Below are 83,529 nucleotides of genomic sequence, written 5' to 3'. Positions count from 1 at the left end.
GTAACACGCACTGGAGGACCGAACCCACATCTGTTGCAATAGATGGGGATGAGCTGAGGATAGGAGTGAAAGGCTAAACAAACTCGGAGATAGCTGGTTCTCCTCGAAAGCTATTTAGGTAGCGCCTCGTGCGAACACTGTTGGGGGTAGAGCACTGTTATGGCTAGGGGGTCATTGAGACTTACCAAACCATGGCAAACTCCGAATACCAACACGTGATACACGGGAGACACACGGCGGGTGCTAACGTCCGTCGTGAAAAGGGAAACAACCCAGACCCGCAGCTAAGGTCCCCAAGTTATAGCTAAGTGGAAAACGATGTGGAAAGGCATAGACAGCCAGGAGGTTGGCTTAGAAGCAGCCATCCTTTAAAGAAAGCGTAATAGCTCACTGGTCGAGTCGGTCTGCGCGGAAGATTTAACGGGGCTAAGCTATACACCGAAGCTCGGGGTGCACAACTTTTAAGATGTGCGCGGTAGAGGAGCGTTCCGTAGGCCTGTGAAGGTGGATTGTAAAGTCTGCTGGAGGTATCGGAAGTGCGAATGCTGACATGAGTAACGATAAGGGGGGTGAAAAGCCCCCCCGCCGAAAGCCCAAGGTTTCCTCGCGCAACGTTCATCGGCGCAGGGTGAGTCGGCCCCTAAGGCGAGGCAGAAATGCGTAGTCGATGGGAAGCAGGTTAATATTCCTGCACTTTTCTATAGTGCGATGTGGGGACGGAGAAGGTTAGGTCTACCAGGCGTTGGTTGTCCTGGGGAAAGGCGGTAGGCATGTATCTTAGGCAAATCCGGGATACTTTATGCCGAGCACCGAGACGAGTCCTATGAGGACGAAGTGACTGACACCACGCTTCCAGGAAAAGCCACTAAGCTTCAGCTATAGAAAAACCGTACCGCAAACCGACACAGGTAGGCAGGGTGAGAATCCCAAGGCGCTTGAGAGAACTCGGGTGAAGGAACTAGGCAAAATGGCACCGTAACTTCGGGAGAAGGTGCGCCTCTTGGTGTGGTCACGTGCGTGACTGAGCATCGAGGGGTCGCAGTAACCTGGCCGCTGCGACTGTTTATCAAAAACACAGCACTCTGCAAACACGAAAGTGGACGTATAGGGTGTGACGCCTGCCCGGTGCTGGAAGGTTAATTGATGGGGTCAGCCGCAAGGCGAAGCTCTTGATCGAAGCCCCAGTAAACGGCGGCCGTAACTATAACGGTCCTAAGGTAGCGAAATTCCTTGTCGGGTAAGTTCCGACCTGCACGAATGGCGTAACGACAGCGGCGCTGTCTCCACCCGAGACTCAGTGAAATTGAAATCGCTGTGAAGATGCAGCGTTCCCGCGGCAAGACGGAAAGACCCCGTGAACCTTTACTATAGCTTTACATTGAACGTTGAGTTCTTCTGTGTAGGATAGGTGGGAGGCTATGAAACCCGGACGCTAGTTCGGGTGGAGCCATCCTTGAAATACCACCCTGAAGTGCTTGACGTTCTAACCTAGGTCCGTAATCCGGATCGGGGACCATGTATGGTGGGTAGTTTGACTGGGGCGGTCTCCTCCCAAAGAGTAACGGAGGAGCACGAAGGTACGCTCAGCGCGGTCGGACATCGCGCACTGTGTGCAAAGGCATAAGCGTGCTTGACTGCGAGATCGACGGATCAAGCAGGTACGAAAGTAGGTCTTAGTGATCCGGTGGTTCTGTATGGAAGGGCCATCGCTCAACGGATAAAAGGTACTCCGGGGATAACAGGCTGATACCGCCCAAGAGTTCATATCGACGGCGGTGTTTGGCACCTCGATGTCGGCTCATCACATCCTGGGGCTGTAGCCGGTCCCAAGGGTATGGCTGTTCGCCATTTAAAGTGGTACGCGAGCTGGGTTCAGAACGTCGTGAGACAGTTCGGTCCCTATCTGTCGTGGGCGTTGGAGATTTGAGGGGGGCTGCTCCTAGTACGAGAGGACCGGAGTGGACGTTCCGCTGGTGTTCGGGTTGTCATGCCCATGGCATTGCCCGGTAGCTACGAACGGAAGTGATAACCGCTGAAAGCATCTAAGCGGGAAGCACGCCCCAAGATGAGATCTCCCGAGAGCTTGACTCTCCTAAAGGCACCATCAAGACTAGGTGGTTGATAGGCACGGTGTGGAAGTGCAGCAATGCATTGAGCTTACGTGTACTAATGAGCCGTGAGGCTTGACCATATAACCCCAAGACGCTTCGTTCGTCTTAGCCTTATCCCGAGACATTTCACCTCGACGCTTGTCACTCGTTTACACCCTATGTGGAGCCGGCGCTTACGCGCTGCTCCCACCCCTTCCCTGGCGGCCATAGCGGCGTGGTACCACCTGATCCCATCCCGAACTCAGCAGTGAAACGCGCATGCGCCGATGGTAGTGTGGCTTAAGCCATGCAAGAGTAGGTCACCGCCAGGGGCTTTATCTAGAAGGCCTCCCCAATCGGGGAGGCCTTCGTCTTTGCGGCTGTTGCCGGTGCGCGCTTCGCGCGCGACCCGCAACAGGTCACCGCCAGGGGCTTTATCCTGAAACACCCGCTACGAGCCATCGTGGCGGGTTTTTCTTTGCCTGCGTTTCCATCGGAAACGACCCGCAACAGGTCACCGCCAGGGGCTTTATCTTGAAACACCCGCTACGAGCCATCGTGGCGGGTTTTTCTTTGCCTGCGTTTCCTCAGGATTCGCTTCGCTTCGGCGAATGCCCGCGCCGCAGCAACGGTGGAGTGAAGGAACGTGCTAAGTTCCGGCTTCCCGGTTTCCAAACCCGCCAAGATGACTTCCGCCCGATAAAGCTTTTCCCACCAATCGGCTACAGTAGTCACATGTATCTCCACACATTCGGTTTGCGCGAGCCGCCGTTCGCGGAGGCACCTGATCCGCGCTTTGCCTGTCTGTTCACGCGTGAGCGTGAGCTGCTAGCGCATTGCGAATACGCGCTGCTCTCCACTGCGCCGGCAGTCATCCTGCTGACGGGCGAGGCAGGCGTAGGCAAAACGCTTTTGTGCATGCTGCTCGAGGCGGAAATGGCGCCCCATGGCGTACGCACCGCCACCCTGAATAGTGCGATTCACTCTCAGCATGCAGCCGATTGGCTGCGCTCGCTCTATCTCGCATTCGGCTTGCCGCTACCTCTCAGTGCGGAGGCGAACACCGAATCGCATCTGATCGATGGTCTGGCCATGACGCTCGGGCGCCTGAGTCATCAAGGGCAACGCTTCCTGCTAGTCATCGACGATGCGAGCAATCTGCGGGAAGAGTCGTTCAGTTTGCTCGACCAGCTGATGCAGGCGACCGAGCATACGCACGCCTGGCTGCATGTCGTTCTGGCGGGTGAGCCCGGTCTTCGCGACAGGCTGGAAGAGGGGGCCGCCCGCGCGGTCGACGCGCGAATTCGTACACGATTACCTCTGGCGACTTTGTCGCCCGAAGAAAGCGAACGCTACGTCCGCCATCGGCTCCACATCGCGGGGACGACCCGCATGCCATTCAGTCGCCTTGGATTGAGGTCGTTGTGCGAAGACGGCGAAGGCAATCCCGCCCGCCTGAACGCACTGGCCAATCGTGCCCTGGAGCGGGCCGGCGAACGGGGCGAGCAGTCGATCGGCGAGCGGACACTCGCGCAGGCCGCGCAGGAAGTCCTTCCCCAGTACGCACGTTACTGGCTACGCCGTTACCGCCGGCTGGTATGGATAGCCGGCGCGGCGATCACGCTCCTGGTCGTCGCCGGTGTTGCGGGCTATTTCCTGTCGGGACGCAGCCCTTCGCGACCGAAAAATCTGGTTACGGTATCGCCCGAGCAGGCGCTGTCCAAGCTGCGCGACGCATTACCCGCACCGGAGGTCGGACAGCTTCGGGTATGGGGAGAACTCCTCGCCCGCTGGCAGGTCGGATCGAAGGAAACGTCCGTAGCGAACGCCGTCAATTGCGACGCTACGATCTTCCCGGGCTTTGCCTGCGTAAGTGGCCGGGGATCGCTCGATCAGCTACGACGCTTCGATCGCCCCATGATTCTCGAACTCGACGACAGTGGAAAGAAGCAGCAGGTGCTGCTTGTCGGCGCGGGGGATACCACCGTACGTCTCTATCTCGGCGGCAAGTACGTCGAGCTTGCGCGCACGGCGTTCCAGGACATCTGGAAGGGGCAGTTCTACGCGGTGTTCCGCGTGGACCCGAATATGCCATCCCGCTTGAAGCGGGGCGATAACGGCGAAGGTATGCGCTGGCTTCTCGCTCATCTGACGGATGGTTCGACCGCGGCTATCACGTCGACGGACTTCGACCGGGGCGTAGAAACCCGCGTCAAGTTGGTGCAGGAGCGATTCGGTATCGCCGCCGACGGTATTGTCGGTCCCGAGACCATGTTCGCCTTGTCGGCGACGGACCAGGATGGCCCCCATCTGGTGCGCAACGTTCCATGAATCTCTTCGTTCGCGTAGACACGCGCCGGCGTTCCCGTCTTTGCTGGGCCACGTTGCTCATCGTCGTTCTGTGCGTCGTGTGCTTCGTTGCGCTTGCGCTGAGTGCGCCGGCCGAGCGTCTGGCGATCATGCTGCACTGGGGAACCGTTCCCGCGCATCTGTTCACCGCGGGCGTTCCGATCTGGCAGCAGTTGAGCGACCCCGCGTTGTTGCGACTTGCGACGGCACTTTTCATTCACGGTGGCTGGTTGCATCTCGTGAGCAACCTTCTGTTCCTTGTGATCTTCAGCTTGCCGGCCGAGCGGCGACTGGGATCGCCGCGTTTTCTCCTGCTCTTCCTGATGGGCGGCGTGGTGGCCAACCTGATCGGTGCGATTTCGTTGACCGGTGCACGGGTAGCAATCATCGGTTGCAGCGGCGCCGTTTCCGCCGTTGTCGGCGCTTACGTAACGTTGTTTCCGCGAGAACGTCTCGGGTTGGTACTTCCGCTGGGTCTGTATCTCGAATTCGTGCGAGTACCGGCCTTCCTGTTGATCGGCATCTGGGCGCTCGTGCAATTGCTTTTCAGCTACGCGGGCGCGAGCTATGGCGCCGTCGTCTGGTGGACGCACATCGGCGGATTTCTGTTCGGCATCGTCTTCGCGTTTTTTTCGCGCGGCGCGATCGTGCGCCGGTTACGCGGCTGACAGTTCGCACGCTGCGCGAACATGTTCGCGAAGGAATCCACGTAGCAGCGCCGTAGCTTCCGGCGTCGGCACCACGGCGGCGAGCAATGCGTCGGCGGGTTGGCCTTCCGCATGCAATGCATCCTGCTTGCGCCTGATGTAGGCACGCATGACTTCCGCGCTGAACTCGGGATGGAACTGGGTGCTGACCGCATGCCGTCCGTAACGAACCAGGTGATGCGGATCGCGTGCGGAGCGCGCTAGCGCACGTGCGCCCGCCGGGAGTTCGAGGACGGCTTGTTCGTGCGTCGTATGCGCGTGGAACCGGTCGGGAAGATTCGTGGCGACCGGGTCATGCGCTGCATGCGCATGGGTTTCCAGCGGTATCGTGCCCATCTCGCGTCCACCTTCCAGATAGTCGACACGTCCGCCCAGCGCGTGCGACATCAATTGATGTCCGTAGCAAACGCCAAGTAGCGGCAGGTCGATATCCATCGCGTTACGAATCCAGCCAGCCGTGCGTTCGCTCCACGGCAGCCGTTCGGTCACCATCGACGCCGATCCGGTGATGACGGCGCCGGCACATGCGATCGGATCGGGGAGGTCGTCGCCTTGCTCTACATCGACGATTCGCACATGCGGATCGCGCAGGCGCAGACCCAGCCGGAACCAGCGGGGAAAGTCGCCATGACGTTCGCTGATGACATCGGGTGCGCGGCCGGTACGGATAATCAGAACGGGTTTCATGATCGCAATATAAGGTCAGATAGCTGAATCGATATCGGTCGGCGGAAGCACGGTCAGCACTTCCTTTACGGTGGTCAGGCCTGCCGCGACCTGTGCGGCCGCGGAGATACGCAGTGGCTTCATACCTTCCTTCAATGCCGCGTCGCCGAATTTTCCCAGGTCGAGCTGCGCCCCGATGATGCTACGGAGACGCGAGGAAACCCGCATCATTTCGTACACGCCGGTACGGCCAAGGAAGCCCGTTTTACGGCACTCCAGGCAGCCTACCGGGTGGAAGACGCGTTCCGGAAGCGGAATGTCCCAACCGTGGGTGAGTGCGTTCCATTCGGCGGGATCCTGTTCGCCCGGTTGCTTGCAGTGGGGGCACAGCGTACGGACGAGTCGTTGGGCGACCACGCCCGTCAGCGTCGACTGGATCAGATAATGCGGTACGCCCAGGTCGAGCAGGCGTGTCACGGCGCTCGGCGAGTCGTTCGTATGCAGCGTCGACAGCACCAGATGTCCGGTCAGCGATGCCTGTACGGCCATCTGCGCGGTTTCCAGATCGCGGATTTCGCCGATCATGATGATGTCCGGATCCTGGCGGAGCAGGGTGCGCACGCCCGCCGCGAAATCGAGGTCGATCGCAGGCTGCACCTGCATCTGGTTGAGCTCGGGCGACACCATTTCGATGGGGTCTTCCACCGTGCAGACGTTGAGTTCCGGCCGCGCGAGATGTTTCAGCGTCGAATACAGCGTCGTTGTCTTGCCCGAGCCCGTCGGTCCCGTAACGAGGACGATGCCGTGCGGCCGCTCTACCATCGAACGCCAGAGTTCGCCTTCTTCGGGCGAAAACCCAAGCTGCTTGAATTCCTTCACGACAAGGTCGGGATCGAAGATACGCATCACCACCTTTTCGCCGAATGCCGTCGGCATGGTGGAAATACGCAGTTCGACTTCACGCCCACCGGCCGATCGCGTCTTGATGCGGCCATCCTGGGGACGACGTTTTTCGGCGACGTCCATGCGGCCCAGAATCTTCACGCGCGACGTCACGGCGGTCATGACCGGCGGCGGCAGTTCGAATACTTTCTGCATGACGCCGTCGATGCGAAAACGCATCTGGCCGGCATCGCGGCGCGGTTCCAGATGGATATCCGACGCGCGTTGTTCGAAGGCATATTGCAGCAGCCAGTCGACGATATGAACCACGTGCCGGTCGTCGGCACCCAGCTCGCCGCCCTTGCCCAGTTCGACGAGTTGTTCGAAGTTGATGATCTTCGAGTTGTCGTTGCCCTTGGCGTCGTGGGCCAGCTGAATCGAGCGCTGTACGCCGTAGAATTCGAGCAGGTAACGGTTGATGTCGATGGGGCTGGAGACCACGCGGCGCACTTCGCGACGGAGCATCTGCGCCAGATCGTTCGCCCAGCCGGTGTCGAAGGGTTCGGCTGTGGCGAAAGTGACTTCGCCCGGGCTCGCCGCTACGGGCAGGATGCGATGACGCTGCGCATAGGCGCTACTGACCACCTGGGTGACCGCCGCCACGTTGATCTTCATCGGATCGATCTTCAGATAAGACAGATCCGCTTTACCCGCCAGCCATTCCACCAGCGTTTCCAGACTCAGCGGGCGGGCCGGTTCGCGACGGTTATCCAGCTTCGCATTGGCGATAACGACGAGAGGATGCAGCTCGATCGCAGTGCGGCCGCTGCGCGAGCCCAGGCGGACACGCTTGGCGTCCTCGCCGGTCAGGTACCCGTCGACAACGAGCGTCGCCAGGACTTCGTCCAGTTCCAGACGTCCGCGGCGACCGAGCAGCGAGGTGGTATGCGGATTGACTGCCATCGTTTGTGTGCCCTGGTCGAAGCCTGCGAGGTGTTGTCGTCCGCTGCGCAGGGTGTGCCGGACGTCCCGGCGGGGCCGGGGGCGTCGCCCGGGCCCCTGGCGAATCGCACATCGCTATACTAGCCCGCTTTCTCAAGGACTCGGGAACCATGTCCGCGCCCACCTTCCAAGACGTGATCCAGACCCTGAACCGTTATTGGGCCGACCAGGGCTGCGTGCTCGTGCAGCCCTTAGATACCGAAGTCGGCGCCGGTACGTTTCACCCTGCCACCTTCCTGCGCTCGCTCGGACCCGAACCCTGGGCCGCAGCCTACGTACAGCCCTGCCGCCGCCCCACGGATGGCCGCTATGGCGACAACCCGAACCGTCTTCAGCACTACTACCAGTACCAGGTGGTCCTGAAGCCCAATCCGGACGACATCCTCGAGCGCTACATCGGCTCGCTGAAAGCGCTGGGCATCGATCCGCTCGTCCATGACCTGCGCTTCGTCGAGGACAACTGGGAATCGCCGACACTTGGCGCTTGGGGTCTCGGCTGGGAAGTCTGGCTGAACGGCATGGAAGTCACCCAGTTCACGTATTTCCAGCAGGCGGGCGGCCTCGAATGCCGTCCGGTCACGGGTGAAATCACCTACGGCCTGGAACGCCTGGTCATGTACCTGCAGAACGTCGACAGCATCTACGACATCGTCTGGACCAACGCGCCGCACGGTGTAGTGACTTACGGCGACGTCTTCCACCAGAACGAAGTCGAGCAAAGCACGTACAACTTCGAATACGCGAACGTGCCCGAGCTGTTCCACTGGTTCGACGTGTGCGAAGGCGAGGCCGCCAAGCTGATTTCGGTCGGGCTTCCGCTGCCCGCCTATGAGCAGGTCTGCAAGGCCAGCCATGCGTTCAACCTGCTCGACGCCCGGCGCGCCATCAGCGTGACCGAACGTCAGCGCTACATCCTGCGTGTCCGAACGCTGGCCCGGAGCGTGGCCGAAGCCTACGTCGCGCAGCGCGAAAAGCTTGGCTTTCCTGGCTTGAAGAAGAACAAGGAGGCCACCCGTGGCTGAGAAGCGACTGCCCCTTACCGTGGAACTGGGCACCGAAGAACTGCCGCCCAAGTCGCTTGACGACTTGTCGGCCGCCTTCCTGCGCGGAGTGGTCGATGGCCTCGCGAAGCGCGGTATCGCCGCGGACGTCGATAACGCGAAGGCCTACGCCTCGCCGCGTCGCCTGGCGGTTCACGTGCCTGGCGTCGCCCTGGCGCAGCCGGAGCAGTCGGTCGAACGCCGCGGTCCGGCCATTGCCGCCGCGCTGGACGCCGAGGGTCAGCCTAGCAAGGCGCTGCTCGGCTTCGCGCAATCCTGCGGCGTCACGGTCGAGGCGCTGGAACGTCTGGAAACCGACAAGGGCGCCTGGTTCGTCTTCCGTGCGGTCCATCCGGGGCAGGACACCGCTGCCTTGCTGCCGGACATCGTGGCCGAAGCACTGAAAGCGCTGCCCATACCGAAGGCCATGCGCTGGGGCGATCGCGAGGAATCCTTCGTCCGTCCGGTGCACACGTTGCTGATGCTCCACGGATCGTCGATCGTCGACGGTGAGATTCTGGGGTTGCGTAGCGGCCGCCTTTCGAGCGGCCACCGCTTTCACCATCCGAAGCCCGTCCATGTGGCCGACGCCGATAGCTGGCTGGATGCCTTGCGCCACGCGCATGTCCTGGCCGATCCGGACGAGCGTCGTCAGCGCGTCCGCGACGAGGTTGCCCGTGTGGCGACGGGTGGTACGCCGCGTCTGGGCGAGGGCCTGCTCTACGAAATAGCCAACCTCACGGAGTGGCCGGTGGCAATTGCCTGCACGTTCGAGCGCGAATTCCTCGACGTGCCCCCCGAAGCGCTCGTCACCACCATGGAAACGAACCAGAAGTTCGTACCGGTGTTCGACGCCGAGGGCCGGCTGACCGAGCACTTCATCGGCGTGGCCAACATCCAGAGCAAGGACCCGGCCGAGATTCGCAAGGGTTACGAGCGGGTCATCCGTCCGCGTTTCGCCGATGCCAAATTCTTCTGGGACGAAGACCTGAAGCAGCCGCTGGCCAGCTATCAGGAATCGTTGAAGAACGTCACTTACCAGCAGTCGCTGGGCAGCCTGTGGGACAAGACCGTGCGCGTGGCCGAGCTGTCCCGCGTGGTGGCCAATCGCGTCGGCGTCGACGCCGGTCAGGCCACGCAGGCCGCCGCGCTGTCCAAGTGCGATCTGCTGACCCGCATGGTCGGCGAATTCCCGGAGCTGCAGGGCGTGATGGGACGTTACTACGCGTCGCGTCAGGGCCAGCCGGCCGAGGTCGCGGACGCACTCGACTCCTTCTACCAGCCACGCTTCGGCGGGGACGCTATCGCGGCCGGCAAGGTCGGTCAGGTGCTTGCGGTTGCCGAGCGCCTCGACACGCTGGCGGGGATCTTCGCCGTTGGCCAGAAGCCCAGCGGTAACAAGGACCCGTTCGCGCTCCGTCGCGCCGCGCTCGGCCTCGCCCGTACGCTTATCGAGGGCGGCCTGGACATCGACCTGCGCGCCGCTTTCACCGAAGCCCTGGAAATGCTGCCGGAGGCCGCGCTGGTCGCTGGCGTGAAACCGGGTAAGGACGGAAAGGCACCGGTCGTCGACATCGGCGCGCGGCGCGCCGCGCTGGGCGACGAGATCTATGCCTTCGTTCTCGATCGTTTGCGGGGTTACTACGCCGATCAGGGCTTTACGGCCGACCAGTTCGAATCGGTACTAGCCATCTCGCCGCCGTCGTTGCCCGATTTCGACCGACGCCTGCGTGCCGTGGGCGAGTTCGCCCGCCGCGAAGAGGCTGCCAGCCTCGCTGCGGCCAACAAGCGTGTAGCGAACATCCTGCGCAAGCAGGCGGAAGAGGAAGGCGCGGCAGCTATCGGCACCGAAGTCGACATCGCGCATTTCGAGCATGACGCCGAGCGCGACCTTCATGCGGCGCTGATCGCGGCAAAGGCCGACACTCGCGGGTTGTTGGGGCAGGGCGACTACACCGGCGCACTGGCGCGTCTGGCGGAACTTCAGGGCCCGGTCGACCGTTTCTTCGACGGTGTGCTGGTCAACGCTCCCGATCCCGCGGTGCGTGCCAATCGTCTGGCGTTACTTGCGCAACTGAAGGCCTCGTTCGGCGCTATCGCCGACATCTCAAGGCTTTAACCACACTATCCCGCGGCCTGCCGAAGGCCGCGGGTGTCATTCAGGCAGCGATGCCGTTGCCACGATCGTTCTGCACGCGCGACTGAAGCTTGTGGTGGAAAGCCACCATGCGGTCGGCGTAGTCCGTGCGAGCCGTGTGATGGAGGATTTCATACATCTCCGCCACCAGGTCCGCATGATTCGACGGCGAGAACTGACCGCCGGCCATCTCGATGTCCGACTGCAGCAGTTTCATAGCCGACGCCAGGCGGCTCGAGTCGAGCGCTATGGTCCCCTGCGAATCGGTGTCCTGGTCGCCGCGTCGCTCGCGTACCGTCTCCGATGTTTCGATGCGTCCGGCGACGTCGTCGCTGTTGTTCCCCAGCATCATCGGGCCTTCGCCAGCCGCCAGCCAGAGCAGCGAAATGCCCAGGGTGCGTGCCATCGTGACGCAGCGGCCACGCGACGGATCGGTATTGCCGTCACGCCAACTCCGCACGACACCTTCGGAGAAACCGCAGCGTCGCGCGATTTCACTGACACTGCCGGAAGCCTTGATCACGGCCTTCACACGACTTGCGAACGTCTGCGACTGTTCGCCACCGTCGGGATCGTTCGGCAATGCACCGGACATGGCCACCACAGACCGGGTCGCCACGATATGTGACCTCAGATTCTCGCTCATGCGCGTATCAACCTCGTTTTTGAGTGCTTCGGGGTCGGTTGCCCAACCTTGGTATCGCCTCGGACAACGCGCGAAACCCGTTTACGGTGTACACCGATCTTCCTTTCGATCACCCATTGCCTCAGAAGTTTCTGAGTTCTTGCTTTCGCAAAGATGAAATATGCCTTTAGACAAGGCGAAAAAAGGTGCAAATCGGCCGAAATTTACTAGGAATGATTCGTAGGAAATTGTCTTGTCACGTGCCAATAGGCACAGGCGTAAATGATGTAAACGCTTGCTTTCGTGAAATTTTAGTGACGCATGGGCATGCTCTTCACGTAATAAAATTCGAATAAGCGCAAGTTCCTCTCCATTTTTCGTGTTGTCTTCCGCAATTTCTTTGCGCTATACCTGCTATCGCACCGCGCAAAAACTGCGGCGCTACAGGGTGCGGCTCCCATCGGGGGCTGCTGAAGCGGTACACCGACACATTCCACACCTGGCCGTAGCGCTGGGACGGGATCGGCTTGGCTGGATTCGCAATTTCATGCGGTTCGGCCCACATTGGGGGAGTTCTAAAGATGCAGATGCGCAACCACCGGTTAACCATGCCGGTTCGCCGTACCGCCCTGGCCATTGCCGTTGGCCTGGGTATGCTGGCAGGCAACGCCGTTGCCCAGTCGAATATCACCGGCTCGATCTTCGGTCAGGTCGCTGCCCAGTCGGGCGCCACCGTAGCCATCGAGAACACCGAAACGGGCCTTAAGCGCAGCGTGCCGGTCGACAGTTCGGGGCGCTATCGCTTCTCGTCTCTGTCACCTGGGCGCTACAAAGTCTCCCTGCAGAGCGAAAGCGGTACGACCGTCAGTTCGCGTGACGATGTGGTCGTCACGATTGCGAGCGGCTCGGAAGTTTCGTTCGGCACCGCAGCCGCGCAGCAGGCGAGCACCACCCTCGAGGGAGTTTCGGTCGTTGCGTCTGTACTCCCGTCGATCGACGTTTCGTCCGTCGATACGCGCACCGTGCTTACTGCGGAGCAGCTGAACAAGCTGCCGATCCAGCGCGACATCCTTGCCGCTGCATTGCTCGCTCCTGGTGTCGTATCCAATTCCAGCTACGGAGTGCCGAGCTTCGGCGGCGCCGCGTCGTCCGAGAACGCATACTTCATCAACGGTTATGCGGTGACCAATCCACTGTCGTCGATCGGTACTTCACAGCCGGCGTTCGAGTCCATCGGGCAGCAGCAGGTGCTGACGGGTGGATACGGCGCCGAGTTCGGTCGTTCAACGGGTGGTGTCGTCAATATCGTGACCAAGCGTGGTACGAACGAATGGCACGCCGGTATTTATACGATCTGGGAACCAGAGGCCCTGCGCAGTACGCCGCGCAACAGCAACTATCCGAATACGGGTTTCTATCCCACCACGACCGACGGCACGCTTTATCAGTACACGTCAAAGAATAAGTACTGGCGTTCGACCGTCGGCGCCTATGCAAGCGGCCCGCTGATCAAGGATCGCCTGTTCTTCTACCTCGACGCCGAAATGACCCGTCGCGAAGGCACGAGCGTGCCCAGTGCCATCACGTCGACGTCGGCGGGCAGGACCGGCTACAACGAATATCAGTACAAAATCCCGCGCTGGACGGCGAAGGTCGACTGGAATATCACGGATAACCACCTGCTCGAGTTCACGGGTATATCCGACAAGACCGAATACACGTCCTCGACGTATGGCCTGAACTATGCCGACGGCACGCACGGCACGGTGCAGAACAGCGGCGTGTATACGAAGGACGGCGGCAATCTCTATATCGCCAAGTACACCGGTTACATCACCGACGACTTCACTGTGTCGGCACTGTACGGCCGTCAGAAGCAGGACCATATCCAGGTGCCGTACAAGTACGACGCCAACTGTCCGTTCATTTCCGCCACGCAGCAGGCACGCGTGCCTGGTATGAGCTACACGGGTTGCCAGAACTACGCCAGCACGGTCCGCGTTCCCGGTGCTAACGACAAGACCGATGGCTGGCGCGTCGATCTTGAGTATCGCCTTGGGGACCATGATCTTCGCGCCGGTTATGACGCACAGAATGCGGATTCCTATACCGGTACCTCGTTGCCGGGCGGCTACGGCTGGTACTACGGTTTTCAGGCCAATCCCAACCAGGCGATCGACGCCGGCCATGGCGTAGCTTCCCCTGCATCGGCGGGCGGTCTCGGTACGCAGGGCTACTATGTGTATCGCTCGTACTCGACGACCGCTGCGAAAGTTCGTACGGAGCAGGCGGCACAGTTCGTCGAAGATCGCTGGCAGATCACCGACCGCTGGCTGCTTTCGGTCGGCTTGCGCAATGAACAGTTCACCAACTTCAATGGCGGTGGCGAGCCGTTTGCACGCCAGCGTCATCAGCTCGCGCCACGTCTCGGTGTGGCATGGGATCTGTTCGGCGACTCGTCGCTCAAGCTCTATGCCAATGCCGGTCGTTACCATCTCGCCATGCCGAACAACGTTGCTGTCCGCGCTGCTTCGGGCTCGCTCAATACGCAGGAATACTTCACCTATACAGGCGTCGATGCCGCGACGGGTGCGCCTACGGGGCTGAAGTCCGTCGCAACCAACGCCGCGGTTGGTTACACCTGTAACGGTACCAACGCGATCTCGTCGAACCTGGAGTGCGGCAATGCGCCGGATCCGCGTACCGTCGCGGCGAAGGGCCTGAAGTCGCATTATCAGGACGAATACATCGTCGGCATGGATCAGCAGCTCTCGCCGACCTACACGTGGGGTGCGAAGATCACGTATCGCAAGCTGCGTAGCGCGATCGACGATACCTGCACACCGGCACTGGGCGGCGCATGCTTCCTGTTCAACCCGGGTACCGCGAACACGTTCCAGGTCGAGCAAGCCGATGGCTCGTTCAAGACCATCACTTATACGAAGGAACAGTTGCAGCTGCCGGACCTGAAACGTAAGTACATCGCGCTGGATCTGTATCTGGAGCATGCCCTTGCAGACAAGTGGTACGGTCGCATCGACTACACGTTCTCCCGGAACTACGGCAACACCGAAGGTCAGCTTGCTTCCGATCTGGACATCGGTACCGGCGGTCAGACCGACGTGTCGGTCACGCAGGACTGGGATCTTCCGCAGCTGATGATCGGTGCTAACGGCAATCTGCCGAACAATCGTGCACACCAGATTAAAGCTTACGGTTTCTACGAGTTGAACGAAGATTGGCGCTTCGGTGCGAACGCTAATATCGCTTCGGGTCGTCCGCGCAATTGCACCAGCTTCTATCCGACCGCGGACAGAGGTCTGTACAACGGTTCGTACTACTACTGGTGCGGGCTGCCCGGAACGGCAGGATATGCGTTCTCGCCGCGTGGTTCGCATGGCAATACGCCGTGGACCTACCAGCTGAACTTGAATGTGGCCTACACGCCGACGTGGCTGGACAAGAACGTGACGCTGCAGCTTGACGTGCTCAACGTCCTGAACAAGCAGACGCCAACGTCTTACAACAGCCGCTACGCATCCACGCGTTCCACGGTCAACCAGGCTTACAACCGTGAGCTGAACTATCTGGATCCACGCGTCGTTCGTTTCACTGCCCGTTACGACTTCTGATAGTGCCCCATCCGCCGGGGCCTCCGAGCCCCGGCAACCAGTCCCAATAGAATAAAGGCCAATGGATGCCGCCTAAGGGCGTGGCCGATCTCCCCAGTGTGGCCGCCGTCAACCGGCGGCCTTTTTTTTCCATTTTGTAACCCGCCCGACATGCGGCTGTCGCCCGTTGTAAGCCAAGTCCTCCGCGGTTTGTGACCGCCGTCTCACAGGATTTGCCATCTGGCGCATGTAAATATTTTGTTGACACGGGGGTTCGCGTGCCCCTATGTTCGGCTTCGGCGATCCCGACACGGCATCTTTTTGCGCACTTGCGCGAGCATTCCGGTTCGGTTAGTCGACAGACTTGTCGGGAGCAGGTCTTCAGGGGGAGGCAGCCACTCGGGAGGAGTGAGCGGCTAATCCATCACCTTGATTACGTGCACCCGCAATGGGTTCTTTATTCGGCGGCTTCGCCGGATTTTTGCTCGTTTTCAGGCCCGGTTTCGGGTCGATCTGGGGAGATTTGCACATGAGTTCTCGTAATATCCGGCAGGCATCCGTCCTGCGTCGTTCGACGTTGACCATCGCGCTTGCGATGGGCCTCGGCCTTACGGGCGGCGCCTTCGCCCAGTCCACCACGGGTTCCATCTTCGGTCAGGCCCCGGCCGCCGCGGGCGAAACCGTTCAGGTTACCGGTTCCACGGGTGTTACCCGCGAAGTGCCGGTCGATGCCTCGGGCCGTTACCGTGTCGGTAATCTCCCGCTCGGCACGTACACCGTCAATGTGATGAAGGGTGGCGCGGTCGTCGATTCGCGCAAGAACGTCAGCCTGACGGTCGGCGCGTCCTCGGAAGTCTCGTTCGTCGAAGCTGCCAACGCCTCCAGCGCCCAGTCCCTCGACCAGGTCACGGTCACGGCGAACAGCCTGCCGCAGATCGACGTGGCCGCTGTCGACTCCCGCACGGTCGTTACTTCCGAAACCCTCGCTCGCCTGCCGCTCGGCCGCAACGCTGAAGCCATCGCGCTGCTCGCTCCGGGCGTCGTGACGGGTTCGGGCGATTTCGGTCGCGTAGTGTCGTTCGGCGGTGCCGGCGTCTCCGAGAATGCGTACTACATCAACGGTTACAACACGACCGATCCGCTGCGCAACCTTGGTGGCGTGGGTCTGCCGTATGGCGCGATCGACCAGCAGGAAATCTATACCGGTGGCTATAGCGCCATGTACGGTCGTTCCGATGGTGGTGTTATCAGCCAGGTCGGTAAGCGCGGCACGAACGAATGGCATTTCGGTGCCCAGGTTCTGTGGGAACCGAAGTTCGCGGCGTCGACGCCGAAGAATATCTACTATCCGAACGGTGCGCTTCCGTCTGGTTACAAATATCAGCAGAATGGTGTCGCCGGTACTTTGTATCGCAACCGTGACGACAACAAGAAGTGGACGACCACGTATAGCGCTTACGCTGGTGGCCCGCTGATCGCTGACAAGCTGTATATGTTCGTGGCTGCCGAAGCCGAGAAGAGCGAAGGTATTTCGACGAACAGCATCGAAACCGCTCCGCAAGCGAACAATCACTATAAGTACGATCTGCCGAAGTATTACGCCAAGCTCGATTGGAACATCAACGACAGCAACATCCTCGAACTGACGGGGATCAAGTCGACCGACCAGCGTAGCGGTGCCTATTACTCGTACGATTACGATACCCGTACACAGGGCGCTGCGACCGGCCAGGTGCCGAACGAGACGAAGCTCACGTCCAAGTACTACATCGGTAAGTTCACGAGCTACCTTACCGACGACCTTACGTTCACCACGACGTATGGTAAGGGCACGACTGGTGACTTCCTGACGAATCCGGGTGGCGGCGGTCTTCCTTACATCAGTGGCTTCCGCACACAGGATCCGTTGCTTAATGGTGGCGTTCCTCGTAATAACGCCAACCCTGCCTTGTACTCGCAAGCACCAGATGCGGGCAGCACCACGCATGGTCTTCGTGCCGACCTTGAATGGCAGATTGGTGATCACCGCTTGACCGGTGGTATCGACAACATGAAGTTCAGTGCGAAAGACGAAGGTCAGTCGACAAGTGGCCCGGGTTACGCCTGGATCTACTCGCAGTCGCAGACGCCCAATTCGCCCATCTCCCGTGGTTTCGGCATTGGCCCTCCGGGTGGCCAGGGCTACTACGTTCAGAAGTACATCTTCTCGACAACCACAAGCATGTCGGTGAAGCAGAAGGCTTACTACCTCGAAGACAAGTGGCAGATCAACGACAAGGTCCTGCTCAGCGTCGGTATCCGCAACGATAAGTTCACCAACTACAACAACGTCGGTGCTTCCTACGTCGACAGCGGTAACCAGTGGGCTCCGCGTATTGGCGCGAGCTGGGACGTGTTCGGTGATTCGTCGCTCAAGATCTACGGTAACCTCGGCCGGTACTATCTCGCGCTGCCCAACAGCGTCGCGATCCGTGGCGCCTCGTCGTCGACATATACTCGCGAATACTTCACCTATGGTGGCATTGACGCGAATGGTGTTCCGACGGGCCTCAAGGCACTGGGCCCAGGTCCGGTTTCCACCAACGGCGAATATGGTCAGGTCAACGACGCTAAGTCGGTCGCTGCTTCGAACCTGAAGTCGCAGTACCAGGATGAAGCCATCCTCGGTTTCGACAAGACCCTCGGACCCTCTTGGGTCACGGGTGCGAAGCTGACGTACCGCAAGCTACAGACCGCAATCGATGACGTCTGCGATACGGACAAGCTTGCAGCGAAGATGGTTGCAAATGGTCAGGATCCGGATAGCGTCACGATTCCGGGTTGCGTGATCTTCAATCCGGGCGAGACGAATACTTTCAGTCTTGCGAATGCCAATGGCAACGGTCGTACATCTGTCAGCATGACGACTCAGGACTGGGGCTTCTCCGAGGGAGCCAAGCGTAAGTATTACGCATTGGATCTCTACCTCGAGCATCCGTTCGACGGTAAGTGGCAGGGTCGCTTGGACTACACGTTCTCGCGCAGCTACGGCAACACGGAAGGTCAGGTTAAGTCGGATATCGGCCAGAACGACATCTCGAAGACGCAGGACTGGGATGCTGCCGCACTGATGGAGAATTCCAACGGCTTGCTGGCTAACGATCGTCGTCACCAGATCAAGGCCTACGGCAGCTACGCGTTCACGCCGGAATGGATGGTCTCCGGCTCGCTGCGTATCGTGTCCGGTGGTCCGAAGACCTGCCTTGGCTACTATGCCGGTTCGCAGCTCGATTCGAAGGGTAATCCGGGTGGCTACGGTTCGGCTGGTACCGATCCGCTCCAGGGCTACTACTCGTCGTACCACTTCTGCAATGGCGTTCCGTTCCACCCCGGCGACAATCGTCAGCCGTGGACGAAGAACCTCGATCTGGCGGTGACGTACCGTCCGGCGTTCGCGGACCACAAGCTCGCGTTCTCGCTGAACGTGTTCAACGTGACCAACGAGCGTAAGGTCATGCAGACCGATGCAACGTACGAAGACACACCGGGAACGGTCCTCAATACGTACAACATTGGGACGTACTACCAGAACCCGCGTTACATGCGTCTCTCCGCTACGTACGATTTCTGATCGTATAAGCGGAAGCGGGTTGGCCGCCTGCCTTTCGAGGCAAGCGGCAATATGAAAAACGCCACCCTCTTGGGTGGCGTTTTTTTTATTCGTGGCAGAACGCTAATCGTGATTGTCCCTGGTTTTCGAGGGAATGGTGCGGCTCCTGTGCACAATGAGGTCGGTCTAATTTCGTCGCGAATTGGGCGATCTGGAACAGATCGCCTCCAGGCCGGTGGTGTTTTATTGGTGAGGCCAAATGGCTGATAGGTAAGTACTTTCGCAATTTGGTATGCAAGTACCAGTCGGCAAGTCCCCGATCTGCAGAGCACCTCTCAGTTCGGACAGCCCCGACCCTTCGGCATCTTGACTTTTCTGCGGACATTTTTGCCGCTATCCTTCTACGTTCCCCCCGGAAGGCGTGCTACATACGCGCGCGTACTTTCCGCGATTCTTCATAGGTACTTTGACGAGGTTCAACCATGCGCAGGATCTTCTTGTCGCTGACGTCCGTGGCCGCACTGGCCCTCGCCGGCTGCAATCACTCTTCAGATGGCTCGCAGCAGCAGGCTGCCGGCGGTGGCGATACCGGCTCCGCCAACACCGTGAGCGGCACCGTCGCCCTGCGCGATACCAGCAAGACGCTTTCCCCGGCCGCTAAGCTCGACATCGTTATCGTCGATGTCACGGCCCAGAACGGCACACCGCTGGCTTCCAAGACGATCCAGCCGGTCACGCTGCCCGCGCAGTTCAAGCTCGACGTGAACCCCTCCGACGTCAACCCGAACGACATCTATATCGTCGAAGCGACCATCACCGATGGCGAGCGCACCTACACCATGCCGCTCAAGGCGCCGGTGCTGACCAAGGGTGGCAAGAACACCGCGGACATCCAGCTCGTCGGTGTAGCCACCGCGGGCGAGAAGGAACTGGCCGGGTTCAACGGCGTCAAGAAGAACATCGGTGGCATGAAGGTCACCCAGGGCACCGAGCTGAAGGAAGGCGCGTCGCGCGGCTGGCAGATATTCAAGCAGGGCAACGAAGTGCAGTTCATCCGTGAGCTCGTCGACTACGGCGACAAGGGTTTCACGTCGACGGACTACGCATACAAGAACGGCAAGGCCTGGGTCATCGTCCAGGAGAAGAAGCCCAGCAAGGACGGTAAGCCGACCTCGATCGAGCGTGCCGGCTGGAACGATGCGGGCGAACTCGTGCTGAAAGACAACCAGGCCGGCAGCAAGACCGACGTTCTCTCAGACGATGCCGCCAACGAACTGCGCAAGCAGGCTGAAGGCATTTACGCGAAGGTTGGCGGCGGCAAGAAGTAAGCCGCAACCTTCACGACAAAAAACGCCGGCTTTCGCCGGCGTTTTTTTGCCTGTTGTAGGAGCGCTCTCGAGCGCGATCCTTACGGAGCGAGCCTTCCGGGATCGCGCCGACGCGGAAGAAAAACATAGACGCAAAAGATCCTCAGCATTCCGTACTCAGGGATCGCGCTCGAGAGCGCTCCTACAGGGAAGCGCTTCGAGTGCGTTCCTGGCTAGATCAGAACGCCAGCTTCACGCCAAGATTCAGACCGTTGTACTTCTGGCTGTTGTCGCTGAAGCGGCCGCTGTAGCTGACCCAGCCGCTCCATGCCTTGTCGAAGTCGGCGAAGAGGCCGAGATCGGCGGTGCCCCAGGTCTTGTCCGGCGAGAAGCCTTCCAGAGCGAAGCGGCCGTTCATGCTCGTCAGGCCGGCTTCGACCAGGCGCGGGTCGGCCTTGCTGTCGTGGTTCCACGCCACTTCCGCGAACGGATGTAGCAGCGTGCTGCCCGCCTGCCAGTTGCCCTGCAGACGCCAGCCGAGAGTGGCGATCTGCGAGTTGCGGCGCTGCTTGCCGAAGACCATGGCCGAGCTGTCGTTGCTGTATTCGTTGTAGCCGCTGACGCGGATGTTCTGCCATTCGACCGTCGCGAACGGGCCGGTCTTCAGCGTTTCGCCGCCGAACCACCAGCCGCCGGTCAGGGCAGCGCCAACGTGCGAACCATCGGTTTTGCCGGTTTCGGTGCGGCGGGCGGTGCCGAGGTCGAAGGTGCGGTCGATGTTGGTGAAGCTAAGCTGGCCGAAGCTGCCGTAGCCGCCGACGTAGCCGCCACCGTTGTGATACAGCACGTAGCCGGACGCGGCGATGTCCTGCATCTTGTAACCGCCGCCGCCGGAGAAGTCGGCATTGTTCTGGGCGATGCCAAGAGCGATACCGGCCGAGACGTTGTCGGATGCGCGGACGTCCGCACCGACGGTCAGGTTCACGTTGTCGCTATCGGTCTTCGGCGAGTTGGCGCCGGCCTTGAACTTCTGCTGGCCGTAATCGACCGCCGCGAAGACGCGCGTTTCGCCACCGAAGTTATCGGTCAGCATCTGGTTTCGCAGCGTGCGGGTGTGCGCAGCATTCGACGCCAGGGCGGATTCGCCCAGCAGCGAGATCTTCTGCGGCGCGGTGATGATCGAGACCGCGTACTGGCTGAGCAGTGCATGCGCGGCGGTCGTCGGGTGGATGCCGTCGGCGAACAGGTAGCTGTTGTTCGCGCCGGCCTCGACCAGCGTGTTCGGCGTGCAGGTCAGCGAGCTTTGCGTGGTACAGGCCGGCGTCGTGACGTTCTTGAAGCCGTACTTCGACGGATTGGCGATCACTTCGTTGAGCAGCGAATACGTATCGATCGGCACGATGCCGCGATCCATCTGGGCGAGGCCGCCGGTCAGGACGCCGTTGTAAAGCTGGGACAGCTGGGTGATCTGGCCCGAGGCCGCAGCGCCGGCGGCAAGCGCCATCGGCGTCTTGCCGACATCGGGCAGGTTGAAGACGACGATGGTCTTCGCGCCAGCTGCCTGCAGCGCCTTGATGGTGCCGACTTCCTGGGTGGCGGCGGTAGCGACGATGACCTGCGCGTTGGCGGGGTCCTGCGTCGCGGCGAGAAGATCGTTGGCGCCGATCCACATGGTGTACAGCGCATTCGGATTCGCCTTGCCGCCGTTGGCGGCAAGATAGGTCTGAACCTGCGTGATGGACGAAGGCACCGGGTTGGCGAGGGCGACGCGAGCGCCGCCGTAGGCGTAGTCGGTGCCACCCTTGATCGACGGGGTAAGCGACAGGTTGAAATAGGTCGCAATGTTCTCGACCGCTACGGTGCCCGGATTGGTCGTGAAGCGCGCAGCCACCGGCGAACCGGAAAGGTAGGCGACATTGCCGCTGTCGCTCAGGCTGTCGCCGAACGAGACGACCTGCTGGAAATCGGTAGCGGCGGCGCCGGCACTGAAGAGCAGGGCGACGCTGATGGCGCCCGCGAGATGGCTGATACGCATGCTTACACTCCGTGTGGATGGGACGTTAGAGATTCGTTACGGTAATGCATGCCATACGCTTGCGCATGCTGCGCTGCACCGTGACGGTGTATGGCTTGTTGTCCTGTAGGGGTAGATGGCACTTTGTGGGAGTGCGCCTGCGCGCGAAGAGTACTCGCGGCAGCAACCGATTCTTGCCGGGTCCGGTGGGAGCGGACTTTGTCCGCGAAATCAGACTTGCGATCCCGGCCGTGACGCGACCGGGTTTTCGCGGACAAAGTCCGCTCCCACCAGGCAAGCTCACCAAGAATCGGCTGTTGCCGCGAGCACCTTTCGCCCGCAGGCGCGCTCCCACGGAAAGCGGAAGAGAGTGCGTTGTTATGGCACTCCCTTCCGCTACTTAGCGCTTTAGCGCCTTCGAGAACGCATCGGCGAAGGCGCTGTTTGCGGGCGCGGCCGCTGGCTTCGGCGGCGCGGCTGCCGGTCGACCACCGCCACCGCCCGGGCGACGACTGCCCTGACCCTGGGGCTCGTCGCGTGCGCCACCCGGTCGACCGGTGCGGGCTTCGCCCGGCACGTCGTCCAGACGCATGCTGAGTGCGATGCGCTTGCGGGGCAGGTCGACTTCCATGACCTTGACCTTCACGATGTCGCCGGCCTTCACCGCATCGCGTGGGTCTTTCACGAAGGTGTGCGAGAGCGCCGAGACGTGCACGAGGCCGTCCTGATGCACACCGACGTCCACGAAGGCGCCGAAGGCCGCCACGTTCGTTACGCGGCCTTCCAGCACCATGCCGACCTGGAGGTCCTTGAGATCTTCCACGCCCTCGGCGAAAGAGGGCGCGACGAACTCCGGGCGCGGATCGCGGCCGGGCTTTTCCAGCTCTTTCAGGATGTCGCGTACGGTGGGTACGCCGAAGGTGGTATCGGTGAAGTCCTCGGCCTTGAGCCCACGCAGGAACGCCGTGTCGCCGATGACCTGCTTCACCTCGCGCCCGCATTGCTTGAGGATGCGTTCGACGACGGGGTAGGCCTCGGGGTGAACCGAGCTGGCGTCCAGCGGATTGCTGCCACCGGCGATGCGCAGGAAGCCCGCGCACTGCTCGAATGCCTTGTCGCCAAGACGCGGCACTTTCAGCAGATCCTTGCGGCTAGGGAACGGACCGTTGGCATCGCGGTACTTGACCACGTTCTCGGCGACGCTCGTCGACAGGCCAGCAACGCGCGAAAGCAGCGGTGCGGAGGCCGTGTTCACATCGACGCCAACCGCGTTGACGCAGTCCTCGACCTTCGCGTCGAGCGCGCGGGCGAGCTTCACCTGATTCACGTCGTGCTGATACTGGCCGACGCCGATTGCCTTGGGTTCGATCTTCACCAGTTCGGCGAGCGGGTCCTGCAGGCGACGGGCAATGGACACCGCGCCACGGATGGATACATCGATATCGGGAAATTCGCGCGACGCGAGTTCGGATGCGGAGTACACCGATGCACCCGCTTCGCTGACGACGATTTTCGACAGCGCCAGGTCCGCATACTTCTTGATGACTTCGCCCGCGAGCTTGTCGGTTTCGCGAGACGCCGTGCCGTTGCCGATGGCCATCAGGTTCACGCCATGCTGCTTGCACAGCTGCGCGATGCGCGCGATGGACTGATCCCATTGGTTGCGCGGCTCGTGCGGATAGATCGTGTCGTAGGCGAGCAGCTTGCCGGTGGCATCGACGATGGCGAGCTTGCAGCCGGTGCGGATACCCGGATCGAGGCCCATCACGGTCTTGTTGCCCGCCGGTGCGGCCAGCATCAGGTCTTTCAGGTTTTCGCCGAAAACCCGGATCGCTTCGTCTTCCGCACCCTCGCGGACACGTCCGAACAGGTCCAGTGTCAGATGCAGGTGCAGCTTTACCCGCCACGTCAGGCGAACGGTTTCGCGCAGCCAGGTGTCCGCGGCGCGGCCACGATCGAGGATGCCGGCATGCGCGGCCACGCGGCCCTCGCCTTCGGCATGCCCCTGATCGGCGTCCAGCGCCGGGTTGAGGTCGATCTCCAGCACGCCCTCGTTGCGCGCGCGCATCAACGCCAGCAGGCGGTGCGAAGGAATTTTGCCGACCGGTTCGCTGTGGTCGAAGTAGTCGCGGAACTTCGCGCCCTCGTTTTCCTTGCCGGCAACGACCTTCGCCCGGATCTGACCCTTGTCCCACAGCCAGTCGCGCAGTTCGCCGACCAGACCGGCGTCTTCGGCAATGGTTTCCATAAGGATCGCGCGGGCGCCATCCAGAGCAGCCTTGGTGTCGGCGACGCCCTTTTCGGCATCGACGAAACCGGCGGCCAGTGCTTCGGGGTTCTGCGAGGGGTCTTCGCGCAGGCCGGTAGCCAGGGGCTCCAGACCGGCTTCGCGCGCGATCTGTGCCTTCGTGCGGCGCTTGGGCTTGTAGGGCAGGTAAAGGTCTTCGAGACGGGCCTTGGTGTCGGCGGACATGATGTCGGCCTTCAGCGCGTCGGTCATTTTGCCCTGTTCGACGATGCTGTCGACGATCGCGGCGCGGCGATCCTCCAGTTCGCGCAGGTAGCGCAGACGCTCTTCGAGCAAGCGCAGCTGGATGTCGTCCAGGCCGCCGGTGACTTCCTTTCGGTAGCGGGCGATGAAGGGGACCGTGGCGCCACCGTCCAGCAGTTCTACCGCCGCGCGTACCTGTTCGGTCTTTGCGGCGATGTCATGGGCAATACGTTCTTCGATGCTCTGCATGTCGTTCCTGTGCGGCGGCCGGAGGGCCGCTTACTGCGATTCCGGCCGCCGATGATAGCAAGCCGCACAGGAGACGCCTCCGGCGTGCCGGTCAGGCGTTGAACGAACCGCCGCCGTTATAGGGCGGCGCCGCGGCTGTGACCTCGCCGACGCGCCCTTGCAGGACCAGCGTGCCCGCGAGCATGTCGTGCACGCCCTGCTTGCGCTCCGTCCATGCGGCGACGAGGTAGCAGATCATGGGAATCAGCCAGATGACGACGTTCACCAGGCGAACGGCGTTGCGGCCAAGGCTGCGGCCGAACGAGAGGCGTTCGCCCTGCATGTCGGTCACGCGAAGGCCTACAGCCAGCTTGCCGGGCGTCGCCTGCCACTTCGAGCATTCGAAGGCGGCGTAGTAGATGAAGCCGGCAATCGTCGTCGCCAGGCTGATCGGCCGCAGCGCGGCAACATAACCCGACATCGCGTTCACACGGTCGCTGCCTACGACGTCCATGAAGTGGCTGGCCGCGCCGGCCAGCCCCATCGACAGCGCGATGACCGTGAAGGGCACGAGCAGGATGAGGTAATCGATCACCCAGGCCGCGAAGCGCAGCCAGAATCCGGCGTAGAGCGGTTCCGCCACGTCGGTGATGCCGAGAAACGGGGGCGGGGAGGGCGGAGCCGTCGCCGGGCCGGGTTCGGGCCGCGCGTCCGGAAAGAGCTCGCCGAGCGGGCGCCAGTCGGTCATCCCCTCGTACCAGCCGAGTTCGTCCGGGCGATACGTTCTGTCGCGCAACCATGCGCGAACCTCGTCTTCGGTATAAGGCCCGAGGCGTTCGCCCTGTCGTCCAATCCAGACCTGCTTGGTCATCGTTCTGCTCGCGCGGCTATTCTCCGCGCATCATGCCATAGGCGGCGCGGATGCCCGATCAGGCGGCGCGACGTTTCAGGTGCACCAGCAGCAACGAAATCGCCGCGGGCGTCACGCCGCTGATGCGTGCGGCCTGACCGATGGTTTCAGGCAGGGTGCGCTTGAGCTTGCCCAGGACCTCGGTCGACAGTCCGCGTACGCGGTCATAGTCGAACCCGGACGGAATGGCCGTGGTCTCGTGCCGGCGTTGACGTTCGATCTCTTCGCGCTGGCGCTCGAGATAGCCGGCGTACTTGGCCTGTACTTCGACCTGTCCCGCCACTTCCGGATCGTCGACCGCCGGACCCAGCTCGGCGACCGCGGTCAGGGCGGCGTAATTCATCTCGGGGCGGCGCAAAAGGTCGAGGGCATGCGTCTCGCGACTGACGGCGATGCCCAGCGAGCGTTCCACCGCCGCGCCCAATGTGTTCGTGGGGGCTGCCCAGATGCCACGCAGGCGCGCGGTCTCGCGTTCGACGGCTTCCCGCTTGTTTTCCAGGCGATGGAAGCGATCGTCGGGCACGACGCCGCGGGCGTGGCCTTCGGGGGTCAGGCGCAGGTCGGCATTGTCTTCGCGAAGGTGCAACCGATACTCGGCGCGCGACGTGAACATGCGGTAGGGCTCGATCGTGCCGTTCGTGGTGAGGTCGTCGATCAGTACGCCGATATAGGCTTCGTCGCGACGCGGGTACCACGGCGCTTCGCCGCGCGTGGCCAGCGCGGCGTTCATGCCGGCGATCAATCCTTGCGCGCCCGCTTCTTCGTAGCCGGTCGTGCCATTGATCTGGCCCGCGAAATACAGGCCCGGGATGTTCTTCGTCTCCAGCCACGGATGCAGTCCGCGCGGGTCGAAGTAGTCGTATTCGATGGCGTAGCCGGGACGTGTGATGTGCGCGTTCTCGAACCCGCGAATGGAGCGCACCAGGGCGTACTGCACATCGAATGGCAGCGAGGTCGAGATGCCGTTGGGATAGATCTCGAAGGTGTCGAGACCTTCCGGTTCCACGAAGATCTGGTGCGACGATTTCTCGGCGAAGCGCACGACCTTGTCTTCGATGGACGGACAGTATCGCGGACCCACGCCTTCGATCTGACCGCTATACAGCGGCGAGCGATCGAGCGAGCCGCGAATAAGATCGTGCGTCGCCTCGCTGGTGTGCGTGATCCAGCAACTGACCTGTCGCGGGTGTTCGCGCGCCGAGCCCATGAAGGAGAAGTGCGGTGCGGGATCGTCGCCCGGCTGTTCTTCCAGCACCGAAAAATCGATGCTGCGGCTGTCGATGCGCGGCGGTGTGCCGGTTTTCAGGCGGTCGGCGGCCACGGGCAGTTCGCGCAGGCGAGCGGCCAGCGTGGATGCCGGCGGATCGCCCGCGCGGCCACCGGCATATTGCGCAGGGCCGATATGGATCTTGCCCGCGAGAAACGTTCCCGCGGTCAGTACGACGGTGGCGGCGTGGAAATCGAGCCCCATCTGCGTGCGTACGCCGATGACACGACCGTTCTCGAGTAACAGGTCGTCCACCGCTTGCTGGAAAAGCTGCAGATTGGGCTGGGTTTCGACGATGTGGCGAATCGCCGACTTGTAGAGCGCACGGTCGGCCTGGCAGCGCGTGGCGCGTACCGCCGGTCCCTTGGACGCGTTGAGCGTGCGCCACTGGATGCCGGCGCGATCGGCGGCGTGGCCCATGGCGCCACCCAACGCGTCGATTTCCTTGACCAGATGTCCCTTGCCGATGCCGCCGATCGCCGGATTGCAGCTCATCTGACCGATGGTTTCGATGTTGTGGCTGAGCAGCAGCGTGCGGGCGCCTACGCGAGCCGCCGCAAGCGCGGCTTCGGTGCCGGCGTGGCCGCCGCCGACCACGATCACGTCATAGGTTTCGTTGTGAAGCATGGCATGGGGCTCGGGCTTAAGGCCGGGACGCTATTTTAGGCGTTTCCGCTGGTGTCTGTATGACCATTGCCCGCAACGCCTTCCCAGGCCTGCTCTTGTGGGAGCGCGCTTGCGCGTGATTCCTGCGGAGCGAGACTCTGTTCCTTCGATGACGCGAGGCGGTTTGCTAGCTGGGCTGCGGTGATTGTTGGCGTCCTGCTCCGCAGGAATCGCGCGCAAGCGCGCTCCCACAAAAAAGCGGTACGGAGTCGGGCCTGGGCGGGTGGCATGATCCCTGCTTCCTGAATCCGGCACTTCTCCCGGGCAGACGCTGCGCGATAAGACGCGCGCCGAGACCGAACGACAGGGGTTTGGTCGCGTGCCGGAGGAAGGAAGCGGGATGCGGGCAGGGATGCCCCATTCGATCCGAGAATGAGATCTGGCGCCCGGCGGTCTCAGGAACAGGGGGAATCCAGGATGACCGTGTTGCCGGGCGCCAGAAACCGGATGACTGGCACGAAAGACAAGCCGCGACGCTAAGTCGCGGCTTTTTTCGTTGGGGTTAAGTTAGCGCCGATTAAGTGAACCATGTGTGACTTTTCCGTTCAGTCCCTACCGGAAATCGGCAATTCGTGACGCACAGCGTCAGTTTTGTGCACTTCTGGCCAGGTCGAATGTGACGTGGTTCACACTCATCGTTTGCTCCGGCAGCCATGGCACGGCGGTTGCACAACTACTTTACCCAGGTCGGCAGTGCCGGAGGACGTCATGAACGCCGTTATCGCCATCGAGCCGGACTTCCGCCATCACGACCTGATCATCGAACTGGGCCAACTGGAAATGGCGATGGAACACCTGGCCGTGCAGTCCGGCAGCGAGAGCGACGCGTTGCGTCCCCGTATCGAGCAGCGCATGGCCCAGCTTCGCGAAGTCTTGCGCGACTACGCGAACTGACCGATCGGGTCAGCCCAGGGCCACCCGGCCCAGGATGTCGGTCAGGTCCCGCGACAGATCGCTGCGTCCCGCCAGTTCCGCCACCACGGCGTGTGCCGCTTCCCGGCGTAGGGGTTCGAGCCGCTTCCAGCCGTTGAAGGCCGTCGCCACGCGGGCCGCGACCTGGGGATTGAGTCCGTCCAGCACCACCAGCCGTTCGGCCAGCCAGCGATAAGCCGCGCCGTCGGCCCGGTGAAATCCCGTGGGATTGGCGCGGGCGAACAAGCCGATCAGGGCCTGGACGCGATTCGGATTGCGCATCGTAAAGGTCGCATCGCGTTCCAGCGCCTGCACGCGTTCCAGTGCGTCATCGCCCGGCAACTGCGCCTGTACGGCGAACCACTTGTCGAGTGCCAGGGCGTTGTCCGCGTAGCGCTCGCGAAAATGCGCGATCGAAGCCGCCGCACCGTCCGCGCTGGTGGTCGCCAGCACGGTCAGGGCGGCGAGGCGGTCGGTCATGCCCGGTGCTTCGTTGTACTGCGCCAGTGCAAGGGCGCGCGCGTCCGATTCGTCGACGGCGGCGATCAGGTCCAGCATCCGCCGTTTGAGCTGGCGAGCTGCCTGACTTTGCGCGTCGAGGGCGCCGGTCGTTCGTGCATGCAGACTTTGGTATCGCTGGCGAAGCGTCGACGCGCCGATGCGCGAGGCGAGCGCGGCAAGCAACGTTTTCCGTGTCGCGCGGATACGGTCCGGATCGCGCTCGGCCTGGCGCTCCACGAGTTCGATTTCGCCGGGCGGTGTCAGCAGCTCGGCCAGCAGTGCGTCGTCGATGGCCTCGTTGCCGAACAGGGCGGCGAGGGCGTCGGTCCACGCCGCAACGGCTGCGCTGTCCCGCTTTCCGTCGCGCAGGTCGTCGTAAGCCAGTGCCGCAAGTTGCTGTCCCGCTTCCCAGCGATTGAAGCCGTCGACATCGTGACGTAGCAGCACCGCCAGTTCATCGGGCGCGTAGTCGAACTCCAGAATGACCGGTGCGGAAAAACCGCGCAGCAGCGACGGCACCGGTGCAACGTCGACGTCGTCGAATACGTAAGTGGCCTCGGCCTGATCGATGATTATCGTGAGTTCGGTATCGACCGGTCCGGTTCCTTCGCGAAACTTGAGCGGCAGCATGCGTCCGTCGGTGGCGAACAGCGCGAGCTTCACGGGAATCGGCAGCGACCGCTTTTCGGCCTGACCCGGACCCGCCGGCGTGCGCTGGCGAAGTTTCAGCGTATAGCGACGCGCATCGGCGTCGTATTGCCCGCTGGCAGACAGGCGTGGCGTGCCGGCCTGTCCGTACCACGCGAGATAGGGTGTGAGGTCGATGTCGTTGGCATCGCCCAATGCGGAGAGAAAGTCTTCGATCGTTGCGGCGTCGCCATCGTTGCGTTCGAAATACAGATCCATGCCGCGGCGGAAGCCATCCTTGCCCAGGCGGCCGGCAAGCATGCGCACCAGTTCGGAGCCTTTCTCGTACACCGTCGCGGTGTAGAAATTATTGATCTCGCTGTATTCGGCCGGACGGACCGGATGCGAAAGCGGACCCGCATCTTCGGGGAACTGCGCACGGCGAAGCAGTGCCACGTCTTCGATGCGCTTCAGCGGTGCGGAATTCATGTCGGCCGAAAAGCTCTGCTCGCGGAAAACGGTCAGGCCTTCCTTCAGGCTTAGCTGGAACCAGTCGCGGCAGGTGACGCGGTTGCCGCTCCAGTTATGGAAGTATTCGTGGGCTACCACGGCTTCGACGTGACGATATTCGTCGTCGGTACTGGAGTCCGCGTCGGCCAGCAGATACTTCGCGTTGAAGATGTTCAGGCCCTTATTTTCCATCGCACCCATGTTGAAGTCGTGCGTGGCGACGACATGGAAAACATCGAGGTCGTAATTGCGCCCATAGGTTTCCTCGTCCCAGCGCATCGAGCGCACGAGCGAGTCCATCGCGTAGTGGCAGCGATCAATGACGTCGGCTTCGGCCCAGATATGCAAGGCGACGGGGCGACCGTCCGCAGTGGTGTAGTCCTGGCTGATGCGTGCCAACCGGCCCGCCACCAGGGCGAACAGGTAACTCGGTTTCGGGTGAGGATCGACGAAGCGCGCCCAATGGCGGCCACCTTCCAGGTCACCCTCGCCATCGGGGTTGCCGCCCGCGAGGAGGACGGGAAAACGTTCGCGATCGGCGCGTAGCGTCACTGTGTACTTCGAGAGGACATCCGGCCGGTCGGGGAAAAACGTGATGTGCCGGAAGCCTTCGGCTTCGCACTGGGTCAGCAGGAAGCCCGTGTCGCGGCTGCCCGACAGGTACAGCCCTTCCAGCGCCGTATTCTCGGCGGGACGAAGGCCGACGCGGGTTTCGACGACGCACGAGTCCGCATCGATCGCAATTTCCAGCGTACCGTTACCGAGGATGTAATCGTTCGGTCCGAGCTGGCGACCATCCACACTGACCGAAAGCAGTTCCAGCCCTTCGCCGTTCAGGCGGAGCGGCTCGTTCGCCATGCGCCGCAGATCGAGCTTCGTTATGACGTCCGTCCGGTCGATCCCGAGGTCGAAATCGAGATCGACATGCTCGACGTGCCAGGCGGGGGCGCGGTAATCGGCAAGGTGGATGACGGAGGTTGCGGCGTCGGCGCGATCGTTCATGGAGGGGGCATGTGAAGGCTGAACAGGCAGGCTAACATGCGGTCGGATTCGTCAAAAGGAAGCCTCCATGTCCCGCTTTACCACTGGTCATGCATCGCTCGGAGACGAGCCGCTGCTGGTTCTCGTCGATGCGGACGGCGACCGGAGCGTGCGAATCGCCCGGCGTGGCGCGACCGTCCTGGCCATTGAACTACCCGTGGGTCCTCGCCTGCGCAACATTGCCGACGGCTTTCGCGATCCGCAGGAACTTGCGACCCAGAAGGGCTCCCGCTTTGCCATCATGACGCCGTTCGCCAATCGCGTAGCCGATGCCCGGTATACGTTCGAGGGCAACACGTACGACCTCCTGCCCGGTGCCGAGGGTGCGGATCGGGCGATCCGCCATGGATTTCTGCGCAACGTCGTATTCGACGTGCAGCGGGAGTATGCGGACGACAAATCCGCCTCCGTTACCCTGGTCAGCCATTCGATCCGGCCGGGTACGCATGCTGGTTATTCCTTCGCCATCGACATCGCGGTGACCTTCACGCTGGACGACAGCGGTCTCACCGTCGAGGCGAAAACCCGCAACGTCGGCGATCATCCGGCGCCGACGTTCTTTGGCTGGCATCCGTACTTCCGCCTATCCGATGGACCCATCGCGGAATGGGAACTGACCATTCCCGCCGACACGCTGATCGCCACGGACGCCGACTACATCCCTCTGCCCGGCACGCGTGCATGGCAGGCGCTGGATAAAGCGGATCGTTCGTTCGACTTCCGTACGCCGCGCCCGATCGGCGACATCGAACTCAACCATACCTATGCCGACCTGCGCCTCGATACGGATGGGCGTGCCCGTACCCGTCTGCGCGATCCGAAGACCGGCGTTTCCATTGCTGTCTGGCAGGAGCATGGCGTCATGCTGGCCTTTACGGCGGACACGGTGAATCGCGATGCGCGCCGTGCGGTAGCGCTCGAACCCATGGAGTGCATGGCCGACGCCTTCAATCGCGACGACTGCAAGCCGCTGGTGACGCTGGCGCCCGGTGACGAGCGTCGTTTCGTATGCGGCGTGGAGTTCCGCGCATGACGCTACCCAGCCTGGACGACATTCGTTCGGCCGCCGCCCGCATCGCGCCCCATGCTGTCGTCACGCCTGTCATGCGCAGCGATCGTATCGACGCGCTTGTCGGCGTTCCCGTTTACTTCAAGTGCGAAAACCTGCAACGCGGTGGCGCGTTTAAATTCCGCGGGGCGTCGAATGCCGTCTGGTCGCTCGACGATGCCGCCGCGTCGAAGGGCGTCGTGACCCATTCGTCGGGAAACCACGGCAACGCGCTGGCGCTGGCGGCGAAATCCCGGGGAATTCCCGCGCATATCGTCGTCCCCGACGGTGCCGTGCAGACCAAGGTCGACGCCATCGTTGCCGCGGGCGCGATCATCCACCGGTGTGCGCCCACGCAAGCCGCGCGCGAGGCTGCGGCCGCCGAAATACAGGCCGCCACGGGCGCCGACCTGGTCCATCCGTATGCCGATGCCCGTGTCATCGCGGGGCAGGGCACGCTGGTTCCCGAGCTGTTGCGACAGGCTCCCGGTCTCGACGTGGTGCTGTTCCCCGTTGGCGGTGGCGGCCTCGCGGCCGGTTGCTCCATTGCCGCACACGGCATCGATCCGGCGATTCGTCTCTTTGGCGCCGAACCCTCTGGTGCCGACGATGCATTTCGTTCGCTGCGCGACGGGCATCGTGTCGGCCCGTTCGTGCCCGATACGATCAGCGACGGCCTGCGCACGCTGATCGGGGAACCGAATTTCGAAGCGTTGCGCGAACACGCGGTCGAGGTGCTGCCCGTGTCCGACGCCGAAACCATTGCCGCGATGAAGCTGCTCTGGTCCGAGCTGAAGATCGTCGTGGAGCCGTCCAGCTCCACGGTGCTGGCGGCGTTGCTGCGTTATCCCGGGCGTTTCGCGGGACGGCGTGTCGGCGCGGTGTTGACCGGCGGCAACGTCGATCTGGACGCGCTGCCCTGGTGACTTGCGTCAGGAACGACCGGCGGGGCGGCCAAAGCCGAAACCGGTGACGGCGACCAGGCCGGCAAGAATGAAAATGACGCCGACACCCTCCATGGGTGTCGGGCGTTCTCCCAGGATGACCCACGCCATCAGTACGCTGGTGACCGGTACGGCCAGGCTGGCAACCGACGCAACCGCGGTCGACAGACGTTTGACCACGAATAGCCATAAGCCCCAAGCGACGCTGGACGCCAGGATCACGCTATAGGCGAGTCCGCCCAGGAAGGCCGGCGTCCAGGCGATCTCGCGCTGCGGGACGCACAAGGCCACGACGACAAGGGCCATCGCGCCGAACATCATCTGCCATGCGGTGAGGGTCAGCGGCGCCGGATTGTGCAAGCGGAATATCCGTTTGCTGAGTACCGTCCCCAGTGCCCAGAATCCGCCGCCGGCCAGCGCGCATATCGTACTGATGGTGCTGCCCAGGCCATGCCAGGGTTCGATGACGCAGGTCAGGCCCAGCGCCGCGAGCAGCAGGCCCACGACATGGCGGCGTGTGGGACGCTCTTCCAGCAGCACCCAGGCGAGCAGCACGGCCCAGAACGGCATCGCATACGCGAGCAGTGCGACATGCCCCGCGCCACCGCTGACCAGCGCCAGTTGCCCCAACCCCTGGAAGGCCGCGGTCTGGCTAAGCCCTACGAGCGCCGTCGACAGAATCGGTGGTGGGCGCATTGGCTGACGGGTTGCCAGCAGTACCCCGAAAAGCAGCGCTGCGCCGAGCGAATAACGCAGGGCGGCAAAGTCGAACGGGCCGGCATAACGCAGGACCTGCTTCATCACGATCCAGCTATACGCCCAGATGACGACGGTGATGCCCAATGCGACGACAGCGTTCCGACGTGGGGAATCTTCATTCATGCGCACGGACACCGATGCTCAAAGCGGACATTATCGCTGCGATAGCTTGGATATTCTCCGTCCGCACAAAGGAGAATGCCGTGAATATCAAGCGCTGTGCATGGGCGGACCAAAGCGACATAGAACGCGAATACCACGACAGGGAATGGGGCGTGCCGGTTCGCGACGATCGCGCGCTGTTTGAGTTTCTGCTGCTGGAGGGGGCTCAGGCCGGCCTGTCGTGGCGTACCGTGCTTGCGAAACGCGACAATTATCGCCGTGCTTTCCATGGTTACGACATCGAGCGCATCGCGGGCATGTCGGACGACGAGATGACCAAGCTCATGCGCGATCCGGGTCTGATCCGGAACCGGCTGAAAATCGGTTCCACGCGAAAGAACGCGCGCGCCGCCATAGCGGTCGTGGCCGAGCATGGTTCTCTGGCGACGTATCTGTGGTCGTTCGTGGGTGGCCAGACCATCGTCAATGCCTGGGAGCGCGCGGCGGACGTGCCCGCGCGATCCGTGGAATCGGATGCCATGAGCGCGGCGCTGAAGAAGCGCGGCTTCAGTTTCGCCGGCAGCACGATCTGCTACGCGTTGATGCAGGCGACGGGCATGGTCAACGACCACCTTGTCGATTGCCACAGCTACCGCTGATGGCTGGTTCATACTTTTGCATCGCTTCTGCGTAGGAGCTCGCTTGCGAGCTCCTACAGAGAGCGGCGCGACAGGGGACGATGTGATTTCTCAGCGACGCCGCGAGCCGCGCAGGCTATCGATCGGGAAACTCGCGATCTCGCCGCCTTCCGTACGACGCGACTGTCCCACCGGCGGTCCGAACGCATGCGCGGTTACGACTTCCCAGGTGGATGGAATCGTGCCGTCGACGCGCATGGCTTCGTACGCGTCGAGCATGCGACGGTAATGTTGCTTGCCGGTAAGCCCGCGCGAGCGGGCGCTATCGGCGTTCGTGGCGCCCAGTCCCTTCAGTTCGCGCAGCAGAGCCTGCGGGTCGGGATAGGTGAGCGTGTAGCGCTCCGCGAACAGCACCGGATCGCGCAGTCCGGAGGTCAGCATCGCATCGCCGACATCGTGCATGTCGAGGAATCGGGCCACGTGCGCGAACTCGTCGGATTGCGCCCAGGCCTCGCGCAGTTCCTTCAACGTATCCGGGCCGAACGTCGAGAAGGTCAGCAGACCGCCCGGCTTCAGGACGCGGGCGCATTCGGTAAACAGGCGCGCGATGTCGTCGCACCATTGAAAACAGAGATTCGAATGCAGCACGTCGACGCTATGGTCGGGAACCGGCAGCGAGTACGCATCCGCGCAAGCGCGCGAGAACGGTTTCAACCAGCCCGTATGTTCTTTCGCACGGCGCAGCATCGGTAGCGCGAGATCGATCGCGATTACCTGTGCCTTGGGATACTTTTTCTTTAGCAGCGCCGTGCCGCGACCCGTGCCCGCGCCGACATCGAGTACGCGTTCCGGCGTCTGTTCATAGATGTCCAGCCGTTCGATCAGCGACGACTGAACCTCGCGCTGAAGCACGTCATGCTGCTCGTAGGTGCCGGCGGCGCGGCCAAAATTGTGGCGCACCTGTCGGCGGTCGAAATGGAAATCGGTCATGCGAGTGCGCCAGTAAAGGATTGCAGGGCGTCGGCCATGGCATCGGCGTGGCCGATGAAGGGTGCGTGTCCCGCGTGGGCTATGTCGTTGAAGTCGCCGCCGCATGCGTTCGCCGACCACTCCATGGCGGCGGGATGCACGAGGCGATCGCGATGTCCCGCCATCCAAAGGCTGGCGGGCACCAGCTCGGGAAGCCGGTCGCGCATATCGGTGGTTTCCAGCAGGCGGATGCCTTCCTGAAGCACACGCGGATCCGGTTCGCCGCGCGCGAATGTTTCTTCGCGCAGTCGCCGGGCCTCGGCGCGCGGGTCGGCGCTGCCCATGGCTTCCAGTGCGATGAAGCGTTCCAGCGTCGCGCGATAGTCGGTTTTCAGATCGGCAGCAAGCTGGCGCACCATCGAAGCATCGTTGCCGTACGGCCAGGTGTCGTCGCGGACGAACTTCGGCGTGGAACACAGCATGGCCAGACCGAGGACGTGTTCGTGCCGTTCCAGTGCCGCGGTGAGCGCCACCAGTCCGCCAAGCGACCAGCCGAGCCAGACCGCCGGCGGCGTTGCCGCGGCGATGGCATCCGCGCAGGCGCGTGGTTCGAGCGGAATCGTGCTGTTTCGCGAATGTCCGTGACCGGGCAGGTCGACGAGGTACATCGTGAACGTGTTTTCCAACAGATCGGCCAGCGGCGCGAAAATGCCGCCGTGCATGGCCCATCCATGAATCAGCACCAGCGGAAAAGGCCCCGTGCCGCGTACCTCGATTGCAAGGTCGCTCATGCGTCGGCACTCGGCGCGAGCGTGGGATCGACCGCGCCGCGCTCGTCGAAGACGAAGCAGTCGCCTCGCCAGTGCGCGCCGCCCACTTCCTCGAAATATTTCAGGATGCCGCCTTCGAGCTGGTATACGTGATCGATGCCGACATCGCGCATATGGATGGCCGCCTTTTCGCAGCGGATGCCACCCGTGCAGAACGATACGACGGTCTTGCCGGCGAAGCGGTCGCGGTCCGCTGCCACCGCTTCGGGGAATGCCGTAAAGCTGGGCAGGCGATAATCGACAACGTTCTCGAATGTGCCGACGTCCACTTCGTAATCGTTGCGCGTATCCAGCAATACGACGGGACGACCCGAATCGTCGTGGCCCTGGTCCAGCCAGCGGCGCAGATCACCCGGCGCGACCGCGGGAGCGCGTCCGGCTTCCGGACGGATCAGCGGTGCGCGCATCGTGATGATTTCCTTCTTCAGGCGCACGCGCATGCGATGGAAGGGCGCGGCGTCCGAAAGGCTTTCCTTCGGCACGATGTCCGCGAAGCGTGTGTCCTCGCGCAGCCAGGTCATGAACGCTTCGATGCGATCGCGCGGCGCGGCCAGGAAGATATTGATGCCCTCCGGCGCGACCAGGATCGTGCCCTTCAGTTCGAGCGCGTCGCAGCGCGACTGGAACGCCACGCGCAGAGCTGCGCAGTCGTCCAGTCCGACGAACTTATAGGCGGAAATATTGAGGATCGACATCGGCATGGGAAGGGTCGAGCGGATGGGCATTATAGCAGCGGGGCCCGAACGGTCCTGCCCGGGCGCGCTCGCGCAGAGAGCCGGTGCCACGCCCGATCGAAGAGGCCGTCGGATTCGTGGAAAACGGTCACGGACGAGCGCCCATCGCGACGTTCAGCGCCTCGAGCAATCCATCGATCTGATCGGCCTCATGCGCCGCCGAAAGCGTCACCCGAAGCCGTGCCGAGCCGGCGGGCACCGTGGGCGGCCGGATCGCCGTGACCAGATAGCCCCGATCTTCGAGCCGTGTCGCAGCCCTCATGGCCAGGTCCGGATCGCCGAGCAGCAGGGGCTGGATCGCCGTCCGCGACGGCATGACAGGTAGGCCCAGCGCTTCCGCGCCGGCGCGAAACCGGGCGATATGGATGCCCAGCCGCTCCCTGCGACCCTCCGTATCGTCGCGGGCGATATTCAGCGCCACCCGTGTCGCCGCGGCCAGGGCGGGTGGCAGCGCGGTCGTATAGATATAGGTGCGTGCGAACTGGACGATGCCGTCGATCATGGCCGCAGGGCCGGCGACAAAAGCCCCTGCACAGCCAAGGGCCTTGCCCAGCGTCCCCATCAGCAAAGGGGCATCCGCCTGGGAAAGCCCCGCTTCGGCGAGAGATCCTGCACCCTGCGGCCCCAGCACGCCTAGTCCGTGCGCGTCGTCCACATACAGCACGGCGCCTTCGTCGCGGCAGATGCCGGCCAGTTCACGCAGCGGCGCGACATCGCCATCCATGCTGAAAACACCGTCGGTGGCGAGCAGCGCGCCGCGATCCGGCTCTGCCCGCAGCCCACGCATGGCGTCGCCCACATCGCCATGTGCGTAACGCTGCAGCCGCGAGCCCGCCAGCAATGCACCGTCGATCAGACTCGCGTGGTTCAGCCGGTCCTGCACACAGACCGACGTCCCGCGTGCAGCGACGTTGCCGGCTCCGAGCAGAGCCTGCATCGCGCCGAGATTGGCCATGACGCCGGTCGAAAACAGCAGCGCGCGTTCGCGTCCCGTCCAGTCCGCAAGCTGTTCTTCCAGCGCGGCGTGTTCGCGGTGATGTCCGGAAACCAGATGCGCCGCACCGCTACCGACGCCGTCGCGACCCGCCGCGGCGGTCAGTGCCACGACCAGGTCCGGATGGTCCGCGAGGCCGAGATAATCGTTGCTGCAGAAATCGACCAGGGTGCGTTCGCCGATACGGCGCAACGCACCCTCGCGCGCGTCGACGGTGCGCAACCGACGCAGCAGTCCGGCGTCCTCGCGTGCCGCGCGCGCCGTTTCCAGTCGTGCCAGCAGGTCGATCCGGCTCACGCCGCGTCGGCGCGTTCGACGATGTCGGCGTGCACGGTGCCCGGTTCGATTTCGACTTCCAGCGGCTTCAGGCCCAGGCGTTCGAACAGCCGGCGATCATGCTCGACGTCGGGGTTGCCCGTGGTCAGCAGTTTCTCGCCGTAGAAAATCGAATTGGCGCCCGCGGCGAAACACAGTGCCTGCAGCGCGTCGTCCATCGACTCGCGTCCGGCCGACAGGCGCACCACGGATTCGGGCATCAGGATGCGCGCCACGGCAATGCTGCGTACGAATTCGAACGGGTCCAGCGCCTCGGTGCCGGCGAGCGGCGTGCCGGGCACCTGCACCAGCTGGTTGATCGGCACGGACTCGGGATGTTCGGGAAGATTGGCCAGTGTCTGTAATAGCCCCGCCCGCTGTGCGCGCGACTCGCCCATGCCGACGATGCCGCCGCAGCAGGTTTTCAGGCCGGCTTCGCGCACGCATTCCAGGGTATCGAGGCGGTCCTGATAGTCGCGCGTATGGATAACCTCGCCGTAGAACTCCGGCGCGGTATCGAGATTGTGGTTATAGAAATCCAGACCCGCCGTCTTCAGGCGATTCGCCTGCGGCTGGGTCAGCATGCCCAGCGTCGCACAGGTCTGAAGCCCCAGCGCTTTCACGGCGCTAACGATATGCGCGACCTTTTCGACATCGCGATCCTTGGGCGAACGCCATGCCGCGCCCATGCAGAACCGGCTCGCCCCGGCGTCCTTCGCGGCCTGCGCGCGCGCGACGACAGCCTCGACGCTCATCAGCTTTTCCGCTTTCACCCCTGTCGCATAGCGTGCGGCCTGCGGACAATACGCGCAGTCCTCGGGGCAGCCACCCGTCTTGATCGACAGAAGGGTCGATACCTGGACGGCGTTCGGATCATGGTTGGCGCGGTGCACGGTCTGTGCCTGGAACAGCAGATCGTTGAACGGCAAAGCAAAAAGTGCTTCGACCTCGGCGCGGGTCCAGTCGTGGCGGATGGCTGCGGGCATGGGTGTCTCCGTGGCTTGATACGCGAAGTGTGGGAAGCCCGAACCTGAACTGTCAACCTTCGTATGCGTATGTAGGTTGACAATATGCCCCCGCAGGATGCCTTACCATGACCACGGGACAATCTTAACGAGGACAAGGCGCATGACCGCAGGACAAGGCAGTTCCGGCAACGTACTGGCCGCGATTTGCAGCTTTTTCATCCCCGGACTCGGACAATTGGTGCAGGGCCGGCCGTTCAAGGCGCTGATCATGTTCGTGCTCGCCGCCGTGCTCTGGATCATCTGGCTGGGCTGGATCATCCACCTCTGGTCGATCATCGACGCGGCGCTCTTCAAGCCGCGGGGCTGATCCCACCGGACGCAAGGACGCGTCGCCACATGCTCTACAAACCGTTCCGGATACTGGAGCGTCTGATCCTCCCGCCGCGCTGCGTGCTGTGCGGCGACAGCGGCGATGGCGTCGTGGATATGTGCGCCGCGTGCGCCGCGGCGTTGCCTCGCAACGATAGTCGTTGCATGCGTTGTGCCTTACCGCTGGCATACACCGTCGAGCTGTGCGGTCAGTGCCAGCGTCGTCCGCCGCCGTGGACCGCTGCTTGGGTACCCTTCGTCTATGCGTGGCCCCTCGATGTGCTGGAAAGCCGGTTCAAGTTCGGCGGCAGCCTTGCCTGTGGGCGGGTGTTGGCCGGGCGCTGGTGCGAGGCCGCTCCGCCCACGGAACGTCCGCAGCTGATCGTTCCCGTTCCCCTGCACACCGCGCGACTGCGTCGTCGCGGCTACAACCAGGCGCTGGAACTCGCACGCCCGCTGGCTCGTGCGTTCGATCTGCCTTTACGTCACGACCTGCTGGCGCGCCGACGCGCGACCGACGCGCAGACCGAACTCGATGCGGTCGCGCGGCGGAAGAACGTGCATGGCGCCTTCCATCTGCGCGCCGCGCCCGGGGTGGCGCACGTCGCTCTCGTCGACGATGTGATGACCACGGGGGCGACGCTGGCCGAATGCGCGCGCGTCCTGCGCCGGGCTGGCGTGACGCGCGTCGACGTCTGGGCGCTGGCCCGCGCCCCGTTACCGGGCCATTGACCGGTTGACGTAAATCGGATTGCCCAGCAGCAACAAACGGCCATCCGCCGCACGTACGTTCGCGCGAATCCAGTGAGGTTTGCCATCGGCCGTCCAGTCGACGATCCGATCGTCGCGCGATCCCTGCGCGGCGCTATCCGTGGGCATGGCGAGCGCGCGACCGTTATCGATCAGTTCGACGCGACTGTCCGCGACGCCTTCCGTATGCACGACGAAGCGCAGCACCGAGCCCGGCTTCACGGCGACCTCGTCGCCCATCGAGATCGTCTTGCCCGCCACCACCGTCCGCAGATCCAGCATCCGGTCCGCCGTGCCTTCAATATCCACGAACACATGCCCCGCGCGAATACCGTCCAGTACCGCCGGCATCGACAGATTGCCGGCGCGTACGACGGTCGTCGGCGTGCCGATCGATCCGGCATCGTGGCTATCGCTGCCGCCGATCGCCGTCGGACGATGTCCCGCATCCAGTTGGGCCTCCCAGAAAGGGATGCCCGAATTCGCGCCACCCACGTCAGAACCGTTCACGGCTTCCACGGCCTGGATGCGATCCATGTCGACGGGACGCTCGGGCGTCCAGCCGCAGCCCATGCAGGTCTCGTCGTTGGGACGCATCGGATGATTGATCGAAATGAGACCGCCTGCCTTAGCGACATCGGCAAGCAGCGCATTCCAGTCGGGAACGGCAGTGCTGCCGACGCGAAAATCCACGGGGCGCGACACACCGAACAGATTCGCATGACCCTGAAACGTCGTGATTTCGCGTGCGGGCATCAGCAGCATCCGGTCGAAGTACGGTTGCAGTTCGCGCATCTCCGACACTTGCGACATGGTGTTGTGATCGCTGATGGCAATGAAGTCGAGACCGCGTTGGGCGGCCTTCGCCACCGTCAGGAACAGCGGGCAAGGCACTTTCGCCGCGCCGCTCTGCGTCGGGCAGCCGCCATCGCTATGCGCCGTATGCATGTGCAGGTCGCCGCGATACCAGCCCGCCTCGCGGCGTAGCGGAGGCGTCAGCGGATCGGCCGGACCCCATGGTTCATGGGTGTCCGTGCCGAACCATACGCGCGCCGTATATGTGGCATGGGATGCCGGCCGGATATTCGGAATACCCAGCAACAGCGTCCAGCGCCCCGCACGAATCGCCCCGGGCAGGAACGACGCGGTCGCATCCGTCGCCGACACGGTGAAGACGCGCTTGCTTCCGCCGCTCCAGCCGCGGAAGCCGTCCTGTCCGGCGAAACCGCCCGGCCCCAGCAATCCGAGGTCGATCGTGGTGCGCTCGTCGCGCCCGGTGTAGTCGACATCGATAGTGATGCGCGTCGTGCCTTCGGGGACGTCGAACGGTACCTCGCGATACGTCCGGTTGTCCTTGCCCGAAAGCTCGCCACGAAGCACCGCATCGGGTCGCACCTCCGCATGCATGCCCATGCTGGCGAACCCGAGAAGAGCGATACAGAGCCAGCGTTTCATGGTCATCCCCATCAGCACATCCCCCATTAGAACCGGTACATCGCAGCGAGGCGGAACGAGCGACCCAGCAGCGGGCGGGCGATGAATGTGTTCGCCCCCGCGTCGGAGCTGGCCAATTCGCCGGCACGCGGATTGCCTTCGGTCAGGCCAAGCGAGTTGGTGATGTTGTCGGCATAGAGGAACAGCGACAGTTGCTGGGTGGCGTCGTAGCGCGCGCTCGCACCGATCACGTTATACGCGGGCAGAACGACGGAGTTCGCCGTGTCGACGTAGCGCTTGCCTTCATGCTCGAACGACACCTGCAACCGCAGCTTTCCGTCCATAAGGTTCACACCGGGAACGATGCGGTAGCTGACCTTCGGTACGCGGATCAGCTGATTGTCCTGATAGTCGCGAAGGACCGGATTCCCGGCGACGACTTCCGTATAACGCAACCCCTTGTATTTCGGTTGCTGCAGCGTCGCGTTGAACTGCACGTCGAACAGGCTCGACGGATACAGCGTGCCTTCCAGTTCCAGGCCGTACGTCTTCGTGTCCGCGTAGCCTGTCTGTGCAGTCGATGCGCTGCCATTCAGATTGAATACGTAGTTGCTGAAAGACACATTGTTGTACTTGGTGTAGAACGCCGTCGCATACAGATCGGCAAAGCGATCGCTGTACTTCCAGCCCGCCTCGGCGAGTTTCATCGTCTGGATGATGGGCGTTGCCGTCGGGCTCGTGATGTACGAACTCAGGCTCGGCAGGCGGAATGTCGGCGTATAGCGGGCGAAGATGCCCTGGTGTCCGTCGAACTGATAGTTCGCGCCAAGGGTCCAGCCGAGCTTATCAAAGCTCTGGTCGTAGTGAACGAACTGGCCATTGCCCGTGAGGATGGTCGATGTTGCGAACGTTCCCTGATTCACGGTCTGCTTGAGTTCGGTATTGCCCGTGACGTTTACCTTTTCCCAGCGCGCGCCACCGTCGATGCGTAGCTTGTCGGTGACCTGCCATTCGTCCGAAAGGTAAAACGCGTTCGTCGTCGACGTGCCGCTGGCATGTTCCCACTCGTAGCCGTAACGGTAGACGCCATGGTCGGTAAGCGTGCTGACGGGGCGGCCATTCGCATCGACCGCGACCAGGTCGAGCAGTTGCGCATTGTCCTTTGCATCCATCAGGACACTCGACGAATAACGGTCGAAGTCCTGGTTGAAGCGCGCGTAGTAATAGCCAAACGTGACGTCGTGCGACTGCCCGCCGACATCGAATTTGCGCAGCACGCGCGTATCGTTGATGAATTCGTCCACCGGCATCGTCACGCCGCGCAGTCCGCCGACGACGACCAGGCCGTTGCCGTTCTGATTGGCGTTGTTGTAGATCTGCGATGGATTGTCGACGTAGCGCAGTTGATAGCCCGTCGCACCCGGATACCCCGAGAGGTATTTGTTCTGCGCCGCCAGAAACGACGTCGCGCTTTGCAGGGTGTTCGGAAATACGCCGTTACGCTGGGTGTCGGTCGTGCTGTAACGCATGCTTTCGGCAAGCTTCCAGTCGCCGCCAATGTCGTGATCGAACTTGAACGTCAGTTGCGTGCGTTTGACGTGGGTACCTTCGCTGTTGTCGAAGTCGTACAGGCTTCCGTCGCCTTCCTTCATCATGACGTGCTGGGTATCGGGACCGGCCAGCGTGCCGTAATTGCCGTTGAAACCGGGCACGGGGCGAATATCGCCGCTCGCATTCGTGCGCATGGGAATGCCGAGATAGAGCGCGACCTTGTCGTCCATATGCTTCACATCGAAGCTGACATGGCCGCCATCGAGGTCGCGCGACAGGTTCGCGCGAAGCTGCCCGCCCTTGTTCGCGTCGAAGCCCGGGCTGCGTACGCCGTTATCCTGCCGCCAGAATCCACCCACGCCGAGCTTCCAGCCGCCGCCGACCGGTGTGCCGTACCAGAAGTCGAGCCGGTTCAACGAATAGTTGCCGACGGTGTACTTGATCAGTCCATCGGGCGTATCGCCGACCTGGCGAGGAATGAAATTGATCGCGCCGGCCGGTGCATTCGAATAGAACACCGACGAGGGGCCGCCGCGAACCACTTCGATCCGTTCGATGGTTTCGTCCAGACGGAACGCCTGGTCGGCGTTGAGATAACCCAGTGCCGGATCGTGCTGCACGGGAATGCCGTCTTCGAGCAGGTTCACCGAGCCGTAACCGTCGACGGGAATGCCGCGCGCCCGGATATTGCCGCTGGCTTCGCCACCGGACGATTCCACCCAGAAGCCGGGTACCGACTTCATCGCTTCCGTGACGCTCGTGGGCGCTTGCATGCGTAACCGGTCTTCGTCGATCGTGGTGACCGAGTAGCTGGTTTCCGCCTTGGTACGGGTTTCGGTGCCGGAGCGCGCCGTCACCACGACGTTGTCCATGTCCGTGGTTTTCTTTTCCGGCGCGCTGTCCTGCGCGAAAGCGGGAAAGGTCAGGGCAAACGCGAACGGGCTTACGAGCGCCATGCGCACGGCACGGCGAAGCAGAGTGGTATGCATGTCGGGTCAGTCGGTTCCGGGGAACCGACATGTTGGTTTTTCGTTGTGACGCGACGACTCAGTGTGGATGACCACGGGGTTTCAATCGTGAAAATTCACGACGTCTTTGTCATCGGCATGCAACAAGGCGGATTAAAGTGCGAGCGCGATCACAATACCGACCCAGAGCGCGAGGCCCAGCCAGTTGTTATTGCGGAAGGCGGTCAGGCATGCATCGCGTGCGCGTCCGCGCATGATCCATTGCTGCCACGCGAACAGTCCCGCCGCGGCGAGCAGGGCAATCCAGTAAGGCCAGCCCAGCGCCGCGCGCGTACCGACCAGCAGCATCGTGACGAGGAACGTCCCCATGAGAATGCCGATAATCGCCAGATCCGCATCGCCGAACAGGATCGCGGTCGACTTCGCGCCGACCTTGATGTCGTCGTCGCGATCGACCATCGCGTATTCCGTGTCGTAGATCACCGACCAGATGATATTTCCGATAAACAGCAGCCAGGCCAGCGGCGGGACGTGGTTGGTCACCGCGGCGAACGCCATCGGAATGGACCAGCCGAATGCCGCGCCCAGTACGACCTGAGGCAGGTGCGTATAGCGCTTGGTGAACGGATAGATCGCCGCCAGCGCCGCGCCGGCGAAGGAGAGCAGGATCGTCAGCTTGTTGGTGAACAGCACCAGCACGAAGGACAGGACGAGCAGCGATGCGAAGACGATCAATGCTTCACGCGGGGTGACGCGACCGGAGGCAATGGGCCGTCCCGCCGTGCGCGCCACCTGTGGATCGAGTTTGCGGTCGGCGTAGTCGTTGATCGCGCAGCCCGCCGCGCGCATAGCGAAAACGCCGATGGTGAAAATGAACAGCGGCCCCACGGGCGGGAAGTCTTTCGCGGCGAGCCATAGCGCCCACCAGGTTGGCCACAACAGGAGCAGCGCTCCCACGGGGCGATCCATACGCGTGAGTACCAGGTAGGCGTGGGCTTTCTCGCGCAGGTGCGGCGGAAGCGGACGGAGCAGCCAGTCCAGCGTTTTCTCGGCGCGCGTCGAGGCATCGGCCGGCCGCGTCTGGCGCGCGGGCGCGGCAGCGGGGCGGCGCTTGGTCGTTGTCGCAGGCGCCTTGGGGCGGCTGGAAGGTTTACGGGGCGTCGGGCTCATCGGCCCAGTTTAGCCGACCGGTCCCGTCCAGCGTTTGCGAGGCCGGTCACATAGCTTTTGTAGGAGCGCGCTTGCGCGCGAAAGCCAACAGGGCGAGGAAGACGGATACTCACATCCGCGAGCCCGATCTACAGGCTGCGGATGTCACGCATGGCATCGCCGCTCCGTTGGTTTTCGCGCGCAAGCGCGCTCCTACACTCGGGTTTCGCGCTGGTTACTGATGTAACGGTAGGTAGTTGGCTTCTTCTTCGGGGTCGTCGAGCGCGAGCGGCTCGGGGTCCGCTTCGCGCGCCGGCCGATAGCTGCCGGGGCGCCGGATCTCGCTGTCCGGGCGTTGCTTGCCGGGTTCGGCGAACGGTGGACCGGGACTGGTCGGATTGGTGGGCATGTTCGGTTCCTCCCTCGTGCAGGGGCAAGTTCAGGTTCCTACAGGAGGGGTGAAGCTATCGATAAGGTGCGGTGAAGTGTCTTGCTTATCGTCCTGGAATTAGACGTCCATTTCCTCCATGGTTTTCCGGACGCCATCAGCGATCCGCTGTCGATCGTCGGCTGGATCAGGCGCGTCGCATCCGGCTCGCGCAGGGGATAGGTCTGGCCACGATCGTCGTGACCGACACGCACATTCCGGTCGAATGCCACCAGAAGGAACGCAGTCCGGTCCGCATCGTGTCCGTGCTCCAGACACAGTCGATCGAACTGATCGGCAATAGATGGAGAGCTACGGGCTGTACTTTCGTGGTTTCCAGCCGGTACCGGCTGGATGTACGGCGCTGGCGTTCAGTCGCAGTGTCGAAGGTGCACAGACGAGCCGGGTCTACAACACTGAACGGCCACTGCTCCTCACCGTCGCTCCTGCGCAGGCAGGGGCCTAGAGCGATCACGCATGTATGCACCTTGTCGCTGACGATCGCGTTCTCTTCGAGCGTGACTAAACGTCGCTGCGAGAATCCATTGCACCGCACTGGGTTCCTGCCTGCGCAGGAACGACGGATGGCGGTGTCAGACTACTGCTACCGAAGCACGCTCGATCGCCGCGATCCCGCTACGCGCGTGATCGCTCACCTCGCCGATCCTGGCGAAGGCATCCAGACACCGGTCCACCTCCTCCGGGCGGCCGGTGAACTCGACAAGCGTATTCGTGCCATGCCGCTCCAGCACGCGCGCCCCATGCTGGGCGACACAGGCATCGACACGGTCGTGCGCACCATCCACGCGAGCCACGAGCAATTCGCGCTCCACATGCTCGCGCCGTGTAAGTTCCGCGATATCGATCACGTCCACCAGTTTGCGCGACTGCTTGATGATCTGGTCGACCACACCGTCGTCGCCGAAGATGACCAGCGTAAGCCGCGACACTTCGGCATCCGGCGTCGCCGCCACGGTCAGCGATTCGATGTTGTAACCACGCGACGCAAACAGCCCCGCCACGCGCGCCAACGCGCCGGCTTCGTTCTGCAACAGAATGGAAATCAGGTGGCGCATTCAGAACATCCCTGTCGGTTCGGCGGTATCGGCCACCGCTTCCGAGCGGCTGGCAATCCAGTCGCCCGTGATCATCTGCGCATAGGTCGCGCCCGGTCCCACCATGGGATACACGCCGGCATCGGGATCGATGACGACTTCGAGGAATGCTGGCCCGGCAAAGGCCAGGAAATCCGCCACGGTATCGTCGATCCGCGCGGGATCGTCCAGGCGACGGGCCCATTCGAATCCATCCGCCTGCGCGGCGCGAACGAAGTCCTTCTTGTGCAGGCTCTTGTCCGATGCCGAGAAGCGTCCCTTGAAGAACAGCTTCTGCCACTGCCGGACCATGCCGTCGCCAGCGTTGTTCAGCACGACGACTTTCACCGGAAGGCCATACGTCGTGACGGTTTCCAGCTCGCCGATATTCATGCGGATGCTGGCATCGCCATCGATATCGATCACGGTCAGGTCGCGTCGCGCGAACTGCGCGCCGATAGCCGCGGGCAGGCCAAAACCCATCGTTCCCATCGAGCCGGAGGTCAGCCAGCGTCGCGGTTCGCGAAAATCGAAATACTGCGCGGACCACATCTGGTGTTGCCCGACGCCCGTCGTGATGATGGCGCGGCCATCGGTGATGCGGTTGATCGCCTCGATTACGGCATACGGCTGGATGAGGTCTCCATCGCGTTGGTAGTTGAGTGCATGGGTCTTCTTCAGTGCGGAAATATGCTTGTGCCACGCATCGTAGCGACCGTCTTCGCGAGGACGGAATCCCTGCCGCTGGCCATAGCGGAGCAGGCGTTGCAGGGCGCCGTCGAGATGGCCGACATGATGCCAGTCCACCTCTTTCACCTTGCCGATTTCCGCCGGATCGATATCGATCTGCGCAATCGTCTTCGCCCGAGGTGCGAACTCGGCCGGCACGCCGACCACGCGATCGTCGAAGCGCGCGCCCAGTGCAAACACGAAATCGCAATCGTCCATAGCGTAGTTCGCGTAAGCCGTGCCATGCATGCCGAGCATGTGCAGCGCGAGCGGATCGGTGGTGTCGAATCCCCCGATACCCATCAGGGTCGTGGTGACGGGAATGCCGAACGTCCGTGCAAAAGCGCGCAATGCATCCGCCGCACCGGCGGAAATGATGCCGCCACCCGCGTAGATCAACGGACGCTCGGCGCGACCCAGCGCGGCGAAGAACGCGGCGCAGTGAGCATCGTCGATCGTTGCATCCTGCACCGTGCGCAGTCGCGCCCGGTAGCCGCGCACCGGCAGTTCGCGATTGCCCTGAAAAATCAGCGGCGCGTTCTGCACGTCTTTCGGAATATCGATGACGACAGGCCCGGGACGTCCGCTGCGCGCGATATGAAAGGCCGTGCGTAGCGTCGCTTCAAGCGAGGAGGCATCGGTGACGAGGAATACATGCTTGGCGCACGCACCCATGATCGTGGTGATCGGGGCTTCCTGGAATGCGTCCGTGCCGATCGCAGCGGTCGGTACCTGACCGCAGATCACGATCAGCGGCACCGAGTCGGCCATGGAATCGCGCACGGGGGTGACGGCATTGGTTGCGCCGGGGCCCGAGGTGACCAATGCCACGCCGACCTGTCCCGATGCACGGGCGTAGCCGGCAGCCATGAAGCACGCGCCCTGTTCGTTGGCGGGCACGATAAGTGGCAGCGGCTCGCTGCCGTCGTCGCGTGGATTGCTTTCGTTGTAACGAAAGACGGCGTCGTACACCGGAAGGATCGCGCCGCCGGAATAGCCGAACAGCACGTCGAGGCCCTCGTCGGCCAGCACCTGAACAACGATGTCGGCACCTGTCATGGCCTGTCCGGCCAGGGGGTGGGAAGAGGGGCGGCTAATGTCGCCGATGGAATCCAGTTGCGCGTTCACTCAAAGAATCCTTGCGTATCGCCGGTCTGGCCGGCGGCCTGTTGAAGAAGATCCAGTGCTTCTTGCAGACGCCGGCGGTCGCGCTCCGACCGCCGGCATGACACTGTTTACTCGGCTGCCTTGGCCGGCTCGACCGCCGCGGCTTCCGGACGTCCCGTCTGCAACCACGGCATGCGTGCGCGCAGCCGGGCACCGACCTGCTCGATCGGGTGCTCGAGATCGCGCTGCTTGAATGCCTTGTAATTGGGCAGGCCGGCCTTGTATTCGGCCGTCCATTCGCGGGCGAAGGTGCCGTCCTGAATGTCCTTCAGTACGCCCTTCATGCGTTCCTTCACGCCGTCGTCGATCACGCGAGGGCCGCGCGTGTAGTCACCGTACTGGGCCGTCTCGGAGACGAACTCCAGCATGCGCGCGATGCCGCCTTCGTAGAACAGGTCGACGATCAGCTTCAGTTCGTGCATGACTTCGTAGTACGCGATCTCCGGGCGGTAACCCGCTTCGACCAGCGTTTCGAAACCCTTGATGACCAGTTCGCTCGCGCCGCCGCACAGCACGGCCTGTTCGCCGAACAGATCGGTTTCGGTCTCTTCCTTGAAGTCGGTCTGGATCAGCATGGCGCGTGCGCCGCCGATGCCGGCCGCGTATGACGTCGCTTTTTCTTCCGCGTTACCCGTCGCGTCCTGGTGGACGGCGAACAGGCAGGGCACGCCCCGTCCGATTTCATATTCGCGACGAACCAGCGCGCCCGGTCCCTTCGGAGCGACCAGCACGACGTCGATGTCCTTGCGCGGTTCGATCTGACCGAAATGCACATTGAAGCCATGCGCGAACAGCAGCGCGGCGCCGGGCTTGATGTTCGGCTCGATGGATTCGCGATAGAGCTGGGGCTGGACCATGTCGGGCGTCAGCACCGCAATCAGGTCGGCGCCGCGAACGGCTTCGGAAGGTTCGGCGACCGCGAAGCCGTCGAGATAGGCGCGATTCCACGAGGGGCCGCCGGGGCGCAGGCCGACCACGACGTCGAGACCGGAGTCTTTCAGGTTAAGGGCATGCGCGCGGCCCTGGCTGCCATAGCCGAGGACGGCGATGCGGGCGTTCTGCAGCGGGGCAATGGTGGCTTGTTTCTCGGTCACGTCGTTTTCTCCAGGTGCGAAAGGTGTGCGCGATGCGCGCGGCGTTCGGATGGATCAGTTGCCGATCAGGGCCTGGGTAAGGTCGTCGGCGGCATCTTCTTGTTTGCGGCGCGTTGGCGGGGCGGTGTCCTCGTCCTCCTCGAAGGCCTGCGTCACCGCGCCTTCGGCGGCCGAGCCCACCAGACGCGCGTACTTGGCCAGTACGCCCCGGGTGACTTTCGGCGGTGCGGGACGCCAGCTAGCGCGGCGTGCGGTGAGGTCGGCATCGGTGCGCAGTTCGCGCGTCCCGGCGTCGATGAAGATCGCATCGCCTTCGCGAAGCAGGGCGATGGGGCCACCGCGAGCCGCTTCGGGTGCAATGTGGCCGACCATGAAGCCGTGGGTCGCGCCGCTGAAACGCCCGTCGGTGATCAGCGCGACGTCGTTACCCAGACCGCGTCCGACCAGCGCCGCCGTCACGGCCAGCATTTCACGCATGCCCGGTCCGCCTGCGGGACCTTCGTTGCGGATGACCATGACGTCGCCCGAACGGATCTTGCCCGCCTGCACGGCGGCGAAAGCTTCTTCCTCGCTCTCGAACACGCGTGCCGGTCCCGCATGACTCAGCCGACCATGGCCCGCCAGTTTGAGGATGCAGCCTTCGGGCGAGAGATTGCCATACAGAATGCTGTAGCCGCCGCGTGGCTTCAGTGCATGCGCCATATCGCGCACGACCTGCTGTCCCTTGGTCGCCGCGGGCGCGGCGTCCAGTTCGGCGAACAGCGAGCGACCGGTGACGGTGGGCGTGTCGGTCAGCATGCCGGCCGTGCGCAGTTCGCGCGCGACGATCGCCGTGCCGCCGGCGGCGGTCAGTTCCACGGCGCTGTAACGGCCACCGGGCTTCAGGTCCGCAATGACCGGTGTCTTCGCCGAGGCGGGTTCGAAGTCTTCGATCGTCAACGGCACGCGTGCCTCGTGGGCAATCGCGAGAAGGTGTAGCACCGCGTTGGTCGAACCCGCCGTTGCAGCGACCATGCGCGCCGCGTTATGGAATGCGGCCGACGTCAGGACATCGCTCGGGCGGCGATTTTCATTCAGGCATTCCATCGCCAGCTCGCCGCATCGATGCGCCGCCGCCAGCTTTTCCGGAGCGGTCGCGGGAATATCGTTGAGGCCGACGGGAGAAAGACCCAGCGTTGTCAGCACCATGGCCATCGTGTTGGCGGTGAACTGACCGCCGCAGGCACCGGCGCCGGGGCAGGCATGACGTTCCACGTCTTCCAGTTCGGCGTCGTCGATCTTGCCGGCACCATGCGCGCCGACCGCTTCGAACACTTCCTGCACGGTGATCGGACAACCGTTGTGATTGCCGTGCGCGATGCTGCCGCCGTAAAGCGCGACACCGGGGATATTCAGACGTGCGAGTGCCATAGCCGCGGCGGGAATCGTCTTGTCGCAACCGCATAGAACCACCATCGCATCGAGACAGTGGCCGTCGACAGCCAGTTCGATCGAGTCAGCGATCAGCTCGCGGCTGACCAGCGAAGCGCGCATGCCCGACGTGCCCATGGCGATACCGTCGGTCACCGCGATGGTATTGAACTCGACCGGCGTGCCGCCCGCGGCGCGCACGCCGTTGGCGGCCGCTTCGGCCAGTTCGCGCAGGTTGAGATTGCACGGCGAGACATTGGACCAGCTGTGCACGATGGCGACCATCGGCCGTGCGATGGCCTCGTCGTCCAGGCCGGTGGCACGCAGCATGGCGCGGGCGGGCGCACGGTCGGGACCGGTCTTGATCGCATCGCTGCGCAGCGTGCGGATAGGGATCTTCCTCTCGTTCATGCGGCCTCCGCCTTTGCTTCGCAGGCATCCAGCACGGCGCGGGTAACCGCGTGCGTCGTCGCATCGCCGCCGAGGTCGCGCGTGAGGTTGCCGTTTTCCATGACGTAGTCGACGGCGGCTTCCACCGTGTCTGCTTCGGTCGGGAGTCCCAGCGAATGACGCAGCAGCATCGCGACGCTGAGGATCGTGCCCAGCGGATTGGCGAGCGCCTTGCCCGCGATATCCGGCGCGGAGCCATGGATGGGCTCGTAGACGCCCGCGCCCGGGCCGCCCAGCGATGCCGACGGCGACAGACCCAGCGATCCGGCCAGCACCGATGCTTCGTCGGTCAGGATGTCGCCGAACATGTTCTCGGTCACGATCACGTCGTAGTCGGCGGGACGGGTCAGCAGGTGCATCGCCATCGAGTCGACCAGCTGGTGTTCGAGTTCGACATCCGGGTAGTCCGCGGCGACACGCGTGGCGACGGAACGCCACAGGCGCGAGGTCTCCAGCACATTGGCCTTGTCCACCGACGTGACTTTCTTCCGGCGCGTTTGCGCCAGATCGAAGGCATGCCGCATGACGCGCTCGATCTCGCTCACGGTGTAGCGGCACTCGTCGGTCGCCGCATCGTCCGTGCGCGTCTTCGCGCCGAAGTAGATACCGCCCGTGAGTTCGCGAATGAAGACCAGGTCGACGCCCTTGGTGCGCTCCGGTTTCAACGGCGACAGTGCCGCCGCGCGCGGATGCAGCTTCAGCGGTCGCACGTTCGCGAAGACGCCGAGCAGTTTGCGCATGGCCAGCAGGCCTTGCTCAGGACGAACGGGCGCGTTGGGATCGGACCACTTCGGGCCGCCGACCGCACCAAGCAGGATCGCGTCCGCGGCCAGGCACGCTTCGCGCGTGGTGGGGGGCAGCGGGTCGCCGAAGCGGTCGATGGCGTCGCCGCCGATCGCGTGCTCTGTGAAGGTGAAATCGTGGCCGAAACGTTCGGCGATCTGGCGCAGTACGGCGACGCCGGCGGAAGCGACTTCCGGACCGATGCCGTCGCCGGGCAATACGACGATCGAGGCTTTCATGCGGCTTGCTCCATGCGTGTTTCGTACGCGCCGATGGCTTCTTCCTGTTGGCTCAGGAAACCCAGCTGGTCCACACCGTTCAGCAGGCAATGCCGTGCGAAGGCGTCCAGATCGAAATGGATGTTGCCGCCGTCGGGCAGGCGGATCGTGCTTTCGGCGACGTCGATGCGCAGTTCGATGCCGGGGTTCTCGATCAGCCAGCGATGTTCCGGTTCGCTCACCACGAGGGCGAGCAGGCCGTTCTTCAGCGCGTTGCCGCGGAAAATGTCCGCGATCTCGCTGGAGATCACCGCGCGGATGCCGTAGTCCAGCAGCGCCCACGGGGCATGCTCGCGCGACGAGCCGCAGCCGAAGTTGTGGCCGGCAACGACGATGGCGCAACCGCGCGACGCGGGCTGGTTCAGCACGAAGGCCGGGTTATCGCTGCCGTCGGCGGCGTAGCGCCAGTCCTCGAAGCAATGCTTGCCCAGGCCCGTGCGTTCCGTCGTCGTCAGGAATCGCGCGGGGATGATGCGGTCGGTGTCGATGTTTTCGTTCGCCAGAACCGCCGTGCGCGAATGCACGTAGGCGAGCGGTTGGGTGGTCTTGCTCATGCGGCGGCTTCCTGTTCGATATATTCGCGAGGATCGGCGACACGGCCCGCGATGGCGGATGCGGCGGCGACCAGCGGACTGGCGAGCACGGTTCGCGCGCCTTTGCCCTGGCGACCCTCGAAATTCCGGTTGCTGGTGGACACGACGAGCTGGCCCGGCTGGGCGAGGTCGCCGTTCATGGCGATGCACATCGAGCAGCCCGGTTCGCGCCACTCGGCGCCGGCATCGCGGAACACCTGGTGCAGGCCTTCGCTTTCCGCATCGCGCCGCACTTGTTCGGAGCCGGGAACCACCAGCATGCGGACGCCGGCCGCCACCTGGCGACCACGCATGATCTGAGCGGCCGCGCGCAGATCGGACAGGCGCGCGTTCGTGCAGCTGCCGATGAAGACGACGTCGACCGCTTCGCCCGCCATGGGTTTGCCCGCCGTGACCTTCATGTAATCGAGTGCACGCTGCTCCAGTGCATCCGCCGCGGCGGGCACGGGCGCGTTGATCGCAACGACCATGCCCGGGTGCGTGCCGTAGGTGACGCTGGGCTGGATCGTCGATGCGTCGATGCGGACTTCGCTGTCGTAGCGAGCGCCCGCGTCCGTGGCCAGCGTGCGCCATTGTGCGACGGCACGGTTCCATGCGTCGCCCTTCGGCACACGCTCGCGGCCGTCCAGCCATTCGAATGTCGTGTCGTCCGGGGCGATCAGTCCGGCGCGTGCGCCAGCTTCGATCGACATGTTGCAGACCGTCATGCGCTCTTCCATCGACAGCGCGCGAATGGCTTCGCCGGTGTACTCGATGACATAACCGGTGCCGCCGCCGATGCCGATGCGACCGATGATGTGCAGGATCAGATCCTTCGCGGTGACGCCCGGCTGCAATGCGCCGTCGACGCGGATGGCCAGCGACTTCGGCTTGCGCTGAAGCAGGCATTGCGTGGCCAGCACGTGACCGACTTCGGTCGTGCCGATGCCGAAGGCCAGCGCGCCGAATGCGCCGTGCGTCGCGGTGTGGCTGTCGCCGCAGACGATCGTCATGCCCGGCTGCGTGGCGCCGACTTCAGGACCGGCCACATGTACGATGCCGCGATTCGGGCTGTCCCAACCCATCAGGTCGATGCCGAAGTCGACGACGTTCTTCTCCAGCATCGCGACCTGGGCTTCTGCTTCGGGCGTGTAGTACGGGCGCTTGCCGTCCGCATCGGGCGGCAGCGTGGGCGTGGAATGATCCAGCGTCGCCAGCGTGCGGTCGCGGCGGCGAACGCTCAGGCCGCGCGAGCGCAGTTCGTCGAACGCTTGCGGCGAGGTGACTTCGTGTACCAGGTGCAGGTCGATGTACAGCACGCCCGGCGTGGTCGCGCTTTCGGCGACGACCTGGTGCGAATCCCACAGCTTGTCGAACAGGGTACGGGCGCTCATGCGGCGACCCTCCCGGCGGCGACGTCGTTCTCGATGGGCGTCAGCCAACCCCATTTGTCTTCCGTGCGTCCGTCGAACAGGCCGAAGAAGTCCTGCTGGATCTGACGCGTGATCGGTCCGGGCTTACCCGAACCCACTGGCTTGCGGTCGACCGAACGCACGGCCGTGACTTCGGCGGCCGTACCCGTCATGAACACTTCATCCGCGAAATACAGCATCTCGCGCGGCAGCGCCTGCTCGATGACGTCGATGCCGCGCTCGCGGGCAAGCGTCAGCACGCTGTCCCGGGTGATGCCGCAGAGAATGCTTGCGGCGGACGGCGGTGTGTACAGCTTGCCGTTCCGGACCACGAACAGGTTTTCGCCAGCGCCTTCGCTCAGCAAGCCATCGGTTCCCAACGCGATACCCTCGGCATAACCGCCGTTGATCGCTTCGCGTGCGATGAGCTGACTATTCAGATAATTGCCGGCGGCCTTGGCGCCGCTGGGGAAGGTATTCGGTGCGGCGCGATTCCACGACGACACGCAGACGTCGACGCCATTCTCGATCGCGTCGGCGCCGTGATAAGCGCCCCAGGGCAGGGCGATGATCGCGACGTCCACGGCGGTATCCAGTGGCGGAGCCAGGCTGAAAGTGAAGCCGCTGCGGTAAACGATCGGGCGCACATAGGCCGATTCCAGGCCGTTCGCGGCGATCACTTCGCGGCAGGCGCGGTTGATCGCGTCCGCATCGTACGGAATGGTCAGGTCGTAAACGCGCGCGGAATTGAACAGGCGCTCGGTATGTTCTTCCAGGCGGAAGTAGCGCGGACCGTCGGGCGTCGAATAGACGCGCACGCCTTCGAACACCGACGAGCCATAGTGCAGCGCGTGGGCGCCCACGTGCACGGTCGCCTCGTGCCATGCCTTGATGCGGCCGTTGTGCCAGAGATGAGTCGGGGCTTGCATGGAACGGTCTCCTTTACGAATGGGCTGCTGCGGCGGCGAGACGGGGCGTCTTGCGCGCGATGCGGTTGACGATGGAAAGCACGGCTTGCGCGGTTGCCTCGATGATGTCCGTGCTGACGCCGCTGCCACGATAGGTGCTGCCGTCGTGCCGCGCTGTCAGGGTTGCGTGACCTTCTGCGTCGCCGCCTTCCCTTACAGCGCTCACGTTGAAATCCTCCAGCGAAATGCTCTCGCCAGTTGCACGTTCCACGGCGCGAAGCATCGCGTCGATGGGGCCTTCGCCGATGGCGGCTTCGCTCACGGTGTGGCCGTCTTCGTGAGTCAGCTTCAACGACGCGGACGCGCCGCCACCCAGATGCGAGCTGGTGTGCAGATGGGTGAAATGCCATGGGCCGGCATGCTCGGGATCGACGCCGCTGGCCAGGGCATCGATGTCTTCGTCGGTCACCGTGCGCTTGCGATCGGCCAGTGCCTTGAAGCGTTCGAACACGACGTCCAGTGCGGTTTCGTCGAGGGTGTGGCCCAGATCGGTCACGCGCTGACGCAGCGCATGACGGCCCGAATGCTTGCCAAGCACCAGCGATGTCGTTGCGCCAACGTCCTCCGGCCGCATGATTTCGTACGTGCCGCGATGTTTCATCATGCCGTGCTGGTGAATGCCCGATTCGTGGGCGAATGCGTTATCGCCGACGATCGCTTTGTTGCGCGGGACAGGCTGCCCTGTTACCTGCGCGAGCAGGCGCGAAGTCGGATACAGATTCCGGGTGACGATGCCGGTGTCCATGCGGAAGTGCGGCGCGCGGGTGTGCAGCGCCATGACCACTTCCTCCAGCGCGGCGTTGCCGGCGCGCTCGCCGATGCCGTTGATCGTGCATTCCACCTGCCGCGCGCCGGCGCTGATCGCGGCGAGGCTGTTCGCGACCGCCATGCCCAGGTCGTCGTGGCAGTGCGACGAGAAGACGACACGCTCCGCGCCGCGCACGTTTTTGCGCAGATACGTAAACAGGTCGAAAATCTCGAAGGGGGTGACGTAGCCGACGGTGTCGGGGGCGTTCAGCGTGGTGGCGCCGGCTTCGATCGCGGCGTTGAACACTTCGACGAGGAAGTCGGGTTCGGTGCGCAGGGCGTCTTCGGCGGAAAATTCGACTTCATGGCACACGCTGGCTGCGCGGCGAATGGCGTTGATGGCGATGTCGATGACTTCGTTCTTGCTCTTGCCGAGCTTGTGTTCGCGGTGCAGCGGACTGGTGGACAGAAACAGATGGATACGTGAGCGTTGGGCCGGTTCCAGTGCGCGTCCCGCACTATCGATATCGCCGTCCTGACATCGTGCCAGTGCGCAGACCGTAGGTTGTCGCAATGCTCTGGCGATTTCGGACACGGCGGCGAAATCATCGGGTGAGGCTTGTGGGAATCCCGCTTCGATGATGTCGACGCCCAGGTCTTCCAGGGCATGCGCCATGCGCAATTTCGCCCTCCGGTCCATGGAGAAGCCCGGCGCCTGTTCGCCGTCGCGCAACGTCGTGTCGAAGATCTTCACGCGTCCGCCTACGTCGCTTTCCGCGCTTTCAGTGGCCTGGTTTTGCTCTGCTGCTGTCATTTTCCACTCCAAAAAAAACCCCGCATCCGTTACCGGGTGCGGGGTTTTGAGTTGTCAGGTTGGTTTATTTACACCTGAGCGCCCTTACCCCGCACCTCCGCTGGTAATAAGTACGAGTACAAGGGCAAGAAGAAGGAGGCCGCGAAGACGCAGCGGAACGCCGACCGTCGTGAGACGGTTGATTCGGGCGTTGCGGCTGGTGGTGCGCTGCGTCATGTTGTCGACCGTATGTCAGTCCGTCAGTAGCTGTCAACACTTTCGGCCGAAACTTTTTTTCCAGGACGTCTGGATGGCCAATTGTTTTCGAGTGGTCTTGTCGTCGAAGCCGCTTGTTACGCGAGATGCGTGGGGCTTGGTCTGGCGGCGGGCGTTTCTGGTTGTTCTCAGGCGGCGATGTTGCTATCGACGCGGTAAAGACGCATACCAGCGTGGTGAAGCACGCCATCGATCACTTCGGCCTGAGCGGTGAAGCCCAGATCGTCGAGGTAGTCGATTCGGTTACCGGTAACGGTCCAGGTTCCGCGATACGCCGACGTACGGAAGCCACGGGCCTCGTCGTAGCGCCCGTCGGCACGCAATTCCTGGCGGACATAGCCGTGCGCGGTCACCCATGTGCCCGCGATTTCCTGTGGCTGGATGGTCTTCGAGCTGATGGATACCTTGAACATCGGGAGGGGCTCTCCGTGCGGGCAAGAGGGGGAAGGAGGGAACTTTACGACCTCAAGCGCACTCGAGGTCAAGCGGAATATCGAGATTTCGTGCGCCCGATCGCGTCACGACCATCCCATTCCACCCGACCAGTCGGGCGAATATCCATCCGTATCCTGTTGTTGCCCGCTTTTATCCGGGAGCGTACGTTCCGGTGCCGGCCTGCGTGCTGTGGCAGGCCGGCGATGTCGGATGTGTTATGGACCAAGGTCCTTGGGTAGGTCCGGAATGTCCATCTGCTTGAGATTTTCCATCGCCTTCCGAAGTGTCTCTGATCTCTTCTCGTCTTCCTCGTCCTCGTCCTCGTCCTCGTCACTTCCGGAACTGCTACTCGAAGCCAGATAGGTGACGATGCTTTCATCGAACGGATCTTCGTAAGCTTTCTTGATCATGGCCTGCTCTCCCGTGAGTCCGCCTGACGCGTCGTCGACGTGCAGCGGAGAGATAACATTGAGCCTCCCTTCCGGGCGATGAAATACAACTTCGGTTGTAGGGGATGCTACCTGTGCGTTACATCGGCGCCGGAGCCGCGATTCCTGGCAACCAAAGGCTCTTAGCCGCGTTACGCCCACCCCATTCAACCCGACCGGCCAGCCGGATATCCATCCGTATCCTGTGGTTGCCTGTTTTCCTGCGTTCGTTCTATATGCTTGTCATCGCATCGACGATGCGAACCAGGGGGTAGGGATGAATCGATTCGTTTCATGGGCGGCGCTGTGCGCTGTCGTGGCCATTGCCGGTTGCGCGACATCCGGCGACAACGCCGGAGCCGGCAGCGCGAAGGGCGACCGGAAAATCATGCTTGCCGTGCCCAAAGACGGGGAGCAGACGATTTCCGATGCGGACGTCCAGGAGGTCCGGGAAGGCCTTGCGATGATCCAGGCCGGGAAGATCCAGGCGGCGATCGATGGCCCGCTGACGGACGTGGTTACCCGTTTCGAGACGCGTTATGGCGACCGGGCCGGCAAGACCATTTTCTGTGGGCGCATGGGCGGAGACAGCGTCCTGTATGGAATAGGGGCGGCGAACGAACAGAAGGGGAAGCCCAGGGACGTGGAAGTACTCGGTCCCGCCTGGGCGATGGCCTACTGGGCGCGCGCGTATGCCTATAACGAAATGAACCGGTACGACGATGCGAAGCGCGAACTCGAAAAGGCCATCCGGCTCTCGCCCCATGACAGCCAGTACAAGAGCGAACTGGCTTACATCTATCAGATGAAGCACGACTTCGAGACGTCGCTGACGCTGTACAAGGAATCGGCCGATTTCGCGGAACTCACCTCGCCGGACCCGAACCCCCTGAAATGCACCGCGCTGCGGGGACAAGGGTATGCGCTGGTCGAGCTTAAGCGTCTCGACGAGGCTACCGAGGCCTACGAGGCATGCCTGAAGATCCAGCCCGGCGAGCCCAAGTCTGTCGCCGAACTGGGCTATATCAAGGGTTTGCGCGCAAAAGAGCACTGACAGCCGTTCTTGCAGAACGGCTGTCGTCGCGGTCGAGGGGACGGGGTTACATCTTTTCCGGAACCGCGATGCCCAGCAGCGACAGGCCTTGCACGAGAACTTGCCGGGTCAGGGCGCACAGCGCCAGACGCGACGCGCGCGTGGCTTCGGCATCCGCCGCCAGCACCGGGCATTCGTTGTAGAAGCGGCTGAAGGTCTGGGCCACGCCGAAGACGTAGTCGGCGATTTCGTTGGGTGCGAGGTTCGCCGCCGCCGAGGTCACTACGTCCGGGAAGCGGGCGCAGTCGAGGACCAGCGCGCGTTCCGCGACGGCTTCGACGACGATGGCGCCGGTCGCCGCACCGCGATCGGTAGCTCGGCCGAGGATCGAACCGATGCGGACGCACGCGTATTGCACGTAGGGACCGGTGCGGCCCTCGAAGGAGACCATGCGTTCGGGGTCGAAGATATAGCCCGAAGTGCGGTAGCTCGACAGGTCCGCGAATTTGATGGCGGCCATGCCGACAAGGCGGGCCAGGGCCTCGCGGTCGTCCACCTCCGTGTTTTCCGCCAGTCGCTCCCGGGCCTTGTCGATCGCGTCGCTGAGCAGGTCGGCCAGCTGGGCCACGCCGCCTTGCCGGGTCTTGTATGGCTTGCCGTCGGGGCCGTTCACCGTACCGAAGCCGGCATGGAACAGCTCGATACCGTCGGCATAGCCGGCACGATGCGCGGCGCGGAACACCTGCTCGAAGTGCAGCGCCTGACGCTGGTCCACGACATAGACGATGCGATCGGGCTTGTCGCGCTGCGCGCGGTCGAGGATCGTCGCCAGATCGGTCGTGGCATATAGCGCTGCGCCGTCCGACTTGGCCACGAGCAACGGTGGCATCGGTTTCCCGTCCGACTCCTCCGCGACTTCGATCACCAGCGCGCCCTCGCTTTCGACGGCGATATGGCGATTGCGCAGATCGTCCAGCATGCCGGGAATCAGCGACTGGACGTCGCTTTCGCCGAGCAGCATGTCGAAGTGCACATCGAGCGCATCGAAATCGCGACGCTGCGCGTCCAGCGAAATCGTGCGGATCGCGCGCCACAACAGCATGTAGCCCGCATGCCCGGCCTGCAATGCGGCGGTGGCTTCGCGGGCTTCTTCCATCCGGGCGGGGTCGGTCTTGCAGGCCGCAGCGGCTTCCGGATACAGCTTCTGCAGGTCGTCCATGCCCAGCGGAAGCGAGCCTTCGGGCAGCGACGGCTCGGGCAGGAAGCAGGGTAGGTCGGGCCGGCGACGGCGGATGTCGGCAATCAGCATACCCATCTGCAGGCCCCAGTCGCCCAGATGCACATCGCCGATCGTGTGGTGTCCCAGCGCGCCGAGAATACGGCGAAGACTTTCTCCGATTACCAGCGAACGCAGATGACCGACATGCAGCGGCTTGGCAACGTTCGGACCGCCGAAGTCGATAAGGACGCGCTGTGCGTTCTGGCGGACGATGCCCGCATCGTCGGTCGCCAGCTGTTCTTCGGCGCTGGCCGCCAGGAACGCGGTCGAAAGACGCAGGTTGATAAAGCCCGGGCCGGCAATGTCGACCGATTCGAATGCGGCATCGTCGCGGAGTTTCGCGGCGACATCGCTGGCGATATCGCGCGGCGGACGCCCCAGTGTTTTCGCCAGCGGCATCGCCCCGTTGCACTGCAGGTCGCCAAGCTCCGGTCGCGAGGCCGGCACCGAGCGCGCGGTATCGGTCGGCAGTCCGCAGGCGCGGAAGGCGGCCTCCAGCAGACGGTCGACCCGGCTGGCCAGCGTGGCGTCGGAGTGGTGCGACATGGCGTTTATTTCCCTGGAGTTCGACCGGGGATGATAGCGGCTAGGGGATTCCCCGGTACGCGCGCTCTCCTTGTGGGAGCCCGCTTGCGGGCGAAAGCCAACGAAGCGGAGATGCCGTGCGTGACATCCGCAGCCAGAACACCGGGCTCGCGAAGGTGAGCATCCGTCTTCCCGGCCCTGTTGGCTTTCGCACGGTCATTGATCTTTTGCTTGGCACAAGCCCGCAAGCGGGCTGCGTGCGCAACGATGGACTCTGTTTTCAGACTAGCCTGACAGCCACGCTTAACCGCGCCCGTTAGATTGCCCGGTCCGCAGGAAGGCACGGCAGCCTTCATTTCAGGGGAGCGAGGGACGTATGAAGGACTGGGTGAAAAGCTGGCTTGCGTTTTGTGTGGGTTTTGCGCTTACGTTGTTAGCCATGTCTGATAGAGGACAGTTCGACAACGTCGATCATGACGCTGTGTTCTTTGTCATAGGGGCGATTTGCTACCTGCTTGTCTGTGGGTTCTCTTTGATCTATTTCAGGCAAGACGCCCAGCGGCAGGCTGCGGCTCGACATCGAAGCGAGCCTTCCCTGTAGAAGTGCGCTTGCACGCGTTCCTACAGGGGAGTGCGGCTTCTTAGCCAGCGGCGAAATACGTCGGTATCGGCCGCCATCGGCGCGGCGAAGGCATCCCGGCGCAGCATCGCGCCCAGTGCGTGCGGCACGTCTATGGTGCGACCGACCAGCGGTTCGACGATGGTGTCGAATTTGGCCGGATGTGCCGTGGCGACAACGGTCCACGCGCGGGTGTCGCCCGCCAGGCGGCGGCGTTCGAGGACGCGTATCGCCGTTGCCGTGTGGGGACAGAAAATGTCGCCGTCGCTGCGTGCGTAGCGAAGTACGACGTCGCGGATTTCCGCATCGTCGACGCTTTCCGCGTGGCCTTTCGCGCGCGCTTCGTTTTCCCCGCCGAAGAGATGAGCCAATCGTTCGAAGTTGCTTGGCGCGCCCACGTCCATCGCATTGGCGATCGTCGCGATGGCGTCGCGTCCCCGGTACGGCGAACCGGCGTAGAACTGGGGCAGTGTGTCGTTCGCGTTGCAGGCGAAGACGACCTCGCCTATCGGCAGGCCCATGGCGCGTACCCAAAGACAGGCTACGGCGTTACCCAGATTTCCCGTGGGAACGATCACATTCAATGTCTCGCCGCTGGCGCGCCGGTGGGCCAGCGCGGCATGGGCGTAATACGCCATCTGGGGAAGCAGGCGTCCAAGACTGATGCTGTTGGCGGAACTCATCGGCGTAGAGGCTTGCAGATTGCGGTCGCCGAGGGCCGCTTTCACCATACGCTGGCAATCGTCGAAGCTGCCGGAAACACGCAGCGCATCCACGTTGCCGCCGAAGCTCCCCAACTGGTGCGCCTGCCGGGGCGAGACCCGGCGATCGGGATAGAGAATGGCGACGCGAATGCCGGGCACGCGATGAAAGGCCGCGCCGACCGCCGCGCCGGTGTCGCCGGATGTGGCGACAAGAATGGTGAGCGGCTGGTCGGTTCCCGCACGTAACCGGCGCATGCATGCGGCGAGGAAGCGCGCGCCGAAGTCCTTGAATGCGGACGTGGGGCCGTGGAACAGCTCGAGCAGGTGCGTGGCGGGCATTGCCAGTTTTCTGCGCGGTGCGTCGAATGCGAAGGCCTCGGCGCAGATGGCGGGCAGTTCGGATGCGAGAAGATCGCCCGCGAAGAACGGTGCCAGCAGGCGTTCGGCGGTCTGCGCAAGCGAATCGCCTTCGGCAAAGGTTCCCGGATCCAGCGTTGGCATGTTCGCCGGAATGTAGAGTCCGCCGTCGGGCGCGAGCCCGGCGTTGATGGCTTCGGAAAGGCTGGTGTCCGCGGCACCGCCGCGGGTACTGACGAAGCGCATGGTCAACCCACCCTGGCGGCGGGGCCGTCGACGGGGGCGACGAGTCTGTCGCTGGCATAACCGGCATCGGCGAACGCGCTGGCCATCGCGAGCGAGGCGCGCCCCGCGCTGCCCGCATCCTCGAACCAGCCGAATACGCTCGGTCCCGCGCCGGAAATGCTGGCGCCCATCGCGCCATGGTCCAGCGCGGCCTGCTTCACCTGCGCGAAACCGGGAATCAGTGGCGCACGGCGCGGTTCGACGAGTACATCGGAAAGTCCTTCGCGTACCAACGCCGCTTCGCCGCGATAGCAGCCTGCGAGGACCAGCGCCAGATTGGCGCTTTGCGCAACGAAGTTGCCCAGTTCGTACGAACCGGCCAGCGCCGCGCGGGCGCGTCGCGTTTCCAGCACGTAATGCGGATGCACCAGCGCGCAATGCCATTCGGCGGGCACCGGAATACGGACGAGCCGGTCGTGCGTGGACAGCACCAGTCCGCCGAGCAGCATGGGGCCGAGATTGTCGCCATGGCGGCTGCCGCTGGCCACCGCTTCGCCATCCAGCGCGTATGGATACAGCGCTTCGCGCGACAGCGGCTCGTCGAGCAATTCATTGGCGGCGACGAGCGCGGCGACACAGGAAGCCGCCGAGCCACCCATGCCGGACCCGAGCGCGATACCCTTGTGCAGCGTCAGTTCGAAGCCGAAGGGCAGGTCGAGCGCGCGGCGCAGGGAGATCAGTGCCGCACCGGCCGTGTTGTCTTCGGCGCGCAGCGGAAGGTCGAGGACCACGCCGTCGATGCCGGCAATGCGGACCTCGGGTTCGTCGATGCGCCGCACGTCGGCGCGATCGCCCGCGCCAGCCACGCAGTGCCCGAGAATATCGAAGCCGATGCCGACGTTGCCGACGCTTGCGAAGGCCTCCGCGCTGGCCATGTCGGCACGCGGAACGGAGAAGGTTTCTTTCAGCATGCGCATCGTTTTACTCCCATCGCGCCGGCCACGCGCAGCAGATCGGTGAAGACCGCCGCGGCCGTGACTTCCGGACCGGCACCCGGACCCTGCACGACCAGTGCATTGTCGCAGTAACGGCGCGTGGAGAAACGCAGCACGTTGTCGGTCAGGCGCGCATTGGCGAACGTGTGGTCGCGCGGCACGCGCTCCAGGACGACGGACGCGCCGCTCCGGTCCAGTCTCGCCACGTGCCGCAGCACGCCGCCGGCTGCCGCGGCGCTGGCGTGGCGGACGATCATGTCGCCGTCGAGTTCGCCGATTCTTTCCATGAATTCGTCGCGGGACACGTCCGCCAGGTGTGCCGGGACGAGACTGCTGATCCGCACGTCCTTCAGGGCGAGTTTCAGGCCCGCTTCGCGTGCCAGGATCACCAGCTTGCGCGCCACATCCACGCCGGAGAGGTCCTCGCGCGGGTCCGGTTCCGTATAGCCCAGGTCATGGGCTTCGCGCACCAGCGCGGAGAAGGGCATGCTGCCGTCGTAGCGGTTGAACAGCCAGGCCAGCGTGCCCGACAGCATGCCTTCGACGGCGACCAGTTCGTCGCCCGTGTCGAGCAGATCCCGCAGCGTCTGGATCACCGGCAACCCGGCGCCGACCGTTCCTTCGTAGCCGAAATGCGCCGATCCGGCGGCGGCCGCCTCGTGGATGGCGTGCCAGCGCGCGATATCGCCGCTGCCTGCGCGTTTGTTCGGGGTCACGACGTGCATGCCCGCGCCGAGCCAGGCCGGATAGTGGTCCGCCACGATATCGCTGGCGCTGCAATCGGCCAGCAGCGCCACGGCATTACCCTCGCCACGCACGTACGCCGCGAAGGCGCCGAGGTCGGCGGGGCGCCAGGTCTGCGCGCCGTGGGCGCGGCCGTTGAGGGCTTCGTCGTCGCAGTCCAGCCACATGTGCCTGCTGTCGGCGACGGCCCGCAGATGCAGGGACAGGCCAGCATCGCGGAGGAGCCGGGGGGCTGCGTCCTTGAGCTGGGCAAGCAGGGCGGTGCCCACTTTGCCGGGGCCGATCACGCCGATATGGACGACGAGTGGGGACGCCAACGCGCGCCGCGGAGCGCGAAGATAGGGACTTTCGGGTGCTGCGATGACGCTGGACACGGGTTGCCTCCGGTGAGAGGCCCCTGTTCGCGTGGGAGAAGTTTCGTGTGCCGAGCACCGGACCCATCCCTTGCGAGGGCGGGGCCGGTTGCGACTGAAACCTAGTCGCGCACGTGCTCCCGTCCCAGGACGGTGGTAGTCGTCGTGGTCGTGGTGGACGTGGCGGTGATGGTGCGAATGCCGGACGCGAGCTGGCCCGCCGTATGGACGGCTGGCTTGGAGCTATGGGCGTGGGCGGGGAGATACATGGGTTGAACTTAGGCTGGTGCAGGGTCGGCTGTCAAGCGAAGGGGGGAGCGAATCGCGCCACTCCCCCTCACTGTCACCATTCGCGTCCGGTACTTACTTCGACAAATCGATCGCGTAAACCGCCGTGCCGTCCCCGTTGTCCTTCAACTGACGGATATTGCGCAGACCAGCTTCCCGGGCGACGTCTTCCTTGCCGGCCGAAGACACGAAGGTCACCTCACCCGCCGTTTTAAGCGGCGCGAACCGCCACGAGGTCTTCTCGACATCGCTGCGCTTCAACGCCTTCTTCGCCTCAAGCCAGTGAATGACCACCTCGCGATTGCCGTCCGGCGCACTCAGCACGATATTGCTGCCGTCCAGGCCGGGGAAGTTGCCGCCGCCGCTGGCGCGATAATTATTGGTGACGACAATGAAGGGCTGGTCCGGCTTCACCGGTTTACCCTTGTAGCGCAGGTCGACAATGCGTTCGCCTTCCGGCTTCGACAGATCGATGACGTAGTGGACGCCGCCCTGGATCTGATCGAAGTTGTAGCCGGGCAATTTATGTCCGATCAATGGCTGGGCGGCGGTGGCCTTCGGATCGATGCGGTTGAAGCGCTGCGCACTGTTTTCCAGCCACGCTTTCAGGCCCTTGCCGTCGATTTTCACCGCGGCCAGCGTGTTCGGATAGAAATACAGGTCGGCGGCGTTGCGGATGGTCAGCGGGCCGGCGGCTACATCGGTGAAGTCTTCCGGTCCGCCGAAACCGGTGCGGAACGCGGCGGCGGCCGATAGAACGGGCACGTCCTTCCACTCGGGGTGTTCGCGCGCAATCGCCTCGCTGGCATAGTCGCGCTGCGCGGCGTTAACCACCGCCAACGCCGACATGTCGCCAACGTCCGCGAAGAAACTGCTCATGCGATGGTCGCTGCTACCGATCGGCGTGTTCACATACGCAACGGCGGCTTCGTGTGCGTCGCGCACCAGCGGTGCGATGGACGGATCGGGTGCGACGCAGTCGTTCTTCTTCGCGCAGATCGGACGCACTTCGCTCTGGCTCGCGGCACGATCGACGACCCACTGGTCGTTCTCGCGCGTGAGTTTCATGCGGATGACGCCGAGATCCTTGCCGAAGAACCCGCCCATCACGGCGGGCACGCCCCGGACAATGCCGCGCTTCGCGTCGACTTCGGCCATGCCCTCGTAATGGGGGCCGGGGAATTCGGTATGCGAGTGACCCAGCAGCAGTGCGTCGATGCCCGGTACACCGGCCAGGTACCAGCCGCCGTTTTCTTCTTTCGGAGTATATGGCGAGGTACTCAAGCCACCATGCAGGATCGCGACGACGAGGTCGGGATGCTGTGCCTTGAGTTCGGGCATGTAGCGCTTCGCGGCTTCGACGACGCCGTCGACGGTGACCTTGCCCACGAGATTGCGCTTGTCCCAGTCCATGATCGGCGGCGGCGTGAAGCCGATGATCCCCACGCGTAGCGTCACGTTGACGATCTTGCCGTCGGGCGTCGTCGCGGCGACCGTTTTTTCGACGATCGTCCACGGTTTGAAGATCGGTTTGCCGTCGCGTGCGCTGTAAACGTTGGACAGCACCAGCGGGAAATGCGGGCCGGCGCAGGCCTTGTCGCTGCCGCCGTCGACATTCATCGGCGTGCCGGTGACCTGCGACAGGAATGCCAGGCCGTAGTTGAACTCATGATTGCCAGCGGTGCCGCCGTCGTAACCGAGCGCGTCCATCGCGCGATACATCGCAAGCTCGGTGTCGCAACCCACGGGTTTCACCGTCGACTGATAGTCGGCCAGCACCGTGCCCTGGATTGTGTCGCCGCTATCGAACAGCAGCGTATTGGGAAATTCCTTGCGCGCGTTGCGGATCAGCGTCGCGACACGTTCGTAGCCCAGCGTCGGGTCGTCTTTCTGCTTGTAGTAGTCGTAGCTCAGGACGTTCGAATGCACGTCGGTCGTCTCCAGAATAGCGAGGTCGACACGTGCGCCCTGTGGCGCCGCGGCTGGTGCGGCGGCTTTGCCGGATGGTGTGCCGGCGCATGCGGCAAGCAGGGCGGCCGATAGCGTGGCCAGGGCGATGGGTCTGAACATGGGGGCGTTCCGTAGGAATAGGGCCATTGGGTGCGCAAGCTAACAGGATTGGCAATCGTTCGCTTGTGGCAATACGGTGCTTCGATACCCGGTGGGAGCGGACTTCGTCCGCGAAAGCATGTTTGCGACGCGATCTGTCGAGCGGTATCGCGATCTGGCTTTCGCGGACGAAGTCCGCTCCCACCGGGCGGATTGCGCAGGCTCAGTGGCGCTCGGCTTTCGCCTCGTCGAAGTAGATGTACTTCCGGCCGCCGTCTTCCAGCTGTTTCGTCTTCAACGTGAAGCGATACGTCGTGGCCGGCAATGCGCTGCCGTCGATGCGCTGCATCGACAGACCCGTCGCCTCGTCGGTCCGCACGTCGGCGGGCGAGACACGGTACGCGTCGATCGCCCTGCCTTCGCCGCCTTCCAGCGATTCCCTCAGTACGCGGCCGTCCGTCTTGTCGAGCTTCACGCCAAGGATGTTCGCCAGCGTCGGCGCCAGGTCCACATTGCCGCTGGGCAATTCGTCGCGCATGCCCCGACGGAAATGCGGGCCGCTGGCGATCAGCGTGTTGTGCACATCCACGGGGCTGAAGCTTCCGTGCATGCCGCGTTCGTTCGACATGCTGCTGTAAAGCGTGCCGCGGAAACCCTGGACGACGGCATGCGCATCGTAGTCGTAGCTGGCGATGATGTCGGGCGAACGGCGATTTTCGAGATGCACGCTGGCCAGCGGCAGCGTGCCCGGAATATGTCCGTAACGCTGATCCACGAAGATCGCGCCGAAGGGCTGGCGACTCTGCAGGAAGCGCACCGCGCGAAGCACGAGCGCGGCGTCGTGCTCGGGCTGGTAGAGATATTCGCTGCCGCCGTTCGGTGCGAGGACGAACGCGCCTTTGGGCAGGGTGGCGGGCAACTTGTACGACGGCGTCGTGTACGGGCCGGGCTTGCCGCACAGGCGTCCATCGTCGTCGTAGCGCGTGGGACGCAATGGCGTGCCATCGGCGCGAATGCCCGACATCACGGGTGCGTGGATGCAGCCGAAACCGTCGAATGCAGTGAAGCCCGCGCGGGTCATTTCATCGGCGAGTCGCACCGCACCGGACACCGAATAGCCCCAGTCGGCATCGATGCCACCGACGCGACCGTCATTGACGCCGCGCAAGGGAAACAGGTCGGCCGGTCCCGCGATGTTGCTGTGCGCGTGATCGGACACGACGATCAGATCCGTATCGGTGTCGAGTCCCAGTTCGCGCAGCTTCGCTTCGAGCTTGCCCAGCAGTTCGTCCTGCGCGCGCAATGCGACATGGAAGTCCGGCGAGCCGACGCCGTAGAGATGCTCGGTCGCATCCGGATTGCGTAGCCAGACGAAGCTCACGTCCGGTTTCTCGACGGGCAGGATATAGCCGAGGAAGGTGTCCATCAGATACGCATTCGACGCGGTCGACGGTGTGCCTGCCCCGTCGGTCGGGTCGGACGAGACGCCGTCTTTCAGCGTGACTACCTGTGCCTGCGCGGTCGGCCTGTCATGGTCCGGTTCCAGCGAGAAACGGTCCGATGGATAGGCATTGACGGTGTTGGCGGGCAGGGGACGCCCGGCTTTCTGCAGGCGCTTCGCGAAGGCCAGCGGCAGCGCGACGTTTTCGTCCAGGATCACGCCGCCTTCGTGGTAATCCTGCAGGAAGGCTGGGCCCGACTTGCCGACGACGGCGGTTTTCAGCCCCGCTTTCTGCGCGCGCGAAAACAGGTTCGGTACCTGCAGCAGTTCGTGGTCATAGTGTTCGTCCAACGCCCGGAGCACCGCATAGTCTTCCGTATAGACCGGCGAAGCGAAGTCGATCGCGCCGCCCTTTGCATCCAGACCCTTGCCGCCCGGTGCCCAGAAGCGGTTGCCGAAGAAGCCGATGGTTCCCGGGAACGAGCCCGTCGCGAAGCTGGACGCGTTGACCATGGTGAAGGTCGGATACGTCGCGTGGTTGTCCGCGAAGAACACGCCGCGATCCGCCAGCGCCTTCAGGTTCGGCGTGTCGTCTTCGCTGATGGCGTCCGGGCGCATGCCGTCCCAGACAAAGACGACCACGCGCCGCGCGGGTGCGGCGGTGGCTGTGGCGGATACCGCGGCGACGGCCACGGCGAGACAGACGAGCAGGGAACGGAGCGAGGTCATTGGCAGGGAGGATAGCGGGCAATCGGCCATGGTCCTTCACCTATGTTTCAGTTTGAGTGCGCGGGGCGGTACCCTCCCGGGCTGTCACAATCGAAGGAACTTGCATGAAGTCCACTCCGACGAGTCTCCGGCTCGGCCTGCTGAGCGCGTCCATCACGCTGCTCGCGGGCTGTGCCACGTCCGCGCCGCAGAACACGCCAACGGCCGCCATCGATGTACCGGCCATTCAACGCCCTGCCCAGGAAACCCCGGAATGGTGGTTCCGCAACGGCGCGGCACAGGCCGCGCAGGCATCGCGCGAGGCGAATGCCGGCGGTCAGCGGGCGAAGAACGTCATCGTCTTCCTGGGTGACGGCATGAGCATCCCGACCATCGCGGCATCGCATATCCGTGCGGGCCAGCTGAAGGGCGTGGACGGCGAAAGCTACCGGCTGAGTTTCGAGAAATTCCCGTTCAGCGCGCTCAGCCGCACCTACGAAACCGACCAGCAGACGCCCGATTCGGCGGGCACGATGACCTCGATCATGTCCGGCGTGAAAACCCGCGCGGGCTTCATCGGTATTTCCCAGGTGCCGAAGCGGCAGGATTGCGCCGCCTCGAAGGGGCAGGAGCTGGTCAGCACGCTCGAACTGGCCGCCGCCGCGGGTATGGCCACCGGTGCCGTCACCACCACACGCATCACGCATGCGACGCCGGCCGCAACGTATGGCCACCTGCCCGAGCGTAATTGGGAAGTCGATGCCGACATTCCCGAAAGCGCGCGTGCGCAGGGCTGCAAGGATTTCGCGGCGCAGCTGGTGGACTTCCCTGTCGCCAGTGGCCTCACCGTCGCCATGGGCGGCGGTCGGACCGAATTCCTGCCTGCCGGTGTCCCCGATCCGGAATATCCGAACAAGGCAGGTCAGCGCCTGGACAAGCGCGACCTCATCGCCGAATGGAAGGCGAAGCATCCGGGCGGCGAGTACGTGTGGAACGAAGCGCAGTTCAAGGCGCTCGACCTGTCGAAGACCACCCATGTGCTCGGCCTTTTCGAGCCATCGCATCTGAACTACGAGCACGATCGACCGAAAGACAAAGCCGGCGAACCCAGCCTGGCGGAAATGACCGCGAGCGCCATCAAGGTGCTGAAAAAGAATCCCAATGGGTTCTTCCTGATGGTCGAAGGCGGCCGCATCGACCACGCCCTGCATGCCGGTAACGCGTATCGCGCACTGGACGAAACCATCTCCATGGCCGACGCCGTGCAGGCGGCATTCGATAACACCGATGCATCCGACACGCTGATCGTCGTCACGGCGGATCACAGCCATACGATGGCCTTCGCAGGCTACCCGACGCGCGGCAATCCGATCCTCGGCCTGGTGCGCGGTGCCACCGACAGCTACGACGAGGAAGGTGGCGGTGGCATGGCCCGCGATGCCGCCGGTCAGCCGTATACGACGCTGACCTTCGCCAATGGTCCGGGTTACACGGGTGCGACCGACCTTCAGCCCGAAGGCAGCAAGCGCTTTCCGCACAATCCGAAGACGTATGCCGGGATAACGAAAGGCCGGCCCGACCTGACGCATGTCGACACGACGGCACCCGATTACATGCAGGAGTCGGTATATCCCATGAAAGCCGAAACGCATGGCGGCGAAGACGTGGCGATCTTCGCGCATGGTCCCGGCGCCGCCGCGTTCCACGGCGAGCTGGAAGAGAACGCGATCTTCCACGTGATCGTGCAGCACGCGCCGACGATTCGTGCCGAACTATGCAAGCTAGGCAGCTGCAACGCCGACGGCGTGCCGGTAAACCGGCCGACGTACGAGGCGTGGCTGAAAAAGAACTAAGCCGCCCGCTTTTTGTAGGAGCCCGCTTGCGGGCTCCTACAACAACGGTGTCGTTGGTCACACTCGTCCCTCATTGCAACCGCGCTGTAAGAGTCCGTACACATCCACGCCCCACTCTGTCGCGATTCTCTTCAATCGTGACAAAGGCCGTTCGCGGCCGATGGAGTTGTACCGATGATGTATCAGCGCCGTATTCTCGTTCTTGCCCTCGCCGCTTCTCTCGGGGGCGTCGTTCACGCGCAGGACGTGCCCGCCACGACGGATAGCAAGACCGACAAGGCGCAGCAGCTCGAAGCGGTGTCGGTCATCGGTCAGGGCGAAACGCGGCAGGTCCAGCGCATCACGCCGCAGGACCAGCAGGTGCTGCCGCCCGGTACCAGTCCGCAGAAAGTGTTGAATCGCCTGCCCGGCGTGTCGGTCCAGTCGAACGATGCATTCGGCGCGAACGAAGAATCGCAGACGATCACCCTGCGCGGCTTCAACGCCACGCGAATCGGATACACGATGGACGGTCTGCCGCTGGGCGATAACGCCTACGGCAACTACAACGGCCTGAATATCAGTCGCGCGCTGATTTCCGAGAACCTCACCAGTGTCGAGCTCGCGGAAGGCATCGGTTCGCTCGGTACGCCTTCCACCAGCAACCTCGGCGGCTCGATCCAGTATTTCTCGTCCGATCCGGCGAAGATCTTCGGCGGCAAGGTTGCGCAGACCTTCGGCAGCGACAACAACCGTCGGACTTATGCGCGCATCGATACGGGCGATTACCACGGCTTCTCCATGTACCTGTCCGGCGTGCATGCCGGTGCGGACATGTGGGCGCAGCCGAACTCCCCGACCAGCACGCAGCAGTTCAACGGCAAGGCGGTCTACGAATTCGGCGAAGGCAATCGCATCACGGCCTTCGCGGATACGTCGCGTACCAGCCAGGCGGACTACGCCTATCTGTCGAAGAGCGGCATGCAGCGCGGTCTCGGCTGGGACTGGAATCTCTACGCGCCGGACTGGAAGCGCGCGCTTGCCGCGGCTTATTGTGCGCCCGCGTACACGAAGGGCGGCGTAAAGGATGCGCGCTGCGGTTTCTCCGGTGGCGTCGACAATATCGACGATGCGTACTATCAGAGCCGTGCGCTACGCAGCGACGATCTGTACTACATCGCCGGCGATTTCGCGGTGGCCGACGGCGTCACGTTGCACACGCAGGTCTATCACCATGAAGACGCCGGCCAGGGTCACTGGTGGTCGCCGGGACAGAAGTCCAATCCGGGCACACCCGAAGAGCTGCCGATCTCGATCCGCAGCACCAACTACTCGATCAACCGCAATGGCGCGATCGCGTCCCTGACCTATGAGATCGGCGGCCATCGCCTGGAAGGCGGCGTCTGGTACGAAAAGAACAATCATCACGTCGAGCGCAATTTCTATTACATCGACGGCCCGATCAGCGACAACCATTATCTGACCGATCCCGATCGCCGCCTGTTCGCGCAGGACTATGTCATTACAACGAAACAGGCCTACCTGCAGGACAGCTTCAAGCTGCTCAATGACAGGCTCAGCATCGACGTGGGCGTTAAAAGCCCGCATACCAGCATGACGGCGCGCGAACAGCCGGGCGTCGAAAGCCCGTACGCCAACGGCCGGATCGACGCCGGCAAGGCGTTGCTGCCGCAGATCGGCGCGGCCTATCAGCTGGCGCCCGGTCAGGAACTCTTCCTGTCCTATGCGAAGAACATCGCCGCGTTCCAGGGCGGTGGTGCCGGCGGTCCGCTTTCGGTAAGTCAGGCCGCGTTCGACGGGACGAAGGGTGCGCTGAAGCCCGAGCAGTCCCGCACATGGGACGGCGGTTTTCGTAGCACGGGCCGTTATTACGAGGCGTCTGTGGCCGTCTATGACGTTCGCTTCGACAATCGCCTGCTGTCGCTGAATCCTTGCCCGAGCATCGAAGTCGGTACGCGTCCGGAGTGCAACACGGCTTTCGTGAACGTCGGTTCGGTGAAGAGCCGCGGTGCGGAATTCACCTTTATCTGGAAGCCGATACGCGGCCTGGAATGGTACAACTCGGCCTCGTTCAACCATTCGACCTACGAGGATAACTACGTGGCCAACGGCCAGGTCGTTCCGGTCAAGGGCAAGACCACCGTCGATACGCCGAAGAGGATGTTCGCGAGCGAACTCAGCTGGCGCAACGGCCCGTGGTTCGCGAGCCTGCGCGGCAAGTTCACCGGTAAGCGCTACTACACCTATACCAACGACCAGAGCGTCGCCGGTGCGACGACCTTCGACTTCGGCGCGGGTTACGATTTCGGTCCGACGATCGGCCTGAAGGACCTGTCGCTGGCGCTGAACGTGACGAACCTCACCGACAAGCGCTACGCGTCCAACCTCACGGCGTTCGCCGGTACCGATCCGGCGGGCCGCGCCCTCGCGTTCCACGCCAGCGCGCCGCGCCAGAGCTTCGTCACCCTGTCGGCGGATTTCTGACGATGGCCGGTCGCGTCATGGGCACGTCGATTCGTCTATCCTCCTGCGTTCTTGCCGCTTTTGTGGGAACGCTCGCCATGTCCGTCCAGGTCGAAGCCGCCGACAAGCCGCTGGCCGCCAAAGTACTCGTGATCGGGCATCGCGGCGCCAGTGCGTTGCGCCCTGAGCACACGCTGGCTTCGTACGCAAAAGCGATCGAGGACGGTGCGGACTTCATCGAGCCCGACCTTGTTTCCACGAAGGACGGCGCGCTGGTCGCCCGGCACGAGAACGAAATCTCCGGTACGACCGATGTCGCGGCGCATCCCGAATTCGCCGCGCGGCGGGCGACGAAGACCATCGACGGCGTGTCGGTCACCGGCTGGTTCACCGAGGATTTCACGCTCGCCGAGCTGAAAACGCTGCGCGCCCGCGAACGCCTGCCGGAAATCCGCACGGACAACGCGCACTACGACGGCCAGTTCCAGGTGCCGACCTTCGACGAGATCATCGACTTCGTCGCGGCCGAGTCGGCCGCACGCGGACGGGTGGTCGGCATCATTCCGGAGATCAAGCATTCGACGTATTTCGCCGGCATCGGTTTGCCGATGGAAGACAGGACGCTCGCGACGATCGATGGGCATACGTACACCCGCACCGCGCCGGTGGAGATCCAGTCTTTCGAAGTCGGCAACCTGAAATACCTGCGCGGCAAGCTCGGCAAGACGCATCCGAACGTGACGTTGCTCCAGCTGATGGAACGTCCCGATGCGCATCCCGCCGACCGGACGGCACCGACTTACGCGGTGATGATGACGCCCGCCGGACTGAAAGAGGTCGCGACATACGCGGACGCGATCGGTCCGTCCGTCCGCAGCATCATTCCGCTGACCGCCGATGGTTCCCTCGGTACACCCTCGGCGCTGGTGCGCGATGCGCACGCCGCGCGTCTTCAGGTACATCCCTACACCTTCCGCCCGGAAAACCATTTCCTGGCGCGCAACTTCCGCAACGCGGACGGTGACGCGGCGCGGAACGAGGCGGGCTCGATCGCGGAAATCCGTGCCTACCTGGCCACGGGTATCGATGCGTTCTTTACCGACGATCCCGCGATCGGCCGGAAAGCCCTTGCCCGCTAGATCCGTATGTCTGGTCGCCCGGCGGCCTTGAGGATCGTCGGAAACCCCGATCCGCGCGATTGGCTATCATCGCCCGATTGCCAGTACCCAAGGGTTGCCCGATGTCGGTGTTTCAGAAATTCACGCGCCACAAGTCCGTGGAGCAGCTGCAGGCGGAAGTGGGTGCGCGTCGCGACTTCCGCCGCGTACTCGGTCTGTGGCAGCTCACCGCCATCGGCATCGGCGGCATCATCGGCGTCGGCATCTTCGTGCTGGCCGGCCAGCAGGCGGCGGTCAACGCCGGCCCGGCCGTGGCGCTCAGTTTCATCATCGCCGGCCTGGGCAGCGCGTGCGCGGCCCTGTGCTACGCCGAATTCGCCGGTCTGATCCCCGTTACCGGCAGTGCCTACACCTATGGCTACGCAGTCCTCGGCGAGGGGGCGGCGTGGATCATCGGCTGGGACCTCCTGCTGGAATACGCACTGGTGGTGGCGGTGGTCGCCATCGGCTGGTCGGGGTACGTCCAGGTGCTGATGGCCTCGGCGGGCGTGCATCTGCCCGAATGGGCGCAGAAGAGCATGAGTCCCGACACCATGCGCTACTTCTGGCAGCAGGGACTCGGCGCGGTCGGTATCCCGGTATCCGATCCGGTCGCGGGTCCGACCGACGGTCATCGCTTCAACGTTATCGCGGCCGGTATCTCGATCCTGGTCGCGATCCTGCTTTCCGTCCGCACCGAGTGGGGCGCCCGCCTGAATACGGTGATTGTCGGCATCAAGGTCATCGGCGTGATGCTCGTGATCGGTGTCGGCGCATTCTTCATCAATACGGCCAACTGGCACCCGTTCATTCCCGAGCGCATCGTCGACGCCAAAGGCGTCGGCCACTTCGGTTGGCACGGTGTGCTGACGGGTGCGAGCGTCGTCTTCTTCGCGGTCTTCGGCTACGACACGTTGACCACCGCCGCCGAGGAAGCGAAGGAGCCGCAGCGCGATCTTCCTCGTGCGGTGCTGTTGTCGCTGGCTGTCGCGATGGTGCTGTATATCGCCGTGTCGCTGGTGCTGACCGGCATCGTTCCTTATGCGACGCTCAGCGGCGAAGCGTCGGTGTCCGACGCGTTCAACGCCATCGGCCTGCCGTGGCTCAGCAATGTCATCGCCGTGGCCGCGGTCATCGGCGTTATCAGCGTGCTGTTCGCCTTCATGCTCGGCGCGGCGCGCATCTGGTTCGCGCTGTCGCGCGACGGCTTGCTGCCCGCGTGGTTCTCGCGCGTGCATCCGCGCTTCGGCACACCTGCGCGTCCGACCATGATCCTCGGCATTTTCACGGCGCTGGTTGCCGGTTTGCTGCCGATCGGCGAAGTGGCGGAGCTGGTGAATATCGGCACGCTCAGTGCGTTCATCCTGATCTGCGCATCGGTGATGGTGCTGCGTGTGCGCAAGCCGGAACTTGAGCGCAAATTTCGCACGCCCGCCGTATGGTTCGTGGCACCGCTGGGCATACTGTTCTCAGCCGCGCTGATTTACGGTTTGCCGTGGATCACGTTCGAGCGCTTCGCGATCTGGATGGCGATCGGTCTGATCGTGTACTTCGCGTATGGCATCCGGCATAGCAAGCTGGGCAAGCCGGACTGACGCCTGTCGACGTCCTCACCGTCGCCCCTGCGCAGGCAGGGGCCCAGGGCGAACGCGTATGTTTGGGGCGTGGCGCGCCGGATCGCGCTCTGAAAGCACGATCGGACGAAATCGCTAAAACCCTGTGCGCCGCAGTGGGTTCTTGCCTGCGCAGGAACGATGATGGGTGGTGAGGTATATCGCGAAAAAAACGGCCGCGAAAGCGGCCGTTTTGTGCATTACGGAACAGCCGCTATCAGAAGCGGAATTCCAGCGTTCCACCGAACACGCCGGAGTTCACGGTCTGCTTCGTACCGATGATGTGCTGAGCCTTCATCGAATAGTGGTCGTAGGTGACCGCGAGGCCGAGGTTCGGCGTGAAGTCGTAACCGAAGCCAAGGCCGGCGTAGATGCCGTTGTCGGTCGACGAGACGCTGTCGCTGGCGGTTGCGGAACCCGCATAGGCGTCGGCGCGAAGCTTCGACTTCGAGTGCGCCAGACCCAGGCGCGCGGTGATGAACCATGACGAGGGCAGTTCCCACTTGGCGTTACCGCCGATCAGGATCGTGTCCGCCTTGAGCGAGGTCGTCACTCCGACCTGGCCGTAGTTGTACCTGCCGGTCATCTTGCCGAGGTTCGCGTAGCCACCTTCGACGCCGAGGTAGAACGGCGCATCCACGGCCCAGCGGTAGCCGATGGCGACGCCGTACGCCGTATCGGTCTTGTCCTGAAAGAAGTCGTCGCCGCTGGTGTCGTAGCGCGAGCTACCGACCGAAGCATTGACGAAGGCCCCCTGGCTGGCGGCATGCGCGCCGAACGAGGCGAACGAAAGCGCGGCGGCCGCAGCCACCGAAAGCAGTACCTTTTGCATGTTTAGTCCCTGTTCCCTGTTTTATCGAGTATCCCGACCTCTTTGCCGGGATTCCCGCACTCGGCGGGCGGGGCATTCTATCCGCGGATGGCGGGCAAGTGCGTAAGTCGTGACCTATGGCAGGGTGGGGCGGACGGGTGCTGCCGTTAGGATCGATCGCTTGCGCGGGGGGATACCCGGCCGCGCGACCTTCGAGCTCGCGCAAGGATGACTGAGCGCAACCAGGCACCATTAGGAGACCCCATTGAAAGCCACCATCCTTGCCTCCGCGCTGCTGGCCGCTATTGCCGGCATCGGCGCGTCGTCGGCTCATGCCGATGTGCCCGCCCCGCAGGACATCGCCTATAACGGCACCCTGAAGATCGCCGTCGACGCCACCGATCTCAATCACCGCATCCTGCGTGTTCGCGAAACGATTCCCGCGCCGGCCGGTCCGCTGACGCTGCTGTTCCCGGAGTGGATTCCGGGCCACCATTCGCCCAGCGGTCCCATCGATCAGTTCGCGGGCCTGGTGGTCACGGCCGGTGGCAAGCGCATCGAATGGGTACGCGATCCGCTGAACGTCTATGCGTTCCACGTCACCGTGCCGGAAGGCGCCGCGGGCGTGGACGTCGAGTTCCAGACGCTGACGCCGCAGGACACCCGCCAGGGCCGCGTCGTCATGACGCCGGAAATCGTCAACGTCCAGTGGAACCAGGTCTCCCTGTACCCGGCCGGCTATAACGCCGACCGCATCCAGGTGGAGCCGACGGTCAAGCTGCCGGAAGGTTTCCAGTTCGGCAGCGCGCTCGAAGTCGCCAGCCAGAGCGGCAGCACCGTGACGTTCAAGCCGATCGATTTCAACAATCTCGTCGACTCGCCGATCTTCGCCGGCAAGTACTTCAAGCGCGTGGACCTCGATCCGAACGGCCGCTCGCCGGTGCACCTGAACATCGTGGCCGACAACGCCAAGTCGCTGGAAATCAAGCCTGAAGCGCTGGAAATCCATCGCAAGCTCGTCCAGCAGATGGACAAGCTGTACGGCGCACGCCACTACAACCACTACGACTTCCTGCTGGCGCTGACCGATAAGCTCGGCGGCATCGGTCTGGAGCACCACCGTTCCAGCGAAAACAGCGCTGCGCCGGGTTACTTCACCGAGTGGGAAAAGAACTGGCTCGGCCGCGACCTGCTCGCGCACGAATACAACCATTCCTGGGACGGCAAATACCGTCGCGGTGCCGATCTGGCGACGCCGAACTTCAACGTCCCGATGGGCGACAGCCTGCTGTGGGTTTACGAAGGCCAGACGCAGTTCTGGGGCAATGTCGTCGCCGCCCGTTCGGGCCTGATGACCCAGGACCAGGCGCGCGACATGCTCGCTTTCGTCGCCGCCACGTACGACAAGGGCCGTCCGGGCCTGTCCTGGCGCAACATCCAGGACACGACGAACGATCCGACGATCTCGCAGCGTCGTCCTCTGTCCTATCGCAACTACCAGATGAGCGAAGACTATTATTCGGGCGGCCAGATGGTGTGGCTCGACGTCGACACGCGTCTGCGCGAACTGACGAAGAACAAGCGCTCGCTGGACGATTTCGCCAAGGCCTTCTTCGGCATGAAGGACGGCGACTGGAAGGTCAATCCGTATACGTTCGAGGACGTGGTTTCCACGCTCAACGGTATCGCTCCGTACGACTGGGCGTCCTATCTGCGCGAGCGCATCGACGGCCATAAGGGCCCGATCGACGGTATCGAACGCGGCGGCTGGAAGCTGGTCTACACCGACAAGCCGTCCGACGCGGTCAAGGCCTTCGAGGCGCGTCGCAGCTTTGCCGACCTGACCTACTCGATGGGTGTGGCGGTATCCGCGAAGGGCGACATCTCCGACGTGCGCTGGGACGGTCCGGCCTTCAACGCCGGCCTCTCGCCGGGCATGCACCTGGTCGCGGTCAACGGGAAGGAATTCTCCGGCGACGTGCTGAAGGACGCGGTGACGGCGGCGAAGACGGACAAGGCGCCGATCGAACTGCTGGTCAAGAACTTCGACGAGTACAAGACCATCAAGGTCGACTACCACGAAGGCCTGAAGTACCCGCATCTGGAACGCGAAAAGAGCAAGCCCGACTGGCTGGGCGAGCTCTACAAGGCGAAGTAAGTACGAACGGCGCCCCCCAAAGGGCGCCGTTTTTCGTTGGAGGCCATGGCGCCTGGGCCGCTTCTACACCTCTTTACCCATCTCCGTTACACTACGCGTCCGCTGTACCTGCGCCCGTAGCTCAGCCGGATAGAGTAGTGGCTTCCGAAGCCATTGGTCGGGGGTTCGAATCCCTCCGGGCGCACCATCTCCCACGTCGCTATGCGAGCCGCCACCATTCATAGGGTGGCGTCGCTGTAGCCGGTTGCGGGTCGCCAGGCCTCGCACCACTTATCAGTAGCGGATCTTTATGACCGCAAGGCGTTTGTGGCTATAGTTCCTGAGCCCATTCTCAAAATCGCGCGAAATCGTCATCCTCTTTACTCCTTCCTCGCGGCTATAGATTTTCATGCCGTAGTTCGAGTCGAAATAGACCACCTCGGTGGGACTCAATGCCACGGCCACGACGTGTCCGCCGGATATAAGAAGATACGTATTGATATTGCCGCCTGGAAAAATCTCGGAGTGCAGGAACATGACGATATCGAAGGGAGATTTCGCTCCGCAGTAAATTATGTCGACGAAGCCGAGGATGGTGTACTTGTCGCGTAGCTCGGAAAATATTTCCGACACAGTGTCGGGATCGGCTTCGTAAGCCGCGGTGGCCGTTTCCCGCAATGTGGTTCGTGTATCCGCACTTGTGGCATGGCGTCTCGTGTTGAAGCCGTAGCTGACCATGTTATGCATCAATCCACCCTCTGTTCGCGAGGGGATGGTTCTCTCGGAAAACTCCGACCAGGTATGCACGTTCCTGATCCATGCCAGAGCAAGGCCATGGCATATGCCGGAATGCAGTTTCGCGGAAGGATTCAGCGACGACCTTTCGTAGTGCTGACCAAATGAAACGCCCATATTGGTCGCTATAGGGAAGTTCTTCGGCATTTGGCGGTTCGCTCCTTGCGCTGCAACGTTGAGATGAAGCAGCCCGCGCGACAGTCGCGACGCCTCTCCGGTGACCGAAGTTACATGGATTGAAAGCATGGCGAACCTCGTCATCTGTTTGCCTGCCGGTTCTGTGAAAGTAGACACACTTCACGATCTGGCCTGTCGCCGTTCCGTCACGCTAGGCACTTAAGGTTCGCGACTAGTCCCCGGACAACGGGGCAGGGGAATTCACGGAATACTTTTGGGGAAGGGAATGCAGGGACATATCCGCAGGCGTTGGCTCTCGGTAGCCATCGCGTCGTTGCTTATGGCCGGTACGGCCTATGCGCAGAACACCTCGTCGTCCATGAGCGGACGCGTACTCGATGCCAGTGGCGCACCTGCCGCCGGTGTCACGGTCGACATCGTGCACGTGCCTTCCGGTACCACGCGCGTCGTCACCACCGATGCCAGCGGCCGCTACAAGGCGCAGGGATTGCGTGTCGGCGGTCCGTTCGATGTGACGGCGAAGACCGCCTCGGGAACGGCGGAGCGCGACGATATCTATCTGCAACTGGCCCAGGACACCAGCCTGGACCTGATCGTCGCGGCTGCCGCGACCGGTGCGACGCAGCTCGAAGGCGTGCAGGTGCGTGCGAATGCCAGCGATGTCGCCATGGCGCAGATCTTCACCGCCGACAACAAGGGCATGGGCACGCAGGTATCGCAGCAGGAACTGAAGATGCTGCCGGTGCCGAATCGCTCGATTCAGGACATCGCACGCCTGAATCCCGCGATCACGGTGACGAATAAGAGCAAGGGCGAAATCTCCGCGCTTGGTCAGAACAGCCGCTACAACAACATCACGATCGACTCGGTACCGACGAACGACTCGTTCGGTCTCGAAGACAACGGCCTGCCGGCGCTGAACCAGCCGATCTCGCTGGACGCGATCGAGGCGTACAACATTTCCACCGCGAACTACGATGTGGCGAACAAGCGCGCCGTCGGTGCGAACATCAACATCGTGACGAAAAGCGGTACGAACGATTTCCACGGTTCGGTCTATTACGTTTACCGCAACGCCAGAAACATGGTCGGCGATAACCAGGCCGGTGCCGAGTTCAAGGGCTATACGCGGCAGTGGACCGGTGGCGCGACGTTCGGCGGTCCGATCATCAAAGACAAGCTGTTCTTCTTCGCCAGCGTGGAGAAGTCCAAGACGCTGGCACCCGCGCCCAACTTCGGGCCGCTCGGTTCGGGCAAGGGCAATATCGTGCCCATCAGCCAGTCCGACATCGATCGCATTTCGCAGATCGCGACCCATCTCGGCATGAATCCCGGCACGTTGAATGCGGCCGGTGCCGATCAGGACGAGAAGCGTGGCCTGTTCAAACTCGACTGGAATATCGCGGACGGTCACCGCCTGAGCCTTCGCTACGACAAGGTCAACAGCGAACAGCCGAACCTCAACGGCTACAGCACGTCGTCGACGTCGCCCAGCCTGAGCCTTTCCAGCTACTGGTTCACCAAGCATCGCGAAAACTCGCAGTGGGTGCTGAACGCTTACGACGATTGGAACGAATCGTTCTCCACCGAGGCGGCGTTCTCGTATTCGAAGTACGACGCGACGCCCACGGTGCAGACGCAACAGCCGCAGGTCAAGGTCTATACGAACGGCGTAGTGAACGGCAGCACGATTACCGGTCCCTTCGTGAACCTCGGCGAGGAAGAGTTTCGTCACTACAATATTCTCGGCATCAAGAGCTACAACGGCTTCTTCGCCGGCACGTGGTTCGTGGGCGATCATGCGATCAAGGCCGGTGTCGATTATCAGCGCGACGAGTTCTACAACCTGTTCGGCCGTACCGAGTTCGGTGCCTATGTTTTTCCGAGAATCGACGCATTTGCCAATAAGAACTACTTCAGCTACTCGGTTTACCAGCCCACCGATGGCAATCTCGACAGCATCGCGGCTCGCTGGAATCTGACGCAGTGGGGACTGTTCGCGCAGGACACGTGGCAGATCGGCAATCTTTCGCTGCAATACGGACTGCGTTACGACCTGCCGAAGGTGAGTAGCGCGCCGCTGAACAATCCGACCTTCAACGGTGCGTTCCCGGGTTATCCGAATAACGCGACGATTGACGGCAACGGCGTGATCGAACCGCGCGCGTCGTTCAACTACAACTTCGACGCGGAACGCCCGACCCAGCTACGCGGAGGTATTGGTTTGTCCGAAGGTGCACCTCCGGGCGTGTGGCTGTCCAACCCGTATACGAATAACGGCTTGTCGCTGACGAGTTATTCGTCGTCCAACGGCACTGGCTTCACGGCCAATCCGTTGAATCCGCTGATTCCGTCCAACGTGCGCAAGGGTGGCTCGCCGGAAGTCGACGTGACCGATGGCAACTTCAAGATGCCGACGGTATGGAAGGCGAGCCTGGGCTTCGATCACCAGTTGCCCTGGTCCAACCTGGTGCTGACCGCCGAG

At 63.2% G+C, this 83,529-nt stretch carries 58 protein-coding genes, 1 tRNA gene and 2 rRNA genes (2 of these 61 cut by a window edge); 23 read left to right on the top strand and 38 right to left on the bottom strand.

Going from position 1 to position 83,529, the window contains the following annotated elements:
* From AC3IR3_RS19310 to AC3IR3_RS19295, 4 genes are all read left to right on the top strand, one after another.
* Positions 1-2,191, top strand: a 23S ribosomal RNA gene (locus AC3IR3_RS19310) (it extends 694 nt beyond the left edge of the window).
* Positions 2,192-2,307: 116 nt separating this feature from the next.
* Positions 2,308-2,422, top strand: a 5S ribosomal RNA gene (gene rrf, locus AC3IR3_RS19305).
* Between the two features lie 403 nt (positions 2,423-2,825).
* The gene (locus AC3IR3_RS19300; protein WP_489194526.1) at positions 2,826-4,421 is read left to right on the top strand and encodes an AAA family ATPase; all 1,596 of its coding nucleotides are present in this window, start codon (positions 2,826-2,828) and stop codon (positions 4,419-4,421) included.
* The gene (locus AC3IR3_RS19295) at positions 4,418-5,107 is read left to right on the top strand and encodes a rhomboid family intramembrane serine protease (RefSeq protein ID WP_132146022.1); all 690 of its coding nucleotides are present in this window, start codon (positions 4,418-4,420) and stop codon (positions 5,105-5,107) included. The genes AC3IR3_RS19300 and AC3IR3_RS19295 overlap by 4 nt, the downstream gene beginning before the upstream one ends.
* Here AC3IR3_RS19295 and AC3IR3_RS19290 read toward each other — a convergent pair.
* Both AC3IR3_RS19290 and tfpB read right to left on the bottom strand, forming a co-directional pair.
* Positions 5,096-5,833 carry a glutamine amidotransferase gene (locus AC3IR3_RS19290; protein WP_489194525.1) on the bottom strand — a complete coding sequence of 246 codons (738 nt, stop codon included), beginning with the start codon at positions 5,831-5,833 and terminating at the stop codon, positions 5,096-5,098. The two genes, AC3IR3_RS19295 and AC3IR3_RS19290, sit on opposite strands and share 12 nt — an antisense overlap.
* A gap of 15 nt (positions 5,834-5,848) precedes the next feature.
* Entirely contained in the window at positions 5,849-7,657 is a 1,809-nt protein-coding gene (gene tfpB, locus AC3IR3_RS19285; protein ID WP_489194523.1) for a type IV pilus assembly ATPase TfpB, read from the bottom strand.
* A 149-nt stretch (positions 7,658-7,806) separates the two neighbouring features.
* Between tfpB and glyQ the strand changes: the two genes are divergently transcribed.
* Positions 7,807-8,718, top strand: coding sequence for a glycine--tRNA ligase subunit alpha (gene glyQ / locus AC3IR3_RS19280; RefSeq protein WP_132146016.1), 912 nt, complete (start codon positions 7,807-7,809; stop codon positions 8,716-8,718).
* The gene (glyS, locus tag AC3IR3_RS19275; RefSeq protein WP_489194521.1) at positions 8,711-10,855 is read left to right on the top strand and encodes a glycine--tRNA ligase subunit beta; all 2,145 of its coding nucleotides are present in this window, start codon (positions 8,711-8,713) and stop codon (positions 10,853-10,855) included. Before glyQ ends, glyS begins: the two co-directional genes overlap by 8 nt.
* 40 nt (positions 10,856-10,895) lie before the next feature.
* On the opposite strand, the gene AC3IR3_RS19270 is transcribed toward glyS, so the two are convergent.
* Positions 10,896-11,519 carry a helix-turn-helix domain-containing protein gene (locus AC3IR3_RS19270; RefSeq protein ID WP_489194520.1) on the bottom strand — a complete coding sequence of 208 codons (624 nt, stop codon included), beginning with the start codon at positions 11,517-11,519 and terminating at the stop codon, positions 10,896-10,898.
* A 560-nt stretch (positions 11,520-12,079) separates the two neighbouring features.
* Here AC3IR3_RS19270 and AC3IR3_RS19265 point away from each other — a divergent pair.
* The 3 genes from AC3IR3_RS19265 to AC3IR3_RS19255 all read left to right on the top strand — a co-directional run bounded on the left by AC3IR3_RS19265 (position 12,080) and on the right by AC3IR3_RS19255 (position 20,026).
* Positions 12,080-15,130 (top strand): TonB-dependent receptor, encoded by a 3,051-nt coding sequence (locus tag AC3IR3_RS19265; protein WP_489194519.1) that lies wholly within the window; start codon positions 12,080-12,082, stop codon positions 15,128-15,130.
* Positions 15,131-15,638: 508 nt separating this feature from the next.
* Positions 15,639-18,719: a TonB-dependent receptor gene (locus AC3IR3_RS19260; protein ID WP_489194517.1), complete on the top strand. Its 3,081-nt coding sequence runs from the start codon at positions 15,639-15,641 to the stop codon at positions 18,717-18,719.
* A 461-nt stretch (positions 18,720-19,180) separates the two neighbouring features.
* Complete coding sequence (locus tag AC3IR3_RS19255; RefSeq protein ID WP_489194515.1) at positions 19,181-20,026, top strand: YbaY family lipoprotein; 846 nt, start codon at positions 19,181-19,183, stop codon at positions 20,024-20,026.
* A 217-nt stretch (positions 20,027-20,243) separates the two neighbouring features.
* Here the strand turns inward: AC3IR3_RS19255 and AC3IR3_RS19250 are convergent, their stop codons facing one another.
* From AC3IR3_RS19250 to mnmG, 4 genes are all read right to left on the bottom strand, one after another.
* Complete coding sequence (locus AC3IR3_RS19250; protein WP_489194513.1) at positions 20,244-22,040, bottom strand: autotransporter outer membrane beta-barrel domain-containing protein; 1,797 nt, start codon at positions 22,038-22,040, stop codon at positions 20,244-20,246.
* A 379-nt stretch (positions 22,041-22,419) separates the two neighbouring features.
* Positions 22,420-24,759 (bottom strand): Tex family protein, encoded by a 2,340-nt coding sequence (locus AC3IR3_RS19245; protein WP_489194511.1) that lies wholly within the window; start codon positions 24,757-24,759, stop codon positions 22,420-22,422.
* Positions 24,760-24,850: 91 nt separating this feature from the next.
* Positions 24,851-25,609: an RDD family protein gene (locus AC3IR3_RS19240; RefSeq protein ID WP_489194510.1), complete on the bottom strand. Its 759-nt coding sequence runs from the start codon at positions 25,607-25,609 to the stop codon at positions 24,851-24,853.
* Positions 25,610-25,667: 58 nt separating this feature from the next.
* A complete protein-coding gene (gene mnmG, locus AC3IR3_RS19235) occupies positions 25,668-27,542 on the bottom strand; it encodes a tRNA uridine-5-carboxymethylaminomethyl(34) synthesis enzyme MnmG (RefSeq protein ID WP_489194509.1) in 1,875 nt (624 codons plus the stop codon).
* Positions 27,543-28,289: 747 nt separating this feature from the next.
* On the opposite strand from mnmG, the gene AC3IR3_RS19230 reads away from it, so the two are divergent.
* The gene (locus AC3IR3_RS19230; protein ID WP_489194507.1) at positions 28,290-28,475 is read left to right on the top strand and encodes a hypothetical protein; all 186 of its coding nucleotides are present in this window, start codon (positions 28,290-28,292) and stop codon (positions 28,473-28,475) included.
* 9 nt (positions 28,476-28,484) lie between these two features.
* Here AC3IR3_RS19230 and pepN read toward each other — a convergent pair whose 3' ends face one another.
* Positions 28,485-31,133: an aminopeptidase N gene (pepN, locus tag AC3IR3_RS19225; RefSeq protein ID WP_489194505.1), complete on the bottom strand. Its 2,649-nt coding sequence runs from the start codon at positions 31,131-31,133 to the stop codon at positions 28,485-28,487.
* Between the two features lie 67 nt (positions 31,134-31,200).
* On the opposite strand from pepN, the gene AC3IR3_RS19220 reads away from it, so the two are divergent.
* Together AC3IR3_RS19220 and AC3IR3_RS19215 are read left to right on the top strand one after the other, a co-directional pair.
* Complete coding sequence (locus AC3IR3_RS19220; RefSeq protein ID WP_489194504.1) at positions 31,201-32,205, top strand: aldose 1-epimerase; 1,005 nt, start codon at positions 31,201-31,203, stop codon at positions 32,203-32,205.
* A complete protein-coding gene (locus AC3IR3_RS19215) occupies positions 32,202-33,146 on the top strand; it encodes a pyridoxal-phosphate dependent enzyme (RefSeq protein ID WP_489194502.1) in 945 nt (314 codons plus the stop codon). Before AC3IR3_RS19220 ends, AC3IR3_RS19215 begins: the two co-directional genes overlap by 4 nt.
* Positions 33,147-33,152: 6 nt before the next feature.
* On the opposite strand, the gene AC3IR3_RS19210 is transcribed toward AC3IR3_RS19215, so the two are convergent.
* Positions 33,153-34,046 carry a DMT family transporter gene (locus tag AC3IR3_RS19210; RefSeq protein WP_489194500.1) on the bottom strand — a complete coding sequence of 298 codons (894 nt, stop codon included), beginning with the start codon at positions 34,044-34,046 and terminating at the stop codon, positions 33,153-33,155.
* A gap of 86 nt (positions 34,047-34,132) precedes the next feature.
* On the opposite strand from AC3IR3_RS19210, the gene AC3IR3_RS19205 reads away from it, so the two are divergent.
* Positions 34,133-34,684: a DNA-3-methyladenine glycosylase I gene (locus AC3IR3_RS19205; protein ID WP_489196976.1), complete on the top strand. Its 552-nt coding sequence runs from the start codon at positions 34,133-34,135 to the stop codon at positions 34,682-34,684.
* A gap of 90 nt (positions 34,685-34,774) precedes the next feature.
* On the opposite strand, the gene bioC is transcribed toward AC3IR3_RS19205, so the two are convergent.
* The 5 genes from bioC to bioB form a co-directional block, all read right to left on the bottom strand.
* Positions 34,775-35,653: a malonyl-ACP O-methyltransferase BioC gene (gene bioC, locus AC3IR3_RS19200; protein ID WP_489194498.1), complete on the bottom strand. Its 879-nt coding sequence runs from the start codon at positions 35,651-35,653 to the stop codon at positions 34,775-34,777.
* Positions 35,650-36,423 (bottom strand): pimeloyl-ACP methyl ester esterase BioH, encoded by a 774-nt coding sequence (gene bioH, locus AC3IR3_RS19195; protein WP_489194497.1) that lies wholly within the window; start codon positions 36,421-36,423, stop codon positions 35,650-35,652. Before bioH ends, bioC begins: the two co-directional genes overlap by 4 nt.
* Positions 36,420-37,163 carry a sulfurtransferase gene (locus AC3IR3_RS19190; RefSeq protein ID WP_489194496.1) on the bottom strand — a complete coding sequence of 248 codons (744 nt, stop codon included), beginning with the start codon at positions 37,161-37,163 and terminating at the stop codon, positions 36,420-36,422. The genes bioH and AC3IR3_RS19190 overlap by 4 nt, the downstream gene beginning before the upstream one ends.
* Before the next feature lie 121 nt (positions 37,164-37,284).
* A complete protein-coding gene (gene bioF / locus AC3IR3_RS19185) occupies positions 37,285-38,487 on the bottom strand; it encodes an 8-amino-7-oxononanoate synthase (protein ID WP_489194495.1) in 1,203 nt (400 codons plus the stop codon).
* The gene (gene bioB, locus AC3IR3_RS19180) at positions 38,484-39,491 is read right to left on the bottom strand and encodes a biotin synthase BioB (RefSeq protein ID WP_489194493.1); all 1,008 of its coding nucleotides are present in this window, start codon (positions 39,489-39,491) and stop codon (positions 38,484-38,486) included. The genes bioF and bioB overlap by 4 nt, the downstream gene beginning before the upstream one ends.
* 142 nt (positions 39,492-39,633) lie before the next feature.
* Between bioB and AC3IR3_RS19175 the strand changes: the two genes are divergently transcribed.
* Together AC3IR3_RS19175 and AC3IR3_RS19170 are read left to right on the top strand one after the other, a co-directional pair.
* Positions 39,634-39,840 carry a hypothetical protein gene (locus AC3IR3_RS19175; RefSeq protein WP_132145980.1) on the top strand — a complete coding sequence of 69 codons (207 nt, stop codon included), beginning with the start codon at positions 39,634-39,636 and terminating at the stop codon, positions 39,838-39,840.
* 29 nt (positions 39,841-39,869) lie between these two features.
* The gene (locus tag AC3IR3_RS19170) at positions 39,870-40,574 is read left to right on the top strand and encodes a ComF family protein (protein WP_489194490.1); all 705 of its coding nucleotides are present in this window, start codon (positions 39,870-39,872) and stop codon (positions 40,572-40,574) included.
* On the opposite strand, the gene AC3IR3_RS19165 is transcribed toward AC3IR3_RS19170, so the two are convergent.
* The 16 genes from AC3IR3_RS19165 to AC3IR3_RS19090 form a co-directional block, all read right to left on the bottom strand.
* Positions 40,560-42,047, bottom strand: coding sequence for a CehA/McbA family metallohydrolase (locus AC3IR3_RS19165; RefSeq protein ID WP_489194488.1), 1,488 nt, complete (start codon positions 42,045-42,047; stop codon positions 40,560-40,562). The two genes, AC3IR3_RS19170 and AC3IR3_RS19165, sit on opposite strands and share 15 nt — an antisense overlap.
* 26 nt (positions 42,048-42,073) lie before the next feature.
* Positions 42,074-44,566, bottom strand: coding sequence for a TonB-dependent receptor (locus AC3IR3_RS19160; protein WP_489194486.1), 2,493 nt, complete (start codon positions 44,564-44,566; stop codon positions 42,074-42,076).
* Between the two features lie 132 nt (positions 44,567-44,698).
* Positions 44,699-45,715: a 4-hydroxybenzoate octaprenyltransferase gene (gene ubiA / locus AC3IR3_RS19155; RefSeq protein WP_489194484.1), complete on the bottom strand. Its 1,017-nt coding sequence runs from the start codon at positions 45,713-45,715 to the stop codon at positions 44,699-44,701.
* A gap of 214 nt (positions 45,716-45,929) precedes the next feature.
* Positions 45,930-46,103, bottom strand: coding sequence for a hypothetical protein (locus AC3IR3_RS19150; protein WP_165973643.1), 174 nt, complete (start codon positions 46,101-46,103; stop codon positions 45,930-45,932).
* Positions 46,104-46,714: 611 nt separating this feature from the next.
* The gene (ilvN, locus tag AC3IR3_RS19145) at positions 46,715-47,197 is read right to left on the bottom strand and encodes an acetolactate synthase small subunit (protein WP_489194482.1); all 483 of its coding nucleotides are present in this window, start codon (positions 47,195-47,197) and stop codon (positions 46,715-46,717) included.
* Entirely contained in the window at positions 47,198-49,003 is a 1,806-nt protein-coding gene (ilvB, locus tag AC3IR3_RS19140) for a biosynthetic-type acetolactate synthase large subunit (protein WP_489196975.1), read from the bottom strand. It lies immediately after the preceding gene.
* Between the two features lie 176 nt (positions 49,004-49,179).
* Complete coding sequence (gene ilvC, locus AC3IR3_RS19135) at positions 49,180-50,205, bottom strand: ketol-acid reductoisomerase (protein ID WP_489194480.1); 1,026 nt, start codon at positions 50,203-50,205, stop codon at positions 49,180-49,182.
* Positions 50,206-50,259: 54 nt separating this feature from the next.
* Positions 50,260-51,996 carry a dihydroxy-acid dehydratase gene (ilvD, locus tag AC3IR3_RS19130; protein ID WP_489196974.1) on the bottom strand — a complete coding sequence of 579 codons (1,737 nt, stop codon included), beginning with the start codon at positions 51,994-51,996 and terminating at the stop codon, positions 50,260-50,262.
* 26 nt (positions 51,997-52,022) lie between these two features.
* Complete coding sequence (gene leuB, locus AC3IR3_RS19125; RefSeq protein WP_489194479.1) at positions 52,023-53,087, bottom strand: 3-isopropylmalate dehydrogenase; 1,065 nt, start codon at positions 53,085-53,087, stop codon at positions 52,023-52,025.
* Positions 53,084-53,680: a 3-isopropylmalate dehydratase small subunit gene (leuD, locus tag AC3IR3_RS19120; protein WP_489194477.1), complete on the bottom strand. Its 597-nt coding sequence runs from the start codon at positions 53,678-53,680 to the stop codon at positions 53,084-53,086. The genes leuB and leuD overlap by 4 nt, the downstream gene beginning before the upstream one ends.
* Positions 53,677-55,092 carry a 3-isopropylmalate dehydratase large subunit gene (gene leuC, locus AC3IR3_RS19115; RefSeq protein ID WP_489194475.1) on the bottom strand — a complete coding sequence of 472 codons (1,416 nt, stop codon included), beginning with the start codon at positions 55,090-55,092 and terminating at the stop codon, positions 53,677-53,679. The genes leuD and leuC overlap by 4 nt, the downstream gene beginning before the upstream one ends.
* Positions 55,089-56,039 (bottom strand): branched-chain amino acid transaminase, encoded by a 951-nt coding sequence (locus tag AC3IR3_RS19110; RefSeq protein WP_489194473.1) that lies wholly within the window; start codon positions 56,037-56,039, stop codon positions 55,089-55,091. Before AC3IR3_RS19110 ends, leuC begins: the two co-directional genes overlap by 4 nt.
* Before the next feature lie 13 nt (positions 56,040-56,052).
* Positions 56,053-57,639, bottom strand: coding sequence for a 2-isopropylmalate synthase (locus tag AC3IR3_RS19105; protein ID WP_489194471.1), 1,587 nt, complete (start codon positions 57,637-57,639; stop codon positions 56,053-56,055).
* Between the two features lie 84 nt (positions 57,640-57,723).
* Positions 57,724-57,855 carry a hypothetical protein gene (locus AC3IR3_RS19100; RefSeq protein ID WP_489194469.1) on the bottom strand — a complete coding sequence of 44 codons (132 nt, stop codon included), beginning with the start codon at positions 57,853-57,855 and terminating at the stop codon, positions 57,724-57,726.
* 167 nt (positions 57,856-58,022) lie between these two features.
* Entirely contained in the window at positions 58,023-58,307 is a 285-nt protein-coding gene (locus tag AC3IR3_RS19095) for an Atu4866 domain-containing protein (RefSeq protein WP_489194468.1), read from the bottom strand.
* A gap of 237 nt (positions 58,308-58,544) precedes the next feature.
* A complete protein-coding gene (locus AC3IR3_RS19090; protein ID WP_489194467.1) occupies positions 58,545-58,739 on the bottom strand; it encodes a hypothetical protein in 195 nt (64 codons plus the stop codon).
* A 295-nt stretch (positions 58,740-59,034) separates the two neighbouring features.
* On the opposite strand from AC3IR3_RS19090, the gene AC3IR3_RS19085 reads away from it, so the two are divergent.
* Complete coding sequence (locus AC3IR3_RS19085) at positions 59,035-59,811, top strand: tetratricopeptide repeat protein (RefSeq protein ID WP_489194465.1); 777 nt, start codon at positions 59,035-59,037, stop codon at positions 59,809-59,811.
* A gap of 46 nt (positions 59,812-59,857) precedes the next feature.
* Here the strand turns inward: AC3IR3_RS19085 and argS are convergent, their stop codons facing one another.
* From argS to AC3IR3_RS19055, 6 genes are all read right to left on the bottom strand, one after another.
* Positions 59,858-61,615 (bottom strand): arginine--tRNA ligase, encoded by a 1,758-nt coding sequence (gene argS, locus AC3IR3_RS19080; protein ID WP_489194463.1) that lies wholly within the window; start codon positions 61,613-61,615, stop codon positions 59,858-59,860.
* Between the two features lie 600 nt (positions 61,616-62,215).
* Positions 62,216-63,520: a threonine synthase gene (thrC, locus tag AC3IR3_RS19075; protein WP_489194462.1), complete on the bottom strand. Its 1,305-nt coding sequence runs from the start codon at positions 63,518-63,520 to the stop codon at positions 62,216-62,218.
* A 2-nt stretch (positions 63,521-63,522) separates the two neighbouring features.
* Entirely contained in the window at positions 63,523-64,470 is a 948-nt protein-coding gene (locus AC3IR3_RS19070; RefSeq protein ID WP_489194460.1) for a homoserine kinase, read from the bottom strand.
* On the bottom strand, positions 64,464-65,612 hold the full coding sequence (locus AC3IR3_RS19065; protein ID WP_489194458.1) for a homoserine dehydrogenase family protein: 1,149 nt from the start codon (positions 65,610-65,612) through the stop codon (positions 64,464-64,466). Before AC3IR3_RS19065 ends, AC3IR3_RS19070 begins: the two co-directional genes overlap by 7 nt.
* Positions 65,613-65,954: 342 nt before the next feature.
* A complete protein-coding gene (locus tag AC3IR3_RS19060) occupies positions 65,955-67,949 on the bottom strand; it encodes a bifunctional 2',3'-cyclic-nucleotide 2'-phosphodiesterase/3'-nucleotidase (protein ID WP_489194456.1) in 1,995 nt (664 codons plus the stop codon).
* A 202-nt stretch (positions 67,950-68,151) separates the two neighbouring features.
* Positions 68,152-70,128: an alkaline phosphatase family protein gene (locus tag AC3IR3_RS19055; protein ID WP_489194454.1), complete on the bottom strand. Its 1,977-nt coding sequence runs from the start codon at positions 70,126-70,128 to the stop codon at positions 68,152-68,154.
* Positions 70,129-70,202: 74 nt separating this feature from the next.
* On the opposite strand from AC3IR3_RS19055, the gene AC3IR3_RS19050 reads away from it, so the two are divergent.
* From AC3IR3_RS19050 to AC3IR3_RS19035, 4 genes are all read left to right on the top strand, one after another.
* On the top strand, positions 70,203-71,930 hold the full coding sequence (locus tag AC3IR3_RS19050; protein ID WP_489194452.1) for an alkaline phosphatase: 1,728 nt from the start codon (positions 70,203-70,205) through the stop codon (positions 71,928-71,930).
* A 174-nt stretch (positions 71,931-72,104) separates the two neighbouring features.
* Positions 72,105-74,414: a TonB-dependent receptor gene (locus AC3IR3_RS19045; RefSeq protein WP_489194450.1), complete on the top strand. Its 2,310-nt coding sequence runs from the start codon at positions 72,105-72,107 to the stop codon at positions 74,412-74,414.
* Positions 74,415-74,491: 77 nt separating this feature from the next.
* The gene (locus tag AC3IR3_RS19040; protein WP_489194448.1) at positions 74,492-75,532 is read left to right on the top strand and encodes a glycerophosphodiester phosphodiesterase; all 1,041 of its coding nucleotides are present in this window, start codon (positions 74,492-74,494) and stop codon (positions 75,530-75,532) included.
* A 101-nt stretch (positions 75,533-75,633) separates the two neighbouring features.
* Entirely contained in the window at positions 75,634-77,145 is a 1,512-nt protein-coding gene (locus AC3IR3_RS19035) for an amino acid permease (protein ID WP_489194446.1), read from the top strand.
* A gap of 235 nt (positions 77,146-77,380) precedes the next feature.
* On the opposite strand, the gene AC3IR3_RS19030 is transcribed toward AC3IR3_RS19035, so the two are convergent.
* On the bottom strand, positions 77,381-77,995 hold the full coding sequence (locus tag AC3IR3_RS19030) for an outer membrane protein (protein WP_489194444.1): 615 nt from the start codon (positions 77,993-77,995) through the stop codon (positions 77,381-77,383).
* Between the two features lie 244 nt (positions 77,996-78,239).
* On the opposite strand from AC3IR3_RS19030, the gene AC3IR3_RS19025 reads away from it, so the two are divergent.
* Both AC3IR3_RS19025 and AC3IR3_RS19020 read left to right on the top strand, forming a co-directional pair.
* The gene (locus AC3IR3_RS19025; protein WP_489194442.1) at positions 78,240-80,132 is read left to right on the top strand and encodes a M61 family metallopeptidase; all 1,893 of its coding nucleotides are present in this window, start codon (positions 78,240-78,242) and stop codon (positions 80,130-80,132) included.
* A 110-nt stretch (positions 80,133-80,242) separates the two neighbouring features.
* Positions 80,243-80,319 (top strand) — tRNA-Arg (locus AC3IR3_RS19020).
* Between the two features lie 86 nt (positions 80,320-80,405).
* Here AC3IR3_RS19020 and AC3IR3_RS19015 read toward each other — a convergent pair.
* Entirely contained in the window at positions 80,406-81,152 is a 747-nt protein-coding gene (locus AC3IR3_RS19015; RefSeq protein ID WP_489194440.1) for a hypothetical protein, read from the bottom strand.
* Between the two features lie 157 nt (positions 81,153-81,309).
* Here AC3IR3_RS19015 and AC3IR3_RS19010 point away from each other — a divergent pair, with 157 nt between their 5' ends.
* Positions 81,310-83,529: the 5' portion of a TonB-dependent receptor gene (locus tag AC3IR3_RS19010; RefSeq protein WP_489194437.1), read on the top strand. It continues 1,074 nt past the right edge of the window; the window shows 2,220 of its 3,294 coding nt (coding positions 1-2,220); its start codon is at positions 81,310-81,312; the stop codon falls past the right edge of the window.

This window comes from Luteibacter sp. GL_149, assembly GCF_057834065.1.
Note: the sequence above shows the minus strand (reverse complement) of the source record. Positions and strands in the feature narration are given on the sequence as shown.

Bases quoted from the DNA above. Each gene is read 5' to 3' on its own strand.
- AC3IR3_RS19300 (WP_489194526.1), top strand. From the start codon at position 2,826: ATGTATCTCCACACATTCGGTTTGCGCGAGCCGCCGTTCGCGGAGGCA.
- AC3IR3_RS19295 (WP_132146022.1), top strand. From the start codon at position 4,418: ATGAATCTCTTCGTTCGCGTAGACACGCGCCGGCGTTCCCGTCTTTGC.
- AC3IR3_RS19290 (WP_489194525.1), bottom strand. From the start codon at position 5,833: ATGAAACCCGTTCTGATTATCCGTACCGGCCGCGCACCCGATGTCATC.
- tfpB (WP_489194523.1), bottom strand. From the start codon at position 7,657: ATGGCAGTCAATCCGCATACCACCTCGCTGCTCGGTCGCCGCGGACGT.
- glyQ (WP_132146016.1), top strand. From the start codon at position 7,807: ATGTCCGCGCCCACCTTCCAAGACGTGATCCAGACCCTGAACCGTTAT.
- AC3IR3_RS19270 (WP_489194520.1), bottom strand. From the start codon at position 11,519: ATGAGCGAGAATCTGAGGTCACATATCGTGGCGACCCGGTCTGTGGTG.
- AC3IR3_RS19265 (WP_489194519.1), top strand. From the start codon at position 12,080: ATGCAGATGCGCAACCACCGGTTAACCATGCCGGTTCGCCGTACCGCC.
- AC3IR3_RS19260 (WP_489194517.1), top strand. From the start codon at position 15,639: ATGAGTTCTCGTAATATCCGGCAGGCATCCGTCCTGCGTCGTTCGACG.
- AC3IR3_RS19255 (WP_489194515.1), top strand. From the start codon at position 19,181: ATGCGCAGGATCTTCTTGTCGCTGACGTCCGTGGCCGCACTGGCCCTC.
- AC3IR3_RS19250 (WP_489194513.1), bottom strand. From the start codon at position 22,040: ATGCGTATCAGCCATCTCGCGGGCGCCATCAGCGTCGCCCTGCTCTTC.
- AC3IR3_RS19245 (WP_489194511.1), bottom strand. From the start codon at position 24,759: ATGCAGAGCATCGAAGAACGTATTGCCCATGACATCGCCGCAAAGACC.
- AC3IR3_RS19240 (WP_489194510.1), bottom strand. From the start codon at position 25,609: ATGACCAAGCAGGTCTGGATTGGACGACAGGGCGAACGCCTCGGGCCT.
- mnmG (WP_489194509.1), bottom strand. From the start codon at position 27,542: ATGCTTCACAACGAAACCTATGACGTGATCGTGGTCGGCGGCGGCCAC.
- AC3IR3_RS19230 (WP_489194507.1), top strand. From the start codon at position 28,290: ATGAACGCCGTTATCGCCATCGAGCCGGACTTCCGCCATCACGACCTG.
- pepN (WP_489194505.1), bottom strand. From the start codon at position 31,133: ATGAACGATCGCGCCGACGCCGCAACCTCCGTCATCCACCTTGCCGAT.
- AC3IR3_RS19220 (WP_489194504.1), top strand. From the start codon at position 31,201: ATGTCCCGCTTTACCACTGGTCATGCATCGCTCGGAGACGAGCCGCTG.
- AC3IR3_RS19215 (WP_489194502.1), top strand. From the start codon at position 32,202: ATGACGCTACCCAGCCTGGACGACATTCGTTCGGCCGCCGCCCGCATC.
- AC3IR3_RS19210 (WP_489194500.1), bottom strand. From the start codon at position 34,046: ATGAATGAAGATTCCCCACGTCGGAACGCTGTCGTCGCATTGGGCATC.
- bioC (WP_489194498.1), bottom strand. From the start codon at position 35,653: ATGACCGATTTCCATTTCGACCGCCGACAGGTGCGCCACAATTTTGGC.
- bioH (WP_489194497.1), bottom strand. From the start codon at position 36,423: ATGAGCGACCTTGCAATCGAGGTACGCGGCACGGGGCCTTTTCCGCTG.
- AC3IR3_RS19190 (WP_489194496.1), bottom strand. From the start codon at position 37,163: ATGCCGATGTCGATCCTCAATATTTCCGCCTATAAGTTCGTCGGACTG.
- bioB (WP_489194493.1), bottom strand. From the start codon at position 39,491: ATGCCCGCAGCCATCCGCCACGACTGGACCCGCGCCGAGGTCGAAGCA.
- AC3IR3_RS19175 (WP_132145980.1), top strand. From the start codon at position 39,634: ATGACCGCAGGACAAGGCAGTTCCGGCAACGTACTGGCCGCGATTTGC.
- AC3IR3_RS19170 (WP_489194490.1), top strand. From the start codon at position 39,870: ATGCTCTACAAACCGTTCCGGATACTGGAGCGTCTGATCCTCCCGCCG.
- AC3IR3_RS19165 (WP_489194488.1), bottom strand. From the start codon at position 42,047: ATGAAACGCTGGCTCTGTATCGCTCTTCTCGGGTTCGCCAGCATGGGC.
- AC3IR3_RS19160 (WP_489194486.1), bottom strand. From the start codon at position 44,566: ATGCATACCACTCTGCTTCGCCGTGCCGTGCGCATGGCGCTCGTAAGC.
- ubiA (WP_489194484.1), bottom strand. From the start codon at position 45,715: ATGAGCCCGACGCCCCGTAAACCTTCCAGCCGCCCCAAGGCGCCTGCG.
- AC3IR3_RS19150 (WP_165973643.1), bottom strand. From the start codon at position 46,103: ATGCCCACCAATCCGACCAGTCCCGGTCCACCGTTCGCCGAACCCGGC.
- ilvN (WP_489194482.1), bottom strand. From the start codon at position 47,197: ATGCGCCACCTGATTTCCATTCTGTTGCAGAACGAAGCCGGCGCGTTG.
- ilvB (WP_489196975.1), bottom strand. From the start codon at position 49,003: ATGACAGGTGCCGACATCGTTGTTCAGGTGCTGGCCGACGAGGGCCTC.
- leuB (WP_489194479.1), bottom strand. From the start codon at position 53,087: ATGAAAGCCTCGATCGTCGTATTGCCCGGCGACGGCATCGGTCCGGAA.
- leuD (WP_489194477.1), bottom strand. From the start codon at position 53,680: ATGAGCAAGACCACCCAACCGCTCGCCTACGTGCATTCGCGCACGGCG.
- leuC (WP_489194475.1), bottom strand. From the start codon at position 55,092: ATGAGCGCCCGTACCCTGTTCGACAAGCTGTGGGATTCGCACCAGGTC.
- AC3IR3_RS19110 (WP_489194473.1), bottom strand. From the start codon at position 56,039: ATGCAAGCCCCGACTCATCTCTGGCACAACGGCCGCATCAAGGCATGG.
- AC3IR3_RS19105 (WP_489194471.1), bottom strand. From the start codon at position 57,639: ATGACAGCAGCAGAGCAAAACCAGGCCACTGAAAGCGCGGAAAGCGAC.
- AC3IR3_RS19100 (WP_489194469.1), bottom strand. From the start codon at position 57,855: ATGACGCAGCGCACCACCAGCCGCAACGCCCGAATCAACCGTCTCACG.
- AC3IR3_RS19095 (WP_489194468.1), bottom strand. From the start codon at position 58,307: ATGTTCAAGGTATCCATCAGCTCGAAGACCATCCAGCCACAGGAAATC.
- AC3IR3_RS19090 (WP_489194467.1), bottom strand. From the start codon at position 58,739: ATGATCAAGAAAGCTTACGAAGATCCGTTCGATGAAAGCATCGTCACC.
- AC3IR3_RS19085 (WP_489194465.1), top strand. From the start codon at position 59,035: ATGAATCGATTCGTTTCATGGGCGGCGCTGTGCGCTGTCGTGGCCATT.
- argS (WP_489194463.1), bottom strand. From the start codon at position 61,615: ATGTCGCACCACTCCGACGCCACGCTGGCCAGCCGGGTCGACCGTCTG.
- thrC (WP_489194462.1), bottom strand. From the start codon at position 63,520: ATGCGCTTCGTCAGTACCCGCGGCGGTGCCGCGGACACCAGCCTTTCC.
- AC3IR3_RS19070 (WP_489194460.1), bottom strand. From the start codon at position 64,470: ATGCTGAAAGAAACCTTCTCCGTTCCGCGTGCCGACATGGCCAGCGCG.
- AC3IR3_RS19060 (WP_489194456.1), bottom strand. From the start codon at position 67,949: ATGTTCAGACCCATCGCCCTGGCCACGCTATCGGCCGCCCTGCTTGCC.
- AC3IR3_RS19055 (WP_489194454.1), bottom strand. From the start codon at position 70,128: ATGGCCGATTGCCCGCTATCCTCCCTGCCAATGACCTCGCTCCGTTCC.
- AC3IR3_RS19050 (WP_489194452.1), top strand. From the start codon at position 70,203: ATGAAGTCCACTCCGACGAGTCTCCGGCTCGGCCTGCTGAGCGCGTCC.
- AC3IR3_RS19045 (WP_489194450.1), top strand. From the start codon at position 72,105: ATGATGTATCAGCGCCGTATTCTCGTTCTTGCCCTCGCCGCTTCTCTC.
- AC3IR3_RS19040 (WP_489194448.1), top strand. From the start codon at position 74,492: ATGTCCGTCCAGGTCGAAGCCGCCGACAAGCCGCTGGCCGCCAAAGTA.
- AC3IR3_RS19035 (WP_489194446.1), top strand. From the start codon at position 75,634: ATGTCGGTGTTTCAGAAATTCACGCGCCACAAGTCCGTGGAGCAGCTG.
- AC3IR3_RS19030 (WP_489194444.1), bottom strand. From the start codon at position 77,995: ATGCAAAAGGTACTGCTTTCGGTGGCTGCGGCCGCCGCGCTTTCGTTC.
- AC3IR3_RS19015 (WP_489194440.1), bottom strand. From the start codon at position 81,152: ATGCTTTCAATCCATGTAACTTCGGTCACCGGAGAGGCGTCGCGACTG.